The sequence below is a fragment of the Pedobacter psychrodurus genome, assembly GCF_004331735.1.
Lineage (GTDB): Bacteria > Bacteroidota > Bacteroidia > Sphingobacteriales > Sphingobacteriaceae > Pedobacter > Pedobacter psychrodurus.
In genome coordinates this window covers 1-97,680 of sequence record NZ_SJSO01000022.1, presented here as the reverse complement: position 1 = coordinate 97,680, position 97,680 = coordinate 1, and the positions used below count along the sequence as shown (strand labels likewise).

Genomic DNA, 97,680 nt, shown 5'->3' with positions numbered 1-97,680 from the left:
CTTCAATAACATCCGCGGATGATAAGCTGTTGTTCCACCGCCTTTGTATTGGTTGATCAGCCCGCTGATATCCAGCGAATCAACAACAAGGTTAACCACCCTTACAAGATCATGTTCTTCGATTAACTCATCAAGCGAAGGAGGTAATAATAGAATTTGTTGAGGTTGGTAGCTTTTGAATTGTGCTGAACTTTGTATCTTAGCCATATAGTAAATTTCTTTCGCACTTAAATTTACTAAACAGCCGCTGCTTTTTCAAGCAACGGCTGTACTTTCTTATACCCTTTTTAGTCAGCCCCTGGTAAAAGCATTTTAAAGGTAAAAATTTATCTTATTCAGTCAGATGACAACATCTGACTGCACGAAGAATTCTACATCAATTAAATCTATTATCACGGTATTGTTTTGGTGAAATACCCATAATGCTCGAAAAAAGGCGGCTAAAATAATAAGGGTCGCTGATGCCTATTTTTAGTGCAATTTCGTTAATTCGCAGATTGGTAAAAAGCAAATACTGTGTAGTTTTCTGAATTTTAAGCTGGTTAAAGTAATCGATGGGCGAGGTTCCTGTTTTCTTTTTAAATATAGCCGATAAATATGATGGCGATAGGTAAACAGCCAAAGCCATTTCTTTTAGGGTAAGTGTTTTTTCGATGTTGTTTCGCATAAAATCTATAACCTCTTCCACCTTATCGGGTTCCATAATTTTATCATTAACAAGATGTTTATCGGTATAAACAACTTCGGCAATGTACTGGTGGAAACATAAATTGGCATAAATAATATTCTCTTTACTAAAACCCCTTTCAAGGCGGTTATAAATGGTAGTAAAAATGGTGTTTCGTTCTTCACTAAATCCGGCATATCCCTTATAATTCTGTAATTGTGCTACTAAGGCATCAGCACCGCTACCCGAAAAATGGAACCAATAAATTGTCCATGGTAAAGTGGGATCGGCTTGATAAATATGCAGTGTTTTTTTTGGGATGATGATGAAATTTCCAGCTTCGATATGATATACAGTACCCTGAAATTCTGCGGTTCCCATTCCCTCTACGCAATAAATTAAAATGTGTTGTTCTGCACCATTATTCCTTTTTATATAGTGGTGCAGTGCCTTACGGTAATAGCCAATGTCGGTAATGAACATATTGCTGATGATTCCGTTCTCCATACATTGTTTTAAAAGTACATTCTTTGGAATGATGATGGATTTTAGTAAATCAAAACTGTTTTTCGGTTTAACCAGAGGTTTCTCCATGTTTAATGCTTAATAAAAAGTAATATAATCCATTTTTTGAGCAAGTTAATACATTTTTATGTTTTATATTTTTCTTGATCTTTGGTTTAAAGGAAACGATAAATAGCCTATTAGTCTAACGATCATCTTTATTATAATTTTGATTATTGTTTAGCTTAGTTTAACTTTGTATACAAATACAAAACTGCTAGCAATTAGTTTAAGTTTATTTTTAACCAAATGTTATTGAACAAGAAAATTCTATTTGCCTCTGGCTTTGTGCTGGTTGTAATCGCCTTAATTGCCTTTTCGCTTTTTTCTTCGGAGAAACAGATTGATTTTAACGCACAGGTTAAACCTATTTTGAATAAAAAGTGTATTTCGTGCCATGGGGGTGTTAAGCAGCAGGGCGGCTTTAGTGTATTGTTTCGAGAAGAAGCCCTGGCGAACACCAAAAGTGGTAAACCAGCCATTATTCCTGGCAACCCCGAAGATAGCGAGTTTATTAAACGCCTAAAATCTAACGATCCGGAAGAAAGGATGCCGTATAAACATCCCGCTTTAAATAATGATGAAATTGATATGCTTAGCGCTTGGATAAAACAAGGTGCAAAATGGGGGGACCATTGGGCTTATGTAAGTGTAAAACCAACAGAAGTACCAGATGTAGATAACAGTTGGGTACGCAACGATCTGGATAAATTTATTTTTGCAAAACTAGAAGAAAATAAACTTGAGCCGTCTAAAACTGCTGATAAGGCTACCTTATTAAGGAGAGTAAGTTTAGATTTGATTGGTACTTATCCTTCAGACAAACTGGCCAAATTTTATTTAAACAGTAAAGATGAGCAGGCGGCTTACAATGTGCTGGTTGATAGTTTGCTGGCTTCGCCTAAATTTGGCGAACGCTGGGCATCGATGTGGCTGGATATAGCACGTTATGCCGATACTAAAGGTTACGAGAGCGATCCTAATCGAAACATCTGGAGCTATCGCGACTGGGTGATTAAAGCCTTTAACCGTGATATACCTTATGATCAGTTTATTACCGATCAGATTGCTGGTGATTTATTTCCAAATCCAACCGATGCACAATATATTGCTACCGCTTTTAGCAGAAATACCCCAACCAATGATGAGGGGGGAACCAATAATGAAGAGTTTAGAACGGCGGCGGTTTTAGACCGTGTAAACGCCACCTGGGAAGGATTAATGAGTACAACTTTTTCTTGCGTACAATGCCATAGCCACCCATACGATCCCTTTAAACATGATGAATATTATAAATTCATGTCGTATTTTAACAATACAAGAGATGAAGACGTTTCAGCAGAGTATCCTTTGCTTAAAGATTTTAATGATAGCCTTAAAAACGAGCTCGATCATTTAACCAGCTGGGTTAAAACTGTTACGGGTAAAGAAAGAGCTGCTGAAGTTGATTTATTCTTGAAAACCGGCCAGCCTGCAATAAACTCTACTACAGCCGATGAATTGGTGAATTCGGTAATCGGTAATAATAATATTGCGCTATATTTTAAAAATAGCTCATCTGCACGGTTAAAATCGGTCGATCTTAACCATGTTGATCAGTTGATTTTGCGCTACAACTGCAGTAAACCGAATGGTACAATGAGCTTACATTTAGGTTCGCCAAATGGCCCTCTTCTAAAATCGTGGAAACTGGCTCAAACTAAAGGTTATGAAAATGTAGAAATAGATTTTGCTAAACAAAGTGGGGTAAAAGATGTGTATTTAAAGTATACCAATCCTTCAGTAAAAAATCCTGACGAATTTATGGTGTACTTCGATTGGTTTTATTTTACCAAACAGTTTCCTGGAAAGGGCAAACCTGAGTATTTGGCCAACAAAAAAAGATTTACCGATTTAATGAATGCACAGGTACCCACAACGCCAATTATGGTCGAGAATCCATTGAGCATGCAGCGCAAAAACTATGTGTTTGAGCGTGGTGCGTGGACTTCGAAGGGCAAAGAAGTTAAAGTTGGTGTGCCTAATTCTTTGGCTTTTGCTATGCCTAAAAATGCACCCAATAACAGAATGGGTTTAGCCATGTGGCTTGCCGATAAAAGAAATCCGCTCGTATCGAGAACAATGGTGAACAGATTGTGGGAGCAGTTGTATGGAGCAGGTTTGGTAGAAACCTTAGAAGATATGGGCACCCAGGGAATGGCCCCAACCCACCAGGAACTATTAGATTTTATGGCTTATCAGTTTATGTATAAATACAACTGGAGCGTTAAAAAAATGTTGAAGGAACTGGTGATGATGGCTACTTACAGACAAGATAGTAAGGTAACGGAAGAACTGAAAGAAAAAGATCTGTTTAATAAATTTTACGCCAGGGGTTCCCGGATCAGGTTAAGTGCCGAGCAAATAAGAGATCAAAGCCTTGCTGTTTGTGGGGTATTAAGTAATAAAATGTACGGACCGCCGGTAATGCCTTGGCAGCCTGAAGGAATCTGGTTTTCGCCTTATAGTGGTGCTAAATGGGTGTTAAGTGGTGGAGAAGAACAATACCGCAGGGGAATTTATACCTATTGGAAAAGAACAGCCCCGTATCCATCAGCTATTGCCTTTGATGGTGCATCGAGAGTGGTTTGCAGTCCGCGCCGTATCCGTACCAATACCCCTTTACAAGCCCTGGTAACCTTAAACGATAGTGTTTATATCGATTTAGCCAGAAAACTGGCGGTACGTATGGGAAAAGTGGGCGGAAGTACCAGCAAATCTAAAATTGCAAAGGGTTATGAATTGATCTTATACAAAACGATCCCTCAAAATAGATTAAAAGTATTTGAAGACCTGTATGCCAAAGCCTTTGGCGAGTTTAGAAAAAATTCGGCTAGTGTATCGGCATTTATGGGTGATAAGCAAAAGAAATTTAAGCCAGAAGATGCGGCAATGGTACTCGTTGCCAATGCAATGCTTAATCTGGATGAAGTGGTTACCAAAAATTGATTTGATCGGTTATGACAAGAGACGAATTAAATGCACATAGGTTAATTAAAGAAGCACATGAAGCAAATGCACACCTGCACTCACGACGCCATTTTTTAAAAGAAAGTGCGATGGGTTTGGGTGCTTTGGCAATGGGTTCGTTATTGGGTAGCTGTGGTAATCTTTTTTCGAGTCCACAAACCAAGATCGCTTACGATCCTGCGCATCCATTATTACCAAAATCTCCACCACTTGTAGGTAAGGCCCGAAGTGTAATTTATTTGCACATGGCAGGCGCTCCATCTCAGTTAGAATTGTTTGATTTTAAACCAGAGCTAATGAAAATGGACGGACAGGATTGCCCTCCATCATTACTCGCAGGTAAAAAATTTGCTTTTATAACTGGAGTACCTAAAATGTTAGGGCCACAGGCCAATTTTGCCAAATATGGCCAGTCGGGTACCTTGGTGAGTGATAATTTACCGCACTTTTCTACCATGGTAGATGAGGTAAGCTTTTTAAAAGCTGTAAAAACAGATCAATTTAACCATGCTCCAGCGCAACTGTTGGTGCATACGGGTTCGCCGCGATTGGGTAGGCCAAGTATGGGAAGCTGGGTAACCTATGGTTTAGGATCAGAAAACCAAAATTTGCCCGGATATGTAGTACTTACCAGTGGAGGAAGTTTCCCTGATGCGGGAAAAAGTGTTTGGGGAAGTGGTTTTTTACCATCTGTTTATCAAGGTGTACAATGCCGAAGCGAAGGAGACCCCGTATTGTTTATAAAAGATCCGGATGGCATGAACCGCGATTTGAGAAAAGCCTCTATCGAAGCCATTAATAAAGCCAACGAGCAACAATATCAAGAGTATAACGATCCCGAAATTTTATCGCGGATAGCACAATATGAAATGGCTTACCGCATGCAGATTTCGGCACCTGAAGTAATGAATATTAACGATGAGCCAGCCTACATACACGAAATGTATGGCACACAACCTGGTAAAGCTTGTTTTGCCAATAATGTACTGCTTGCCCGTAAATTGGTAGAAAAAGGCGTACGCTATATCCAGTTGTTCGATTGGGGCTGGGATGCACACGGAGATAACCCGAACAACTCGTTAAACATTGGATTAAAAAATAAATGCAGAAGTATTGACAGGCCAATTACAGCTTTACTGCTTGATTTAAAACAACGCGGTTTATTAGAAGAAACTTTAGTAGTTTGGGGAGGAGAATTTGGACGTACGCCAATGATGGAAAACAGAAATGGCATACAAAATCCATTTAAAGGTAGAGATCACCATACAGAAGCATTTACCATATGGATGGCAGGCGGTGGTGTGAAAAAAGGATTTACACACGGAGAAACAGATGAAATTGGTTACAGTGCTGTAAGTGGAAAAGTGGATGCTTTCGATATTCAAGCTACTATTTTAAACCAGTTGGGCTTTGATCATGAACAATTTACTTATCCTTTCCAAGGACGGCCGTTTAGGCTAACAGATGTGGCAGGTAAGGTGATTACGGAAATTGTGGCATAACAGGTAGATTAATAACCAAGAAACAATAATCAATTACCGATAAACCATTCACTCATTCAATAATTCACTCATTCAATTATATGAACCAAACCAGAAGAAAATTTTTACAAAATACAGCTGTTGTAACGGCAGCTTCAATTTTAGCCCCTATCCAAAACATGAGTGCCAACGAACTTAAAAATATAAAAGCAAAAGTGGGCTACGAATTATTATTTATGCAAACCGATTGGGGTTTTGGGGGTACAAGAGATGAATTTTGTGCAGCAGCAAAAAAAGAAGGATATGAAGGTATTGAAGTATGGTGGCCAGGTGAAGATAAAGCGATAAAAGAACTTTTTGATGCGGTTAAGAAATATAAATTAGAAATTGGGTTTTTATGCGCCGGATCGCAAGCCAATATAACTGAGCATTTAACTTCTTTCAAAAAAAGTTTAGATGCCATTTGTGCCAATACTTATCAAAAACCAGTTTACATCAATTGCCATTCGGGAAAAGATTATTTCACTTATGAAGAAAACAAACAGATTATCGATTACGCAACAGCAAAAAGCAAATCGTCGGGCATCCCGATTTATCACGAAACGCACCGTAGCCGCATGATGTTTGCAGCGCATGTTGCCAAAAATTTTGCTGTGAAAAATCCAGAATTGAGGTTTACTTTAGATATTTCGCATTGGTGCAATGTGCACGAAAGTTTATTATCTGATCAGAAACAAACCATCGATTTTATTTTAGAAAAAGCAGAACATATCCACTCGCGGGTTGGGCACCCAGAAGGACCACAGGTAAACGATCCAAGGGCACCAGAATGGGCAAAAGTGGTAGAAGCACACTTGGCCTGGTGGGACAAAATTATAGCTAGGAAAAAGAAAAACGGCGAACGCATGACCATTCTTACCGAATTTGGCCCGGCTGATTATATGCCTACCTTGCCTTATACACGCCAACCCGTTGCCGATCAATGGGCAATAAATGTTTACATGATGAATTTATTAAGAAAGAGATATCAATAAGATGTTAGAATTTTTTGGCCGCTTTCACCCGGTTTTTGTTCACCTTCCTATAGGGATTTTGTTACTTGGCTGTATTTGTATTCTCTTATCATTTGCCGCAAAATTTATCAATCTAAAACCAGCTATTCCTATTATGCTGCTCTTGGGTGCGTTAAGTGCTGTAGTATCTTGCATTACTGGTTATTTGTTAGCCAATGGCGGCGATTATGATGGGAAGCTGGTGAGCAATCATCAATGGATGGGCATTAGTGTTGCTGTATTGTCTTTTATATTGTGGGTCATTTACCAAAAGGTTAAATCGAATGCAATATTGGGCACAATTGCTGTGGTTCTTATCGTGCTCATTTCGATTACGGGCCATCTGGGAGGTTCTTTAACCCACGGTTCTGATTATTTAACTGCGCCGTTAAAAGCAGGCAGTACAAAAGGCGGCGCAGCCATTCCACCAATTCCCAATGTTCAGGAAGCCTTTGTTTACCAAAATGCCATCCAGCCACTCTTTCAAAATAGGTGTTATAGTTGCCATGGCAGCGAAAAGCAGAAAGGTAAGCTGAGACTGGACCAGGAAGAATATATTTTAAAAGGTGGAGAAGATGGGCACACCATTGTTAAGGGTAAAGCCGACGATAGTGAGCTGATGAAGCGAATTTTATTGCCATTGAATGATGAAGACCATATGGCGCCTAAAGAAAAGCCTCAACTCACCACCAACGAGATTGCCTTGTTAAAATGGTGGATTGATAATGGTGCCGATTTTAAAAAGAAATTTAAAGATCTCCCTCAGCCAGAAAATATTAAAACAATTTTAGCCAGCCTGCAAAAAGGCGAAAGCGGGGCCGAGCAAATCAAAGCCAGTGATATTCCAAGCAAAGAGGTTTCGGCAGTTGATAATAAAGTATTGAAAAAGTTTACTGATGCAGGGATTACCGTATTTCCTGTTGCCCAGAATACCAACTATCTTTCGGCGAATTTTATCAATGCCCAATCGATGGGGAAAGATGTTTTGGATTTGATAAAATCAGTCGAAAAACAGCTCCTTTGGCTTAAGTTAGAAAACAATAAAGTAAACGATCAAACCTTAACTGCAATAAAGGATTGCAAGAACCTAACGAGGTTAAACCTAAATAATACCCAAATTACAGATGCAGGTTTAGCATCGCTGAAAGATTTGGATCAACTACAATCATTAAGTTTGGTCGGGACAAAAATTACTGCAAAAGGGATTAATCAATTAAAGAAACTCAAAAATTTAAAATTTCTGTATGTATATCAAACCGGTATAGGTAAAGCAGATTTAGCCAGTATAAAAAAACTATTGCCTAAAGTAAGTTTAGATACCGGAAATTACACTGTGCCCAAACTTGCCCAAGATACTACGATAGTTAAAGCGCCGTAGTTGCTCGCTTAATGAATTAAATGTGCAGTCGGATGTTACCATCTGACAGACATCGCAGAATTATCGCAAATATTAACCAATTTAAATGTAGACAAAAAGTCTTTTCTATTCCTTGTTAATGATTTGTTAATATTAAACTTGCAACTTATGGCAATTAATTGATAACGAATGATTAAGGCAAGTGATTTTGGTCAGAATTTTTTGTGGGGTGTGGCTACCGCTGCGGCTCAAATAGAAGGTACAGCCACCCAATATGGTAAAGGCCCTTCCATTTGGGATACCTTTACCGCAAAAAATGGTAAAATAAAAAAGAACCATAAACTAGATCCAGCCTGCGATTTTTATCACCGATATGCCGAAGATGTCGCTTTGGTTAAACTGCTCGGCTTTAAAGTTTTTAGATTTTCTATTGCCTGGTCGCGGATTTTACCTGCTGGCAGGGGAGAGATTAACCAGGAGGGTATCCGTTTTTACCACAATCTTATTGATGAGTGTTTAACCCATGGAATTACGCCCTACGTAACACTTTATCATTGGGATTTGCCGCAAGCTTTAGAAGATGAGGGCGGCTGGACAAGCTTTAGCATTAACGCTGCTTTTAATGCTTTTGTGAGCATTTGTGCTTTAGAATATGGCGATAAGGTAAAAAACTGGATTGTTTTGAATGAGCCTTTCGGTTATACTTCTTTGGGGTATATGCTTGGCGTTCATGCCCCAGGGAAAACAGGATTAGGTAATTTCTTTTCAGCGGTGTTACATACTGCACTGGCCCAGGCGGATGGGGGCAAGATTTTACGCGCGGAAATTAGCAAGGCTAATATCGGTACTACTTTTTCTTGCTCGGAAGTAATTCCAAGTACCCAAAGTGATAGTGATATTCTTGCTGCAAAGCGGGTTGATTGCCTAATGAACCGTCTTTTTGTAGAACCGACACAGGGAATGGGTTTTCCGACTGCTAACTGGGATGTGTTAGAGAAATTTCAGATCGAATATGGTACCTGGCGACTTCATGAACGAATGAAATTCGATTTTGACTTTATTGGTCTTCAAAATTATTTTCCACTGGTAGTTAAATATAATGCCTTTATTCCGGTTATTCAGGCTTGGGAAGTAAAAGCCAAAAGTAGAAAAAAGCCCCATACCGCAATGGGCTGGGAGGTAAATGCAGATAGTTTTTATAATATCGTTAAACAATTCGCCGCTTACCCAAATATCAAAAATATCCTGATCACAGAGAATGGCGCTGCTTATCATGATAAATTGATCAATGGCAAGGTAGAAGACCCTGAGCGGATTGAATATTTTAAACTTTATTTAAATGCACTGCTAAAACTCAAAAAGGATGGCATAAATGTAACTGGTTATATGGCCTGGACATTAATGGATAATTTTGAATGGGCAGAGGGCTTTACGGCAAGGTTTGGACTGATCTATAACGATTTTAAAACGCAGGAACGCACCATTAAAGATTCTGGATATTGGTGGAAAGAATTCCTAAATAATTAGTTGTTAGGAAGGTATTTTATCTGTCATTAATTAAACAAATTCTTATGTTTGGATGATGAATGATAGAACAGTAGTTTACAGCACCTATTACAATCCGATGGAGGCCAATATTATTAAAGCTAAATTGGAAGATAGTGAGTTTGCATGTTTCCTGGCGGATGAAAATGTTGCAACACTAAATCCACTTTACAATCAGGCCATTGGTGGGGTAAAACTTATTGTTTTTGAAAGAGATGTGGAAGCTATCAATGCTTTATTGGCTGAAGATCATAGCTTGGCTTTTGAATCAAACGAAATCATTGAAAAAGATGAATCTGGAGATGATAAAACGGTTTGCGAAAAATGTGGATCTAAAAATGTGGGTTATGGAATGGCTACTGATAAAAAATATAGTATTTGGGCAACTATACTTGCCTTTTTAACCCTAACTACACCCATTAAGGCCAATAAATGTCATCACTGCTACGATTGCGGTTATGAGTTTGAATGATTAGAACAGTCTTAAGTAAACTAAACCCGATATACGCGAATGCTGGTTTCTTCAACCAGCAGCAGCATTAGCGGGGCTAACCCAAACCTAAGAACTACTGCAACTGCTTTCCAAAAAATAAGGCAATTATTTATTATCTCATTTGAAGCGCTGGGCCAGTAAGGCTATTAAGGTTTGTTCCCATGCTTCGCTGTATCCTTACGCTGCGCTTCAGGGATGCCGCTGCGCCTGGGGCTAGAAGAGTTCATTGTCTGCAAGGAAGGCAAAGTCTTCCCTCATAGTGTTCCAGCAACCCATTATTTATAAAGTACTTTTTAGGTGAAATTGTCCCTGTCTCTGCCATCTAAACCCGATATACGCGAATGCTGGTTTCTTCAACCAGCAGCATTAGCGGGGCTAACCCAAACCTAAGAACTGCTGCAACTGCTTTCCAAAAAATAAGGCAATTATTTATTATCTCATTTGAAGCGCTGGGCCAGTAAGGCTATTAAGGTTTGTTCCCATGCTTCGCTGTATCCTTACGCTGCGCTTCAGGGATGCCGCTGCGCCTGGGGCTAGAGAGTTCATTTTCTGCAAGGAAGGCAAAGTCTTCCCTCATAGTGTTCAAGCAACCCATTATTGGTAAAGTACTTTTAGGTGAAATTGTCCCTGTCTCTGCCATCTAAACCCGATATACGCGGATGCTGGTTTCTTCAAACAGCAGCAGCATTAGCGGGACCAACCCCAACCCAAGAACTGCTGCAACTGCTTTCCAAAAAAAAGAAAGAAATCTTAAAACTATCTGGTAACAAAAAATCCCGCCCTGATTTAACAGAACGGGATTGATATTTTAGACTCTAGACTTAGGACTAAAGACTCTGGACTATTAAAGTGCAGCTTTAGCAGCAGCGTCTCTTCTGATGATATTTAGTGCACCACCAGCAACAAACCACTCAATTTGTTGAGCATTGTAACTGTGGTTAACCAAGAACTGCTCTTCAGTACCATCTGCATGGTGTAAAACCAATGTTAATGGTTGGTCTGGCGTAAATTCTGTTAAGCCCAAGATATCGATGGTATCGTCTTCTAATATTTTATCGTAATCATCTTTATCTGCAAAGGTTAAACCTAACATACCTTGTTTCTTCAGGTTAGTTTCGTGGATACGGGCAAAAGATTTTACCAATACAGCACGAACACCTAAGTGACGAGGTTCCATAGCTGCGTGCTCACGAGATGAACCTTCGCCATAGTTTTCATCACCAACAACGATAGATCCTAAACCAGCCGCTTTATAATCGCGTTGAGTTGCAGGAACAGGACCGTATTCGCCAGTTAATTCATTTTTAACAGTATCAGTTTTGTCGTTGAAGTAGTTAACTGCACCAATAAGCATGTTGTTAGAAATGTTATCTAAGTGACCACGGAATTTTAACCATGGACCAGCCATCGAGATATGATCTGTTGTACATTTACCTTTGGCTTTGATTAAAAGTTTCAAACCTTTTAAATCTGTACCTTCCCAAGGGGTAAATGGATCTAATAATTGTAAACGGTGCGATGTTGGAGAAACCAAAACCTCAACTTTTGAACCATCAGCCGCTGGGGCCTGGAAACCGGCATCTTCTACTGCGAATCCTTTTGTTGGTAATTCATCACCTGTAGGTGGATCTAATTTAACCTGTTCGCCTTTATCGTTTGTTAACGTATCGGTTAATGGATTGAAACCTAAATTACCTGAAATTGCAATTGCGGCAACCATTTCTGGCGAAGCTACGAAGGCAAAAGTATTCGGGTTACCATCGGCGCGTTTAGCAAAGTTTCTGTTAAACGAATGTACGATTGTATTTTTTTCTGCTTTTTCTGCACCGGTACGGTCCCACATCCCGATACATGGTCCGCAGGCGTTAGTGAAGATTGTTGCATCTAAATCTTCGAAAGTTTTTAAGAAACCATCGCGATCTGCAGTGTAACGTACCTGCTCAGATCCTGGATTGATACCAAAAGCCGATTTAGTAACTAAACCTTTTGCAATAGCCTGGTTAGCGATAGAAGCTGCTCTTGATAAATCCTCGTATGAAGAGTTGGTACAAGAACCGATTAAGCCCCATTCTACTTTTAAAGGCCAGCCATTTTTCTCTGCCTCAACTTTCATCTGAGAAACCGGAGTAGCTAAATCTGGTGTAAAAGGACCATTTAAATAAGGCTCTAATTCATCAAGATTAATTTCAATAACCTGATCGAAATAATTTTCCGGATCTGCATAAACTTCATCATCACCAGTTAAATATTCCTTTATTTTGTTTGCTTCATCAGCAACTTCACTTCTACCGGTAGCGCGTAAATAACGCTCCATGCTTTCATCGTAACCGAAAGTTGAAGTAGTAGCGCCAATTTCGGCACCCATATTACAAATGGTACCTTTACCAGTGCAGCTTAAGTTAACCGCGCCATCGCCAAAATATTCTACAATTGCACCTGTACCACCTTTTACAGTAAGAATACCAGCAACTTTAAGAATTACATCTTTAGCAGCAGTCCAGCCATTTAATTTTCCTGTTAATTTTACGCCGATTAATTTAGGGAATTTAAGCTCCCAAGGTAAACCTGCCATTACATCACAGGCATCAGCACCACCAACACCAATAGCAACCATACCCAAACCACCTGCATTTACAGTGTGTGAGTCGGTTCCGATCATCATTCCGCCTGGGAAAGCATAATTTTCTAAAACTACCTGGTGAATAATACCTGCACCTGGTTTCCAGAAACCGATACCATATTTGTTCGATACTGAAGATAAGAAATCAAAAACTTCAGCACTTTCTGTTTTAGCATGAGGTAAATCTATTGCAGCACCTTCTTTAGCCGTAATTAAGTGATCACAATGAACTGTAGAAGGAACAGCCACTTGTGGACGTCCAGCCTGCATAAACTGCAATAAAGCCATTTGCGCAGTGGCATCCTGCATCGCAACGCGATCTGGTGCAAAATCTACATAATCAGCACCACGTTTAAATGCCGTTTTAGGATCTCCATCCCAAAGGTGTGCATACAATATTTTTTCAGATAATGTTAAAGGTCTACCAACTACTTTACGTGCCGCCTCAACGCGGCTGCCAAAGTTTGCGTAAACCTTTTTGATCATTTCTATATCAAAAGCCATACTTTATTTTTTAATAATTATTGTCAATAATGAGACTATCTAAATTAAACAATTTTTAACAGACTTGTTTTTGAGATTTGTCAAATTGTGTTATTTAAAAACATTCTATGCAAAATTTTACATAAACAAAAAGGCTATCCGGTGTGTCAGATAGCCTCGTTGTTTGTTAACAAGTAATATGTTTATTTGTTTCTTATTGTTTCGTAGAAATAGGGGTAAACTTTGTTAAGTTGATGCCTTCTACTGCTACTTTATATTCTTCAATACTTGGAATACGACCTAAGATAGCAGACAGAACCACTACTGGTGTAGATGCCAATAATGACTCTCCTTTTTTACCATCCTTATCTTCTACCACACGGCCCTGGAATAAACGGGTTGACGTAGCCATTACGGTATCGCCTTTAGCCGCTTTCTCCTGGTTACCCATACAAAGGTTACAACCTGGGCGTTCTAAGTACATGATGTTCTCATATTCCGTGCGTGCTGAACTTTTAGGTAAAGCATCACTGAACTCAAATCCAGAGTATTTTTGTAAGTATTCCCAATCGCCTTCTGCTTTCAACTCATCAATGATATTGTAGGTAGGAGCGGCAACTACCAATGGTGCTTTGAACTCTACTTTACCGGTTTTATTCTCCACGTTTTTCAACATTTGAGAAACGATTTTCAAGTCATCCTTATGTACCATACATGAGCCAACGAAACCAAGATCTACTTTTTTATCACCACCATAGAAAGTTAAGTCTCTGATTGTATCGTGGGTATAACGTTTAGAAACATCTACGTTATTCACATCTGGATCGGCAATCATTGGCTCGTTAATGATATCCAGATCAATTACTACTTCAGCATAGTATTTGGCATTATCATCTGGCATTAAAGCTGGCTTGATACCAGTTTTAATTTCCTCAATACGTTTGTTCGCTTTATTAATCAATCCCTGAAGTACCTGGTTATGGTTGTCCATACCTTTGTCTATCATGATTTGGATACGCTTTTTAGCGATTTCTAAAGATTGGATTAAAGTATCGTCTTGTGAAATACAGATAGATGCTTTTGCTTTCATCTCTGCTGTCCAGTCTGTAAAAGTAAAGGCCTGGTCGGCTAATAAAGTACCGATGTGTACCTCGATGATACGACCCTGGAATACATTTTCTCCACCAAACTGGTGCAGCATTTGCAGTTGTGTTGCATGAACTACATCACGGAAATCCATGTGTTCTTGCATTTGACCTTGAAACGTAACTTTAACCGAATCAGGAATCGGCATAGAAGCCTCTCCGGTTGCCAATGCTAATGCAACCGTACCCGAATCGGCACCGAAAGCTACGCCTTTAGACATGCGTGTATGCGAGTCACCGCCGATAATGATTGCCCATTCGTCGATTGTGATGTCGTTCAAAACTTTATGGATAACATCTGTCATTGAATGATATTCGCCTTTGGGATCACGAGCGGTAATTAAACCGAACTCATTCATGAATTTCATCAATTTAGGGATGTTTGCCTGAGCTTTTTTATCCCAAACAGATGCAGTATGACAACCTGATTGATAAGCGCCATCAACAATTGGAGAAATAACTGTAGCAGCCATTGCCTCTAATTCTTGAGCGGTCATTAAACCAGTAGTATCTTGAGAACCTACTATATTTACTTCTACGCGAACGTCAGAACCAGCATGTAAAACCTTTCCAGGTGCTAAACCTACTGCATTTCTATTGAATATTTTTTCTACAGCGGTTAAGCCTTGTCCTTCAATTGATACTTCTTTTGCTGGTGCAAACACTAATGGTGCTTCGACGTTTAAAATTCTAGCTGCAAAAGTTTGGATTTTTTTACCAAAAACGATGGCGTAAGAGCCCCCCGCTTTCATAAATTCCATTTTTTGAGGCGTCAATGCTTTTGAAATATCAATTAACTCTTGGTCGCCGTTATATAATTTTTTTGTTTTTGTATTGATGGTAAGAACAGTTCCTGTTTCAATAGAAAACACTTGTTCTAAAATTGGCTCGTCTTTTTCGTTACGGATAACATTACCATGCTCATCGCTTTTCTTTACCCAGTTTTGAAGGTCGATACCAATACCACCAGTTACATCAACTGTTGTTAAGAAAATTGGCGAAATACCATTAGTACCGCCTACAATTGGAGCGATGTTTACAAATGGGACATAAGGGCTAGATCGCTTACCCGTCCAAAGTGCCACATTGTTTACACCCGACATACGTGAAGAACCTACACCCATAGTGCCTTTCTCAGCTACCAACATCACACTTTTATCTGGATGTTGTGCTTGTAGTGCTTTGATTTGCTCCTGAGCCTCTGGCGTAATCATACATTTACCATGCAATTCACGATCTGAACGAGAGTGTGCCTGGTTACCTGGAGACAATAAATCGGTTGAAATATCGCCAATACCAGCTACAAAAGTTACCACTTTGATTTCTTCTGCTACTTCAGGAAGTTTTGTGAAAAATTCGGCATTAGCGTAGCTCTCTAATATTTGTTTAGCGATATCATTGCCGTTGTTGTAAGCGTCTTTCAAACGCTCTGTATCGGCATCGTACAAGAAAACTTGTGTTTTAAGTACATCTGCTGCTTTTTTAGCTTTATCGCCATTATCAGCCAGAGCGATGTCTAATAAAACTTTAATAGAAGGTCCGCCCTTCATGTGCGACAACAATTCGAAAGCAAAATCAGGTGTAATTTCTGTAACAACAGTTTCCGCTAAAATAATTTCTTTTAAGAACTGTGCTTTTACAACAGCCGCACCTGTAGTGCCTGGAAGGGTATTGTATATGAAAAAGTTAACAGCATCTTCTCTGTTAATATTGTTTACATTTTTGATTTGAGTGATAATTTCACTCAATAATTCAGCTCCATCAATAGGTTTAGGGTGAAGACCTTGGGTTTTCCTTTCTTCAATCTCCTGGATATAATCGTTATAAATACTCATCTTAGATATTTTATTCTTTTTGCTATTAGATTGTGCAACAAACACCCGCTCTTTACAAAAAAGAATACTGCTTTTGTACATTAATTTGCGTTAACTGAACCAATAAGGCTCAATTTTTTGGTTAAAACAAAAATAGCAAAAAACAACCCTTAAATGCAATTTAGGCAGGTGATTAAACAATTTGGAATGGTTCTAAACTACGAAAAAAGATGTGGATTAAAGGTCATAAAAAACTTATAAATCATGAGCTGGGTTTTGCGATTTAGTGAGTGTTTTTTGAGTGCCTGGTATAACTTAAATCTCCATTCTTACCAGATTTATATTATAATCATCACCCTGATCCGATAGCTATCGGATTTAGCGTGCGCTTTAAGATTGCTTCGTTCCTCGCAATGACGACCTTTCTCAAAAGATCTGTCAATGGTAGCCTGTCGAAGGACCTCTTTAAATATCTCGAAAGGCGTTTCGACTACTTGTCCCGATTTTTCGGGAAGCTCAACGTGACAAATTCGAATGGAATTACAAATATGATACAGCCTGATGACGATCACGTCAAAAAAAGAAGCTAAAAACTGGGCGCTACAAATTAATGTTAATCAGGCTGCTGTTAGTAAGGTAAAAAGTAGTTATAAACGATAGGATCTTAATACCTGTTTTAACCGTTCATTATCGGACAGATTTGTACGATTTTGAACATCATTTTAATTTAATATCTATTAACTTTTTGTTAATCAGTACTTTGTGTCGTTGCTAAAGGCTTGGCATAAGATTAGCTCGGGTCTACAATGTTAAAAATGTAAAACCTTTATCAGTAAAATAAGCCAATACTTTGGGAAGTGTGTAAGATAAACGATCGAATGCTTTTAAACTATCGTGAAATACAATTATAGAGCCATTTTCGGTATGTTTAATCACGTTTTGATAACATTTTTCGGGCGAGAGTTTAGTGTCAAAATCGCCACTGAGTACATCCCACATTACGATGTTGAGATTTGAGATTTGAGATTTGAGATTTGAAATTTGCGACTTCTTAATTCTCCCGTAAGGTGGGCGGAAAAGATCGGTTTGTGTAAGTTCTTGGCATTTTATTGTATTTTGAAGGTAGGTTTCATTATCGGTTTTCCAGCCTTTTAGGTGATTGAAAGTATGGTTGCCAATGGCATGTCCGTCGTTTTTTACACGTTCAAAAACTTCGGGGTGTTTTACAATATTTTCGCCAATGCAAAAAAATGTAGCTTTAGCATTAAAGACTTTTAAAGTTTTTAATACAAAATCTGTAACATTGGGTATAGGTCCATCGTCAAAGGTCAAATAAATAACTTTTTCGGTGCGGGATTTATTCCATAAGAGTGATGGATAATACCATTTTAGCAGAAGCGGTGATTTGATCAGGTACATTTTAGCTACAAAGTTACTAAATGCCTGTACAGATTGAAATTATTAAAGTTGTTTATATAGATTTGAAACAAATTATGAAGATGTTTACCAAGAAGAAGTTAGTTACCGGTTTTGCTTTTGTTATTGCGCTCGGTTTTGCCACTAATGTTAATGCCCAGCAAGTTTTAACCATCCAACAGGCAGTAGATAATACCCTTAAAAATAATTTACAGATCAAACAGGCTGCTTTTAGTGCCGCTTTAAGCAATGAAACGTTAAGTCAATCTAAAAATGCGCTTTTACCAACGCTTAACGGCTCAGCAAACTACAATAAAAACTTTGGCCGTAGCATCGATCCATCAACCAATCAGTTTATTTCACAACAATTTTCATCCGCAAATGGAAGTGTAACAGCAAGTGCAGATCTCTTTCAGGGTTTTCAAAAGATAAACCAGATCAGACAGAACAAACTTTTGCTTGCTGCCGATCAAACTAATGTAGAGAAAATTAAAAATGATTTAATTTTACAGGTGGTAACTTCATACATGCAGATATTGTATAATAAAGATTTATTGGCGGCCTCGCAACAACAGTTAGATGTAGCTAAGCAGACCTTAAAAAGGGAACAAGCTTTACTAGATGCTGGTAATAAAACTTTAGCCGATATTTCGCAGGCAAAATCTCAGGTGGCAACTGCCGAATTGAATACTACAAATGCTCAAAATACATTATCGGTATCTTATTTAACTTTAAATCAATTGATGGAAATGCAACCAGAAAACAGGTTTGAAGTAAAGGCTCCGGTTATTGCAGAAAATTATTCTTTGCAGAACAGTTATGATATTAATACAATTTTTACCAGTGCGGTAACTAGTTTCCCGGATATTAAGTTAGCATCGTTAAGAACTGAAGCTGCATTAAGAGGAATCAGTGTTGCAAAATCATCTTATTATCCAAGATTGTCTATCGGAGGTGGTTTAGGATCGAATTTTTCGAGTGGTAGAAGTAGAGTGGTTTCTGTTACCCCAAATGGATTCTCTGAAATTGGAAGAACATTAACAACCAACGAATCTGTTGTAACACCAGATTTTGTAACTGTTTTAGGTAAACAGGCATTCGGTTCTCAGATAGAGGATAACTTTAACCAATATGTTGGATTAAATCTTTCGATTCCTATTTTTAATGGTTTCCAGGCACGGACAAATGTTAGAAAGGCAAAAATTAATTATCAGAATACACAGGTGCAGGAGCAACTTACCAAGAATAATTTAAGTAAGGTAATCTCGCAGGCAGTGTATGATTTAAAGGCTGCAGAAAGCCGTTATTCATCAACACAGAATGCATTTCAGGCGCAAAAAGATGCCTTTTATGTAATTGAGCAGCGTTATAATGTTGGTTTAGTAAACTCGTTAGATTATAGCACAGCCCAAACTAATAGAAATAAAGCGGAGATAGATTTTATCCAGGCTAAATATGATCTTTTGTTTAGAGCAAAAGTAATAGATTACTATTTAGGCAAACAAATTACTTTCTAAGCTTAAAATACTGAAAGAATAGGGTACAACTTTAAACGTTTCAACCTTAAACATGATAACTTTAATACAAACAAACGAAATACAATAAATTATGAAACTGAAGCATATTATTATTACCGTAGTTGCTATCGTAGCTCTTCTAGTTATATTAAAACTCGCCGGAGTTATTGGAGGAGATAAAACCGAAAAAGTAACTACAGAAAAAGCATCAGATAAAACTGTTGTAGAAACAGTAACCGCAAGTGGTAAAATACAGCCAGAAACAGAAGTTAAATTAAGTTCTGAGGTATCGGGAGAGGTAGTAGAATTAAAGGTAAAAGAGGGCGATATTGTTAAAGCCGGTCAATTGCTTTGTAAAGTGCGTCCTGATGTTTTGCAATCAGGGTACGAAAGAACTGTAGCTAGTTTTAATGCACAAAGATCAAGCGTTGCAGCAGCGCAACAGCAATTGGCTCAAAACCAAGCTAATTTTGTAAATGCAGATGCAACCTACAAACGGAATGTTGAGCTTTTTAATAAAAAAGTAATCTCAGCATCAGAATTTGATGCCGCAAAAGCTGCTTTTTTAACAGCAAAAGCCAATTTAGCCAGTGCAAAAGAAAATGTAACCGGTGCTAAATTTACCTTAGAACAAACTGGAGCAAACGTTAAAGAAGCAGGTGCAAACCTAGCTAAAACTACTATTTATGCACCAGTTGATGGAGTGGTTTCGAAACTATCAATCGAATTGGGAGATCGTATTTTAGGAACTTCGCAAATGGCAGGTACAGAAATTATGCGTATTTCTAACCTATCAACAATGGAGGTTAACGTTGATGTGAATGAAAATGATATTACTCGCGTTAAAGTTGGAGATAAAGCTTCGATTGAGGTTGATGCTTTTTCTGATAAAAAATTTAGAGGAGAGGTAACCGAAATTGCAAGTTCATCAACAGCAGTAGGTACCGCTGTATCTACTTCAGTAGATCAGGTAACGAATTTCTCGGTAAAAATTAGAATTACTGAAGAATTAGCAGGCAAACAACAATCTATCTTCCGTCCAGGAATGTCGGCTACTGTTGATATAGAAAGCGAATCGTTAACTGGTTTGGCTATTCCAATCCAAGCGGTATTTACTGATAATGCAAAATCTGCTGATGCAAGCCAAAACCAAGGTAACCAAGCAAACACTGATAAGCAAAAATCTAAATTAACCGATAAAAAGGTGAAACAATACATTTATGCTTACGACGCGAAAACCAAAAAGGTTAAAAAAACAGAGGTAACTACTGGTATCCAAAACGATCAGTTCATTATTGTGAAATCTGGTGTTAAAACTGGGGCAGAAATTGTTACTGGTCCTTACTCAGCTATCCAAAACAAATTAAAAGATGGAATGGTTGTAGAGAAAACATCTAAAGACCAGTTGTTTAACAAAGACGCTAAGAAGTAGTTTATAATTACCCGCAAGAAATAGTAACTTGCGTTGTTTAAGGTGTAAGGTTTAGGGTTTAAGGCAAATGGTCTGAACCCTAAACCTTACACCTTTTACCTTAAACCTTTTTTATAAACATGGTACCTAAAATAGCAATGATAGGGGGCGGGAGCTGGGCGACTGCCATTGTAAAAATGCTTGCAGATAATTTAGCTGAAAAAGAAATTTTTTGGTGGATGCGTAATGAAGCAGCCATAGCGCACATTAAAAAATTTAAGCATAATCCAAATTATATTAGTGCTGTTGAAATTAAACTTACGCAAGAGAACAATATATCCTCTGATATTAATGCCATTATAAACTCGGCTGAATTTGTAATTTTAAATGTCCCCGCAGCGTTTCTAAAAGATACTTTATCTACCATCACTGCAGAAGATTTAAAAGGGAAGAAGATTGTTTCTGCCATTAAAGGGATCGTTCCGGAAGATAACCTGATTATTGGCGAATTTCTGCATCAAAATTATGGTATTCCTTATCATGATATTTTAGTAGTGAGTGGCCCTTGCCATGCCGAAGAAGTAGCCTTAGAAAAACTATCATACTTAACCATCGCCTGTACCGACGTGGAGAAAGCATCTACATTTGCTTCATTTTTAAATACCCGTTACATTAAAACTAATGTATCGGATGATATCTTTGGGACGGAATACGCTGCAGTTTTAAAAAATATATATGCCGTTGCCAGCGGCATTTGTCATGGCATAGGTTATGGCGATAACTTTCAGGCTGTACTGATCAGTAATGCGATCCGTGAAATTAAACGTTTTGTTGATGCTGTTCACCCCATTAACCGCGACATTATGGAATCTGCCTATCTGGGCGATTTATTGGTAACCGCTTATTCGCAATTTAGCCGTAACCGTACCTTTGGCAATATGATAGGGAAAGGATATACCGTAAAATCGGCACAGTTGGAAATGAACATGATTGCCGAGGGCTATTATGCAGTGAAATGCATGCATATTAAAAACCAGGCATACAATGTAGATATGCCAATTTGTAAGGCGGTGCATAGTATTATTTACGAAAACCGGTCGCCGCATATCGAAATGAAATTACTGGCGGAGAAATTAAATTAAGAAAAAATGTTAATGGTTGTAATGTTCTGCGTTACAAAATAAGATTTTATTTTTTCATTGGAAAGCAGATTCACCGCTTTTCGCTTCGGTAGCCCTTCTTTCCGCTTCTATCTTTTTGTAGGTATTATTGCTGCTTTCGAGTTGGTGCAACAAAAAGGATAACCGCTACAATAAGGTTTATTTAACCAAGGTCTGTAGAACAAAACCATAGCGTATATTAACTGTAAATAATGGGCAGCTTTGTATCGGTTCCCTGGCAGATCAGAAGTGCCTAGCCCCGGTCGAAGCGGCATCCCCAGAGTGCAGCGTAGGGATATAGCAGAGAACGGGAACAAAGGTTAATAGTTGCTCCGAACCTTGCGCTCCAGAATAAAGATTTTAATTTTTTATGTAAATCAGGATTATCGCTTTGTAGGTTCTGGCAGTCCTCCTTCCGCTTTTATCTTTTTGTGGGCGTTGTTGCTGCTTTCAAGGTTGTGCAACAAAAAGGATAGCCGCTACAATAAGGTTTATTGAAGCAGAGGCTGTGCAAGAAATAAAAAATGAATTCTTACAAGGAACTAAATGGGCATTTAGTGTTTTCTTGTAGTGCCAAAGTGTTTAGCCCCGGTCGAAGCGGCATCCCCAGAGCGTAGCGTAGGGATATAGCGGAGAACGGGAACAATGGTTAATAATTGCTCTGAACCTTGCGCTCCAAAATAAAGATTTTAATTTTTTATGTAAATCAGGATTATTGCTCTGTAGGTTCTGGCAGTCCTTCTTTCCGCTTCTATCTTTTTGTGGGTATTATTGCTGCTTTCGAGTTGGTGCAACAAAAAGGATAACCGCTACAATAAGGTTTATTTAACCAAGGTCTGTAGAACAAAACCATAGCGTATATTAACTGTAAATAATGGGCAGCTTTGCTCTCAGTTCCTTTGCAGTCAGTAGCTGTTTAGCCCCGGTCGAAGCGGCATCCCAGAGCGCAGCTTAGGGATATAGAGGAGGACGGGAACAGAAATTGATAGTTGTACTGGCCTTGCGCTTCAAAAACAGATCTTTATTTTTTTATCTCAATGGTTAGCCTCAGTAATAAGTGTAGCTATAAAACAAAACAAATAGATCAACTGTTATCACTTAAATAAAATATAGCTGTCATGAAAAGAAAATTAGTAATGGGTTTATTAACGCTTGCCTTATTTGGAGGTGTAGCCTTTAACGTAAACGCCCAAGAAAAGAAAAAAACTGAAGTTGGTAAAGCATTAGATCATACCGGAAAAGCAATTGGTAAAGGTGCTAAATCTGTAGGTAATAAAACAGCCGAAGTTGCGGTAAAAGGTAGTTCGAAAGTTGCTGATAAAACCTGGAAAGGTAAAATGGCACCAGATGGATCTGATGTTTACATCAATGCAAAAAATGAAAAATATTATGTGAACTCGAAAGGGGCTAAAATTTGGTTAAAAGCTAGTCAGATTAAAAACAGACCTGCATCTAAAAAATAGTAAAATGTAATTTTAAAGAAGTCAAGTTTTTAAAACTTGACTTCTTTTTTATAAACAAAACGGAGGGTTTAATTTATACTATAGTACCGTAAAGATCGAAATCTTCAGCCCGGTCAATTTTTACATTTACAAAACTTCCGTTAGCGGCATAACCTGTAGCTGCATCGATTAAAACTTCGTTATCAACCTCAGGTGAATCAAATTCAGTTCTTCCTACAAAGAAATCACCCTCTTTTTTATCTACCAGCACCTTAAAGGTTTTACCTACTTTTTCTTGGTTAATATCGAAAGAAATACCTTGTTGAATTTCCATAATATCATCTACACGTTGCTGTTTTACTTCATCTGGGATATCATCTACTAAAGTATGCGCATGGGTTTTTTCTTCGTGCGAATAAGTAAAACAGCCTAAACGATCGAATTTGGTTTCTGCAACCCATTCCTTCATTTCTTCGAAATCGTGTTCAGTTTCGCCTGGGTAGCCACAAATTAAAGTGGTACGCATGGCAATGTTTGGCACCTTATCCCTGATCTGATTCACTAAATCGATGGTTTTTTGTTTGGTGGTACCACGACGCATAGATTTTAGCATATTATCCGTAATGTGCTGCAATGGCATATCCAGGTATTTGCAGATATTGTCTCGTTCGTTCATGGCATCTAAAATTTCCATCGGGAAACCAGAAGGGTAGGCGTATTGCAAACGAATCCATTCGATTCCGGGAACATCCGATAAACGGCGCATCAGTTCATCTAACTTACGTACGCCATAAAGATCTAAGCCATAGTAGGTAAGGTCCTGGGCAATTAAAATCAGTTCTTTTGTGCCGTTTTTAGCCAATATTTTAGCTTCGTTAACCAACTCTTCCATTGGTTTACTCAAGTGTTTGCCACGCATTAAAGGGATGGCACAGAAAGAGCAAGGACGGTTACAGCCTTCAGCAATTTTGAAATAGGCAAAATGAGAAGGGGTGGTTAGCAAACGCTCGCCGATAAGCTCGTGCTTGTAATTGGCACCTAACTCATGTAATATATTCTGCAGATCGTTAGTGCCGAAAAAGGCATCAACGTTGGTAATTTCTGATTCTAATTCTGGTTTGTAGCGTTCAGATAAACAACCTGTAACCACTACTTTGCCAATTTTACCAGCTTCTTTCAGCTCACTGAACTGTAGAATGGTATCGATTGATTCTTGTTTCGCATTATCGATAAAACCGCAGGTGTTAATTACAACGATATCATCTTTGCCCATCTTGTCTGATTCGTGCACAACATTTAAGTTGTTGCCACGTAACTGCCCCATCAATACTTCCGAATCGTATATGTTTTTAGAACAGCCTAATGTAATTACATTAATTTTAGGTTGCTTAACTGCGCTTTTACTTCTTACTATTTTGGTATTCATATTATTGTTATTTACACCCTCCTTGCGGTTTGATTCCACAGATTTGGTGATTCCACTGATATTCTGGTGTGGATATTTTAAAGGATTACACAGATATCCTTTTGACCTCACAGCTGGTGTTGCCAAAGTTAATCAATAATCCTGTTTTAATTTTGCTGGCTTTACGTGTTCAACGTCATTGCGAGGCACGAAGCAATCTCGTAATTAAAATAACCCATAGCATTAAGATTGCTTCGTGCCTTGCAATGACGAATGATTGATTAGATTATTTAAACAAACTATTCACAAACTCCTTCTTATCAAAAAGCTGTAAGTCGCCAATTTTTTCTCCTACACCAATATATTTAACAGGAATTCTGAACTGATCTGAAATTCCGATTACTACACCACCTTTCGCTGTTCCATCTAATTTTGTAATGGCCAATGCATTAACATCAGTAGCTTCGGTAAACTGTTTGCACTGTTCAAAAGCATTTTGTCCGGTCGAGGCATCTAATACTAATAAAATTTCGTGCGGTGCGCCTGGTACTACCTTTTGCATCACTTGTTTAATTTTACCCAACTCGTTCATCAAGCCGATTTTGTTGTGTAAACGTCCGGCAGTATCAATAATCACTACATCTTCACCACTGGAAACAGCAGACTGTAAGGTGTCAAAAGCAACTGAAGCAGGATCGGAGCCCATAGCTTGTGCTACAACCCTCACGCCAACGCGTTCGCCCCAAAGTTTAATCTGATCAACGGCTGCGGCTCTAAAGGTATCGGCAGCGCCTAATACTACTTTAAGTCCCGATTCTTTAAGTTTATGCGCCAGCTTTCCGATAGTAGTTGTTTTACCAACACCATTTACGCCAACCACCATAATTACATAGGGTTTATGATCGCCATATTCGAACTGACGGAAATCGTTACTATTGTTTTCAGATAAAAGTAACTGGATTTCATCACGCAGGATAAAATTTAGCTCTGAGGTATTGAGGTATTTATCTTTGGCAACACGTTCTTCAATACGTTTGATGATTTTTAATGTAGTACTTACGCCTACATCAGAAGTGACCAAAACTTCTTCCAGATTATCGAGAACTTCATCATCAACAGAAGATTTTCCTGCTACAGCTTTGGTAATTTTATTAAAGAAACCATCTTTAGTTTTCTCTAAACCTTTATCCAGCGCTTCCTGAGCTTCAGGGGCAGTTTCTTTCTTTTTGAAAAAATCGAATAAACCCATTAGTTATTTGTTATGTTTTTTAGGAAATTGGTAGGTGTTTGTGCAGGTATTTTACTGCCAATAAAGTCTTTTGTATTTCTGGTTACGATAAGATCAATTTGATTTAGCTCTGCAGCAGCATTTTGTACAGCATCTTCAAAATCTGAAAAGTTGGAATGGATTGCGAAGATGATGGTATCTTTATTAATGCCAAGAATGTTAATTGTACCTATAAGTGTAGTAAGAATATCTATGGTTTTATCATGACCAATATTTTTTTTACAGATATAATATATGTCAGTAAAAGTTGAAGCTAAAATGAACCCATTTATATTAATACCGTCCACCTTGCTGAGTGCCTCGAAAGAATCGTCAAAAAAAGGAAGTCTTTTAAGGCTAACATCTATAAAAATATTGGTATCAAATAGAATATTCATTATTTGTGCTTATCCATAAGATAATCGTATTTAGCTTTGTCCGGATCAATCCCCTCTAATACTCCCGAAAACTTGTCAAGAAATTCTTTCATGTTCTTTTTTGGAGCGTTTTGAATCACTTCATCCAAAATAATGACTTCGACCTCTTTATTTTTTACATCAAATCCGTCAGGAACAACAATAGTCCCATTTTCAGAAACTTTTGTCTTAAACTTATACGCTTCCATGGTTATGCTTTTTTCAAAGATAATCAATTATTTCCTATCGTAAATTTCACTAACAAAAAAAGCCCTTCCGGTTAAAACGGAACGGCCTTTAATATTTTTAATATTAAAAAATATTAACCTTATTTAGATGCAATAGCATCTTTTACGTGGTCGTTGTGTACGATAAGTTCTTTGAATGAGTAAGCACCAGTTTTTGCTGATTTTACCATTGTAATTACTTTCGAATATTCTTTACCTGTACCTGTTTTAAGGGTTGCAACTACTTTCTTTGCCATGTTCTTATAATTTTAATGATCGAATTAGAGAATGTTAGAATGAGCGAATTTTTTAATTCAATCATTCAATCAATCCTTCATTCAATTATTTTATTTCTTTATGTACGGTTACTTTTCTCAATACTGGATTGAATTTTTTCAATTCTAATCTTTCAGTAGTGTTTTTACGGTTTTTGGTAGAAATATATCTAGACATACCCGGCATGCCACTTTCTTTATGTTCAGTACATTCTAAAATAACCTGAACTCTGTTACCTTTTTTTGCCATTTTAATATAAATTGAAAACTGTTAATCTCAACAGTTAATGTTTTTTACAAAAATCCTTTTTTTACGAAACGGTTAATTGCTTCGCTAATGCCCACTTTATTGATGGTTTTAATCGCTGAAGTAGAAACTTTCAACGTAATCCAACGGTTTTCTTCAGGAATATAAAATTTCTGAAGTTGTAGGTTTGGGTAAAATTTGCGTTTGGTTTTAACGTTTGAGTGAGAAACGTTGTTACCTACCATTGCTTTTTTTCCTGTTAAATCACAAACTCTTGACATGACTTGTAAATATAGTTGTTAATATCGTCCGCTTAATTTTTTTAAGAGTGTGCAAATATCTGAATAATAATTGTAAACAACAATAGCCTAGCTAATTATTTTTTATAATTAATATTTATAGGCAGTAAAGGTTTGTGCAATGATTGTAATGCCGAATATTAAATTCTTCATATATTACATCTATTAAAAATAAATATTTCTGATCAAACGTTTGATATTCATTTTGATACGATTAGACTATTTCTCCTTATTATTATTTATTTAAATTAGCCGCCACTAATCCAAAATATAAAAACGAGCAATGCAAATTACATCTTTTAAGCAATACGAAGAAGATTATAAAAAAAGCGTAGAAAACCCAGAGCAGTTTTGGGGCGAGGTAGCGCAAAACTTTCAATGGCGCAAGCCTTGGTTTAAGGTATTATCGTGGAACTTTAACGAACCGAATATTAAATGGTTCGAAGGGGCCAAACTTAACATTACCGAGAATTGTTTAGACCGTCATTTGGCTACCAATGGAGATAAACCTGCTATTGTTTGGGAACCTAATAATCCTGAAGAAGAAAGTGTTACTTATACTTATAAAATGTTGCACGAACGCGTTTGTCGCTTTGCCAACGTTTTAAAACGTAATGGTGCTAAAAAAGGCGACCGTATTTGTATTTACATGCCAATGGTACCCGAACTGGCTATTGCTGTTTTAGCCTGCGCAAGAATTGGTGCCGTTCACTCGGTTATTTTTGGGGGATTTTCTGCTAAATCTATTGCCGACCGGATTAACGATTCGCAATGTAAAGTAGTTATTACTGCCGATGGTTCTTATCGGGGCAATAAACAGATTCCTTTAAAAGAGGTAATTGATGATGCATTAATCGGTTGCCCAACCGTAGAAAAATGCATCGTGTTAACCCATATCCGTACACCTGTTTCGATGCTGAAAGGTAGGGATGTATGGTGGGAAGATGAGGTTAAGCACGTAAATGATATTTGTGAAGCGGAAGAAATGGATGCAGAAGATATGCTGTTCATTCTCTACACATCTGGCTCTACCGGAAAACCTAAAGGTGTGGTGCATACCTGTGGAGGTTATATGGTTTATGCAGGGTATACCTTTTCAAATGTGTTTAATTACCAGCCTGGTGAGGTATATTTCTGTACTGCCGATATCGGCTGGATTACAGGCCACTCTTATATTATTTACGGACCGCTATCGCAAGGTGCAACATCCGTATTGTTCGAGGGGATTCCAACATACCCAACACCTTCTCGCTTTTGGGATATTGTAGAAAAACATAAAGTAAATACATTATATACAGCACCTACGGCTATCCGTTCTTTAATGAGTTATGGCGAAGAACCTCTTAAAGATAAAGATTTAAGCTCAATCCGCGTTTTAGGCTCGGTAGGAGAGCCCATTAATGAAGAGGCATGGCATTGGTTTGACGAGAAAATAGGTCGCGGGAAAGCGCCTATTGTTGATACCTGGTGGCAAACAGAAACCGGAGGGATTATGATTTCGCCTATTGCTACAGTAACACCAACCAAGCCTAGTTTTGCTACACTGCCTTTACCGGGTATTCAGCCAATTTTGGTAGACGAAAATGGTAATGAAATTGAAGGGAACGGGGTGATGGGAAATCTTTGTATCAAATTCCCTTGGCCGGGCATGTTGCGTACCACTTACGGCGATCATGAGCGTTGCAAACAAACTTATTTCTCTACTTACGAGAATTTATATTTTACTGGTGATGGCTGTTTGCGTGATGAAGATGGTTATTATCGAATTACTGGTCGTGTAGATGATGTATTAAATGTTTCAGGACATAGAATTGGTACCGCGGAAGTAGAAAACGCCATTAATATGCACGCCGGTGTGGTAGAAAGTGCTGTTGTGGGTTATCCGCACGATGTAAAAGGTCAGGGCATTTATGCTTTTGTCATTTATCCAGAAATGCATGGCGAAGCAGAATTATCTAAAAAAGATATTTTACAAACGGTTACCCGCGTAATTGGGGCGATTGCTAAGCCTGATAAAATATTGTTTGTTTCTGGTTTGCCAAAAACACGTTCCGGCAAAATTATGCGTAGAATTCTACGGAAGATTGCTGAAGGAGATACCAGTAATTTAGGTGATACATCTACGCTGCTTGATCCAGGAATTGTAGAAGAAATTATTGAAGCGACGAAGAAGCTTTAATCATAATTTTAAAGTAACAAAAATGGCCCCGATTTTCGGGGCCATTTTTGTTATCATGCTATTCCTAGTAACCTGGGTTTTGAACCAATTTTGTATTTGCGTCAATCTCCCTTTGTGGAATTGGGAAAACTAATCTGGTAGAATTCCATGGTATGTTGCCAATATTTGTTTGCGTTCTTTTTGCATCGTGAATGCTAAGCCATAAAATGATTCAATACTTTTGGGTGTTACATAGCTTTTTTCAATTAGTCAACATCCTGATCTTTAATGTGTTTTTTCTTAATTTATTGATTACTAATGCTTTTATTGTTAATTTGTAGTTATATAAAAACAATAATGCCTGTTTTGTAAGACTAGGCATGGTAACTAAAAGTAAAAATGAAAACAAACAAAATTTTAAATTTAAGCCTCTTAGTCATTCTATTAGCTGGGTCATGTAAAAAGGACAATAATAACATGCAAGTAATCGATGAAAAAAAAGAAGTACTCTCATACATAAAAAGTTTAGGTTTTTCTGAGTCATCAATAATAGATATTGGAAATGAGTATGTTGTTGAGGGTGATATATCTTTTCCAAAAAACATGAAAATACCAGTAAATAAAAGCTTAAAAGTAGAAGCCCCCTTAATTTTACAGGATAAATTAATGAGTACTTTACCCGCTATTGGGGATTCAAAAATTAGTCAAACATATACAGGAAATTTAGTTAACGCTGATAATCGAATTAATGTTCGAATTTTTATAGACCCATCGATAACTAATTTAACTAATGAGATAAATGCTGCAATTGGTCTATGGAATAGTGTTACACAGGCGGGCATTTTTTTTAGTATTGTTTCTGGCGCAGCATATGATATTTTAATTGTTAATGAAGCTATTAGCGGTTATGGTCTTGCTCGGTCTCCACTTAATGGGAGTGCTGGCAATTTAGTAAGGATTAATACTCAAAGTATGATAAATGATGGCCTAAACCCTAATCAAATGAGTACTGTAATTGCTCATGAGTTTGGGCATTGTATTGGTTTTAGACATACAGATTGGCTTCAGGTAGGGGAATCTAGTTATGGGGTAGATGATGTTGGTACAGCAGTAAATGCTATAGAGGTTCCGAATGCTGGTGGGACAGATGTAAATTCGATTATGAATAGTGGTCCAAATAATACTTTAGCTGGAGTTTTATCTAATAAAGATGCAGTAGCATTATGGAATTTATACCCAAAAATATCGTGGACAATAATTGGACCAAATACAATATGGCGTGGAGTAGAGTACGAATATTGGGGATCAAATACGAATGGAGTTACTTTTACATGGACGGTCCCGTCAAGTATTGGAACAATAACAAGTGGACAAGGGACTAATCATATTACAATTGAAACAATAACTACTGGAACACAATTAATTAATTCTAACATTAAACTTAAAGTTGTAGATTCTAATGGTTTTTCAAGTATATTGTCTCATGCAATAACTCTAAAATCTGGAAGATAAATTAAGTTGTGAATAATAAACCAAATTATTATTTTTTTAGAACAATAGTAAACAAAAATGCCAATCATTCTCAGATTGGCATCTTTTGCTATATTATTTAATACCCAGGATTTTGAACTAACCCCTTATTCGCACTTAGTTCACGATCTGGAATTGGAAATACAAGTTTTGGATCATTATAAGAAAATGTTCCAATCGAACGTTTAGTTCTTTTATAGTCATGAAGCCTGAATCCTTCATAATCTAATTCCTTTTCTCGCTCATTTAAAATAATTGCTAAAGTTGGTACAACATTACCTAAACCAGCTCGGGTTCTTAATGCATTAATATCACTTGCCGGTGTTGCTCCAATAGTTGTGCCTAATCTAAAATTACATTCAGCTCTAATCAAATACTGTTCAGTAATACGGGCAACAGGAATGTTTCCAAAATAATCATACCATTTCTTAGTGAATTTCCCTGATTTTGCACCATCACCATCATATATTAATTCTGTTTGTCTTTTATCTCCAGTCTCAAAAGAATTATAAAAATTGATATTTACACTTGCATCACCTCTACCAACATCTCCGCCAGTAGAGTTTTGGTAGCTAGAGTAAAATGTTGCTAAACCGTCGTTAGATGTACCTGCATTACTTTGCTCATTTTGTGCAATCTCAAAAATTCCCTCTGATGATTTTTTTGTTCTAAATGGTACTTCAAGAGAAGAAGTAATCAAGCTATATGGGCTACTAGTTATGATATCATTAGCCATATCTCTAGCTAATGCATATTTGCCTTCCTGCAAATATACTCTTGCCAAAAATGCCATGGAAGCATATTTGTCATCTGCAGATGACAAATTTGTTATTGATGCTTTCAAGTCATTTTCAACTGCAGTATATACTTCAGAAACAGTGTTTCTAGGAGTTGAATACACAATATCATCAGTAGTTTGGACTGCCTTTGTTATAATTGGAACGCCCAAATTAGTATTTGTTCCGGTAGCATCGAAAGGTAGTGCATAAAGTCTAACTAATTCAAAATGCATTATTCCTCGAATAAATAAAGCTTTTCCTTCAATTGTACTCTTAGCAGTAGGGTCCGTTACTACGCTTAATGCCGAGATAACTGTATTAGCAACATTAATCGCTTTATATGCAGATGTCCATGTTCTAAGCACATCTGCATTTGTAGATATTATAGATTTATTAGATATATCTCTATAAGTACTAAACGTACCTGTCCAGTTTAAGTAGTTATTGCTGGCATATATATCGGGCAAAAAAACCAAATTGGTTCCATATAAATCACCAGAAGCTAAAACTGTATAAGCACCTGTTAGTGCATTTTGAACATCAGATGGACTTGATAGCGCTACACCAGATGAGATGGACTGTTTTGGCTCAATTTCTAATTGTTTTTTGCAAGAAGATATGCTTAATAAGATTAGGCCTCCAGCAATTATATTTTTTAAGTAATTTTTCATAATTCTAGTATTTAAATAACAATTAAAATCCAACATTAACTCCAAAAGTGATTGTTCTTGCTTGAGGAGGTGTGTAGAAATCGTGACCCAATTGAACACTTCCTGCGAACGTAGTGTTTACTTCAGGATCGTAGCCATTGTAGCCTGTTATTGTGAATAAATTCTGAGCAGATGCATAAACGCGTAAATTTTGCAACTTGTATTTTGTGATAAATGATTTAGGTACATTGTAGCCGAATATTACACTTTTTACTCTCAAATAAGAACCATCCTGAATATATCTTGAGGAAGGTCGTGTTCCATTTGAAGCACCAAATCTAGGTTGAGGGATTGAAGTAATTCTGTTAGAGGTCGTCCAATAGTTCATTTGATCGATCGTTTGATTGTCGAAATAATCACCATTTGCGGATTGGAAACCACCTGCAGCATTGTAAATATCATTGCCAGAAACAAATTGTGTTTGAATGTCTAAATCGAAATTTTTATAAGAGAACCTGTTACCAAAACCACCATAAAAATTAGGATTTGGATCGCCAATTTTTTGATCTTTTGCACTGCTATATACCGTCGTTGTTGTAGTGCGGCTATCATCTAAATAATATAATGCATTCCCATTATTCGTATCTACACCAGCATAGGCCTTTCCATAAAAGTAACCATAAGGCTCACCTTCAGCGATTCTTCCAATATATCTTCCACCTGGATAAATTGGCTGGCCAGCTAAACGTAGAATTTTATTTCTATTAAACGAAATATTAAAAGATGTACTCCATTTAAATTCCCCTACAAAGTTTTTAGTATTCAATGAAAGTTCTAAACCTTTGTTTTCTAGATCTCCGATGTTTTGTACAATAGAGCTGAAGCCATTTGTTGCTGGAATAGGAACACTTAATAGTAAATCGGTTGTTTTCTTTTTATATACTTCTACAGTTCCATTGATACGATCTGCCAATATTCCAAAATCTAAGCCAATATTGAAGTTAGATGTATTTTCCCAAGTTAAATTTGGATCTCCTAATTGATTTGGTAAAGTGCCAGCAGTACCTGCATAATTAACACCGCCATATAGGGTTCTCGAGGCAAAGTTTCCAATCTCCGCATTACCTGTTAAGCCATAACTTGCCCTAAGTTTCAAATTACTCAACCATATGCTTGATTTTAAGAAGTCCTCTTCAGATGCAATCCAGCCAATTGAAGCGGCTGGAAACGTTCCATATCTTTGGTTTGAACCAAATCTTGATGAACCATCTGTTCTAATTGAAGCACTTACTAAGTACTTATCGGCATACTTGTAATTAACCCTGGCTAAATAAGATACGAATGAATATTTTGATTCAAAGGAACTACCTGCCGATATTGTAGCAGCACTGGCAATTTTTGTAAATTTATCTGAAGGGAAACCTGTACCGGTAACTGTTCCATATCTTAATTGTGCTTCTTGAAAAGTAAAACCACCTAATACGTTTAAGCTATGTTTTTCATTGAAAACTTTAGTATAGGTTAAGGTATTATTGGTGTTGAAATTAATGGATTTAGCGTTGTAATCTGAACCATAACCCGAAGTTCCACCACCATCTTGAGTTTTTGAACCTAAGTAAAGTTCTTCTTCAAGACTATTTAAATCGAAACCGTACTCACTTCTGAAAACTAAATTCGGTGTTATTTTTAGGCTTGCGAAAGCTGTTGCGAAAGTTCTATAAGTAGTAGAAAGATTACTTCCATTTGCTAAATCTATCAGACCGTTGTAATAAACAGTACTACTATTTAATTCTCCTGAAGCATCATAAATTGATTGTATTGGAGGTAACGCATTTAACTGAAGTGGATTAGAGAAAGCATTGTCGTTGGATACGCGATAATTATCTACTTTTGAAATGTTGATATTTCCTCCTACTGTTAGAAGATTTGAAACCGTGTGGTCTAAACTTAATCTGCCTCCGGTTCTGACATAGCGGTTACCAATTATAATGCCTTTATTATCATTATAATTTCCAGATAACATAAACTTGGTCTTTGCATCACCACCGTTGATATTGAGGTTATATTGTTGAGTATGGCCTCTTCTAAAAGCAGCATTTGCCCAGTCGGCATCTACATTGCCATCCCAATCTGTAGTTCCCGTATAATCTTCCCAAAGCTCTGAAGAATTACTGTAATTACCACCATCATAATTAGAATTCTTAAATGATTCTTCCATCAATTGTTTGTATTGAGCCGCGTTTAAGAATTGATTTTTCTTAGTCGGATCACTAAAGCCAGCATAGTAACCAAAATCAACATTAGTCTTTCCTTCTTTACCTTTTTTCGTTGTAATTAATACTACACCATTAGATGCTCTTGCTCCGTAAATAGCTGCAGCTGCAGCATCTTTTAGTACTTCCATTGATTCAATATCGTCAGGATTAATTGCAGCCAGCGGATTGTCAGGCTCTGTATAGGTTCCTAAAGCATCAGTAATCACAGGCGTGCCGTCGATAACAAATAAGGGTTGGTTACTTGCCGAAATTGAAGAAATACCCCTTACCCGAATTTGGAGTGCCTGACCCAGTTTACCACTACTAGAGTTGATAAATACCCCAGGTGCCTTGCCTTGTAAAGCACTTTCGATGGTTGTTAAAGGCTTGTCTTTCAAATCAGCTGCTGTAACTTTCGCTATTGATCCCGTTACATCTCTTCTATTTTGTGTACCATAACCCACTACAACCACATCCGATAGCGTATTGTTTTCCTCATCAAGGCTTACATTAACGCTTTGCCCTGTAATAGGCACTTCTTTGGTTTTGAAACCGATAAAGCTAAAAACAAGTGTTTTAGCATCGTCTGAAACGGTTAATTTAAAAGCTCCGGTAGCATCACTTTGGGTGCCGTTAGCTGGCGAGCCTTTTACAAATACGCTAACGCCAGGAATTGGTCCTGAGGCTGACGTAACTTTCCCGGTAATTACCTTGCCTTGTGCGAAAGCAAACGAAATTACACTGAAAGATAAAATCATACATAAGAGTAGTTTTTTCATCAAATTGGTAGTTTAGTTAATAATTTTTAATCATTCATAGAAATGATACTCTTAATGTAACTAAAAATATGGAAAAAACCTTGTGAACTATGATGAAATCAGGTCATTGTTTGGTTTAATGTGCTTAAATCAAAACAAAGGGAGGCAAAAATTGTTAATGGATTAAAAGTTACATTGTTTAAATCCAAAAAAAACACGAGCATGGATAAGTTAGAATTAAAAGGAAAGTGGAATGAAATAAAAGGAAAGGTTAAACAAGCTTATGCTGATTTAACAGATGATGATTTAAAACACGAAGAAGGTCAAGACGATGAATTGTTGGGGAAACTACAACAAAAAACAGGAAAAGGAAGAGATGAACTTGTGAAATGGATAAACTCATTATAATATCAATTCAATAGAAAAACAGGCGGTCAAATTTTGGTCGCCTGTTTGTTTTAACATCATTTTTTTATGGCCGATATTGCCAAAAGATTTTCCGAAAATCCAATACTTTCTCCGAAAGATTTAATACCTAGCAGCGCTGGGTTGGAAATAGAATGCTTGTTAAATCCAGGTGTTTTTACTTTCGATGGTAAAATCTGGCTGCTTATCCGGGTAGCTGAAAGACCTCAACAGAAAGAAGGCGTAATTTCTTTTCCGATATTAAAAGAACATGGAATAGAAATTCTGGCAATCGACGAAAGTGATCCATATTTAAATGACAGTGATCCCCGGATGATCAGTTATAAAGGGGCAGATTATTTAACCACATTATCTCATTTAAGATTGGTTTGTAGTGATGATGGTCTTCATTTTTATCAGCCAGAAGGTTACCCTTTATTGCAGGGAGAGAGTGAAGATGAAGCTTTTGGAATTGAAGATTGCCGCGTATCCTTAATCGGAGATACTTACTATTTAACTTTTACGGCAGTTTCTGAACATGGGGTTGGTGTGGGGATGCGTACCACAAAAGATTGGAAAACTTTCCAAAGTTATGGCATGATTATCCCACCACATAATAAAGATTGCGCCATATTTGAAGAACGCATTAACGGTAAATTTTACGCTTTGCACCGCCCCAGCAGTGTAGCATTGGGTGGTAATTATATCTGGCTGGCCGAATCTCCTGATGGGATCCATTGGGGCAAACACAGGTGTATTATTAAAACCAGGCCTAACCGCTGGGATAGTGCCCGTGTGGGCGCTGGTGCAGCACCAATAAAAACTGCAGGCGGCTGGCTCGAAATATATCATGGTGCAAATGAAAAACAACAATATTGTTTAGGCGCTTTTTTAATGGCGCTCGATGATCCATCAAAAGTGCTAGCCAGAACCGAAGAACCGATTATGGTACCAACTGCAGATTATGAGTTACATGGTTTCTTTGGAGAAGTAGTATTTACAAATGGCCACATCGTTAATGGAGACGAATTAACGATCTATTATGGTGCTGCAGATGAATTTGTTTGCGGGGCTAAATTTTCGGTGAAGGAAATTTTGGGTGCACTGGTTTTTTACCATTAAGACACGAAGGCACAATTTTCTGCATTATGCAACAAATAAACCAATGACCAATGAACTTTTTTTGCCACGGAGGCACGGATTAACACGGAAGAATTTTGTTTTTTATCACGAAGATGCAAGCGTACAATTTGTTTCTGAGCCATGTTGTTACTAATGACAAATCAACCATTGGCTGATGAACCAATAATCCATAAAAAAAGCGATCCCCGTTTCCGGGAATCGCTAGTAATTTTGATATTAAAGCATCAGGTTTTTACCTTAAACCCTCCGCCTTCCTACCCTCTACCTTTTTAGTATCCAAAAATCTGCTCCAGGCTTAGTTTAGTTACCGGACCAAATTTTGCTAAATCTGCCATATTGATTTTCTTTTCGGAAGCCACGATACAATAACTGTAAGGTTTGCCCGAAAGATTGGTTTGGTGGAATGATTTTACATCATTAAAAGTCAATGGTTTTAAGTTAGCATATTCATCAACCCTTGAGTCGTGATCGAAACCTAATTTTTTATCGGCCAAATAGCTATAAATAATTCCATCTTTGGTAATACGGCTGGTTTCTAAGCCATTTAATGAGTTGGTTTTTGATAATGCAAATGATTTATCAGACTGTGGTAAAGTGGTTAATAACTCATTCATACCGGCAACTGCTTCATTCATTTTATCTGCCTGTGTACCTACATAAGCGATAATGGTATTTTCTTTTTCTTTGGTATTTGGAGAAGAATATACTGCAAAAGTAGAATAAGCCAAAGCTTTAGATTCGCGGATGGTTTGGAATACTACTGAGCCCATGCCGCCGCCGAAATAGTTGTTAAACAAGGCGATTTTTGCTGCATTGGCCGGGTCGTACAAGCCACCGTTGCGTACCCAACGTATTTCGGCCTGCACCATATCATAATCGGCAAAGTAAACTTTGTTCGAATCGGTTTTGGTGTACACAAATTTCTTAATCGGTGCAGCATCTGTAAATTCTTTAGCCAATGGATGCGCTTTAACAATATCAGCAGAAAATGCCGCTAATGTTTTTGGTCCGTAATAAGTAATGGTGTGTTTGTAATTGGTCAGGTTATGTAAAATGTAGATCAAATCTGCCGATTTCATATTTTTGATCTCATCATTAGTTAATCCATAATTGAAAGGATTATCGGCACCGTATTGTGCATAACTCATTAAACCACCAAGAATTGACGATTTATTTAATTTTGCGTTATCTCTCGATTTTAACAAACGACCTTTTAAATCTTCTAAGGCTTTTTCGTTTGGTTTACAATTTGCCAGTACATCTTCTAACAAGGCTACCGCTTTATCAAAGTTTTCTTGTAAACCACTGATTGAAACGGTAGTTACATCAGTACCTACATTTATGCTATAGCTACAGGCAATGTTGTAAAATGCTTTACTAATATCCTCTGCCGAATATTTATCAGTACTTAAGAACGCTAAATATTGAGCAGCATAAGGCAATAACTTATAGTTGTAAGAACCCATATCAAAACGGTAACCCATACGGAAAATTCCGTTTTCAGTGTTTTGAACTGTAATTACATCAGCAATGCCTGCTTTGCCAAAATTAAGGTCTTTGGTATAGTCTAAAAATTTAGGAGCGATGGGTTTTACCGGAGCAGCAATGATGTCTTTTGTAAATGGAGAAACCTCATTAACATTGGTTTTTACTGCAGTAATGGTTGGTTTTTCTACTTTAACAATGCTCTTATCTTCACCTTTGTGTTTTAAGATAGAAACATAATTGTTAACGAAAAACTTGTTGGCAAAGTCTACAATTTCCTTTTTGGTTACTTTGGCCATCGCATCGGTTGATGCCAGGGTTTTATCCCATTCTGCACCACGGTTTTGGATAAAGGCATTCATCGCGAAATCTGCACGAACATCATTATTGTCAAAGCTTTGGAGTTCGGCCAATTTGATGTTAGCAACTGTTGCTTTAATTAGGCTTTCATCAAATTCGCCTTTTTTAAGCAATTCTACCTGCTCTAATAATAATTTTTGGGCCTCTTCCAAACTTTGGCCAGCTTTAGGTGAGCCAGATAAAATGAAAATTCCATAATCTTTCATCGAGTTATAACCAGCACCTGCCCTCAACATTTTTTGTTGTTTATTAATGTTGATATCCATTAAACCCGCTTTCCCGTTTGCCAAAATGCTGCCGATTAAATCCAGTAATAAACTTTGATGGGTATTTTGGGCAAAACCCCTGTAAGCAACATATAAGTTTTCGGCACTTGGACCATAAATATCAACCGTTTGAACCTGTGTTAAAGGTTTTTCTGGTGCAGGGTTGTAAAGCGATAAAGGCTTAGGTGCCATAAAGGCGAAGTCCTTATCGATTTTTTTGATTAAATCATCATAATTAATATCGCCACTCATAATTAAGGCCATATTATTAGGCACATAATATTTGTTGTAATACTTTCTGATTTCGATTAACGAGGGATTTTTTAAATGCTCAATAGTACCAATGGTGGTTTGTTGTCCGTAGTTATGCGTAGGAAACAAAGCATACAGCATTTTCTCATACATTTTACGGCCATCATTGTCCATACCGATATTTTTCTCTTCATAAACAGCTTCTAACTCTGTATGGAAGATGCGGAAAACAGGGGCACGGAAACGTTCTGCCTGCACAGCCAAAAATTTATCAATGGCATTTGATGGAAGGTCTTCTTCATAAACGGTTTCTTCTACCGAGGTGTGGGCGTTGGTAGAGTTACTTCCGATCGATTTCATCATTTTATCGTATTCGTTTGCGATAGAATAATTAGAAGCTTCGCCCGAAGTTTTATCAATTTCCTTATAAATCTCTTTGCGTTTGGCCGGATCGGTAGTTTTGTTGTAAGTTTCGTAAAGTGCTTCGATCTTATCTAAAAGTGGTTTTTCTTTGGCATAATTTAGCGATCCGAATTTATCTGTTCCTTTAAATAAAAGGTGTTCTAAATAATGCGCCAAACCGGTATTGGTACGCGGATCGGTATTACTGCCGGCTCTTACCGCCATTTTGTAAGTAATATTAGGCTCCTTGTTATTTTGAGATAAAATTACAGTCAAACCGTTTTTTAAAGTATAAAAACGTGTTTTGGTCGGATCGTTGGTTACATACTTGTAGGTAAAGCCACCAGATGTTCCTGTTTTCCATTGATAGGTAGTTTGCGCTTTCGCTAAAGAACCTGTAATTAGAAAACAAGCCAAAGTAAATAGTTTGAATTTCATTGTTTGTTTTGGTTTATGATCATGAGTGCGTACCTGTTAGTTTAAGTGTGATCTCAAATACAGCCTTCATTTTTAATAAGTTATTTATTCAAATATATATGCTTTCTTGCAGGGAATGAAATAATTTTGATTTCAAAACTAAAAATCTAGGAATAAATGATTTTTGCATATAAACCTTGCTTTATTGTGCCTTGAATTTATAATCTGTATTTTTACCGGCATGACAAAGCAGGGCGTAAAACCAAATATTTTAGTTGTAAATGATGATGGCATTACAGCTACAGGCATCAAAAATTTAATGGAAGTAATGCAGGAGCTGGGCAATGTGGTAGTTGTTGCGCCAGATAGTCCGCAAAGTGGAATGGGGCATGCCATTACCATAGGTAAACCGATCCGTTTTGATAAGGTTGATCTTTATGCAGGTGTAGAAATGTATAAATGCAGTGGAACCCCGGTTGATTGCGTTAAAATTGCTGTAAATAAGATTTTTAAGGGTAAAAAACCTGATTTGTGCGTATCAGGCATTAACCACGGACTAAATAATTCGATTAACGTGCTCTATTCAGGTACCATGTCTGCTGCAGTAGAGGGTGCAATAGAAAAGATTCCATCGATTGGTTTCTCTTTAGATGATTTTGCAGCCGATGCCGATTTTAGTCATACCAAAAAATACATTAAAAACATCTGTGAACAAGTTTTAGCAAATGGTTTACCAGAAGGAACCCTTTTAAATGTGAATTTCCCGAAAGGTGATCATCTAAAAGGCGTTAAGGTTTGCCGCCAGGCTAATGCCAAGTGGATGGAAGAATTTGATGAAAGAACTGATCCTTACAAACGCCCATACTATTGGTTAACAGGAGTTTTTGAAAATTTCGATAAGGGGGAAGATACCGATGTTTGGGCTTTAGAACATAATTATGTTTCTATCGTTCCGGTTCAGTTTGATTTAACCGCGCATCATGCTATACAGGCCTTAAACAGTTGGGATTTTATGGGCGATACTGATTCGAAACCTGCTGGCACTAAAGTTTCGGCGCCCGATGGCATTAATTTAGGTTAAGCGCTTGCCATTATGATTGATCAGTTAAAAAGATTAAATAATTCTGTATGGATAGGTTTGGGCATTGGTTTGCTTGTACCAGCAATATTTTGTGCTATTGCCTGGTACATTATCCACCATGTGGCATCCCTTGCTAAAGCAGATTTGTTATATATTGGTGGTATTGCCATAAATGCTTACACCATGCAATACTTTTTTAAATACAACAAAGAAAATATCGGTAGAGGTATATTAGCCGCAACGTTTTTGTGCGCTTTTGTGTTTTTTGCATATAAAGTTTTTTAAGGGAAATACTAGAGTGATAATGACTGATCAAGTCGGTTCGTCATTCCCAACTTGATTGGGAATCCTAATGCAATTAGCTTTAAGATTCCCGCCTGCGCGGGAATGACGATCGCTCGTTTTACAATCCGTGCCTCCTCGCAAGGACGATTTTGTTATAACACAAAAAAAAATATTTATCAGGGATGAAAGGGTAAAATTCCATCTTCCATTATACATAAAAAAAAACATGAAGTACTACCTCGTAGCCGGAGAAGCCTCAGGCGATTTACATGGCGCCAATTTAATGAAAGCCTTAAAAGCTGTGGATGGCGAAGCTATGTTCAGGTATTTCGGAGGTGATAAAATGGAAGCCGAAGGTGGAGCGCTAGTTAAACACTATGCCGATATGGCTTTTATGGGCTTTACCGAGGTAATTCTAAATTTAAGAACCATTTTCAGAAATCTCAAATCCTGCAAAAACGATATTTTACAATGGAAGCCCGATGTGCTGATCCTGATCGATTTTCCGGGTTTTAACTTAAAAATTGCGGAGTTCGCAAAAGCCAATGGCATAAAAGTATGTTATTATATTTCACCTAAAGTTTGGGCCTGGAACCAAAAACGGGTGCTGAAAATCAAAAAGGTTGTCGATCACATGTTCTGTATCTTGCCTTTCGAAGTAGATTTCTACAAGGAATGGGGTATGGAGGTAGATTACGTTGGCAACCCTTTATTAGACGAGATTGCGCAGTTTACACCAGATCTAAATTTTCGCGAAAACCATCAATTAGGAAATGGAAAAATTATCGCCTTGTTGCCAGGTAGCCGCAAGCAGGAAATAGAACGTTTATTGCCGGTGATGTTAAGCATTACCGAAAGTTATCCCGATTGTGTATTTGCCATTGCTGCTGCACCAACTTTTACCGAAAGTTACTATCATCAGTTTACAGGAGATAAAAAAGTTAACTTGCTTTTTAACAATACCTATAATTTATTGCACCATGCCCATGCTGCAATTGTAGCTTCTGGAACAGCTACGCTAGAAACTGCTTTGTTTAAAGTTCCGCAGGTGGTGGTTTATAAGGGTGGAACCATTTCAATTGCCATTGCCAGGATGTTGGTAAAAATTAAGTTCATTTCGCTCGTTAACCTTATCGTAAATAAGAAGATTGTAACCGAACTTATCCAGGAAGATTGTAACACCCAAAAAGTAAACGAAGAACTTAAAATTATCCTGGAAGGAGCTGGCAGGGATGAGATGTTAACACATTACGATGAGCTGCTTTTACTTATGGGAAAACCTGGTGCTTCCGCAAAAACAGCCAAGCTAATCTCGAAATATCTGCACTAAACTAGGACTTCCGCAAACGTAACATTTTAAAGTTTTTTCATTTTGTTTAAAACAAAATGCCCTTTAAGGCGTTACTAAATCGTTTTGCGGAAATCCTAACTATCACTAATTAATCTCATTGCTCTTATTAATTTGGTAAAAATGTTGGCCGCATTACGTAACTAATTATAAACTAAACTAGTGAGTGCCAATGAAAAACATTTTACTCAGGACGACAGGTTTCCTATGCCTGGTCCTATTTTCAAGCCCCCAGTTGTTTGCAAAAATTAAAAGCGAAAAAATTAATTTTAACCGCTATTATTTTCAGCAGGACACAACTAAAAAACAAGACACAACCAAAAAAGTGCCAGTTGCAAAACCCGCCGATACGGTAAAAGCTCCTGCAAATCCTTTGGGTGGTGCGCGTCCGGTTACTGCCCCGGCACCTGCGCCAACAGCTGCTGCTCCTGCAACATCTGCAGGTCAGAAAACAATTACCGGTACTGTTGTAGATGAGCAGAAACTCGGTCTACCTGGCGTTGGGATTAAAATCCAGGGTAAAACAGGTGGTACGGTAACACAAGAAAATGGTAAATTCAGTATTAATGTAACTGCCCCAACCGATGTGCTGGTATTTAGTTATATCGGTTACCAAACTAAATCTGTTCCGGCGGGTAATGGAGCTGCTCCATTAACCATCAGCTTAGTTCCATCACAATCTCAAAAATTAGATGAAGTAGTAGTGGTTGGTTATGGGACATTAAAAACAAAAGAAGTTACTTCATCAGTTGCCCACGTGGATACTTCACAATTTCGGCAAAGTGGTGCCCGGAGTGCCTTAGACCTTGTGCAAGGTAAGGTTGCAGGATTAAACATAACCCGGGCGAATAGTTCAAACCCCAATTCAGGGCCAAGTGTGCAATTGCGTGGGGTGGTTTCTGTAGCCGGTAGCGCAAGTCCGCTTTATGTAATTGATGGTATTCCAGGTGGTAATCCCGATCTGTTGCAACAAGATGATATCTTATCGGTCGATGTGTTAAAAGATGGATCAGGCGCAGCAATTTATGGAACAAGTGCAAATGCAGGTGTAATTTTAATCACCACTAAAAAGGGAAAAGCAGGTCCCCCTACATTTACTTATTCCAGTTATATCCGTAAGGAGTTTATCCAAAATAGATTAGACTTTTTAACAGCAGACGAGTTTCGAGCTAAAATTAATGCTGGCGAAATTAACGCAGTAGATTATGGTGGAAGTGAAGATTTGTACAATAAATTGGTTAATCATGATAATTTATCTCAAAACCATAACCTGGCATTATCTGGAGGAACTGATAAAACAAGCTATCGGGCAAGTTTAAACTTCCGAGATTTACAGGGTATCGCCTTAGAAAACGGTAGGAAAGAATACACCGGAAGGTTAAATATCAATCAAAAGGGTTTCGATGACAAATTAAATATCCAGCTAAATCTAGCCACCAATATTAATAATGCGAATTTACTTTCTAACGGAGTTACTTCATCATTTTTTGATAATGAACTAAATGGAAGTGGTTGGGAAGAAGAATTAACTAAAAATCCTACAAAGCAGATTTATAATTCAGATGGTTCATTCTATTATGATAACCAGAGTACTAATCAATATGCAAAATTGTTTAACCAAACCAGTTACCGTAAACAGCAAACAACTTCTGCTGATCTAAAAGCTGATTTCGACATCGTCAAAGGTTTAAAAGCATCAGTATTTGGGTCATTGCAAAGAGATTACTTTGTTGATGGAGGTTATGCACAATTGAAGAGTGAAAATTCGGTAGAAAATAGTGATTACCCGAGTGGAGGTTACGCCTTTAAAAATAATTTCCTTTCTCAGGGTTATGCCTTCGAGCCAACCTTACAGTACAATACAACGGTGGACGATAAACATTCTTTTACTGCATTGGCAGGTTACAGTTATCGCTATAACATCGAAGAAGGTGCAAAATCAAATACCCGTGGTTTCTTAAATGATCAGTTTAATGAAGATAATTTAGGCGCTGGCCAGGCATTAGCGGATGGTAAAGCAGGCATGGACAGTTATAAAAACGACAACACCCTGATCGCCTTTTTTGGAAGGATTAACTACTCGTACGATAATAAGTACTTGTTACAATTAATTTTAAGGCACGAAGGTTCTTCCAGGTTTGGTGATAATAACAAATGGGGAAATTTTCCCGCTGTTTCATTGGGTTGGAATGTTACCGAAGAAGGTTTTATGAAGGATGTGAAATGGGTAAATTACCTAAAATTAAGGGCGGGTTACGGTGTAACCGGTAACTCAGGTTTTGCCAACAATGCATCAAGGGTAACACTTGGTGGCGGTGGTAAATATCTGTATCCCGATGGTAGTTACCGCGAAACCTATGGACCAACAATTAATCCAAATCCTTTCCTTAAATGGGAATCAAAACGAGAAACCAATATCGGTGCAGATTTTACCTTGTTTAATAGTAAGTTAACGGGTTCGTTAGATGTATTTGATAGAACAACTAAAGATTTGTTGGATACTTATATTACACCTCAGCCGCCTTATGTACAATCTACAATCTATGCCAATGTTGGTAATATTTCATCAAGAGGTATAGAGCTTGCCCTAAGCTATCAGGCCATAAAAACCAAAGACTTTACGTTTAGCATGGATTTTACAGGTAGTACCATTAAGAATACGCTTAATTCTTATTCAAATGACGCTTTTGCTGTTAAATACAAAACATTTGGTGGCATTGGCGGTGCCGGAGATTTAGGAGATGCCATTACCACTTACGAAGGGGAAGATGTTGGTATTTTCTATGGTAAACGTTTTGCTGGTTTCGATGCCAATGGTAAATGGTTGTTCTTTAATAGAAATGGTGTTCCGGTACGTAATGATCAGATCAACTATTCAAAAGATAAAAACTTAACAGATCTTGCTCCAATCGGAAATGCCATTCCAAAATATTATGCCTCATACACTGCAAACTTTACCTACAAGAATTTCGATTTCAGGATCTTTTTAAGAGGTAAATTCGATTATGATATCTTAAATACAACCGCATTATCGTATGGTAACCCAGCCATTACCGGATCTAATTATTTAAGAGATGCGTTCGGGAAATATAGCCAGATCAAAGATACTTACATGTACTCCGACTATTATATAGAAAGTGGTACAAATGTGAAGATTGATGAGATTACACTTGGTTATAACTTTAAGTTAAAAACTAAATACATCCGTAACCTGCGTATTTATGCCACCGGACAAAATTTGGCAACCATTACCGGTTACACGGGTAACGACCCCGATTTCGTTCAAGATACAGGTTTAGGCCCAGGCATAGATAGCCGCGGTGCTTATCCAAGTACTAGATCATTTCTGTTTGGTGTTAATGTAGGGTTTTAATAGAAAATAAAATGAAAAACAAATCAATAATATATATAGCCCTTGCGCTAATTGTTGGCATGGCATCTGCCTGCACCAACTTAGATGAGAATGCATACGATGTTATTCCGGCTGAAAAATTTTATAACAATAAAAACGAGGTAATTTCTGCCGTATTAAGGCCATATACCCATGCCAATGCCTGGGTAACGCCAGCGGGGCAAGATGGTTGGTGGCGCTTGGCAGAGCTTTCTGCTGATCAGTTGGCCTGGCCAACAAAGGGGCCACATGGCGAAGATGGTGGTAAATGGAAAAGATTGCACTATCACTCATGGACAGTAGACGAAGGTGGAATTAATAATGCCTGGGCCTTAATGTATGGTGGAATTGGCTACTGCAATGATCCAATTTCAAATATTGGATCTAGAGATATTTCTAGTATGGGCATTACGCAACAAGAAAAAGACGGGTATATTGCCGAATTAAAATTACTTCGTGCATTTCACTATCTCAAACTGATGGATCTGTTTGGAAATATTCCGTTGGCAACCGACATTGTAGATCCTGCAAATCCGGTTTTGCCGACCTCAACAAGTCGGAAAGATGTATTCGCCTTTATTGAAAAAGAAATAAAGGATAACATTATCAACGTTCCTAAATTATCAAAAGCACAATTGGGTAGAATGAGCCAGGCAAGCGGTTATGCCATGCTGGTAGAATTGTACCTCAATGCTGAGGTGTGGACAGGTACACCACGTTGGGATGAATGTATTGCTGCCGCCGATAAATTAATCAATAACGAAGCAGGTGGTCAAAACGGCAATATGGACCTCGATCCGAATATTTCTGATCAGTTTAAAAACACCAACGATTTATCAAAAGAAGTAATTTTCTCTATCGCTTATGATTTTACAAGAGCCAAATTTGAACCATCATGGACAGGCGAGTTTTATCACTTTGCACAAAGAGATATTTATGGTGGGGGTAGAAATGGCAATGATGGTATTGTGTTGGTTCCAGGAGTTTATGAAACCTTTAAAACTGATGATCTTCGCAAGACGAACTGGTTGTTGTTTGGCCCACAGTTTAAATTTACTGATCCTGCCTCTCCGGTTTTAGGTACCGTAGAATATGCAGGTAAACCCCTAACATTTGTAGATAACATCCAAAAGAACACCAAAAATTCTACGGTATCAAACATGAGCGAAGGAGAAGAAAATAGCGGTGTCCGTTTTAACAAATATAAGTTAGGTAACTCTTTACCGGGTTTTGTTAATGGCGTACGTGTAGAACCAGATCCAAATTATAACAATGCCGATTGGAACGTTTACCGTTTAACGTGGATTTATTTTGCCAAAGCAGAAGCCATAATGCGCAAAAATGGTGGTGTTGCAACTGCAGATGCCGTAACCTTAATCAATACCTGTAAAAAAAGGGCATATACCGAAGCTACCTGGCCATCTCATGAGTATACAACTGCTTCATTATCTTTAGATGAATTGTTGGAAGAACGGGGAAGAGAATTTATTTTCGAAGGTTTTAGAAGAGATGACCTCATCCGTTTCGGTAAATTTACAACAAGCAAATGGTGGGATCATACCCCATCATCAGCTTTTAGGAATTTATACCCGATTCCACAAAGACAGCGAGATTTAAATGCTAAACTCACCCAAAACCCAGGATATTAATTTTGATACAAAAGGCGCCTAATCAGCGCCTTTTGCTGTTCTAAGCCTTTATATTTATGCTCTGCTGCCCTTTAACAAGCGTTTCTAAAACGATTAATATAAAAAATGTTAAATTCCGTTTTTATAACCGGCCAGAATTAAAGGCTGCAACTTTTATTTAGCTTTGAATTGATTAACTCAAAAGAAATCCAACCAAATGAAATGCTTTCTATCAAAGATATAGCCGTAAAAGCAAATGTATCCATTACCACAGTTTCATTCATTATTAATGGTAAAGCAAAGAGAAATCGATAAGCGAAGCAGTAATAGAGAAAGTAGAAAAAATTATCGAAGAAAGTGGTTATAAACCAATCAGATTGCACGAAGTTTAAGAACCGGTAACTCCAATATTATCGGCTTAATTATAGAAGACATCTCCAATTCATTCTTTTCAAGAATAGCTAGGTTAATAGAAGATAAAGCTTGTAAAAGAGGATAAAAAATCATTTATTCCAGCGCCGAAAACAATATAGATAAAGCGAAAGAATTAATCAACATGTTTAAATCGCGCAAGGTTGATGCTTATATTATTACGCCAATTAAAGGAATTGAAGAAGATGTACAAATGCTCCTGGATGACGCGACCCCGGTAATCCTGTTTGATGGAATTTGCCAGACCTTAATACCAGCTATGTCGGAGCCGATCATTTTAATGCTTCATACCAGTCAATTCAGCGTTTTATCAATCAGGGTAAAAAGAATATTGCCTTGGTTACCACTGATATAAATGTGGAACAAATTATTGAGCGATACGATGGTTATAAAAAAGCATTAGAGGATAACGGAATCAAATATGATGGCAGCCTGGTTTTAAAGATCCATTTTAACCAGGAAGAGCGCGAAACCATTGCCCAGATTAAAGAACTCTTCGGAAATGAAAAAAATGATGCAGTGTTACTTGTAATCAATTATCTGATTATTAGCGGTTTAAAAGTGCTGAAACAAATCAATAAAAAAGTAGGAGATGATTTCGCGGTTATCGCATATAATGATCATGAAGCATTCGAACTGCATACCCCTAGTATTTCTGCTGTTCAATAGCCTTTAGAGGAAATAGCCGAAACCATCATTAAACTCATTTTAAGTCAGCTTTCTTCAAAAGGTAAATCACCTGCTGAAGAGGTAATTATCCCCGCCCGTTTAGTCATTAGAGACTAGGGAAAAATCGACCTTCGCTCGATTGTAATATTTTTTTTACTTACTAAAACGTTTTATTATAATTTTAAATTATTATAATTGATCGACTAAAACGTTTTAGGTTGACCAAACCGATTATTATGAGAATTATAGCAGCTTCATGCCCAGTTTAAACTGGGCTTCACTAAACGTAGAAATGGACTTAGTTGTTGGAGTTAGTTTCTGTCATGATCAGATCAAACCTTTAAATCAATAAAATACCTGAAATGTTCGGCAACTAATTCATTCCGGTCATTTCCATCGCAGATAAAATATTACCAGGGAAACAAATAACCAATCATTTATAATTTAACAAAACCGCTAATGAAAATTAATTTACTTAAAATTACGGGGCTGTCTGCTGCAATTGTATTGCTAAACAGTCCTGCGTTTTCAATGAACGCAAAATTGGGAGTTGCAGGAGGGCGCTTGAACGAGAGCAGGATATTGGAACATGCTCGGGTACAAAAGGTCGTTTCAGGGACAGTTCTTGATGAGAATAGCCAGCCTATCCCAGGCGTAGGTATTAAGAATGTAACTTCTGGCAAAGGTGTTGTAACCGATGCAACTGGAAAATTTAGTATAGAAGCAAATATAGGTGATGTGATAAGGATCGGTTATATAGGCTATACAACCCAGAACATCACAATTGCTAACCAAACCACATTAAATATCAAATTGGTTGTGTCTGCTGATACTAAACTGGATGATGTTGTTGTTGTTGGTTATGGTAGCCGTAGTCAAAGAGAGTTAACATCTGCTATCACTAAGGTAGACACCAGTCAATTCAGACAAAGTGGTGCTAGAAACGCGCTGGATTTATTACAAGGTAAAGTTGCTGGTTTACAGATTACCAGGAGTAGCTCAAACCCAAACAGTGGCGTAGCTATTCAGCTTCGTGGTGTTACCTCAATTTCAGGTACAGCGAGCCCGCTTATTGTAATTGATGGAATTCCTGGTGGTAATTTAGATTTATTGCAACAAGATGATATCGAATCTTTTACTGTATTAAAAGATGGTTCTGCGGCAGCAATTTACGGTACCAGAGCTAATGCGGGTGTTATTTTGGTTACAACTAAAAAAGGCCGTAAAGGAGCTGCTCAATTCAGTTACAATGGTTACGCAAAACACGAAACATTGTACGAGCGTCCTGATTTCATGAGCGCAACTCAATTCAGAGAAAAAATTGCAGCTGGACAATACACTGCTCAAGATTACGGAGGCGACTTTAATTATTTCGACGATCTTATCAATAAAGATAATTTAACGAACTATCAAAATTTATCGGTTTCTGGTGGTAGCGATAAATCGAACTACCGTGGATCATTTACTTACAATAAGTTAGATGGTTTTGCAAAAGAAAACAGCAGAGAACAGTATCAATTTAGAATGAGCTTAACACAAAAGGGCTTTAAAGATAAAGTTACTGCGATGTTTAATGTTGCCTCGAACATCAATAGAGCCAATTTATTAGGTGGCGGTGGCTGGGAACCTGTTTTAACCAAAAATCCTACTGAATCGTATTATAATCCTAACGGTTCTTATTTATTTACCAGAAATATTACCAATGAGATTGCTCGTTTAGCACAAGAGACAAGTAAAAGAAATCAGCAAACTTATTCTGTTGATGGTAAAATCGACATTGACATTATGAAAGATCTGAAAGCATCAGCATTTGTTGCTTATCAGAGAAATCAGTTTGTTGATAATCAATATCGTTTACTTGGAAGTCAAAATTCTGTAGAAAATGGTGATGCACCAGGTGGTGGTTATGCTTATAAAGGGACTGAGTTAAACGAAAACTTTAACTTTGAGCCAACAATTGAGTATAGCAAAACGATTAAAGATAAACATCGTTTAACAGGTATGATCGGTTATTCTTACCGTTATGAAGTAAACGAATCTTTCAGCGCAAACAACCGCGGCTATACAAACGATATTTTCGAAGAAAACAACTTAGGCAGTGTACCAGTTGCAATAAATAGAATCGGTATTGCCAGTAATAAAAACGATAATACCTTAATAGCTTTATTTGGTCGTGTGCATTATACTTTCGATGGTAAAGTTAACTTCGAGGCTGTATTAAGAAGAGAGGGATCGTCAAAATTTGGAACGAACAATAAATGGGCAAGTTTTCCGGCAGTTTCTGCATCATGGGAAATTACCCGCGAGAAATTTATGGAAAATGCCAAATGGCTTAATTTCTTGAAAATTAGAGCAGGATACGGCGAAACTGGTAACTCTGGCTTTGCAAACTATGCATCTTTAGTAACCTTAAGTACAGGTAATCTTTATCCTTTCCCTGGAAACCAATGGTTACAAACTTATGGCCCATCACGTAATCCAAATCCAAATTTAAGATGGGAACGTAAAAAGGAATATAACTTAGGTTTGGATTTTGCCATGTTCAACAATAAACTGAGTGGCTCGGTAGATGTTTTCAAACGTGATATTGAAGATTTACTTTTTACCTATACTTCTCCACAACCTCCATATGTTGCAAGTACTATTTATACTAACGTAGGTACAATTTCTGCAAAAGGTATTGAATTGACATTGAGTTATGCAGCAATAAAGAATAAAGACTTTTCATGGAACGTTGATTTTGCAGGAAGTACAATTGATAATAAGCTAGTAACTTTTTCAAATGATGAATTCAGAAGAGATATGGAATCATTTGGAAGTATCGGTGGTGCAGGTGCTCTCGGTAACGCTTTCCGTACATACGAAGGTCGTAACATTGGCGAGTTCTGGGGTAAACGTTTCAACAGCTTCACACCAGATGGTAAATGGTTATTTACTAATCGTGCTGGTCAAGCGGTGCCAAATGCACAAATTAATACGTCTCCTTTCCGAGATCAAACTGATTTGCAGGTTATTGGAAATGCAATTCCTAAATATTACTTGTCACTAGGAAATACTTTTACTTACAAGCAATTTGATTTGAGAATTTTCTTAAGAAGTAAATTAGACTTTGATGTATTAAATACTGTTGCTTTATCTTATGGAAACAAATTTGGAACACAGGGTAACTTATTAAACAGTGCTTTTACTAAATATGCAGAAATCAATGATACGTATATGTATTCTGATTATTATATTGAAAACGGAAGTTTCTTAAAAGTTGACGAGGTAACTTTAGGTTATACGTTCAAATTTAAAGATAAGGCATTCAGAAGCTTACGCGTATATGCCGTTGGTCAAAACCTGGCATTATTAACTGGTTACACAGGTAATGATCCTGATTTGATTCAAGATACGGGCTTAGGTCAAGAAATTAATGGACGTAGTTTAGGTATTGATACCAGAAGTCCTTATCCAACAACCAGAAGTTTTGTGTTCGGTGTTAATTTTGGATTTTAATAATAAGAAAAATGAAAACATATAAAAAAATTATTCTATCTGTGCTCTTGGTTTCACCTGTATTATTTAATGCATGTACTAACTTAGACGAGAAGATATATAGTCAGCTAATCACTGATAATTATTACAATAACAAAAACGAAGTTATATCTGCGGTTTTAAGGCCATATACTCATGCAAATGCTTGGGCAACACCATCAGGTCAAGATGGATGGTGGAGACCATCAGAACTTTCTGGCGATCAGTTGGCTTGGCCAACAAAAGGAAGACATGGAGAAGATGGTGGTAAATGGAAACGTTTACACTATCATACTTGGTTGGTTGATGATGGACCATTGAATAACGCTTGGTCTTTAATGTATGGAGGTGTTGGATACTGTAACGATCCAATCGAAAACTTAGAAAAGCGTAACCTAGAGCAAATGGGCATAACCCAAATAGAAAAAGACGGTTATATTGCTGAATTGAAGCTTTTAAGAGCATATCACTATCTAAAATTGATGGATCTTTTTGGAAACATTCCGATAGTAACCCAAGTGGGTACTCCTGCAAAACCAGAGACTAGACCGCGTGCTGAAGTTTTTGCTTTTATCGAAAAAGAAATCAAAGATAATATTGATAAGGCACCAAACTTATCAAGAAATATGATTGGCCGAATGACTAAAGCTGGTGGTTATGCCATGTTGGTTGAGCTTTACTTAAATGCTGAAGTTTGGACAGGAACTGCTCGTTGGGATGACTGTATAGCTGCTGCTGATAAATTAATTAACAATGAAGCTGGTGGACAGAATGGAAATATGGAACTTGATGCAAATATTACCGATCAGTTTAAAAGCACAAATGATTTATCTAAAGAAGTGATTTTTGCTATTGCTTATGAATTTAGAATAGCTAACTCACAACCATCATGGACAGGTGAATTCTTCCATTTCCAACAAGACAGAATCTATGGCGGTTCTAGAAATGGAAATAATGGAGTGGTAATGGTTCCAGGTAACTACACAAAGTATAATAATGATGATCTGAGAAAAACAACTTGGTTATTACAAGGCCCTCAAGTTAGATTTGACAATGGGCAGCAAGCACTTGCTTCTGGTGGTAATGAGTACGATGGTCAACAAATTAATTTTGTTGATGAAATTCGTCGTGCCAAAGTAGGCTCTACAGTTTCTAACATGAGTGAAGGAGAAGAAAGCAGTGGTGTTCGTTTTAATAAATATAAATTAGGAAATAACGTTGCTGGTACGGTAGGTGGATTGCCTGTTGCAATTGATCTTAACTATAATTGTACAGACTGGAACTTATATCGCTTAACTTGGGTTTATTTTGCAAAAGCCGAAGCATTAATGCGTAAAAATGGTGGTACAGCAAATGCTCAAGCAGTTCAGTTGGTTAACGATTGCAAAAAACGTGCATTTACGACTGCGACTTGGCCTGCAAATGAATACACAACTGCAACTTTAACACTTGATGAGTTATTGAACGAAAGAGGTAGAGAATTTGTATTTGAAGGTTTCCGTCGCGATGATTTAATTCGTTTTGGTAAATTTCATACTGAAAGTTGGTGGGATCATACTCCTTCTGCAGCTTTCAGACAAATATTCCCAATTCCTTTAATTCAAAGAACATTAAACGAGAATATTAAACAAAACCCAGGATATTAATTTTGATACAAAAGGCGCTATTTGAAGCGCCTTTTTGTTGTTTTAAGCTTTTATATTTATGCTGTGCCGCCCTTTAACAAGCGTTTCTAAAACGATTAACATAAAAAATGTTAAATTGCGTTTCTATAATAGGCAAAATTTAAAAGCTGCAATTTTTATTTAGCTTTGAATTGATTAACTTAAAAGAAATCCAACCAAATGAAATCGCTTTCTATCAAAGATATAGCCGTAAAAGCAAATGTATCCATTACCACAGTTTCATTCATTATTAACGGTAAAGCAAAAGAGAAATCGATAAGCGAAGCAGTAATAGAGAAAGTAGAAAAAATTATCGAAGAAAGTGGTTATAAGCCTAATCAGATTGCAAGAAGTTTAAGAACCGGGAACTCCAATATCATTGGCTTAATTATCGAAGATATTTCCAATTCATTCTTTTCCAGGATTGCAAGGTTAATCGAGGATAAAGCCTATAAGCGAGGATATAAAATTATTTATTCCAGTACAGAAAACAGTATTGATAAAGCGAAGGAACTGATCAATATGTTCAAATCGCGAAAAGTTGATGCCTATATCATCTCCCCGATAAAAGGAATAGAAGAAGATATCCAGATGCTCCTGGATGATGGAAACCCGGTAATCCTGTTCGATAGAAATTTGCCAGACGTTAATACCAGCTATGTTGGAGCTGATCATTTTACTGCCTCATACCAATCTATACAGAGTTTTATCGATCAGGGTAAAAAGAACATCGCCTTGGTTACCACTGATATAAATGTGGAACAAATTATTGAGCGATATGATGGTTATAAAAAAGCGTTAGAGGATAACGGAATTAAATACGATGACAAACTGGTTTTAAAGATTCATTTTAACCAGGAAGAAAGCGATACTATTGCTCAGATTAAAGAACTCTTTGTAAATAAAAAAATCGATGCAGTATTATTTGCGACCAATTATTTAGCGATTAGCGGTTTAAAAGTATTGAAGAAGATCAATAAGAAAATAGGAGACGACTTTGCTGTTATTGCATACGATGATCATGAAGCTTTCGAACTGCATACGCCAGCTATCTCAACAGTTCAGCAGCCACTCGAAGAAATTGCAGAGAATGTGATTAAGCTAATTCTTAAACAACTGTCAACCAAAACTAAATTCGAGAATCAAGAGATCATTATTCCAGCTAAACTAATTATCAGGCATTAGTTTCTGGTAACTTAAATGTTACGTTAAGCTATTTTAAATATGATTTATATTTCTTTAATATTGAATTAGTAAAACGTTTTACTTTATTTGGCGTTTAACAACCGAAAATCCACTTTTGAACAGCATTATCTTCCGCAGCTTATTTCCAGCCTGGCATAAGATATTTGATAGATAAACTGGTAAAACGTTTTATCAACTGCAATGAAACCAAATATTAATTTATGAGAAAACTTTCCTTAGTAGCACTTTGTCTTTTTTTTAATTTAATTACAAAAGCACAAGATAAAGCACCCGCTTATCCATTAATTACACATGATGCATATTTCAGTATTTGGTCTTTTGGGGATGGGCTTAACCAATCGGTAACTAAACATTGGACGGGGAAGGAGCAATCTTTACTAGGTGTTATCAAGGTAGACGGGAAATTTTACCGGTTTTTAGGCGAAGAAAGTAAAAGCTTTAAAGAAATACTCCCAGCTGCTGATGCATTAAAATATCAGGCTAGTTACAGTTTCGATAAACCTGAAGCAGGCTGGGAAAATAACAGTTACAACGATAATGCCTGGAAAAAAGCCGAAGCCCCTTTTGGAGACGATAATTCTGCCAAAACAAAATGGAATAGCGATGATCTTTACTTTAGAAGAACCTTCAATATAGCCAATGTATCGGCTGCAAAAAAATACTTAAAACTCAATCACGATGATAATGTAATTGTTTATTTAAACGGAAAAGTAATATATAAGAAAAATGGCTGGGTTTCAGACTACACCTACCTGCCAATTAAAGACGGAATTCTACAAAAGGGTAAAAATGTATTGGCCATCTACGTTAAAAATACAGCTGGCGGCAGGTATTTAGATGCCGGGCTTGTAGAAGAAGATGCAGATAATGTAAACATTGCTCCTGCTACTCAAACCAATGTGTCCATCAAGGCTACGACTACCAGCTATACTTTTAGCTGTGGCCATGTAGAACTTCAGGTAGGTTTTACTTCTCCATTATTACTCAACGATATTAAATTAACAGCAAGGCCAATCAGTTATATCAATTATGCCGTAAAATCTACTGATGGCAAGCCGCACAGTGTAGATATTTTCTTTGGTGCATCATCAAACCTAGCCGTAAATACACCAAACCAAAGTGTTTCAGCATGGAAGAGTTCGAAAAACAATCTCTCTATCTTAAAAACAGGAACCGTAGAGCAGCCAGTGTTAAAGAAACGGGGAGATGACCTGCGTATTGATTGGGGCTATTTATATGTGGCCGTTCCCACCAAGTTTAATGCCACTCAATTTATAGGTACACAGAATGAAAGCTTAAAAAGTTTCGTCGATTCCAAATATCCTGAACAAGCACAGGTTTTAAATTCGAAAAGTCTAAACTTAAGCAGTATTATTCCTTTCGGTTCGGTTTCTTCAACCCCAGTAGATAAATATATGATGTTGGGTTATGATGACCTGAAATCGGTTGAATACTTTGGCGAAAAGCTGCAACCTGTTTGGAGACTTTCGGGTAGCCAACAGTTTGAAGATCAATTGGCCGAGGCCAATACCCAATATCCTTCGTTAAAAAACAAGTGTGCTATTTTTGACGCTAAACTATATGCCGACGCAGAAAAATCCGGGGGAAAAGAATATGCTGATATGTGTAAAATGGCTTATAGACAGGCTATTGCAGCGCACAAAATCGTATATGCCCCAAATGGGGATATTCTGTTCCTATCGAAAGAAAATTTTAGTAATGGATCAATCAATACAGTGGATGTAACTTATCCATCAGCGCCACAGTTTTTGGTCTACAACCCCGAATTGTTAAAAGGAATGTTGAATGGTATTTTTTATTATTCAGAAAGTGGAAAATGGAAGAAACCATTTGCTGCACACGATTTAGGTACTTATCCTTTAGCAAACGGCCAAACCTATGGCGAAGATATGCCTGTAGAAGAGGCTGGTAATATGATCATCTTAACTGCTGCAATTACCAAGGCAGAAGGAAATGTAAAGTATGCCGAGAAACATTGGGAAGTAATGTCTGTATGGGCAAACTATCTGCTGAGAGAAGGTTTCGATCCGGCCAATCAATTATGTACCGACGATTTTGCGGGACATTTGGCCAGAAATTCTAATTTATCGGTAAAAGCCATTGTAGCTTTAGGTGCTTATGCACAGATGGCGCAATTGTTAGGTAAGGCCGATGTAGCTACAAAATACAGAACCGCTGCTTTACAAATGGCCCGGAACTGGATGAAACTTGCCGATGATGGCGATCATTATGCTTTAACCTTTAACGATAAGAATACCTGGAGCCAGAAATACAACCTCGTTTGGGACAAGCTTTTAAAACTCGATCTTTTTCCGAAAGAAGTATATAAAAAGGAGATCAACTTTTATTTAACCAAACAAAAAGATTTTGGATTGCCATTGGATAGCCGTAGAACTTATACTAAGTCTGACTGGATTATGTGGACAGCTACTTTGGCTGATAACGAAACAGATTTTCGAAAATTTATAAGCCCGATATACCGTTTTGCAACCGAAACAGAGAGTAAGGTGCCATTGAGCGACTGGCATGAAACCACCAATGGAAAAATGACAGGCTTTCAGGCGAGAAGTGTTGTTGGCGGTTATTTCATCAAAATGTTGGCCGATAAATGGAATATTAAATAACCATATAAATCAGCATTTGCACGCCTATACCTAGGCTCGCAATTACTGATTTTTTTTAAAATACAGTCTGGTTTTGGTATATCAGCTGGAAAGAAGAATAAACACAAACAAATGAAACTAAAATTAATCGCATCCATTTTATGCTGCTTGGCTACCAAAGGCCTATTGGCACAGGAAAAAGATTGGGTTCACTACGTTAATACACTTCAGGGCACAAATTCTAAGCACGAACTCACCCGAGGGAATACTTATCCAACAACTGCACTGCCATTTGGCATGCACACCTGGACACCCCAAACAGGTAGAAATGGTGATGGTTGGAAATATCAATATTTTAAAGATAAAATCAGAGGCTTTCAGCAAGCGCATCAATGCAGTTCGTGGACGAGAGATTATGCGGTATTTTCTTTAATGCCCATGGTTGATGAACTGATTGTAAATGAAGATAAACGCGAAACTAAATTTAGCCATCAGGATGAGATTGCTAAACCAAACTATTATAAGGTAACATTCGAAAATGATATCACCACCGAAATTTCACCATCTGAGCGTGGTGCACACCTCAGGTTCAGCTATCCAAAAGGCAAAAGAAGCTTTTTAATTTTAGACGGATACAACAGGTTAAGCGGCGTTCAGATCTATCCTAAAGAAAATAAAATAACGGGCTGGGTAAACAATGGCGAAGGTTTTAAAAGAGGTTGGAAAAGTTATTTCGTAATCCAGTTCGATCAACCGATTAAATCTTACGGAACTTGGGAGAATAAACGTAATACCATTGCAAAAGACTCTATTTCTGCTGAAGGATTGGGAAAAGGCGCATTTGTACAGTTCGAATCTGGGACAAAGGTGCAGGTGAAAACCGCTTCATCTTATATCAGTTTACAACAGGCCGAACTCAATTTAAAAAGAGAACTGGGCAACGATAAGACTTTAGAAGATACCAAAGCCCATGCTGCTGCGGTGTGGAATAAATCGCTTGGTAAGATAGAAGTAGAAGGCGGATCGAAAGCAGATATGGAAACTTTTTATTCTTGCTTTTTTAGAGCAAGCCTATTCTCCAGAAAGTTTTATGAAATAAATGAAGCCGGGAAACCATATTACTTTAGTCCGTACGATGGTAAAGTACATGATGGATATATGTTTACTGATACCGGTTTCTGGGATACCTTCCGTGCGCAATTTCCACTAAACTCATTGGTGCAGCCAGAAATGCATGGCCGTTATATGCAGGCTATGCTCGATGCTTACGAGCAATGTGGTTGGTTGCCGTCATGGTCTTTTCCTAGCGAAGCAGGAAGCATGATTGGTAACCACGCAATTTCTTTACTAACCGATGCTTGGGCAAAAGGAATCAGAACATTTGATCCGAAAAAAGCGCTAGACGCTTATTATCACGAAGCAATGAATAAGGGGCCATGGGGCCCGGCAAATGGTAGGGATGGCGTAACCGAGTATAATCAATTGGGTTATGTTCCTTATCCAAAATACAGAGAAGCTACAGCCAAAACACTAGAGTATGCCTACGATGACTATTGCGCTTACCATTTGGCAGAAATGATAGGAGATAAGCATTATATGGAGCTTTTTGAAAAACCCATGTACAATTATAAAAATGTTTATGATCCTTCTACCCGTTTTATGAGGGGTAGGAACGCAGCGGGAAAATGGTCGCCAAATTTCGACCCAACGGAATGGGGAGGCCCATTTACTGAAGGAAATGCATGGCATTGGCAATGGTCAGTTTTTCAAGATACCAAAGGTTTAATTAATCTGATGGGAGGGAAAAGCAATTTTATCGCCAAGCTCGATTCTGTTTTCAGCGAACCGAATAAAGTAAATGTAGGTTCGTATGGAGGGATGATTCATGAAATGACCGAAATGGTAATGGCTAACATGGGCCAATATGCACATGGAAACCAGCCCATACAGCATATGGTTTATTTATATAATTATGCTAATCAACCCTGGAAAGCACAGTTTTATGCCCGTGAGGTGATGCATAAACTGTACAATGCCACAGAAAATGGGTATCCCGGAGATGAAGACCAGGGGCAAACTTCATCGTGGTATGTTTTAAGTGCACTAGGGTTTTACAGCGTAACGCCAGGTACTGGGGAGTACGTTTTAGGAAGCCCAGTATTTAAAAAAACGACTATTAATTTAGAAAATGGCAAAAAATTCGTCATCGAAGCACCGGCCAACAACGTTGCCAATGTTTATATAAAATCGGCAAGCTTAAATGGTAAAAATTATACTAAAAACTTTATAAACCATAGCGATTTGTTAAAAGGAGGGGTGTTAAAATTAGAGATGAATGTTAAACCTTCGTTAAACAGGGGGTTATTAGAAGAAGATAAGCCATTTTCGCTCAGTAAATAATATTGAATTGCTACTTTTGGCGAATTAATTCAGATTGATAAAGAATAGATAACAGAAATATATATAGAATGGAAAAGCCTGTTGCATTAGGTGTAGATATTGGCGGCTCGCATATTACGGCCGCATTGGTGGATTTAGAAACAAGAACTTTGGTGAAGGATTCTATCAAACGTAGCCCTGTGAATTCGCAGGAGAGTAGAGAAGTGATTTTATCGGCGTGGTGCGATATTATCGATAAGGCTTTTAAAAATATTAAAAACGGTGCCCGGAATGTTGGAATTGCCATGCCTGGTCCTTTTAATTATAGTGAAGGCATTTCATTAATTAAAGATCAGGATAAGTTTAAATCACTTTACAAGATCAATGTAAAAGAAGAATTATCCAAAAGGTTGGATATTCCCGTAGAGAATATTCACTTTATAAACGATGCAGCAGGTTTTTTACAAGGTGAGGTTTTTGCCGGTGCTGCCAAAGGAAATGCCAGTGTGTTGGGCTTAACGCTCGGTACAGGCCTGGGCTCATCGCTTTGTCTCAATTATAAAGCCTTTGATGCTGACCTTTGGAACTCCGAATTTTTAGACGGAATTGCCGAAGATTACTTATCTACGCGCTGGTTCGTAAAACGTTTTAATCAACTTAGTGGAAAAGTAGTAGCAGGAGTTAAAGAGCTGGTAGAAATTGTAGAAACCGATCATCATGCAACCATGGTTTTTATGGAATTCGGCTATAACCTGGCGCAGTTCCTCATCCCTATTATTAATAAACACAAAATAGACACTGTAATCGTTGGTGGTAATATTGCGCAATCTTTTAGTGCTTTTGCCCCCGAATTAATTGCAACCTTAAAAGGTAACGGCATCGACACGGAAATAAAAATATCCGAACTTAAAGAACATGCAGCGTTAATTGGTGCTGCAAGTTGCTGCGATTTAAGCTTAACTTAATCTGAGGAGAGGACTGCAGGTCATGATTTAACACAATTAGTCCTGCAGTCTATTCCTTTTTGTCTTTCTCTATAGCATAACTCTCTTTTTTCACGGCAATCCTATTAATCAATCGAATATTTTTAATTATTGATCTTTTTGCTTCAGTTTATTAAAAAATGGAATTAATTTTTCATCTGCAATATTATACTTATTATTGTTTAATAAAACGTTTTAGTGTAGTATTAAATCACTTTTAAAGTTTAACGATAAGGATATTTAAATTAAAATATACACCAACAAATCATGATTAAGAAGTTTTTAATTCTCGCATTTATATCTTTTATAGGTGCAAATACTTTTGCTCAAAATAGAGAAAGAGAATACAAAATTACCATTAACGATAAAGACAGCGCTACCAATGCTATAGTAGATGCTAAACTTAAGGCGGCTTTTTTTCAGGTCTACCCAAAATTTGCCCAGGCAGATGGATACCGTACCAAAAGAAATGTAGTATTAGATTTGGTAACTGAAGAAACTCCAACAATACAGGGCAAAGCTGGAGAAATTAAGGTAAACAGTGAATGGGTTAAAAACAAATCGCAAGGTAAAATCGAAAAGGAAATGTTTTCTGCACTTTCAAAAAACTGGGTTTCTTACAGTAAAGAAAAACACAAAGGCTATGAATTAACATTTATCAGCAAAGATCCGAATTTAGATCCAACGGTAAGAAAGAAGCTAATTGCTACTTATTTCGAAATCTATCCAACCCTGGTTAAGACATTTAATGATAAATCTACACATGATGTACTTTTTGTGGTAGATACAGCCTATAAAGCAGTTGCAGAAGCAAGCGGAAATAGAATTTTGTTTAGTGCTGGTTACATGAAGTCGCACCCAACCGATATTGATGTGGTAACACACGAAACCATGCATATTGTGCAGGGCTATGGCTATAGTGCCGGCCCGGTTTGGTTAACCGAAGGCATTGCTGATTATGTACGCTATAAATATGGAGTTGATAATGTAGGCTCGAAATGGAGTTTGCCAGATTATAACGAAAAGCAGAGTTATAAAAATAGTTACCGTATTACTGCAAGGTTTTTTGCATGGTTAGAGCAAAATGTTAAACCAGGCTTAATTGCTACTTTAGATCAACAGTTAAGAGCGCACCAATACAGCGAGCAATCTTGGGCAGCCCTAACAGGGAAAACTGTCGACCAGCTTTGGGAAGATTACAGTAAAGAACCGCAAAAGGTAAGCCTTACGTATAGCAGTAAAAAATAAGAAATTTATCTACATAGAAAAACCGTCCTCTCGACTGAAACGCAGTGGAATGGAGAGATCTATATAGATAGATTTAGCTTCGCTGAGCCTTCGGGTTCTCGACTCCGTTGCACTACGCTCGAAATGACGACCACTTTAGAAGAAAATTTACAAAGAAGCCAAGTTTACAAGCTATGTGCAAATAAAAACTTGCCTTCTCTAGTGCGTTTTTTGTAAAAATAATCATGACTAAAGTAAAATTTTTGATCATTTACTAAATCGTTTTACATATTATATTTATTTTGCAGAACTAAACACGCTAACCAAAGTAAAATCCGTCACAAACAAAATATAAACAGATGAAAAAAATAGTTACTTTTTCGATTTTCGTAATGCTTATTTTGACTTTTTTAACTCATTTAGAAGCACAGGAAATAACAAAGAAGAGTGGTTATACCTTATCGTTCGAGAGCAATTTTAAGGAATTAGACCCTCAGTTGAAGAAACGACTAATCAAAACTTTTTTCGAAGTTTACCCAAAACTGTCCAAAGAGTATAATCCATCCACCATAAAAGAAGTGAAATTTTTTGTAGATACGGCTTACCAAGGTGTGGCGGCAACTGCTGATGGCAAAGTAACCTTCAGTTCGATCTGGATGGTGAAACATCCTGAAGATATTGATGTAGTAACCCATGAAGTAATGCACATCGTACAGGATTATGGCCGGAGTGTTGGTCCAGGTTGGTTAACCGAAGGTATTGCCGATTATGCCCGCTATAAATTCGGCGTAGACAATGCAGGTGCCAAATGGTCGCTTCCTGCGCTAAAACCAGATCATTCTTATAAAAACAGCTACCGCATTACAGCAGGTTTTTTTGCCTGGATGGAGAAAAGTGTAAAGCCAGGTATGATTAAAACCGTTGATGCTTCTTTAAGGGACCACACTTATACCAAAGATATCTGGACAAAATTAACAGGTAAAGATTTAGATGCACTTTGGGCAGATTACGTTAAAAATTCGGAAGTTTAAATTAAATACAAGCATATAAAAAACACAAACACAACAAATGAAAAGATTATTTATCGCCTTATTGAGTGTTGCGGCGTCAACCAGCTTCGCACAAACAATAGGCAAAATTACAGATCCGGTAGATTGGATAAACCCTTTAATGGGAACGGCATCCAATCCATCACTATCTAACGGGAACACCTACCCGGCAATTGGTTTGCCTTGGGGAATGAACATGTGGACACCACAAACTGGTAAAAACGGCGATGGATGGGCTTATGTTTACGATGCCGACAAAATCCGTGGCTTTAAACAAACACATCAGCCTTCTCCTTGGATGAACGATTACGGCGCTTTCTCTATTATGCCTGTTACCGGTAAATTAAGATTTACTGATGATGACCGCGCCAGCTGGTTCAGCCACAAAGCCGAGGTTTCTAAACCATATTATTATAGCGTTTATTTAGCAGATGCTGATGTAACGACCGAAATTACGCCTACAGAAAGAGCAGCTCAATTCAGGTTTACTTTCCCTAAAACCGATAGTGCTTATGTAGTAGTTGATGCGCAGAATAAAGGATCTTATATTAAAATTATTCCAGCTGAAAGAAAAATTATTGGTTATACCACTAAATATGCCCGTGGTCCACTGCCTAAAAATTTCAAAAATTACTTTGTAATCTATTTCAACAAAGATTTCAAGTTGGCTAAAACCTGGGATGATAAAAAACTTAATGATAAAGATTTAGAATTAACTGTAGATCATGCTGGTGCAGTGATCGGTTTCGCTACACAAAAAGGTGAGCAGGTAATTGCAAAAGTTGCTTCTTCTTTTATCAGTTTCGAACAGGCCGATTTAAACTTAAAAAGAGAGTTGGCTAATGATGGTTTCGACGCTACAAAAGCAAAGGGCAGAGCAACCTGGAACAAAACTTTAAGCAAAATTAGTGTTGAAGGTGGTACGATCGACCAAACCCGTACCTTCTATTCAGCCATGTACCGCACCTTGTTCTTCCCGAATAAATTATATGAAATTGATGCACAAAACCAGATTGTACACTGGAGTCCTTACAACGGGCAGGTTTTGCCAGGGTACATGTTTGCTGGAACGGGTTTCTGGGATACTTTTAGGGCATTATATCCTTTCTTAAACCTGGTTTATCCTTCAATCAACAAGGAAATGCAACAAGGCTTAATCAACGATTATAAAGAAGGTGGTTGGTTGCCTGAGTGGAGCAGCCCGGGTTATGCAAACATTATGGTGGGTAACAACTCAGCTTCGGTGGTTTCTGATGCTTATATTAAAGGTATGCGTGGTTACGATATCGAAACGTTGTGGCAGGCTTTAAAACATGGTGCAAACAACGAAGGCCCAATGGAAGCCGTTGGCCGCGATGGTGTTAAATATTACAACGAATTGGGTTATGTACCTTTCGATGTGAAAAAGAATGAAAATGCGGCTAAAACATTAGAATATTCTTATGATGATTTTACCATTTACCAGTTGGGAAGAGCTTTAGGTAAACCGGCATCAGAGATCGATATCTATAAGAAAAGAGCCATGAACTACAAGAACCTGTTCGATCCGGCTTCGGGTTTAATGCGTGGCAAAAATCAGGATGGAACTTTCCAAAGTCCATTCAGTCCATTTAAATGGGGTGGTGCATTTACCGAGGGCAATAGCTGGCACTATACCTGGTCTGTTTTCCAGGATGTTGATGGATTGGCCAAATTAATGGGCGGCCATAGTAAATTTGTAACCAAACTGGATTCAGTTTTTTCAATGCCTCCGGTATTTGATGAGAGTGCTTACGGTGGTGTAATTCACGAAATTCGCGAAATGCAAATTGCAAACATGGGCCAGTACGCACATGGTAACCAACCGATACAACACATGATTTACCTGTACAACTACGGTGGTGCGCCTTATAAAACGCAATATTGGGTGAGAGAAACCATGAACAGAATGTACAAACCTACTCCTGATGGATATTGTGGTGACGAAGATAACGGACAAACTTCTGCCTGGTATGTTTTCTCGGCAATGGGCTTCTACCCGGTAACACCAGCTGTTGATCAGTATGTTTTAGGCGCCCCTTTGTTTAAAAAGGTAACGGTTACTTTAGAAAATGGTAAAACTGTTGTGATTAATGCCGCGGCCAATAGCGATAACAATCGTTATGTCCAATCATTGCAGATGAATGGTAAGCCATATTCTAAAAATTGGATCAGCCACAGTGGTTTGCAAAAAGGTGCGGTGCTAAATTTCAATATGACAGCAATGCCTAACAAAACAAGAGGTTCGAACCCAGCTGATTTCCCTTATTCATTATCAACAGAAAAATAGAAACAATAGAGACTGTATCATAATTATAGAATTGTCATCCTGTCCAAAGGACTCCTACGGAGAGCCTGTCGAAGGACGGATTAAGTTTACACTTTATGATACAGCCTCATTTTTTAGGAAAAATCTTTAGTCCTAATTAAACTAAAACTAACAAACCAAGTATATGAACATCTCAAAGACGGGTTTTACAGCCATTTTCTGGCTTTGCGGAACCCTGTTGGCATTTGGCCAGCGTATTGATCTAAAAGATCTTTCAGCCTTTAAAAACCCTTCAAATTCATGGTCACTCGCCCAAAATGTGGTGGCCGATCTAAACGCCGAAAATGTTTTAAAAACAACCAGAGGCGAAGGAATATTGATCAATCAATCTACAGCAAAAAAAGCAGGTTCTGATTTATACACTATAAACGAATATGGTGACATAGCATTAGAATTAGATTATTTAACTGCAAAAGGAACAAATTCAGGTATTTATCTTCAAGGTAATTACGAAATTCAGATTGATGATTCATGGGGATTGAAAAACCCAAGTTCATCAAACAATGGTGGTATTTATCAACGCTGGGACGATAGCAAACCGGAAGCCGAGAAAGGGTTTGGTGGCGTTGCTCCCCGTCAGAATGCAAGTAAGGCGCCAGGTTTATGGCAGCACATTAAAATTATCTTCCAGGCACCAAAATTTGATGCATCAGGAAAGAAAACCCAAAATGCTAAAATCATCAGTGTAGAACTAAACGGTGTGTTGATTCATGAAAATGTTGAATTATTTGGTGCAACCAGAGGAGCTGCAGGAGCTGAAAAAGCAAAGGGACCTTTACGCTTACAAGGTGATCACGGTTCGGTAGCATTCAGAAATATCCAAATTAATGAACTATCAGAAATTCCAAAACCAAATCAAAACGGTGGAGCAGATCCAATCTACATTGAAGCAGCAAGCAACAACATGATCAGAAGTTTTGTTGATGTTGCGCCAAGAGTACGCTCGGTACATGCTATTTCGGTAGGTGGACCAGAAAAAGTTGCTTATAGTTACGATTTAGATAATGGTACATTATTACAGGGATGGCATGGCGATTTTATAGATGCTACACCAATGTGGGATGGCCGCGGAAACGGAACTTCGCGAGCTATGGGAAGTGTTACCCGTTTCACTAAAAAACCTATTTTGGCCATTTCAAAATTAGCGAACGATCAGGCTAAATGGATTGCCGATACGGCTGGTACTGGTTTCAGAACCAAAGGTTATGTAATGGATAAACAAGACCGTCCGGAGTTTAAGTACATCATTAATGGAACAAATGTTACCGATGCCGTTAAGGTGATGGAAAATGGACAAGGTTTAACCAGAGAGATTGCTGTTGATAAACCATCAAAAGAGCTATATTTCCTATTGGCAACCGCTTCTAATATCGAGGAAGTAGACAAAGGTTTATACCTGATTGATGATAAATCTTACTATATCCAACTTGCTGAAGGATCTGCTAAACCAGTAATCAGAGAAGTTGATGGCAAGAAAGAAGTTATCGTAGCTATTGGAACTAAGTTAAATTATACCATTTTGTTTTAATTAGAATGACAATGAGAAATACATTTAAAAAATTAGCAATACTGGCATTAAGTTTTAGCTTTACTACAGTTTTTGCACAAGAAACACCGAAAGAAGAAGATTTTTTCAAGATAAATAAAGTACGCTTACCAGAAGGTCCCATTTTAGAAGTTGGTGGTCTGATCACCCTACCGAATGGCGATTTAGGCATTTCTACCCGTAGAGGAGAAGTGTACATTGTAGAAAACCCTACAAGTGCTAAACCTTACTGGCGCAGATTTGCTTATGGTTTGCACGAAATTTTGGGCATCGCCTATAAAAATGGTGCATTATATGTGGCACAACGTGGCGAATTGACCAAATTGGTTGATAAAGATCAGGATGGCAAAGCCGATGTATACGAAACCATTTATGCATGGCCTTTAAGCGGTCACTACCACGAATATAGTTTTGGTCCGAAGTTAATGCCCGATGGTACTTTTATGGTTACCGGAAACGTGGCCTTTGGCGATGAAGAATGGTGGCGTGCCGAAAGTCGGGTACCAATGCGTGGTTGGGCCATGAACATTACTGAAGATGGTAAAATGAGCCCTTATGCTGCGGGTTTCCGTTCGCCAGCGGGGATCGGCACTATTGACGGCCAATTCTATTATACCGAAAACCAGGGCGACTGGGTAGGTTCTGGCGGCCTGTGGAAAGTAAACAAAGGCGATTTTATGGGTCATCCAGCCAGTTTAAGATGGACCAACTTACCAAACTCTCCTGTTAAACTGCAATCAGATTTCTTTTACTCGCAAATAGACGAGCGTAGAACCAAAAACGAACAAGGAAGATACATTAAGCCAGAGAATAGGGTAAACGAAACGTTTAAAACCTTATTTGAAATGAAGAAAGTATTCCCTGAATTACGTTTGCCATCAGTTTGGTTGCCTTATGGTATTTTGGGAATTTCTTCTGCAGAACCTGTTAAAATTCCTGCAAATACATTTGGTCCGTTCGCTGGTCAGATTTTAGTTGGCGATCAGGGAATGAGTATCATTTCGCGGATTTTTATGGAGACGGTGAAAGGTGAGGAACAAGGTGCTGCTTTCCTTTTCCGTAAAGGTTTCCGTTCAGGCGTATTGAGGTTAGAGTGGGGTACTGATGGTTCATTATTTGTTGGAGAAACCAACCGCGGTTGGGGATCTGCAGGTGATGCCAACGAGGGTTTAGAAAGATTGGTATACAACAATAAAACCCCTTTCGAAATGAAAGCCGTTAGGGCAATGCCTGATGGTTTTGAAGTAGAATTTACCATGCCTGTTGATCGTAAATCGGCTGAAGATTTAGCTTCATATGACGCAGAAAGTTTTATTTACAAATATCACCCAGTATATGGTTCACCTCCTGTAAATACAGCGAAACTAAAAATCTCTGGGGTTAAAGTCTCAGCAGATGGATTAAAAGCCAGAATTATTGTACAAAACCTTCGTCAATATTATATCCATACCTTAACATTAGATGGTTTAAGATCGCAAGATGGTTTTTATTCTTTGGTTCACCCGGTAGCTTATTACACCTTGAACCAAATTCCTGATGGAAATAAACTTTCTGCCAGCGAAATGAGTACCAAAAACTCGGCGGCACCTGTAAATGTTCCTGCTAAGAAAACAACTGCACCAAAGGCAACAACTGGAAAAACACCTGAAGCAAAAGGAACGGCAACTCCGGCTAAGCCTGCTGCTACAGCTAAGGCACCTACCTTTAAAGAAGTTGAGGGTTTGTTAACTAAAAATACTTGCCTGGCGTGTCATAATCAAACCAAAAGACAAATTGGCCCGCCATTCGTAGAAATTGCAAAACGTAAGTATTCAGCAGAGAAAATATTTCAGTTGATCCACAACCCACAACCACAAAATTGGCCGGGTTACTCAACAGAAATGCCTCCAATGCCGCAAGTAACCAAAGCAGAAGCTTTAAAAATTGCAGGCTGGATAAATTCTTTAAATAAATAAGATAGTTTAATTGTTAGGAAACGGTTGGTAGAAATATCAGCCGTTTTTTGTTTTACAGCAAAAAGAAATGGGGATTCCACTATTGCAGAATCCCCATCATCTAAATTAACGCTCTCATATACATAAACGCTATAAAAACGATTTATTGCATCAGTTGTAATTTTTTTTTCGTTTTTGCGATGTTTATCATTTAAACCTATTCTTACTTTATGCTACTACAGATAGGGCCCAACAGGATGTAGAAAGACCTGTCATTACCCAATAAAATATGAATTATTAACCTACTGCCAATAATAGTTACAGATACCTATCCTAGGTGCCTGCTGGCGGGCAGCGTCGGCCCTGACTTACCGCAGCAAGTGCCAAAAAAGACACTGGCTTTACCTTTTAGGTAACCAAAAGGTAATGAAAAGGTAACCAAAGGGTTAAGCTGGGGTTAACTTGGTGTACAGAAAGGGTAAAGAATAGGTAAACAAATCTTTCGTTTTTTTTTAAAATTATTCACTCTTTGTTGCACATCGCATCGGGATTGCCATTAATGATGTTTACGATCTTTCTATTAAAATATCATCTAAAAGAAATGGGGATTCCACTATTGCAGAATCCCCATCATCTAAATTAACGCTCTCATATACATAAACGCTATAAAAAGAAATTATTGCATCAGCTATAATTTTTTTTTCATTTTTTGGGATATTATCATTTAAACCTATTTTTACTCTATGGCTACTATAGATAAAACCCAACAAGATGCAGAAAAACTGGCTGCTGCCCTGGCTGCAGTAAAATTTGTTAAAGATGGCGATATAGTAGGCCTGGGTACCGGATCTACCACAACCTTTGCCATTAACGAATTAGGCAAACGTGTAAAAGACGGACTTAAGATAAAGGCAGCTGCAAGTTCCATCCGAACAGAAGAGCTTGCGAAATCACTAGGCATCGAAATTCTTGATCTTGGGCGTTTAAGCAAAATTGACATTAGTATTGATGGGGCTGACGAATTCACTGAATCACTAGATCTGATTAAAGGCGGAGGTGGGGCACTGTTTAGAGAGAAAATTATTGCTTCCCTGAGTAAAAATGCCATCATCATTACCGATGCTTCTAAAAAAGTGAAAAAATTGGGTGCTTTTACCGTCCCTATCGAAGTAATACCATTGGCCTGCCAATATGTATCCGATCAAATTAATGAACTAGGGGGAAGTGGTGTATTGAGATCTGTAGAAGGCCGAACATTTATTACCGATAACGGTAACCTGATTATCGACGCCGATTTTGGCCTCATTGATGATCCTGCAAAACTATCTTCTGATCTCAATCAGATTAATGGATTATTGGCCCATGGTTTATTTATTAACATCACTTCAAAAGTAATTATGAGCGAAGGGACAGATATCATCATTTTTGAATAGCTATTAGTTCACGGGTTCATTAGCCATTGGTTCATTGTTTAAATCGATTAATCGACTTCGGACTCTGGACTACTGACTTCGGACTAATCAACAATTTCACCGATAATTTCCCCTTTTCTTAAATTCCCTTAAATTTTTTACCGACAGTTTTATTTCACTCACCGATAAAACATCACAACTTAGGGAAAAGCCATTCTCCAGCTCTGGTATTCGTGATACATTTGATTCATAAAACAAACGGTCATGGAAAATTTAATCAAAAAAAATCACGCAGATAAACAATTTGGTCTAGGCATTTTAATCATCGCCATCGGTTCGGTGTTCTTGTTAAGGAACTCAGGAATAGATGTTCCGCATTGGATATTGAAATGGCACACCATTATGTTAGGTATCGGTTTGTGGATGGGTTACCGTAAAAACTTCCAAGGGAGTAGCTGGTTAGCATTAACTATAATAGGTGGTTTATTTACCCTTAAAGCGATAACCATTTTTGATTTCGACCTGTCAAGAATCAGTACAGCTTTAATATTAATCGGATTAGGCCTGTATGTAATTCTAAAACCTAAAAAAGTGCAAACCTTCGATCAGTATTTTGAAAAGAAACCAGTTGATTTTACTGATAAAGAAAGCTAAAATTCTTAACTCCATCATATATCTTAAAAAGGGACATTTTTTAACAGTGTCCCTTTTTTGTGCTTAATGGCAGAGGGCACGGAGCTTGGAGATTTGATCGCCATGGGCTCTGCTCCATGCACTTTGCCCTCTGCTAAAAAAGAAACGGGGATTCCACCCTAAGGCAGTATCCCCGTCATCTAAATTAACGCTCTCACATACATAAACGCTGTAAATAGAATATATTGTGTACAGCTTAAAATTTTTTTATTTTTTTTCTGCAAATGCCGTTACACCTGTAAAACAGGTACGGCTTTATGGTATTTGTTCCGGTACTCAATTGGTGTTAAACCGGTAATTTTTTTGAAAACATCTCTAAACGATTTTGTATCTGTATAACCTACATCAAACATTACCTCAGTTATATTTTTTATGCTTGATTCGAAACTTCGTTTGGCAGCTTCAATTTTAACCCTTTGAATATATTCGATTACTGTATTTTTGGTGGCACTTTTAAACCTCCGTTCGAAACTTCTTCTTCCCAATGCCAGCATATCTGCCAGTTGATCTACAGTAATCCGGTCTTGGTAATTCCCATCAATAAATTCCTGCGCCTTTTTAATTTTTACATCTTCATGGCCCTTTTGGCCTTGAAACATCATAAATGCGAGCTGACTTTCGCGATCGATATCAATAGCGAAGTATTTAGCTGCTAAAATGGCGGTATCCCTATCTGTATGTTTCTCAACCAGGTATAAAAGTAAGTTCCAGTAAGAGTTTGCACCACCGCTAGAGTATAAACCCTGAGCATCAGTAATAATACTGCCATCTACTAGCTCTACTTTAGGGAACATCTCTCTAAACTGATTGGCAAACAGCCAATGCGTAGAACATTTCCGTCCATCTAATAAACCCGTTGCAGCCAGTAAAAAAGCACCCATACACAGCGAGGCCACTTCTGCACCTTTAGCATGATGTTTTATAATCCATGGCAGTAGATCCTGATTGGCTTCCATTGCATAACCTATATTGCCGCTAATGGCTGGCACAAAGATAAGGTCGGTATGCTCAACCTCATGTAGCAGTTTATCGGCGTGAACTGAGAAAAGGCTGTTGTTCAACCTTACTTCTTTCGTCATCCCTATCAGCTCAACTTTAAAAAGCGGAAGCTTGCCCGATGCCTGTAAAAATTCATTAACAGCGGTAAATAGATAGCGGGGATCTGCAATGGCTTCGATCACGGCAGTCTCTGGAATTAAGATAGATACATGTTTCATAATTCAAATATAACGAGGCTATTTGTCGTAAACAACCCCCGCAATTGTCGTTTCTGCAGGTTAAGGTTGTTAATTTCTGCCCGTATGTTTGTGTTGTTAATCGTTTACAGTTAAATCTTTAAAGCGGTAATTCCGATAATGACAATGGAAGCGTATATTTTAAATGAAGATATTAAGGTGATGTGCATTACTGCCGAATCTTTCCCCAATGGGGTTTTAGCTGCACACCAAAAACTTCATGCCCTGTTTCCCTTGGATAAGCAACGCAGGTATTTTGGGATAAGCAGACCTAACGAAAATAGGGAGATTATTTACAGGGCTGCCGTTGAAGAAATAACAGCTGGAGAAGCCGAAAAATTTGATCTGGAAACTTTTACAATAAAGAAAGGAGCATTTATCAGTGAGCTAATTCCAGATTTTATGAAAGATGTTAGCCAAATAGGAAAGGTCTTCGAAAAACTGCTCGATCAACCCAACATCGATCCAAACGGCTATTGCCTTGAAATGTATATTAACGAAACCGATGTGCGCTTAATGGTAGGCATCAAAAAATAAAATCAATTGGCTAGTATAAATTCATATCTGACTTTTAATGGCAATTGCCGCGAAGCAATGACTTTTTATCAGGATTGTTTGGGGGGAGAATTAACCCTCGAAACGATTGAAGAATCAGCCCTTGCCGAAAAAATGCCCAATAATATGAAGCGGAGTATTATGCATGCTGTTTTAGCTAAAGACGATTTGGTGATTATGGCAACAGATATGGTAGAAGAACGAGGCTTAATTAAGGGAAATTCGATTTCTATGATGCTGAATTGTAATTCGGAAGAGGAGGCTCAGTCTTTTTATCATAAACTTTCAGCAGGAGGGAAGGCCTCGCACCCGCTACGGGAAACATTTTGGGGAGCGATTTTTGGCGATTTAACAGATCGCTTTGGGAATAATTGGTTAATTAATTACGATAAGAACAGGTAAATATGAAGAAGCTAAAAACATGGTATTGGATTGCCACCATTATTTTTGCGTTAATGATGATTATGGATGGCGTTGGAGGAATTACTCAACAGGAAGCAGGCAAAGAAGCACTTAAACACCTTGGTTACCCGATGTATCTGCTTATCATTGTTGGTATTGCAAAACTGCTGGGAGCAGCATCCATCTTGCAAAATAAATTTATGACCATTAAGGAATGGGCCTATGCAGGTTTTGCCATTAATTTTATTGGCGCTTTTGCGTCCAGGGCATTTGTTGGAGATGGTATATCACTTTTAATCGCTCCACTTGTTGCCCTGGTAATTATGTTTATCCCATACATTTTATGGAAGAAACTGGCATCAAATGTTAAAATTAGTTAAAACTAAACGGCTAGTTTAGTTAGCGGCTTTTCAGAACCAAATATTGTTAACTTTGGGTATTGTAAACAACCAAACACAATACATGAAACCATCGTGATTTTTAGATCCAGAAAAGGATAAATCATGAAATCTCATTACCATTAAACAAAAACACACGGATGAAAAAGAGCCTTTTATTCATAATCGCTTTATTATTTACAACCTCAGCATTTTCTCAGAATGTGATCCAGCTCTTCAATGGTGCGAACGACTTTTTTAAACTGTTGCAGGAAGAGAAATTTAAAGATGCTCACGCCTTCTTTGATGATACTTTAAAAACTAAATTAACAGAAGAGAGTTTAAAGAAACTTTGGGGAGATATTGGAACAAAATATGGAAAGGCAGAATCATTAGATGCCATTCAAAGTAAAGCCCAGGGCGAATTTTTCGCGGTAACGGTAGAAGGTAAATTTGCCAACGGTGATCAGAACTTTATCTTAGGTTTTAATAAACTACAGAAAATAGTGGGAATCTTCCTTGCACCTTCTCGAAAGGCGGCCGCTTATTTAAAACCGACTTATGTTGATACCAGTTTATACAAAGAAAAGTCTGTATACATTGGTCCGGCAGGAAAACAATTGGCGGCCATTATCACCACGCCAAAAAATGCTAAAAATTTCCCCGTAGTGGTTTTTGTACATGGCTCTGGTCCGGCCGATATGGATGAAACCGTTGGTGCGAATAAACCCTTTAAAGATCTGGCTGGCGGTTTAGCCTCTAAAGGAATTGCTTCTGTTCGTTATGTAAAACGAACCTTAATCTATCCGAACGAATTTAATAAAGCGTTTACAGTAAAAGAAGAAGTGCTGGATGATGCAACTGCAGCTATTGCACTCGCAAAAACTGTTGTTGGCGCTAATCCTAAAGCTGTTTATATATTCGGTCACAGTTTAGGGGGGATGTTAGCACCTAAAATGGCTACCATTACACCTGATTTAGCAGGGATTATTTTGGCGGCAGCACCTGCAAGAAAACTAACAGATATTATTGTAGATCAGAATAAGTATATGTTCGATCAGGCAAACGATACAACGGCTGCCTTTAAAAAGCAACTTGCAGATGCTTATGTGGAAATTGATAAAAGTAGAATTTCACAGTTGGGAACGACTATAAAACCCGATTCTTTAATTTTAGGACTGCCTGCAAAATATTGGACAGATTTGAATACCTATAATCAGGTTGCTGTAGCAAAAAGCCTTTCGAAACCTAAAATATATGTATTGCAGGGCGGTAATGATTTTCAGGTAGGCAAAGTAGACTTTGATTTATGGAATGCTGCCTTGAGTAAAAAGAAAAATGTGGTCCTTAAATTTTACCCAGATTTAAATCACTTGTTAAGTTCTCAAACCGAAAAGGGTACAATGGCCCAGTATCAAGCAGCTGTAAGTGTATCCGAAACTTTAGTTAACGATATTGCATTATGGATTAAGGCTAAATAATGTAAAATCACCCTATCGATAAACGAAAAAGCTCCGACCAAAATTCGGAGCTTTTTTTGTATTTCGCTGTTTTGCAGCAGGCATTCGTTAAGTAATTAACAAACAATTCAAAAAATAAGCGGTTTAAGTTTAGAGTATCTCATCTTAAATAGTTTGTTTATGGCAAAGAATAAAATTACTTTAAAAGGAATATGGGGCATTTTAAAAGCATCGTTTACAGGATTTAATAATCATAAAGTAACGAAACTTAGTGGCTCATTAGCCTATTATACGGTGTTTTCTATGGCGCCACTGCTCGTAGTTATTATTTCTTTGTGTGGTATATTTTTAGGACGAGAAATAGCCGAAGGCCAGGTTTATGCCCAGCTTGAAGGATTTTTAGGCAGGGAATCGGCCATTTCCTTACAACAGTTAATCAAAAATGCCTATTTGGATGGAAAAAGTACTATCGCTTTAATTGTTGGGATCATAACCCTATTAATTGGGGCCACTACCGTTTTTGGCGATATCCAGGATTCTATTAATACCATTTGGGGTTTAAAACCTAAACCGAAAAGAGGATGGGTGAAGTTGTTGCAAAACCGGTTCCTGTCATTTTCTGTAATTGTCAGTTTAGGCTTTGTACTGCTGGTTTCATTAGCGGTTACATCTGTACTTGATGCCTTTAGTAATCGTTTGCAAGCCCGGTTTGCCGAAATATCTGTTATCGTATTTTACATCCTTAATCAAATTGTAACCTTAGCCGTTATTTCATTAATATTCGGTGTAATATTTAAGGTATTGCCCGATGCAATTATAAAATGGCGTGATGTAATTGCTGGTGCGATAGTTACTGCTTTACTATTTATGATCGGTAAATTTGCCATTTCCATTTACATAGGGCAAAGCAATGTTGGAGGAACTTATGGAGCAACAGGCTCATTAGTAGTTGTGCTTTTATGGACTTATTACTCTTCTATCATTTTATATTTTGGTGCTGAATTTACCAAAGCCTATGCCGTTGCATTTGGATCTGAGATTTATCCTTCTCATTACGCGGTTACCACGAAAGAAATTGAGATAGAAACTGAGGGTAAATCTATTCAGGATAACCATCCCGAAATTAAAAAAGAGGTTAAAAAAGAAAGCTTAAAGTGATTTATTCACCCCAGGCGGTAATCATTAATCTTCTTTGCCCGCCATGGTTACGATGTTCGCAAAGATAAATGCCCTGCCAAGTACCAAGAGCCAGCCTGCCATTTCTAATCGGAATAGTAACAGAACTGCCTAAAAGTGCGGATTTTAAATGGGCAGGCATATCGTCCGATCCTTCATAGTCATGCTCATAATCGGGATCGTTTTCCTTTACGGTTTTATTAAAGAACATTTCAAAATCAACCCGAACTGTAGGATCTGCATTCTCATTGATGGTAAGCGAAGCAGAAGTATGCTGTATAAAAACCTGGCAAATACCAATGTTAATCTCGTCAATTTGAGGTAGCGCATCTTCTATTTCATCGGTAATGATATGGAAGCCCCTTCTTCTCTCTCTAAGCGCTAAAGCTTGTTGGTATATTTTCATTGATTTTAATTCTTTTTAAATTTCCAAAACATTATATCGGGAATTGATATGCTTTCAGATTCGTCAGACACTGTCTGACTTTTTAAAATCAGCAGACCTGTCCGTCATCTCGACTGTAGCGCAGCGGAATGGAGAGATCTTTGAATATCATTTATAGATCTCTCCACTACGGTCGAGATGACGACTAGCGTATTTTAATTAATTTCAGGATTCTACTTCAAAAACTCTACATTCCAGATTTTCTCTGCTTTTCTGCCAATTAGCCAAAAAGAGGCCGCCAATACAGAAAAGAATAAAGCTTTATGCCAACTGTCCCAGAAATACTCAAAATAACGTGTGTAAAGGTTAATAAATAGAAAAGTAATCCCGAATTCGCGGGCAATATCATCATGATATTTTAAGCCAAATAAAGTACTTGCTACACAAATAGCTCCTGAAATTAATGCCCAATAAAACAAACTTAGCTGCCTAACCTTGTACCATTCTTCTAAACTGGCAAAGTTGCCGAATACTGATAAAGCCCAAAGCGATACAAAAAGATAAACCATTCCAGCAATATAAGTAACCTGGAAAAAATTTTGTGTTTTGGGGAAAGCTTTCATGATGAAAGATGCTGCGGTTAATGCCGCACCGAAAACTACAAAGCGCAAAGGGTAATTCATGCCAAGGAAGTAATAATTCCATCGACTTAAATAGCCTGTTTCAGTACCAAACCAGGCACCTAAAGATATCAAAGCAAAAATCCAGATTAAACGCGAATTGAAGATATAACCTAAACTGCCATAAATGAAAACGGATATCAAAATAAGGATAGAGAAATTGCCAGAACCATTATCCAGTGCCTTTCCAAAATAAGCGATGGCATTAGCGGTAAGTAAAATTGCAGAAAAAACGATCGCTTCATTGCTGAATTTTAAATGCGCCAATTTCTTTTTCCTTCTAAAACCCAGAATATAAAGCCATGCCGCCAACCCACCAGAAACTATAGCAATTACAATATTTGGTGTGTTGTAAACCCTTTTTAAGTAGTTTAAAATCGAGTTATCAATTAATAAAGATCCAAGTGCAATAAAACCACAAGCCAAAGCTACCCAAAAAGCATATTGTGCCAAGCGTAACCAATCGAAATTTTTGGCCTCATAACTTTTACGGAGTTTATTGCCTGTTTCATCATTAATTAAGCCATCGCTTTGCCATTGCTCAATCATGTCATCAAGAAATTCACTCTTTTCTCTGTCAACTTTCATAGGTTAGGTTATACACGAAGATAGCTTTTTTAGTCCTTAGTCAAAAGTCCCGAGTCAGAAGTCCATATCGACTAAAGACTGTTGACTAAGGACTTCGGACTAACTAAATAATCTCTTTAATCTTCTTATTGTTCCCTACAATCCAAATTACATCACCGTTGTCGAATACAAAGTCTGAGGAAGGATTCAATATCCGATCAGTACCTCTTTCTATACCAACAACTAATGCCTGTGCTTTTTCACGGATACCTGCATTTCTAATACTTAACCCATAAACTGGCGATTCTGCATGAACAACTACCTTTTGCAAGGTCATTTCTTTATTCGGGAAATTACTTTCTTCGTCTGTTTCTGGAGCATCAACTTCTAAAAGTGCTTTAACAGCCGCCAATTGATCATCAGCACCAATCAACAGCAGTTTATCGTTCGGATAAAGCCGTTCATCTCTTCCTGGTGTTGGAATGTTATTTCTTCCACGCTCTATTAGTGCAATGTTTACACCGTATTTTTCCCTGATCATTAATTCGGTAAGCGTTTTTCCAACCACTTCCGATTCGGGAGAAACAGTGAGTTCTGTTAAGTGGGTATCCCAGGGCAAAATATTTGGTTTTTGGCTCTCACGTGCATTTAAGTTCAGCATGAAACGTCTTTCCAGTTTATCGTAAAAAGATTGCAGTTTCCTGGAGAAGATAACCATGCCTAAGATGATTAGGCCCAGTGCGATCACAGCAGCAATCCAGGTATCAAAAAACTCATACATTAAAAAACCTACGAAGAAAATGCCTAAGGCAATTCTGAAAAATTCTATTGCTATTAAGGGGCCTCGGGTATATTTTTTGTTTAGCCAGAGGTGAGAATAGGCTGTTCGTTGAATTCTTCGGATGGATAATGCCCATAAAAATGGCGACATTAAAATAAAGGAAGCCACAACGCTGATAATAATAGAAGTTAAACTATTGGAAATATTGCTCACAATAAAAGGCTGAACGTACCTGTAGGCTAAAAAGATGATCGCAATGATAATTACGGAGTGGATAATGGTATTGAAAATATAAGACCTCAATAAAACCTTCCAATCGCTTAATGTTGTAATTCCTTCGGTACTGGAACTGTACCTTTCGATTCCATCTAACCATTTTTTTGGTAAAGCACGGTTCAAATACTGGTAAAAAGGCTCTGATAGTTTAATCAAATATGGCGTAGTAAATGTAGTAATTGCCGCTGCAGCTACTGCAATAGGGTAAAGGAAATCGCTTGTTACTTTAAGGGTTAATCCTAATGAGGCAATGATGAATGAAAACTCTCCAATTTGTGCCAAACTCATGCCCGATTGTACCGAAGTTTTTAACGGCTGACCAGATAATAACGCGCCTAAAATGGTAAATAAGATTTTTCCTAAAATAATCACTAACGTAGCAACGATAATCGGTACTGCATATTTAACCAGCATAGAAGGATCGATCAGCATACCAACCGAAACAAAGAAAACAGCAGCAAATAAATCCTTTACCGATTTGGTTAAGTGTTCTATTCTTTCGGCCTGCGTGGTTTCGGCTAAAATAGAACCCATAATAAATGCACCCAGAGCAGGAGAGAAGCCTACCTTATCGGCCAATAATACCATTACCAAACATAAGGCTAAGGACACAACCAGCATGGTTTCGTCATTCATTAATTTCTTGGTTGCTTTAAGGAATGACGGAACCAAAAATATTCCGCCTAAGAACCAAAGCACTAAAAAGAAAGCCAGTTTTAAAATAGAATACAGCATTTCTGTACCTGCTGATTGCTGACTTACCGCTAAAGTAGAAAACAACACCAATAACAAAATGGCAACCAGATCTTCAACAATCAGAATCCCGAAAACCAGACCGGCAAACTTTTTATGTTTTAAGCCCAGTTCTTCGAAAGCTTTAATGGTAATCATGGTTGATGATATAGATAAGATTCCACCTAAAAATAGACTGTCCATATCTTTCCAGCCCATGCCTTTACCAACCAGATAACCGGCCAAAATGATAAATAAGACTTTTACAATTGCGGTGATGGAGGCCGAACCACCAACTTTAACCAGTTTTTTGAAACTGAATTCTAAACCAAGGCTAAATAAAAGGAAAATTACACCAATTTCGCCCCAAATGTTAATGCTCTTGGTATCGGTAACAGAAGGGAAAAAATCTAAATGTGAGCCCACCAACAGGCCAGCTAATATGTAGCCCAGAACCAGAGGCTGTTTAATTCGTTTAAATATGAGAGTGGTTATCCCTGCGGCAGCAAGGATTAATCCTAAATCGGCGATTAAATCGGGTAAATGCATCTATAAAAATGGGTAATGATGTTTAAATAATTTATTTCCGGATATAATTTAATATCTGGCATTTTATTGAAAAACCCACATTGAAGTGGTTGAAAAATGAAATTACTTACCAAAAAACATGTTTTGGATAGAGCATCTTAAACAGGCAACAATAATTATATTTTAATCTCTTAATTACAACTTTTGCATTGATCGTTTTGTTCTTGAAAAAAAGGAATAACAAAAAAGACAGGAGAACACAAACACTTGAAGATATTTTTACAATTGAACTGTTGATAAAATCCTTTTGTATCTGCTCATTATCCTGACTAAAATCAGAATTGGATTTGATGTTTTTTTTGCTTGAAATGAAACTTATTTTAGTGTTTTTAAATGGTACATCATTTCTTTTTTCCTGCGATGCGAAGACCGCAAAATTAATGGAGATAGATAGAAAGAAGATGATGTAAAAAAGCCTCATTGCTGCTAATATAACGAAAATGAGGCTTTTTTGAAAGGAAAATCTGATTAAAATTGATGCAGTCTTTCGGATATAATGCTTATTAGCCACAAACACTATGAGTATTATTATAAGAAATATTGATTAAATTTGTATGTAGATGATTAACGAATATTAAAAAAGTTGAATCTAATGAAAGAAGTAACGATTAAATATAAAAGCAATAAAACTTTGGAGGCACTTAAGGAATTAGGCAAATACTTGAATTTTTCTGTTGCGGATCATAAAGCTAAAACAAAGGTTAAAAAAGATGTCAGTATTAATGGTATTCCTGTAATCGTTGGAGATGGATCGATTGATATCTCCGAATTACATGATGTTTTTACAGGAAAGGATTTAAGTGCTGAGGAATTAAGAAATACTGCATGGCAAAGGAAAAAATAATTTGCGATACGGATGTATTAATAGATTATTTTGATAAAAATAAAAGTAGGAATGCATCAGCAACAGCGTTACTAGAAACGGCTATAGAATTAGATAATGTTATCATTTCATCCGTTACCAAAATGGAATTATTGTTTGGAGCCACTAATAAGTTAGATCTTAACACTATCAATAAAAAACTGAGTAGATTTAGTATTATATTAATTAACGAAAGAATAAACTTAACTGCAATTAATTTAATGCAGAGTTTTAAATTAAGCCATGGACTTGCAATACCTGATTCGTTAATTGCCGCAACAGCGATAGAAACCAAGCTAAAACTATTTACTTATAATCTAAAAGATTTTAGATTTATTAGTGATTTAACTTTGTATCCAGAGCAGTAATTACCCATTAAAATAAGCTAAAGTTGCTTCCTTGTCTTTTTGTAATTGAACAGTTAAAGCTTCTAATCCGGTAAATTTCACATCATGACGGAGGAATTTCAAAAAGTTCATCTTAATATCCTGTCCATAAATTTCTTGGTTAAAATCGAAAATATTAACCTCAATATTTCTGGTCATTCCGTTAATGGTTGGCCGCTGCCCAATGTAAGCCATGCCTTCGTAGATAGTTTTGAATGCGGGGCTTGGAGTTTGGAGTTGCTTAACCTCTAAACTCTCAACTCTAAACTCCGAACTCATCTCTACAGTTACTGCATAAATGCCATCGCCTGGAATCAGTTTGTAAGTTTCTTCTACAAAGATATTGGCTGTTGGGAAACCAATTGTTCTGCCGATTTTATCACCTTTAATTACCCTTCCAAAAATAGAAAAAGGGTAGCCTAGGTAATCGTTAGCCAAACTTACATCTCCTGCTAAAAGTGCCTGACGGATTTTCGTCGAGCTTACCGCAACATCATGAATATCCTGTTCCATAATTTCTTCTACACTAAAGCCATAATGTAAGCCAGCAGCTTTCAAATCGTTTAGGTTGCCCGAACGGTCTTTACCAAAGCGATGGTCATAACCAATAATAATATGCTTGGTGCCAATATTGTTCACCAGTGTGTTTTTTATATAATCTTCAGGCAGCTGATTAGAGAAATCTCTGGTAAATGGCGTGATGATTAAATGATCTACACCTAAACCTTTTAAAATTTCGGCTTTTTCATTAATGGTATTAATCATTTTTAGCTCCTGGTTTTCAGGATCAATGATCATTCTCGGGTGTGGAAAAAAAGTTAATATTACGCTTTCTCCGTTATCGGATTTTGCTTTTTCTACCAGTTGTTTAATAATTTTTTGGTGGCCGAAATGCACACCGTCAAAAGTGCCAATGGTTACAATGGCATTATCTAGTTTTTTAAAATCCGAAAGGTTATGATATATCTTCAATGGAATGGGAAATTAATGTAAGGCATGGCGTTTTACCACCCCGCCTTTTAAATCGGCAATTTGTTGTTGTATTACAAAGGCATCCGAATCAATCTGGCGAATGGCAGTTTGTAATTTGCTCATTTCTAGTTTGGTAACAACGGTGAAAATAATATCGATATCTTTCTTTTCTCCATAACCACCCTCACCTTTATAAATGGTAACCCCACGTTTCATTTCCTTGATGATGAATTCCTTAATCTCTTCCTGGTGCTCTGAAATAATGGTTACACCAGTATATTGTTCTATACCGTTTACAATGAAATCTATCGTGCTTGATGCGGATAAGTAAGTTAAAATCGCGTATAAGGCGGTTTCGATGTTCAGGTAATAAGCCGCAAAGGCAAAAATAATGATATTTAAGATCAGGATAATATTACCAACGGTTAAAATGCTGTTTTTACTGATATAAAGAGCTAAAACCTCTGTTCCATCAATTACACAGCCACCACGCATGGCCAATCCAATTCCTCCACCTAAAAACAAACCACCAAAAAATGCGATCAATAATTTGTCGTGAGTAATGGGCTGAAAGGGCAGAAAAATTAAAGCTACCGAGAGTGCCGCAATGGCGATAGCGGTTTTAAGGGCAAAGCCTTTACCAATTTGCCTATAACCTAAAATAACGAATGGAATATTAATGATAACAATAAGGTACGATAAATTCCAGCCTGTTAAGGTGCTTAGCAAAAGTGAAATCCCTGTAACACCACCATCAATAAAATGACTGGGCATTAAAAAGCTTTTTAAGCCAAAACATGCCGAAGTTACACCTGCAATAATTAAAAGAATTTCTTTTATAAATCTGATGTTCCTGTTTTTGATGCGGTTCATGCCTCTGCTTCAGTTTTAGCTTCTTCTTTTTTGCTACGAATATAATTAACAAGTTCTAATACCTCAAACGCATCTTTAAGCAAAAAGTTTCCGCTTCGGGTACGGGTAAGTTTAGAAAGATAAGCTCCGCCATTTAACTGTTTGCCAAAATCGGATATTAACGAGCGGATATAAGTACCTTTGCTGCATACAATTCTAAAATCGATCTCAGGGAGTTCAATTCGTGTAATTTCAAATGCTGGAACACTCACAAAACGTTTACGCAGTTCAACCTCCTCGCCTAATCTTGCTTTTACGTATAAACGTTCGCCATTTACTTTTACGGCAGAGTGAGCAGGTGGGTATTGTTCTATGTCGCCAATAAAAGGTTTACAGGCTGCATAAATCTCAGCTTCTGTAACTTTGCTAATATCGAAAGTCTGATCTACTTCTGTTTCCATATCGAATGATGGAGTAGTAGCGCCCAGAATCATTGTTCCGGTATATTCTTTCTCTTCAGCCTGAAAAGTATCGATCTGTTTGGTAAGCTTGCCTGTACAGATGATCAACAAGCCTGTAGCAAGGGGATCTAAAGTGCCGGCATGACCAACCTTTAGCTTTAGCGGTTTTAAAGAATTACGGATTTTGCCCACCACATCAAATGAAGTCCATTTGTATGGTTTGTTAATTAAGAGCAATTCGCCTTCAGCAAAATTGAAGTCTTTAAATTTTGAATTTTCGGTACTCACAAATCTTTTTTGCGCAAAGATACGGATTATATAATTTGTAAGTTGTGGCCACTCAATAGCAGGATGATAATAATTAAACCTGCAGCAATTCTATACCATCCAAATACTTTAAAACCATTTTTATTTAAGTACCCAATGAAGCTTTTTATGGCTAAGAGTGCCACTACAAAGGCAACAACATTACCAATAATTAAAAGATTGGTCTGATCATGTGTAATCGTATTGCCTTCTTTATAAAAATCGTAAAGTTTTTTTGCTGTTGCCGCAAACATGGTAGGTACTGCGAGGAAGAATGAAAATTCTGCGGCAACCTTTCTGCTTAATTTCTGACTCATACCACCAACAATAGTTGCTCCTGAACGCGATACGCCTGGTATCATGGCAATACATTGGAAGAAACCTATTTTCAGCGCTGTTAAATAGTTTACTTCCTCCTCTTCATTAATGGTTGGTTTGTTATACCATTTATCAACAAATAATAAGATAATGCCACCAACTAATAGCGAAATACCAACAGCCATCGGGCTTTCCAGTAATTCGTCTATTTTTTTACTTAATAGCAGGCCAAATATTGCTGCAGGAATAAATGCAACTAATAGTTTAATGTAGAAGTTTATTGATTTGAAGAACCTTTTGAAATAGAGTACCACCACTGACATTATAGCGCCCAATTGGATGGCAATGGTAAATAGTTTTACAAATGGATCTGATGCAATGCCCATAAACGATGAGGCAATAATCATGTGTCCGGTGCTCGATACAGGCAAAAATTCAGTTAATCCTTCAACAATGGCAAGGACAATGGCTTCAAAAGAGTTCATATTTATATGAAAAGATAAGAAATAAAGAGAACGCTTAATTTATTGATTAAGCGTTCTCAAGTATAATCCTTTAAGATGAAATTATTTTTTTAGGATCGCATAAATGCCAAAAGCAAAACCCGCCAACACCACTATCGGTGCCAATAAAGTTCTTCTGAAATCATAAATATCACCCGTGGTACCCATCATTAATATAAAGCCAACCGCAACAATTGCAATGCTGATTAATAATAACTGATAGTTTTTTTTTGTAAAAACCAATTCGCTTTTAACGTCCTTTACAACCGGACCTGTTTTTTTTTCTGCCATTATCTATAAAGATGATAAGATTTTAAACGTAAATATCTGCTTACCGCAAACCATGTACTAATACCTGTAATAAAAATACCTACAATTAAGAGGCCTATAAATACGAAGCCAAATTCCTGGTAGTTATTTAAAATAATAATCTCTGGTACTTCTTTGCGTGCATAAATTAAAGTTGCCAATAAAATAATGATGGCAATAAATGCCGCAATTAAGCCATGCAAAGCAGCAAACAATAAGAAAGGACGTCGAATAAAGTTTTTCGTTGCACCAACTAACTGCATACTTTTAATTAAAAAGCGTTGTGAGTAGATTGCTAGCCTTATGGTGTTGTTAATCAGTGCAATAGAAATAATTAATAGTAGTGCGGCAAAGGCCAAAATAATTAAGCCAATGGTGCTAATATTTTTGTTCACCATATCAATTAAAGAGCTTTGGTAAACCACCTCTTTAACTACGGGATTTTTAGAAATGCTTGCTTTTAAGGCATCGATGCTTTTATTGTTCGCAAATTCTGCTTTTAAATACACATCGAAGGTAGACGTTAGTGGGTTGTATCCTAAAAAGTTAACAAAATCTTCACCTAAATCCTGGGTTAAATTTCTCGCGGCAAGCTCTTTATTTACATATTGAGTTTGTTTTACCGCCGGGTTAGCATTTAACTCTTTCTGGAAAGCCAAAACATCCGCTTCTTTTGCACCTTCATCAACAATAATGTTTAAAACAATGTTTTCTTTAACATAGTTAGATAGGTTTTTGGCATGTACAAGTACCAAACCAAGCAGCCCCAGCATTAGTAAAACCAAGGCAATACTGATTATAGTAGAGATATAAACGGTTTTGGTTTTCTTAGATGCATCACTTACTTCGAATTCTTCCATGTATTTCATTTTTGTTTCTGCGAAAATATAAATTATACCTGATAAACACCAATTAATGATTGCTAAATGAATACTAACGTATGCGATTAGCTTTTAGTTTGAGGATTAAATTCTTTAACAAAATTTGATTTTTTTCGAAAGGCGGTACGAAATTTGTTGAAACGGCGTTAATTATGGATATCTTAAAACTAAATTTAACTATGAAAAGACAAATTACTATTCTGAGCCTATTCTTACTTATCGCCTCTACTATTGTTTCTTGTAAGAAAGATGATACTTCTTTAAAAGCCCAGATGTTAGGGAAATGGACGTTAAATAAAATTGTAACCTCTGGTTATACTGCTGAAGAAACATTAAAAGATCCGAAAAAGATTAATGGAACCGTTAACTATGGTACAACAAGTGATTATGTTGATTATAAATCAAATAATGATGACCAGGTGGAGTTGAGCTTATCAGGTAACAGAACCATTGGGACATATGTGATTATTTATTCAGATCAATTTAGCATGGACCTTAATGATGGATTGAATTATTGTAAAATAAACAGTATTTCTGCAAACAAGTTAGAGTTTACGGCCAAAATTGATAAAACAAACGTTACTAAAGTATATTCTTTATCAAGATAAGATCTTAATCCCCCGATTATTTGCTGCGCCATTGGTTTTTAAAATCAATGGCGCATTTTTTTTGTGGTGTCGGTTGTTCCCAACTGACACTAGTTGTGTACAAGATTCGCTATCATAATTATAAACAACAGTCAGATGGTAACATCTGACTGTTGAAGAAACAACACATTTTATCCATAACTTCTTCTGATTCTGCATTTCTGCTGGCAAAATATTATCCTGAATGTGCTTTTTTAAGCCCCTTAATTTCCGTAATTTCGCCCCTTTAAAAATTTAAAACTTGCAATGGATTACCAATTCAAAGAAATAGAACAAAAGTGGCAGAAATTTTGGGCAGATCATCAAACGTTTAAAGCCGAAAGCAAATCTGAAAAACCAAAATATTACGTGTTAGATATGTTTCCTTATCCATCAGGAGCAGGCTTGCACGTTGGTCATCCACTGGGTTACATTGCATCAGATATTTTTTCGAGATATAAACGCCTTAAAGGCTTCAACGTATTGCACCCAATGGGATACGATTCGTTCGGATTACCTGCAGAGCAATACGCCATACAAACTGGCCAGCATCCTGCCATTACCACCGAGGCAAACATTGCAACCTATCGTAGGCAATTAGATCAGATTGGTTTTTCTTTCGATTGGAGCAGAGAAGTACGTACCAGTGAACCTTCATATTACAAGTGGACGCAGTGGATTTTCATGCAGTTGTTCAACTCTTGGTACAACATCGAAAACGATAGGGCAGAAGATATCACCACTTTGATCGAAAAATTCAATGCTTCTGGTGCAGCTGATGTTAGAGCAGTTTGTGATGAAGATACTAAAGAATTTATGCCGAGCGATTGGGCAACCTTTACCGATGAAGAGAAACAGGTTGAATTGTTAAAATACCGTTTAACTTATCTCCGCGAGAGTACCGTAAACTGGTGTCCGGCTTTAGGAACCGTTTTAGCTAATGATGAGGTTAAAGACGGTTTCTCTGAGCGTGGCGGTTTCCCTGTGGAACAAAAGAAAATGATGCAGTGGAGCATGAGAATCACAGCTTATTCAGAAAGGCTTTTGCAAGGTTTAGATACGATCGACTGGCCAGAACCGATTAAAGAAATGCAGCGCAACTGGATTGGTAAAAGTGTTGGTGCATCAGTTAAATTTCAGGTAGAAGGAAACGACAAACAGATTGAAGTATTTACCACCCGTGTAGATACTATTTTTGGTGTTTCTTACCTCGTATTGGCTCCGGAGCATGAGTGGGTTGCAGAATTGACTACTCCTGAACAAAAACAGGACATTGCAAACTACATTGCTCAAACTAAAAAGAAATCAGAATTAGACCGTATGGCCGATACTAAAACGGTATCTGGTGCTTTTACAGGTACATATGTAATTAACCCTGTAAGTGGCGAACGCGTGCAATTGTGGATAGCTGATTATGTGCTGGCAGGTTACGGAACAGGTGCAGTTATGGGAGTTCCAAGTGGCGATCAACGCGATTGGTTATTTGCTACACACTTTAACTTACCGATTATCCAAATTTTAGATGGACAAAAAGATATAGATGTTCAGGCAGATCCAACTAAAGAAGGTAAATACATCAACTCAGGGTTTATTAACGGAATGGAATATAAAGAAGCTGTTTCGTTTTTGAATAACTGGTTAGAAGAAGAAAAAGTAGGGAAAGCAAAAGTAAACTTCCGTCAGCGCGATGCGATTTTTGGTCGCCAGCGTTATTGGGGGGAGCCGATTCCGGTTTACTTTAAGGATGGATTACCTTATTTGGTAAATGAGGAAGAATTGCCATTGTTGCTTCCGGAAATCGATAAATATTTACCAACTGAAACTGGTGAGCCACCTTTGGCGAGGGCTGAAGATTGGGTTCCGAAAGATGGTGGTCACTATGAATTAAGTACGATGCCGGGTTGGGCAGGAAGTAGCTGGTACTGGTACCGTTATATGGATGCCAATAATAACAACGATTTTGCATCAAAAGAAGCGGTTGAATATTGGAAAGATGTGGATTTGTACATCGGTGGTTCTGAGCATGCTACAGGTCACTTATTGTACAGCCGTTTCTGGAATAAATTTTTGAAAGATTTAGGTTATACCAAAGAAGAAGAACCTTTCAAAAAACTGATCAATCAAGGGATGATTCAGGGCAGAAGTAATTTTGTTTATCGTATTAACGATGAGAATGGAAAACCTACCAATACCTATGTTTCGGCGGGTTTAAGAAAAGAATACAAAACTTCGGCTTTGCACGTTGATGTAAACATTGTAGAAAACGAAATTCTCGATATAAATAAATTCAAAGCCTGGAGAGAAGAATACACTAACGCGGAATTTATTCTTGAAGGTGGAAAATACATTTGCGGTGTTGAAGTAGAAAAAATGTCTAAATCAAAATTCAATGTGGTTAATCCGGATGATTTGATTGAGCGTTACGGTGCCGATACTTTACGGATGTACGAAATGTTCTTAGGTCCGTTAGAACAGAGTAAACCTTGGAATACGAATGGTATCGAAGGTGTATTTAAGTTCTTGCGTAAATTCTGGCGTTTGTTCCACAACGAAGACTGGACTTTCCACGTAAACGATGCTGTGCCTACAAAAGCTGAATTGAAATCATTGCATAAAATCATTAAAAAAGTACAGGATGATATCGAGCGTTTCTCGTTCAATACCTCTGTATCGAGTTTTATGATTGCAGTAAATGAATTAACCGATCTGAAATGTAAAAACCGTCAGATTTTGGAAGATATGGTGATTATCCTTTCGCCTTATGCACCACATATCTGCGAAGAACTTTGGGTATTGTTAGGTAACGAAGCTGGAACTTTATCATATACTGCTTTCCCAACATTTAAACCTGAATATCTGGTTGAAGATGAGTTTGCCTATCCAGTTTCAATTAACGGTAAAATGAAAATGAACCTGAATTTGAGTTTAAATTTAGCTCAACCAGAAGTTGAAAGCATTTTATTGGCCGATGAACATTTTCAGAAATTTCTAGATGGGAAAATACCTAAAAAGATCATTTTCGTTAAAGGAAAAATTATTAACGTGGTGGTTTAAGGAGTCTAAAGCTTAAAGACTAAAGCGGAAAGCTTTCCTGCGAAGTTTATAAATGGAAACCCCAGGTTGATAGATCAATTTGGGGTTTTTCCATTTTATCATTATTGCTCTCGAATTCAGTTGGGGAGTAAAAAAAGAAACCCGAGCTATATTTTATACCCCGGGTTTTTATGAAAAGTGCAGGAAAACTTTAGTCTTTCTGCTTTATTCTTTCAGCTTTCTATCTTTCTCCTCTTTTCTTGTTTCCACCAAATCTTCTGTTGTTGCTGGCGTTGCGTGGTTTACCACTCATATTGCCATCACCACCTTTTTTAGCACCGCCGCCACCTTTAGATTGGGCTTGTGGTTTGCGTTTAATCTGGTTTTTGGCCAACATGCTTTCCCAGCTTAACGGATAAGGATGGTCATCAACTACTGGCAAAGTAATTTTAATCAGTTTTTGAATATCCAATAAGTATTCGTTTTCTTCTGCATCACAGAAAGAGATTGCAATACCGTTTGCACCAGCCCGGCCTGTACGGCCAATTCTGTGGACATAAGATTCAGGGATATTCGGCAATTCGAAATTGAAAACATGTGATAACTGATCAATATCAATACCACGGGCAGCAATATCAGTAGCTACCAAAACGCGGATTTTCCTATCCTTAAAATCAGTTAATGCCCTTTGTCTGGCATTTTGCGATTTGTTACCATGAATGGCAGCCGCTTTAATTCCAGCATGCGCTAAATCCTTAACAATTCGGTCTGCACCATGTTTGGTACGGGTAAAAACCAAAGCAGTTTCGATCTTTTTATCCTCAAGAAGGTGGATCAATAATTTCTTTTTATCAGGTTTGTCTACAAAATAAACCGATTGAACAATCGTTTCAGCAGTAGAAGAAATAGGGGTAACTTCTACTTTTGTCGGACTAGATAAAATCGTATTTGCCAACTTCTGGATTTCATCTGGCATGGTTGCCGAGAAAAATAGCGTCTGACGTTTAGCAGGCAATTTAGCCACCACTCTTTTCACATCGTGAATAAAGCCCATATCTAGCATACGGTCGGCCTCATCCAATACGAAAAGCTCAATAGTGTTTAAATTGATGAACCCCTGGTTCATTAAATCCAATAAACGGCCAGGTGTAGCTACTAAAATATCAACGCCTTTTCTTAAGGCTTCTACTTGTGAGTGTTGGTTTACTCCACCAAAAATTACCAGATGGCGTAAATTTAAATGACGACCATAAGCCTTAAAGCTTTCTTCAATCTGGATGGCAAGCTCACGTGTTGGCGTTAAAATTAACGCTTTTATGTTTTTTGTAGCTTTGGTATTGATGTGTTTTTCGTGTAATAACTGCAACATCGGGATGGCAAAGGCAGCGGTTTTTCCGGTACCGGTTTGCGCACAGCCTAATAAATCTTTGCCTTTTAATATTGTTGGGATGGATTGCTCCTGTATCGGTGTAGGTTGTGTATAACCTTCGGTCTCAAGGGCCTTTAGAATTGGCTCAATGAGGTTTAATTCTTTGAATAACATGTATGTTTCTGTGTAATATTTATCGAAGAAGCTAGAACAATCATTTGTTGAAGGACTAACTTGCGGAGAGAATATGCCATTCAGAATGGCAAGCCCTTATTCCTGCTTCGGCGGCAAAGATACAAAAAATGTATGAGAATTTACTATTTGATAAATGCAAACTCAAATCGTTATTTATTACACACATCTGTTATTGATCTAATACAATAATCCTTTTAGTTAGTATTTTATAGTCTATTTGTGAATGTATTTTTTGTATTATAATTATTTTTTATATGTATATTTATTTTTATTTAAGTGTATATTATACACTAATACATTGTTTACTAAAAAAAATGTCACTATGTAAATCATAAATAAATAATACCTAACAAGCCTATCTAACCTACCTACTTATGAGAAAAAATCTACCTATTGACAGGAGAAATCCATTCTTCTTGTATGCCGCAATCCGGCAAACTAAGCCACTTAAATATGTCATCGTAACTGATGGCAATAAACTGATGTTATTAAGCTTATTAACCTAGAAGCACATCAGCTGTATGAGTACGCATTATTTCACCTAATCAATATAAACCTATGAAACAAAATGTATCTTGTATCAAGAGGAGTTTTCTTCTCTTGTGTTTGGGGATGTTATTTGCCCTTGGCGCAATGGCCCAATCAAAAATCACTGGTAAAGTTATTGCCAGTGATGACAAATTACCTGTTATTGGCGCTACAATTAAAATTAAAGATGGTGTCGGAGGTACCACAACTGATGCAAATGGAGCATTTTCTATTGCGGCAAAACCTGCAGATGTACTGGTAGTTTCATTTATCGGCTACGGATCAAAAGAAGTTACCGTAGGCAACCAAACCAATATTACTATTGTTTTATTGGCCGAAAACAACAAATTATCAGAAGTGGTGGTAACCGGTTATTCGAGCCAGCGGAAAAAGGATCTTACCGGTGCTGTGGCCGTAGTGAGCATGGGCCTGTTAAAAGCCCAGCCTGCCGCCAGTGCAGTAGAAGCTTTACAGGGTAAGGCTACCGGGGTACAGATTATAAACGATGGAGCGCCGGGTTCTACACCGCAGATCCGCATCAGGGGTATCAGTACCATCAATAACAATGAACCACTTTATGTGATTGATGGTGTTCCTTTTGAAGGTAAATTATCCTGGCTTAACCAAAACGATATTGAAAGTATGCAGGTATTGAAGGATGCTTCCTCAGCCTCTATTTACGGATCGCGGGCCAATAATGGTGTAGTGATTATCACCACTAAAAAAGGAGTGGCCGGAGCACCAAAAATTACACTCGATTCTTATTATGGTACGCAGGCTCCACGAAAAGGTAGCTTCCCTGAAATGATGAATCCACAACAATATGCTCAATATGTATTTGATGGATATAAAAATGCTGGAAAAACAGTTGCCGCTGGTAAAAATTATGGTTCAGGGCCAACTCCTGTATTGCCCGACTATCTGGTAGCCGGTTCAAAATTAGGCCTGGATGTTGCCGCTGCAGATGCCGATCCTTCTAAATATAACTACAGCCGTGACCCTAATCTATTTTATCAGATTACAAGGGCAAATAAAGAAGGTACCAACTGGTTTGATGAGATTACTGAGTCAGCACCGATCCAGAATTATCAGATCAGTGCTACAGGTGGTGGCGAAAATGCAACCTATACTTTTTCGGGTGGATACCTTGATCAGAAAGGAACGATAAAATATACGGGTTTTAAAAGGTATAATTTGAGGTCAAACACGAGTATATCTGCTTTTAACAAACATGTCCGTTTTGGCGAAAATGCACAGTACAGTTATTCAGAAGGTTATGGTTTTGGTGTTAACCCTAATACACCCGGAAGTTATCAGGATCAGGGCAGTGCATTGGGATGGGCTTACCGTATCCCTACTATCATCCCGGTTTACGATATTGCCGGAAATTTTGCCGGTAGCCGTGGAAGTCAGTTGGGAAATGCAGAAAACCCGCTTGCTTTCCTTTACCGCGCCAAGGATAATAAAAACAAAAGCAATTTCTTCTTTGGAAATGTTTTCGCTGAAGGCGATATCCTTCCAGGACTTGTATTGAGAACCAATTTTGGTTTGCGCTATGAAAACTTTAACGGTCTGTCTATGCGTTATCCAAACTTAGAATTTTCTGAAGGGAACAACTCCAATAACCTGAACGAATACCAGGGTTATAATACCGAATGGACCTGGTCCAATACTTTAAACTACAGTAAGATTTTTAATGAGTTGCACCGTGTAAATGTCCTTGTTGGTACAGAGGCAATCAGATCAAGATCCCGTCAGTTAAATGCAGGCAGAAATGATTTCTTTATTCTGGGCAATCCGGATTATTATTACCTAAGTACTGGTTCTTCAAATATCAGCAATACCAGTTTTGGCTCTATCGGTTCACTATTCTCTTTATTCGGAAAGGTAGATTATTCATATCACGACCGTTATTTGGCAAGTATTACGTTCAGGCGTGATGGATCTTCGAACTTTGGTCCGAACAATAAATACGGTAATTACCCGGCGGCAAGTGTGGCCTGGAGATTATCGGAAGAGGAATTTATGAAGAGCATTAAATGGGTTAGCGATTTAAAACTCCGTGTAGGTTATGGCCAAACCGGAAATCAGCGGATACCGCCATACCAATACATTAACCGTTTCCAAAGTTCTATCATCAATTCTGCTTATGCTGTTGGTGGGGCAAATGGCTTAACTACCGGGGTTTGGCAAAATGCCTATCAAAATGCCGATGTAAAATGGGAGTCTTTAAAAGCGCTGAACATTGGGCTTGATTTTAGCCTTTTGGGTGGTGCTGTAGACGGATCTGTTGATTGGTACAATAAAAAAACCTCTGATATGCTTTATAACCTTCCTTTACCATCTAGTGTGGTTGGTTTAGGCAGCTCACCATTCGTTAACATTGGTGATATGAGCAATAAAGGGATCGAATTTAATGTCGCTTATCATTATGGCATCAAAGACAACAATCCGTTTAAATTTGATATTGGACTGAATTTTTCTAAAAACAAAAATGAGATTGTAAGGTTGGCCCCTGGTATTTTTAACCAGATTTATGGCAACTATAGAAGTTTACAAACCAGTGTATTGCAGGAGGGTGCACCATTTGGTTCATTTTTCGGATACAAAACTGCTGGGATTTACCAAAGTACCGCAGATATTCAGGCTAATCCATCGTATGCAGGTGCCAGGGTTGGTGGTTTGCGTTATCAGGACATTAACGGCGATGGGGCAATCGATCCTAAAGACCGGACCATTATCGGAGATCCAAATCCTAATTTTACCGCTGGGATAAATTTAAACGCATCTTACAAAAACTTTGATATTGCTGCATTTATTTATGGCGTTCAGGGAAACGATATTTTTCAGGCTACACGCTACTTCACCGATTTCCCTTCTTTTGATGGCGCTAAAAGTACGAGGTTGCTAAATGCATGGAGTCCTTCAAATCCAACCAGTCTTACACCTTCTGCTTATGCGGGTGCTTCAGACCTGGAGTTTGCCTCATCGAGCTATTACATTCAGGACGGAAGTTTTTTAAGGTTAAAGAATATACAGCTCGGCTACTCGATCCCTACTGCTAAAGCATTTGGTGCCAATTCGCCAATCAGTAAATTGAGGGTATATGTGAGTGCAACCAATTTATTCACAATAACGAAATATACTGGTATGGACCCAGAGGTGAGTCAGATTACAGATACTTTCTCTGCTCCAGGGGTAGATCAAGGTGTTTATCCTTCTCCCCGTCAGTTTTTAATTGGTATTAATGTTGGATTTTAATTAAAAGAAACAAAGATGAAACATATAAAATATATTCTGCTCTCCTTCCTGATCTTTTCTACTTTCTCGTGTAAGAAGGAATTTTTGAACCTGCAACCTCAGGGCGAGCTTACAGAAGCTCAATTAACCACACAAGATGGGGTAGAGGGCCTACTGGTAGGTGCTTATGGACTGTTAAACGGTAATGTGAATGGTACTTATGGTAATTATGGTGCTGCACCGAGCCAATGGCTTTTTGGGGAAGTCGCTTCAGATAATGCCCATAAAGGCAGTAGCGTTGGCGATCAGCCCCCTATGAACGCCATTGAGCAGCATTCGCCAACCAGTACTAACGATAACTTATCCAACCTTTGGGACAGGTGTTTTGAAGGTATTCAACGTTGTAACAATACACTTAAAATACTGGCTAATTTACAGGCGGGCAATGGTTCTGCCAAGTTTGATGATGCCCGCACTAAAGAGATACAAGGTGAAGCCCGTTTATTACGTGCGCATTACTATTTCTTTCTGGTAAGGGTATTTAAATTGGTTCCTTACGTTACTGAAGCCACTAGTGGTACCTTCGTTCCAAACGATAAAGACATTTATCCAAATATTGTGACTGATCTTCAATTTGCTGTAGCCAACCTAAGTACAACCAAACCTAAAAACCAAAAAGGAAGGGTTGATAAATACGCTGCACAGGCATATCTCGGTAAAGTATTCTTATATCAGAAAAAATATACGGAAGCTTACGACCTGCTGAATGCGGTAATTTTGGCTAAAGCAGATCTAACCACCATGCCTTATGCGGATAATTTCGATATTACCAAAGAAGACGGACCAGAAACTATTATGTCTGTTCAACATTCGGTAGGTACTGATGGTACAGGTGGTGATAATGGAAATGTTGGCGATATCCTGAATTTTCCTTACGGTAATACCCCGATCAACTGTTGCGGTTTCTTCCAGCCTTCTATTGATCTGGCTAATTCATTCAAAGTTGATCTAGCTGGTTTGCCATTGCTGGATGGTAGTTACCGTACCAACCCCTACAAATCAGATTTTGGATTAACCGGAGCTGCAAAAGACAATTATGTGGTAGATAAAACCCTTCCATTAGATCCGCGTATAGAATCGACTATTGGCAGGCGTGGTGTTCCTTACCGCGATTGGGGTATAATGGCCGGTGATACCTGGATCCGTGATGCTTCCAACGGTGGTCCGTTTGTTGCCGTTAAAAATACAATAGAGGCTGCGCAGGTTGCCAGCGGAACTGCACCAGGTACCACCAATGTAACCGGGTTAAATGTAAACTTGATCCGCCTGGGTGATGTTTACCTTATGGCAGCAGAATGTGCGGTAGAAAAAGGCGACCTGCCAAGGGCTTTAACTCTGGTGAATGCTGTAAGAGCTAGGGCAGCTAAAATAACACCTCAATCTATAAACGGGGTACCAGCTGCAGCTTACAAGGTTAGTCAATATGTATCATTTCCAAATGATACCTACGCCAGAAATGCGGTACGTTTTGAACGTAGATTAGAATTGGCTATGGAAGGCCATAGGTTTTTCGATCTTGTGCGCTGGGGCATAGCCAAACAAACGCTAGAAAGCTATTTCTTATTTGAAGGCGGATATTTCGACTATTTAAAAGGAATCAGTATAGAAAGCAGAGATGAGTATTTCCCTTTACCTCAGGACCAGATTGATAGGAGTAAAGGCACACTTAAACAAAGTCCGGGTTATTGAGCGACATGAATGATTTGCGTGAGCAAATCAATGCTGTCTGATTGATGAGGGAGGGCCCCTCGGTATCGGCTTACAGGAGCAGGTACCAAACCTCCTCTAAGCTGCTTGGATTAAGTGTCCTGGTAGTGAGCGTTAGAGGAAAAGGCATCTTAGAGGTGTCAGGTGAGTATAAAGAAGATGAATGCAAATGAACTGCCGAAGAGGCGTCGAAAGGATTAGATGATGTCAAAACTAAAGTACAGTAACACTTTATTATCAGCAGAGAGGATGACCTGTTTACCGTCTCTGTG

At 37.7% G+C, this 97,680-nt stretch carries 73 protein-coding genes and 1 pseudogene; 47 read left to right on the top strand and 27 right to left on the bottom strand.

What is annotated here, in order from left to right:
• Positions 1-207 (bottom strand): annotated as a pseudogene (locus EZ456_RS20785) (IS1182-like element ISMsp1 family transposase); the annotation flags it as partial.
• 169 nt (positions 208-376) lie between these two features.
• Complete coding sequence (locus EZ456_RS20780) at positions 377-1,261, bottom strand: AraC family transcriptional regulator (RefSeq protein ID WP_131533463.1); 885 nt, start codon at positions 1,259-1,261, stop codon at positions 377-379.
• A 219-nt stretch (positions 1,262-1,480) separates the two neighbouring features.
• On the opposite strand from EZ456_RS20780, the gene EZ456_RS20775 reads away from it, so the two are divergent.
• The 6 genes from EZ456_RS20775 (at position 1,481) to EZ456_RS20750 (ending at position 10,147) form a co-directional block, all read left to right on the top strand.
• Complete coding sequence (locus tag EZ456_RS20775) at positions 1,481-4,219, top strand: DUF1553 domain-containing protein (RefSeq protein ID WP_131533461.1); 2,739 nt, start codon at positions 1,481-1,483, stop codon at positions 4,217-4,219.
• Between the two features lie 11 nt (positions 4,220-4,230).
• Positions 4,231-5,742 (top strand): DUF1501 domain-containing protein, encoded by a 1,512-nt coding sequence (locus EZ456_RS20770; RefSeq protein WP_131533459.1) that lies wholly within the window; start codon positions 4,231-4,233, stop codon positions 5,740-5,742.
• Positions 5,743-5,822: 80 nt separating this feature from the next.
• A complete protein-coding gene (locus EZ456_RS20765) occupies positions 5,823-6,755 on the top strand; it encodes a sugar phosphate isomerase/epimerase family protein (protein WP_205945143.1) in 933 nt (310 codons plus the stop codon).
• A gap of 1 nt (position 6,756) precedes the next feature.
• Entirely contained in the window at positions 6,757-8,151 is a 1,395-nt protein-coding gene (locus EZ456_RS20760; protein WP_131533457.1) for a c-type cytochrome domain-containing protein, read from the top strand.
• Between the two features lie 168 nt (positions 8,152-8,319).
• Positions 8,320-9,657 carry a GH1 family beta-glucosidase gene (locus tag EZ456_RS20755; protein ID WP_131533454.1) on the top strand — a complete coding sequence of 446 codons (1,338 nt, stop codon included), beginning with the start codon at positions 8,320-8,322 and terminating at the stop codon, positions 9,655-9,657.
• A gap of 55 nt (positions 9,658-9,712) precedes the next feature.
• Entirely contained in the window at positions 9,713-10,147 is a 435-nt protein-coding gene (locus EZ456_RS20750) for a putative signal transducing protein (protein WP_131533472.1), read from the top strand.
• An 865-nt stretch (positions 10,148-11,012) separates the two neighbouring features.
• Here EZ456_RS20750 and EZ456_RS20745 read toward each other — a convergent pair.
• The 3 genes from EZ456_RS20745 to EZ456_RS20735 all read right to left on the bottom strand — a co-directional run bounded on the left by EZ456_RS20745 (position 11,013) and on the right by EZ456_RS20735 (position 17,649).
• A complete protein-coding gene (locus EZ456_RS20745) occupies positions 11,013-13,292 on the bottom strand; it encodes an aconitate hydratase (RefSeq protein ID WP_131533452.1) in 2,280 nt (759 codons plus the stop codon).
• Positions 13,293-13,485: 193 nt separating this feature from the next.
• The gene (locus EZ456_RS20740) at positions 13,486-16,251 is read right to left on the bottom strand and encodes a bifunctional aconitate hydratase 2/2-methylisocitrate dehydratase (RefSeq protein WP_131533450.1); all 2,766 of its coding nucleotides are present in this window, start codon (positions 16,249-16,251) and stop codon (positions 13,486-13,488) included.
• A gap of 780 nt (positions 16,252-17,031) precedes the next feature.
• The gene (locus tag EZ456_RS20735; protein WP_131533448.1) at positions 17,032-17,649 is read right to left on the bottom strand and encodes a polysaccharide deacetylase family protein; all 618 of its coding nucleotides are present in this window, start codon (positions 17,647-17,649) and stop codon (positions 17,032-17,034) included.
• Between the two features lie 20 nt (positions 17,650-17,669).
• Between EZ456_RS20735 and EZ456_RS20730 the strand changes: the two genes are divergently transcribed.
• From EZ456_RS20730 to EZ456_RS20715, 4 genes are all read left to right on the top strand, one after another.
• Complete coding sequence (locus EZ456_RS20730) at positions 17,670-19,163, top strand: TolC family protein (RefSeq protein ID WP_225876581.1); 1,494 nt, start codon at positions 17,670-17,672, stop codon at positions 19,161-19,163.
• 91 nt (positions 19,164-19,254) lie between these two features.
• The gene (locus tag EZ456_RS20725; RefSeq protein WP_131533446.1) at positions 19,255-20,595 is read left to right on the top strand and encodes an efflux RND transporter periplasmic adaptor subunit; all 1,341 of its coding nucleotides are present in this window, start codon (positions 19,255-19,257) and stop codon (positions 20,593-20,595) included.
• 119 nt (positions 20,596-20,714) lie between these two features.
• A complete protein-coding gene (locus EZ456_RS20720; protein ID WP_225876580.1) occupies positions 20,715-21,716 on the top strand; it encodes an NAD(P)H-dependent glycerol-3-phosphate dehydrogenase in 1,002 nt (333 codons plus the stop codon).
• Positions 21,717-22,852: 1,136 nt separating this feature from the next.
• Complete coding sequence (locus EZ456_RS20715) at positions 22,853-23,197, top strand: hypothetical protein (protein WP_131533442.1); 345 nt, start codon at positions 22,853-22,855, stop codon at positions 23,195-23,197.
• A gap of 73 nt (positions 23,198-23,270) precedes the next feature.
• Here the strand turns inward: EZ456_RS20715 and rimO are convergent, their stop codons facing one another.
• From rimO to rpmB, 7 genes are all read right to left on the bottom strand, one after another.
• Complete coding sequence (rimO, locus tag EZ456_RS20710) at positions 23,271-24,602, bottom strand: 30S ribosomal protein S12 methylthiotransferase RimO (RefSeq protein WP_131533440.1); 1,332 nt, start codon at positions 24,600-24,602, stop codon at positions 23,271-23,273.
• A gap of 265 nt (positions 24,603-24,867) precedes the next feature.
• On the bottom strand, positions 24,868-25,830 hold the full coding sequence (ftsY, locus tag EZ456_RS20705; protein WP_131533438.1) for a signal recognition particle-docking protein FtsY: 963 nt from the start codon (positions 25,828-25,830) through the stop codon (positions 24,868-24,870).
• A complete protein-coding gene (locus tag EZ456_RS20700) occupies positions 25,830-26,246 on the bottom strand; it encodes a type II toxin-antitoxin system VapC family toxin (protein WP_131533436.1) in 417 nt (138 codons plus the stop codon). The genes ftsY and EZ456_RS20700 overlap by 1 nt, the downstream gene beginning before the upstream one ends.
• Positions 26,246-26,473 carry a hypothetical protein gene (locus tag EZ456_RS20695; protein ID WP_131533434.1) on the bottom strand — a complete coding sequence of 76 codons (228 nt, stop codon included), beginning with the start codon at positions 26,471-26,473 and terminating at the stop codon, positions 26,246-26,248. The genes EZ456_RS20700 and EZ456_RS20695 overlap by 1 nt, the downstream gene beginning before the upstream one ends.
• Positions 26,474-26,592: 119 nt before the next feature.
• Positions 26,593-26,748 carry a DUF4295 domain-containing protein gene (locus EZ456_RS20690; protein WP_116250260.1) on the bottom strand — a complete coding sequence of 52 codons (156 nt, stop codon included), beginning with the start codon at positions 26,746-26,748 and terminating at the stop codon, positions 26,593-26,595.
• A gap of 85 nt (positions 26,749-26,833) precedes the next feature.
• Positions 26,834-27,016 (bottom strand): 50S ribosomal protein L33, encoded by a 183-nt coding sequence (rpmG, locus tag EZ456_RS20685; protein ID WP_010599807.1) that lies wholly within the window; start codon positions 27,014-27,016, stop codon positions 26,834-26,836.
• 44 nt (positions 27,017-27,060) lie between these two features.
• Positions 27,061-27,294, bottom strand: a complete 234-nt coding sequence (rpmB, locus tag EZ456_RS20680; protein ID WP_025145121.1) for a 50S ribosomal protein L28 — start codon at positions 27,292-27,294, stop codon at positions 27,061-27,063.
• A 301-nt stretch (positions 27,295-27,595) separates the two neighbouring features.
• On the opposite strand from rpmB, the gene acs reads away from it, so the two are divergent.
• A complete protein-coding gene (acs, locus tag EZ456_RS20675; protein ID WP_131533432.1) occupies positions 27,596-29,491 on the top strand; it encodes an acetate--CoA ligase in 1,896 nt (631 codons plus the stop codon).
• A 64-nt stretch (positions 29,492-29,555) separates the two neighbouring features.
• Here acs and EZ456_RS25840 read toward each other — a convergent pair whose 3' ends face one another.
• A complete protein-coding gene (locus tag EZ456_RS25840) occupies positions 29,556-29,654 on the bottom strand; it encodes a RagB/SusD family nutrient uptake outer membrane protein (protein WP_394343147.1) in 99 nt (32 codons plus the stop codon).
• A 215-nt stretch (positions 29,655-29,869) separates the two neighbouring features.
• Between EZ456_RS25840 and EZ456_RS20665 the strand changes: the two genes are divergently transcribed.
• Entirely contained in the window at positions 29,870-30,982 is a 1,113-nt protein-coding gene (locus EZ456_RS20665) for a M57 family metalloprotease (RefSeq protein WP_131533431.1), read from the top strand.
• Positions 30,983-31,079: 97 nt separating this feature from the next.
• On the opposite strand, the gene EZ456_RS20660 is transcribed toward EZ456_RS20665, so the two are convergent.
• Together EZ456_RS20660 and EZ456_RS20655 are read right to left on the bottom strand one after the other, a co-directional pair.
• Positions 31,080-32,450, bottom strand: a complete 1,371-nt coding sequence (locus EZ456_RS20660) for a RagB/SusD family nutrient uptake outer membrane protein (RefSeq protein WP_165501388.1) — start codon at positions 32,448-32,450, stop codon at positions 31,080-31,082.
• A 22-nt stretch (positions 32,451-32,472) separates the two neighbouring features.
• Positions 32,473-35,463 carry a SusC/RagA family TonB-linked outer membrane protein gene (locus tag EZ456_RS20655; protein ID WP_131533428.1) on the bottom strand — a complete coding sequence of 997 codons (2,991 nt, stop codon included), beginning with the start codon at positions 35,461-35,463 and terminating at the stop codon, positions 32,473-32,475.
• A 201-nt stretch (positions 35,464-35,664) separates the two neighbouring features.
• Here EZ456_RS20655 and EZ456_RS20650 point away from each other — a divergent pair, with 201 nt between their 5' ends.
• Positions 35,665-35,850 carry a CsbD family protein gene (locus tag EZ456_RS20650; RefSeq protein ID WP_029276197.1) on the top strand — a complete coding sequence of 62 codons (186 nt, stop codon included), beginning with the start codon at positions 35,665-35,667 and terminating at the stop codon, positions 35,848-35,850.
• Positions 35,851-35,916: 66 nt separating this feature from the next.
• The gene (locus EZ456_RS20645) at positions 35,917-36,969 is read left to right on the top strand and encodes a glycoside hydrolase family 130 protein (RefSeq protein WP_131533427.1); all 1,053 of its coding nucleotides are present in this window, start codon (positions 35,917-35,919) and stop codon (positions 36,967-36,969) included.
• A gap of 290 nt (positions 36,970-37,259) precedes the next feature.
• Here the strand turns inward: EZ456_RS20645 and EZ456_RS20640 are convergent, their stop codons facing one another.
• The gene (locus EZ456_RS20640; RefSeq protein WP_131533426.1) at positions 37,260-40,193 is read right to left on the bottom strand and encodes a M16 family metallopeptidase; all 2,934 of its coding nucleotides are present in this window, start codon (positions 40,191-40,193) and stop codon (positions 37,260-37,262) included.
• A gap of 220 nt (positions 40,194-40,413) precedes the next feature.
• Between EZ456_RS20640 and surE the strand changes: the two genes are divergently transcribed.
• The 21 genes from surE (at position 40,414) to EZ456_RS20540 (ending at position 71,547) form a co-directional block, all read left to right on the top strand.
• The gene (gene surE, locus EZ456_RS20635) at positions 40,414-41,253 is read left to right on the top strand and encodes a 5'/3'-nucleotidase SurE (RefSeq protein ID WP_131533425.1); all 840 of its coding nucleotides are present in this window, start codon (positions 40,414-40,416) and stop codon (positions 41,251-41,253) included.
• 12 nt (positions 41,254-41,265) lie between these two features.
• On the top strand, positions 41,266-41,538 hold the full coding sequence (locus tag EZ456_RS20630; protein ID WP_131533424.1) for a stationary phase survival protein SurE: 273 nt from the start codon (positions 41,266-41,268) through the stop codon (positions 41,536-41,538).
• A gap of 226 nt (positions 41,539-41,764) precedes the next feature.
• Entirely contained in the window at positions 41,765-42,868 is a 1,104-nt protein-coding gene (lpxB, locus tag EZ456_RS20625) for a lipid-A-disaccharide synthase (protein ID WP_131533422.1), read from the top strand.
• Between the two features lie 190 nt (positions 42,869-43,058).
• Complete coding sequence (locus EZ456_RS20620; protein WP_131533421.1) at positions 43,059-46,259, top strand: SusC/RagA family TonB-linked outer membrane protein; 3,201 nt, start codon at positions 43,059-43,061, stop codon at positions 46,257-46,259.
• Positions 46,260-46,270: 11 nt separating this feature from the next.
• Complete coding sequence (locus EZ456_RS20615; protein ID WP_131533419.1) at positions 46,271-47,926, top strand: RagB/SusD family nutrient uptake outer membrane protein; 1,656 nt, start codon at positions 46,271-46,273, stop codon at positions 47,924-47,926.
• A 201-nt stretch (positions 47,927-48,127) separates the two neighbouring features.
• Positions 48,128-48,220, top strand: a complete 93-nt coding sequence (locus tag EZ456_RS25835; RefSeq protein ID WP_394343146.1) for a LacI family DNA-binding transcriptional regulator — start codon at positions 48,128-48,130, stop codon at positions 48,218-48,220.
• Between the two features lie 241 nt (positions 48,221-48,461).
• On the top strand, positions 48,462-48,692 hold the full coding sequence (locus tag EZ456_RS25585; RefSeq protein WP_225876584.1) for a hypothetical protein: 231 nt from the start codon (positions 48,462-48,464) through the stop codon (positions 48,690-48,692).
• A gap of 2 nt (positions 48,693-48,694) precedes the next feature.
• Positions 48,695-49,006 (top strand): substrate-binding domain-containing protein, encoded by a 312-nt coding sequence (locus tag EZ456_RS25580; protein WP_262712014.1) that lies wholly within the window; start codon positions 48,695-48,697, stop codon positions 49,004-49,006.
• Between the two features lie 459 nt (positions 49,007-49,465).
• Complete coding sequence (locus EZ456_RS20600; RefSeq protein ID WP_131533415.1) at positions 49,466-52,504, top strand: SusC/RagA family TonB-linked outer membrane protein; 3,039 nt, start codon at positions 49,466-49,468, stop codon at positions 52,502-52,504.
• Between the two features lie 11 nt (positions 52,505-52,515).
• Positions 52,516-54,168: a RagB/SusD family nutrient uptake outer membrane protein gene (locus EZ456_RS20595; protein ID WP_131533413.1), complete on the top strand. Its 1,653-nt coding sequence runs from the start codon at positions 52,516-52,518 to the stop codon at positions 54,166-54,168.
• Between the two features lie 198 nt (positions 54,169-54,366).
• Positions 54,367-55,371, top strand: a complete 1,005-nt coding sequence (locus EZ456_RS20590; RefSeq protein ID WP_131533411.1) for a LacI family DNA-binding transcriptional regulator — start codon at positions 54,367-54,369, stop codon at positions 55,369-55,371.
• 221 nt (positions 55,372-55,592) lie between these two features.
• Complete coding sequence (locus tag EZ456_RS20585) at positions 55,593-58,037, top strand: glutaminase family protein (RefSeq protein WP_131533409.1); 2,445 nt, start codon at positions 55,593-55,595, stop codon at positions 58,035-58,037.
• A gap of 111 nt (positions 58,038-58,148) precedes the next feature.
• Entirely contained in the window at positions 58,149-60,416 is a 2,268-nt protein-coding gene (locus EZ456_RS20580) for a GH92 family glycosyl hydrolase (protein ID WP_131533407.1), read from the top strand.
• A gap of 68 nt (positions 60,417-60,484) precedes the next feature.
• Entirely contained in the window at positions 60,485-61,360 is an 876-nt protein-coding gene (locus EZ456_RS20575; protein ID WP_131533405.1) for an ROK family protein, read from the top strand.
• Positions 61,361-61,645: 285 nt separating this feature from the next.
• Positions 61,646-62,626 carry a basic secretory protein-like protein gene (locus EZ456_RS20570; RefSeq protein ID WP_131533403.1) on the top strand — a complete coding sequence of 327 codons (981 nt, stop codon included), beginning with the start codon at positions 61,646-61,648 and terminating at the stop codon, positions 62,624-62,626.
• A 338-nt stretch (positions 62,627-62,964) separates the two neighbouring features.
• Entirely contained in the window at positions 62,965-63,636 is a 672-nt protein-coding gene (locus EZ456_RS20565) for a basic secretory protein-like protein (RefSeq protein ID WP_131533401.1), read from the top strand.
• 37 nt (positions 63,637-63,673) lie between these two features.
• Positions 63,674-65,962 (top strand): GH92 family glycosyl hydrolase, encoded by a 2,289-nt coding sequence (locus EZ456_RS20560; RefSeq protein WP_131533399.1) that lies wholly within the window; start codon positions 63,674-63,676, stop codon positions 65,960-65,962.
• A 163-nt stretch (positions 65,963-66,125) separates the two neighbouring features.
• Entirely contained in the window at positions 66,126-67,529 is a 1,404-nt protein-coding gene (locus EZ456_RS20555; protein ID WP_131533397.1) for a 3-keto-disaccharide hydrolase, read from the top strand.
• A gap of 11 nt (positions 67,530-67,540) precedes the next feature.
• Positions 67,541-69,502, top strand: a complete 1,962-nt coding sequence (locus tag EZ456_RS20550; RefSeq protein WP_131533395.1) for a hypothetical protein — start codon at positions 67,541-67,543, stop codon at positions 69,500-69,502.
• A gap of 722 nt (positions 69,503-70,224) precedes the next feature.
• Positions 70,225-70,914, top strand: a complete 690-nt coding sequence (gene rpiA / locus EZ456_RS20545) for a ribose-5-phosphate isomerase RpiA (protein WP_131533393.1) — start codon at positions 70,225-70,227, stop codon at positions 70,912-70,914.
• Positions 70,915-71,157: 243 nt separating this feature from the next.
• Positions 71,158-71,547, top strand: a complete 390-nt coding sequence (locus tag EZ456_RS20540; RefSeq protein WP_205945142.1) for a LiaF transmembrane domain-containing protein — start codon at positions 71,158-71,160, stop codon at positions 71,545-71,547.
• Positions 71,548-71,816: 269 nt separating this feature from the next.
• Here EZ456_RS20540 and EZ456_RS20535 read toward each other — a convergent pair whose 3' ends face one another.
• Entirely contained in the window at positions 71,817-72,803 is a 987-nt protein-coding gene (locus tag EZ456_RS20535; RefSeq protein ID WP_131533391.1) for a GlxA family transcriptional regulator, read from the bottom strand.
• A gap of 144 nt (positions 72,804-72,947) precedes the next feature.
• Between EZ456_RS20535 and EZ456_RS20530 the strand changes: the two genes are divergently transcribed.
• The 5 genes from EZ456_RS20530 to EZ456_RS20510 all read left to right on the top strand — a co-directional run bounded on the left by EZ456_RS20530 (position 72,948) and on the right by EZ456_RS20510 (position 76,773).
• Positions 72,948-73,358 (top strand): transcriptional regulator, encoded by a 411-nt coding sequence (locus EZ456_RS20530; protein WP_131533389.1) that lies wholly within the window; start codon positions 72,948-72,950, stop codon positions 73,356-73,358.
• A 6-nt stretch (positions 73,359-73,364) separates the two neighbouring features.
• Positions 73,365-73,778 carry a VOC family protein gene (locus tag EZ456_RS20525; RefSeq protein ID WP_131533387.1) on the top strand — a complete coding sequence of 138 codons (414 nt, stop codon included), beginning with the start codon at positions 73,365-73,367 and terminating at the stop codon, positions 73,776-73,778.
• Between the two features lie 2 nt (positions 73,779-73,780).
• A complete protein-coding gene (locus EZ456_RS20520; protein WP_131533385.1) occupies positions 73,781-74,158 on the top strand; it encodes a DoxX family protein in 378 nt (125 codons plus the stop codon).
• A 158-nt stretch (positions 74,159-74,316) separates the two neighbouring features.
• Complete coding sequence (locus tag EZ456_RS20515) at positions 74,317-75,636, top strand: alpha/beta hydrolase (RefSeq protein WP_131533383.1); 1,320 nt, start codon at positions 74,317-74,319, stop codon at positions 75,634-75,636.
• Positions 75,637-75,795: 159 nt separating this feature from the next.
• A complete protein-coding gene (locus EZ456_RS20510; RefSeq protein ID WP_131533381.1) occupies positions 75,796-76,773 on the top strand; it encodes a YihY/virulence factor BrkB family protein in 978 nt (325 codons plus the stop codon).
• Between the two features lies 1 nt (position 76,774).
• Here the strand turns inward: EZ456_RS20510 and EZ456_RS20505 are convergent, their stop codons facing one another.
• From EZ456_RS20505 to EZ456_RS20495, 3 genes are all read right to left on the bottom strand, one after another.
• Positions 76,775-77,197 (bottom strand): secondary thiamine-phosphate synthase enzyme YjbQ, encoded by a 423-nt coding sequence (locus EZ456_RS20505; RefSeq protein ID WP_131533379.1) that lies wholly within the window; start codon positions 77,195-77,197, stop codon positions 76,775-76,777.
• Positions 77,198-77,409: 212 nt separating this feature from the next.
• Positions 77,410-78,444, bottom strand: coding sequence for a DUF2157 domain-containing protein (locus tag EZ456_RS20500; RefSeq protein ID WP_131533377.1), 1,035 nt, complete (start codon positions 78,442-78,444; stop codon positions 77,410-77,412).
• Positions 78,445-78,547: 103 nt separating this feature from the next.
• Complete coding sequence (locus EZ456_RS20495; RefSeq protein WP_131533375.1) at positions 78,548-80,761, bottom strand: cation:proton antiporter domain-containing protein; 2,214 nt, start codon at positions 80,759-80,761, stop codon at positions 78,548-78,550.
• 631 nt (positions 80,762-81,392) lie between these two features.
• On the opposite strand from EZ456_RS20495, the gene EZ456_RS20490 reads away from it, so the two are divergent.
• Both EZ456_RS20490 and EZ456_RS20485 read left to right on the top strand, forming a co-directional pair.
• The gene (locus tag EZ456_RS20490; protein ID WP_131533373.1) at positions 81,393-81,644 is read left to right on the top strand and encodes a hypothetical protein; all 252 of its coding nucleotides are present in this window, start codon (positions 81,393-81,395) and stop codon (positions 81,642-81,644) included.
• Positions 81,626-82,030, top strand: coding sequence for a type II toxin-antitoxin system VapC family toxin (locus EZ456_RS20485; RefSeq protein ID WP_131533371.1), 405 nt, complete (start codon positions 81,626-81,628; stop codon positions 82,028-82,030). The genes EZ456_RS20490 and EZ456_RS20485 overlap by 19 nt, the downstream gene beginning before the upstream one ends.
• Here EZ456_RS20485 and EZ456_RS20480 read toward each other — a convergent pair whose 3' ends face one another.
• The 6 genes from EZ456_RS20480 to EZ456_RS20455 all read right to left on the bottom strand — a co-directional run bounded on the left by EZ456_RS20480 (position 82,031) and on the right by EZ456_RS20455 (position 86,629).
• On the bottom strand, positions 82,031-83,020 hold the full coding sequence (locus EZ456_RS20480) for a bifunctional riboflavin kinase/FAD synthetase (RefSeq protein ID WP_131533369.1): 990 nt from the start codon (positions 83,018-83,020) through the stop codon (positions 82,031-82,033).
• 12 nt (positions 83,021-83,032) lie between these two features.
• Positions 83,033-83,893 (bottom strand): YitT family protein, encoded by an 861-nt coding sequence (locus EZ456_RS20475; RefSeq protein ID WP_131533367.1) that lies wholly within the window; start codon positions 83,891-83,893, stop codon positions 83,033-83,035.
• The gene (truB, locus tag EZ456_RS20470) at positions 83,890-84,621 is read right to left on the bottom strand and encodes a tRNA pseudouridine(55) synthase TruB (protein ID WP_131533365.1); all 732 of its coding nucleotides are present in this window, start codon (positions 84,619-84,621) and stop codon (positions 83,890-83,892) included. The genes EZ456_RS20475 and truB overlap by 4 nt, the downstream gene beginning before the upstream one ends.
• A 26-nt stretch (positions 84,622-84,647) precedes the next feature.
• Entirely contained in the window at positions 84,648-85,442 is a 795-nt protein-coding gene (locus EZ456_RS20465; RefSeq protein WP_131533364.1) for an undecaprenyl-diphosphate phosphatase, read from the bottom strand.
• Positions 85,443-85,523: 81 nt separating this feature from the next.
• Positions 85,524-85,751: a DUF3098 domain-containing protein gene (locus tag EZ456_RS20460; RefSeq protein WP_029275801.1), complete on the bottom strand. Its 228-nt coding sequence runs from the start codon at positions 85,749-85,751 to the stop codon at positions 85,524-85,526.
• Positions 85,751-86,629 (bottom strand): cell division protein FtsX, encoded by an 879-nt coding sequence (locus EZ456_RS20455; protein ID WP_131533362.1) that lies wholly within the window; start codon positions 86,627-86,629, stop codon positions 85,751-85,753. Before EZ456_RS20455 ends, EZ456_RS20460 begins: the two co-directional genes overlap by 1 nt.
• A gap of 200 nt (positions 86,630-86,829) precedes the next feature.
• Here EZ456_RS20455 and EZ456_RS20450 point away from each other — a divergent pair, with 200 nt between their 5' ends.
• Positions 86,830-87,258, top strand: coding sequence for a hypothetical protein (locus EZ456_RS20450; protein ID WP_131533360.1), 429 nt, complete (start codon positions 86,830-86,832; stop codon positions 87,256-87,258).
• 285 nt (positions 87,259-87,543) lie between these two features.
• The gene (gene leuS / locus EZ456_RS20445; protein ID WP_131533358.1) at positions 87,544-90,330 is read left to right on the top strand and encodes a leucine--tRNA ligase; all 2,787 of its coding nucleotides are present in this window, start codon (positions 87,544-87,546) and stop codon (positions 90,328-90,330) included.
• A 220-nt stretch (positions 90,331-90,550) separates the two neighbouring features.
• On the opposite strand, the gene EZ456_RS20440 is transcribed toward leuS, so the two are convergent.
• On the bottom strand, positions 90,551-91,852 hold the full coding sequence (locus EZ456_RS20440; protein WP_131533356.1) for a DEAD/DEAH box helicase: 1,302 nt from the start codon (positions 91,850-91,852) through the stop codon (positions 90,551-90,553).
• A 395-nt stretch (positions 91,853-92,247) separates the two neighbouring features.
• On the opposite strand from EZ456_RS20440, the gene EZ456_RS25685 reads away from it, so the two are divergent.
• From EZ456_RS25685 to EZ456_RS20430, 3 genes are read left to right on the top strand one after another with little or no spacing between them, the layout of a single operon-like run.
• On the top strand, positions 92,248-92,379 hold the full coding sequence (locus EZ456_RS25685) for a hypothetical protein (protein ID WP_262712013.1): 132 nt from the start codon (positions 92,248-92,250) through the stop codon (positions 92,377-92,379).
• A 52-nt stretch (positions 92,380-92,431) separates the two neighbouring features.
• A complete protein-coding gene (locus EZ456_RS20435; RefSeq protein WP_131533354.1) occupies positions 92,432-95,662 on the top strand; it encodes a SusC/RagA family TonB-linked outer membrane protein in 3,231 nt (1,076 codons plus the stop codon).
• A 15-nt stretch (positions 95,663-95,677) separates the two neighbouring features.
• A complete protein-coding gene (locus EZ456_RS20430; RefSeq protein ID WP_131533352.1) occupies positions 95,678-97,390 on the top strand; it encodes a RagB/SusD family nutrient uptake outer membrane protein in 1,713 nt (570 codons plus the stop codon).
• The last annotated feature ends 290 nt before the right edge of the window (positions 97,391-97,680 follow it).

Coding starts and splice junctions, on each gene's coding strand:
- EZ456_RS20780 (WP_131533463.1), bottom strand. CDS start 1,261: ATGGAGAAACCTCTGGTTAAACCGAAAAACAGTTTTGATTTACTAAAA.
- EZ456_RS20775 (WP_131533461.1), top strand. CDS start 1,481: ATGTTATTGAACAAGAAAATTCTATTTGCCTCTGGCTTTGTGCTGGTT.
- EZ456_RS20770 (WP_131533459.1), top strand. CDS start 4,231: ATGACAAGAGACGAATTAAATGCACATAGGTTAATTAAAGAAGCACAT.
- EZ456_RS20765 (WP_205945143.1), top strand. CDS start 5,823: ATGAACCAAACCAGAAGAAAATTTTTACAAAATACAGCTGTTGTAACG.
- EZ456_RS20760 (WP_131533457.1), top strand. CDS start 6,757: ATGTTAGAATTTTTTGGCCGCTTTCACCCGGTTTTTGTTCACCTTCCT.
- EZ456_RS20755 (WP_131533454.1), top strand. CDS start 8,320: ATGATTAAGGCAAGTGATTTTGGTCAGAATTTTTTGTGGGGTGTGGCT.
- EZ456_RS20750 (WP_131533472.1), top strand. CDS start 9,713: ATGAATGATAGAACAGTAGTTTACAGCACCTATTACAATCCGATGGAG.
- EZ456_RS20745 (WP_131533452.1), bottom strand. CDS start 13,292: ATGGCTTTTGATATAGAAATGATCAAAAAGGTTTACGCAAACTTTGGC.
- EZ456_RS20740 (WP_131533450.1), bottom strand. CDS start 16,251: ATGAGTATTTATAACGATTATATCCAGGAGATTGAAGAAAGGAAAACC.
- EZ456_RS20735 (WP_131533448.1), bottom strand. CDS start 17,649: ATGTACCTGATCAAATCACCGCTTCTGCTAAAATGGTATTATCCATCA.
- EZ456_RS20730 (WP_225876581.1), top strand. CDS start 17,670: ATGCCTGTACAGATTGAAATTATTAAAGTTGTTTATATAGATTTGAAA.
- EZ456_RS20725 (WP_131533446.1), top strand. CDS start 19,255: ATGAAACTGAAGCATATTATTATTACCGTAGTTGCTATCGTAGCTCTT.
- EZ456_RS20720 (WP_225876580.1), top strand. CDS start 20,715: ATGGTACCTAAAATAGCAATGATAGGGGGCGGGAGCTGGGCGACTGCC.
- EZ456_RS20715 (WP_131533442.1), top strand. CDS start 22,853: ATGAAAAGAAAATTAGTAATGGGTTTATTAACGCTTGCCTTATTTGGA.
- rimO (WP_131533440.1), bottom strand. CDS start 24,602: ATGAATACCAAAATAGTAAGAAGTAAAAGCGCAGTTAAGCAACCTAAA.
- ftsY (WP_131533438.1), bottom strand. CDS start 25,830: ATGGGTTTATTCGATTTTTTCAAAAAGAAAGAAACTGCCCCTGAAGCT.
- EZ456_RS20700 (WP_131533436.1), bottom strand. CDS start 26,246: ATGAATATTCTATTTGATACCAATATTTTTATAGATGTTAGCCTTAAA.
- EZ456_RS20695 (WP_131533434.1), bottom strand. CDS start 26,473: ATGGAAGCGTATAAGTTTAAGACAAAAGTTTCTGAAAATGGGACTATT.
- EZ456_RS20690 (WP_116250260.1), bottom strand. CDS start 26,748: ATGGCAAAGAAAGTAGTTGCAACCCTTAAAACAGGTACAGGTAAAGAA.
- rpmG (WP_010599807.1), bottom strand. CDS start 27,016: ATGGCAAAAAAAGGTAACAGAGTTCAGGTTATTTTAGAATGTACTGAA.
- rpmB (WP_025145121.1), bottom strand. CDS start 27,294: ATGTCAAGAGTTTGTGATTTAACAGGAAAAAAAGCAATGGTAGGTAAC.
- acs (WP_131533432.1), top strand. CDS start 27,596: ATGCAAATTACATCTTTTAAGCAATACGAAGAAGATTATAAAAAAAGC.
- EZ456_RS20665 (WP_131533431.1), top strand. CDS start 29,870: ATGAAAACAAACAAAATTTTAAATTTAAGCCTCTTAGTCATTCTATTA.
- EZ456_RS20660 (WP_165501388.1), bottom strand. CDS start 32,450: ATGAAAAATTACTTAAAAAATATAATTGCTGGAGGCCTAATCTTATTA.
- EZ456_RS20655 (WP_131533428.1), bottom strand. CDS start 35,463: ATGAAAAAACTACTCTTATGTATGATTTTATCTTTCAGTGTAATTTCG.
- EZ456_RS20650 (WP_029276197.1), top strand. CDS start 35,665: ATGGATAAGTTAGAATTAAAAGGAAAGTGGAATGAAATAAAAGGAAAG.
- EZ456_RS20645 (WP_131533427.1), top strand. CDS start 35,917: ATGGCCGATATTGCCAAAAGATTTTCCGAAAATCCAATACTTTCTCCG.
- EZ456_RS20640 (WP_131533426.1), bottom strand. CDS start 40,193: ATGAAATTCAAACTATTTACTTTGGCTTGTTTTCTAATTACAGGTTCT.
- surE (WP_131533425.1), top strand. CDS start 40,414: ATGACAAAGCAGGGCGTAAAACCAAATATTTTAGTTGTAAATGATGAT.
- EZ456_RS20630 (WP_131533424.1), top strand. CDS start 41,266: ATGATTGATCAGTTAAAAAGATTAAATAATTCTGTATGGATAGGTTTG.
- lpxB (WP_131533422.1), top strand. CDS start 41,765: ATGAAGTACTACCTCGTAGCCGGAGAAGCCTCAGGCGATTTACATGGC.
- EZ456_RS20620 (WP_131533421.1), top strand. CDS start 43,059: ATGAAAAACATTTTACTCAGGACGACAGGTTTCCTATGCCTGGTCCTA.
- EZ456_RS20615 (WP_131533419.1), top strand. CDS start 46,271: ATGAAAAACAAATCAATAATATATATAGCCCTTGCGCTAATTGTTGGC.
- EZ456_RS25835 (WP_394343146.1), top strand. CDS start 48,128: ATGCTTTCTATCAAAGATATAGCCGTAAAAGCAAATGTATCCATTACC.
- EZ456_RS25585 (WP_225876584.1), top strand. CDS start 48,462: ATGTTTAAATCGCGCAAGGTTGATGCTTATATTATTACGCCAATTAAA.
- EZ456_RS20600 (WP_131533415.1), top strand. CDS start 49,466: ATGAAAATTAATTTACTTAAAATTACGGGGCTGTCTGCTGCAATTGTA.
- EZ456_RS20595 (WP_131533413.1), top strand. CDS start 52,516: ATGAAAACATATAAAAAAATTATTCTATCTGTGCTCTTGGTTTCACCT.
- EZ456_RS20590 (WP_131533411.1), top strand. CDS start 54,367: ATGAAATCGCTTTCTATCAAAGATATAGCCGTAAAAGCAAATGTATCC.
- EZ456_RS20585 (WP_131533409.1), top strand. CDS start 55,593: ATGAGAAAACTTTCCTTAGTAGCACTTTGTCTTTTTTTTAATTTAATT.
- EZ456_RS20580 (WP_131533407.1), top strand. CDS start 58,149: ATGAAACTAAAATTAATCGCATCCATTTTATGCTGCTTGGCTACCAAA.
- EZ456_RS20575 (WP_131533405.1), top strand. CDS start 60,485: ATGGAAAAGCCTGTTGCATTAGGTGTAGATATTGGCGGCTCGCATATT.
- EZ456_RS20570 (WP_131533403.1), top strand. CDS start 61,646: ATGATTAAGAAGTTTTTAATTCTCGCATTTATATCTTTTATAGGTGCA.
- EZ456_RS20565 (WP_131533401.1), top strand. CDS start 62,965: ATGAAAAAAATAGTTACTTTTTCGATTTTCGTAATGCTTATTTTGACT.
- EZ456_RS20560 (WP_131533399.1), top strand. CDS start 63,674: ATGAAAAGATTATTTATCGCCTTATTGAGTGTTGCGGCGTCAACCAGC.
- EZ456_RS20555 (WP_131533397.1), top strand. CDS start 66,126: ATGAACATCTCAAAGACGGGTTTTACAGCCATTTTCTGGCTTTGCGGA.
- EZ456_RS20550 (WP_131533395.1), top strand. CDS start 67,541: ATGAGAAATACATTTAAAAAATTAGCAATACTGGCATTAAGTTTTAGC.
- rpiA (WP_131533393.1), top strand. CDS start 70,225: ATGGCTACTATAGATAAAACCCAACAAGATGCAGAAAAACTGGCTGCT.
- EZ456_RS20540 (WP_205945142.1), top strand. CDS start 71,158: ATGGAAAATTTAATCAAAAAAAATCACGCAGATAAACAATTTGGTCTA.
- EZ456_RS20535 (WP_131533391.1), bottom strand. CDS start 72,803: ATGAAACATGTATCTATCTTAATTCCAGAGACTGCCGTGATCGAAGCC.
- EZ456_RS20530 (WP_131533389.1), top strand. CDS start 72,948: ATGGAAGCGTATATTTTAAATGAAGATATTAAGGTGATGTGCATTACT.
- EZ456_RS20520 (WP_131533385.1), top strand. CDS start 73,781: ATGAAGAAGCTAAAAACATGGTATTGGATTGCCACCATTATTTTTGCG.
- EZ456_RS20515 (WP_131533383.1), top strand. CDS start 74,317: ATGAAAAAGAGCCTTTTATTCATAATCGCTTTATTATTTACAACCTCA.
- EZ456_RS20510 (WP_131533381.1), top strand. CDS start 75,796: ATGGCAAAGAATAAAATTACTTTAAAAGGAATATGGGGCATTTTAAAA.
- EZ456_RS20505 (WP_131533379.1), bottom strand. CDS start 77,197: ATGAAAATATACCAACAAGCTTTAGCGCTTAGAGAGAGAAGAAGGGGC.
- EZ456_RS20500 (WP_131533377.1), bottom strand. CDS start 78,444: ATGAAAGTTGACAGAGAAAAGAGTGAATTTCTTGATGACATGATTGAG.
- EZ456_RS20495 (WP_131533375.1), bottom strand. CDS start 80,761: ATGCATTTACCCGATTTAATCGCCGATTTAGGATTAATCCTTGCTGCC.
- EZ456_RS20490 (WP_131533373.1), top strand. CDS start 81,393: ATGAAAGAAGTAACGATTAAATATAAAAGCAATAAAACTTTGGAGGCA.
- EZ456_RS20485 (WP_131533371.1), top strand. CDS start 81,626: ATGGCAAAGGAAAAAATAATTTGCGATACGGATGTATTAATAGATTAT.
- EZ456_RS20475 (WP_131533367.1), bottom strand. CDS start 83,893: ATGAACCGCATCAAAAACAGGAACATCAGATTTATAAAAGAAATTCTT.
- EZ456_RS20465 (WP_131533364.1), bottom strand. CDS start 85,442: ATGAACTCTTTTGAAGCCATTGTCCTTGCCATTGTTGAAGGATTAACT.
- EZ456_RS20460 (WP_029275801.1), bottom strand. CDS start 85,751: ATGGCAGAAAAAAAAACAGGTCCGGTTGTAAAGGACGTTAAAAGCGAA.
- EZ456_RS20455 (WP_131533362.1), bottom strand. CDS start 86,629: ATGGAAGAATTCGAAGTAAGTGATGCATCTAAGAAAACCAAAACCGTT.
- EZ456_RS20450 (WP_131533360.1), top strand. CDS start 86,830: ATGAAAAGACAAATTACTATTCTGAGCCTATTCTTACTTATCGCCTCT.
- leuS (WP_131533358.1), top strand. CDS start 87,544: ATGGATTACCAATTCAAAGAAATAGAACAAAAGTGGCAGAAATTTTGG.
- EZ456_RS20440 (WP_131533356.1), bottom strand. CDS start 91,852: ATGTTATTCAAAGAATTAAACCTCATTGAGCCAATTCTAAAGGCCCTT.
- EZ456_RS25685 (WP_262712013.1), top strand. CDS start 92,248: ATGAGAAAAAATCTACCTATTGACAGGAGAAATCCATTCTTCTTGTAT.
- EZ456_RS20435 (WP_131533354.1), top strand. CDS start 92,432: ATGAAACAAAATGTATCTTGTATCAAGAGGAGTTTTCTTCTCTTGTGT.
- EZ456_RS20430 (WP_131533352.1), top strand. CDS start 95,678: ATGAAACATATAAAATATATTCTGCTCTCCTTCCTGATCTTTTCTACT.